103 protein-coding genes, 10 tRNA genes and 1 riboswitch (2 of these 114 cut by a window edge) are annotated in these 115,343 nt (G+C 45.9%); of the genes, 43 read left to right on the top strand and 70 right to left on the bottom strand.

The window, feature by feature from the left end; genetic code table 11:
* Positions 1-277 carry the start of an IS1634 family transposase gene (locus tag FJQ87_RS14525; protein WP_140931885.1) on the bottom strand. The gene continues 1,337 nt to the left of window position 1, outside the view, so the window shows 277 of its 1,614 coding nt (coding positions 1-277); the start codon lies at positions 275-277; its stop codon lies off the left edge, out of view.
* A 266-nt stretch (positions 278-543) separates the two neighbouring features.
* A complete protein-coding gene (locus FJQ87_RS14530) occupies positions 544-1,596 on the bottom strand; it encodes an alkene reductase (protein ID WP_140933222.1) in 1,053 nt (350 codons plus the stop codon).
* A gap of 125 nt (positions 1,597-1,721) precedes the next feature.
* Between FJQ87_RS14530 and FJQ87_RS14535 the strand changes: the two genes are divergently transcribed.
* Complete coding sequence (locus FJQ87_RS14535; protein WP_140933223.1) at positions 1,722-2,303, top strand: TetR/AcrR family transcriptional regulator; 582 nt, start codon at positions 1,722-1,724, stop codon at positions 2,301-2,303.
* Positions 2,304-2,530: 227 nt separating this feature from the next.
* Positions 2,531-3,292, top strand: a complete 762-nt coding sequence (locus FJQ87_RS14540) for a gamma-glutamyl-gamma-aminobutyrate hydrolase family protein (protein WP_140933224.1) — start codon at positions 2,531-2,533, stop codon at positions 3,290-3,292.
* Positions 3,293-3,415: 123 nt separating this feature from the next.
* Here the strand turns inward: FJQ87_RS14540 and nqrF are convergent, their stop codons facing one another.
* From nqrF to FJQ87_RS14570, 6 genes are read right to left on the bottom strand one after another with little or no spacing between them, the layout of a single operon-like run.
* Positions 3,416-4,633: an NADH:ubiquinone reductase (Na(+)-transporting) subunit F gene (gene nqrF / locus FJQ87_RS14545; protein WP_140933225.1), complete on the bottom strand. Its 1,218-nt coding sequence runs from the start codon at positions 4,631-4,633 to the stop codon at positions 3,416-3,418.
* A 37-nt stretch (positions 4,634-4,670) separates the two neighbouring features.
* A complete protein-coding gene (gene nqrE / locus FJQ87_RS14550; RefSeq protein ID WP_140933226.1) occupies positions 4,671-5,279 on the bottom strand; it encodes an NADH:ubiquinone reductase (Na(+)-transporting) subunit E in 609 nt (202 codons plus the stop codon).
* Between the two features lie 9 nt (positions 5,280-5,288).
* On the bottom strand, positions 5,289-5,909 hold the full coding sequence (locus FJQ87_RS14555) for an NADH:ubiquinone reductase (Na(+)-transporting) subunit D (RefSeq protein WP_140933227.1): 621 nt from the start codon (positions 5,907-5,909) through the stop codon (positions 5,289-5,291).
* 1 nt (position 5,910) lies between these two features.
* On the bottom strand, positions 5,911-6,678 hold the full coding sequence (locus FJQ87_RS14560; RefSeq protein WP_140933228.1) for a Na(+)-translocating NADH-quinone reductase subunit C: 768 nt from the start codon (positions 6,676-6,678) through the stop codon (positions 5,911-5,913).
* Positions 6,668-7,882, bottom strand: a complete 1,215-nt coding sequence (locus FJQ87_RS14565; protein ID WP_140933229.1) for an NADH:ubiquinone reductase (Na(+)-transporting) subunit B — start codon at positions 7,880-7,882, stop codon at positions 6,668-6,670. Before FJQ87_RS14565 ends, FJQ87_RS14560 begins: the two co-directional genes overlap by 11 nt.
* The gene (locus FJQ87_RS14570; protein WP_140934139.1) at positions 7,882-9,243 is read right to left on the bottom strand and encodes a Na(+)-translocating NADH-quinone reductase subunit A; all 1,362 of its coding nucleotides are present in this window, start codon (positions 9,241-9,243) and stop codon (positions 7,882-7,884) included. The genes FJQ87_RS14565 and FJQ87_RS14570 overlap by 1 nt, the downstream gene beginning before the upstream one ends.
* Positions 9,244-9,530: 287 nt before the next feature.
* Between FJQ87_RS14570 and FJQ87_RS14575 the strand changes: the two genes are divergently transcribed.
* Entirely contained in the window at positions 9,531-10,838 is a 1,308-nt protein-coding gene (locus FJQ87_RS14575; protein WP_140933230.1) for a leucine-rich repeat-containing protein kinase family protein, read from the top strand.
* 99 nt (positions 10,839-10,937) lie between these two features.
* Here FJQ87_RS14575 and FJQ87_RS14580 read toward each other — a convergent pair whose 3' ends face one another.
* Positions 10,938-11,708 (bottom strand): DUF2927 domain-containing protein, encoded by a 771-nt coding sequence (locus tag FJQ87_RS14580; protein WP_140933231.1) that lies wholly within the window; start codon positions 11,706-11,708, stop codon positions 10,938-10,940.
* Between the two features lie 151 nt (positions 11,709-11,859).
* On the opposite strand from FJQ87_RS14580, the gene FJQ87_RS14585 reads away from it, so the two are divergent.
* On the top strand, positions 11,860-12,282 hold the full coding sequence (locus tag FJQ87_RS14585) for a hypothetical protein (RefSeq protein ID WP_140933232.1): 423 nt from the start codon (positions 11,860-11,862) through the stop codon (positions 12,280-12,282).
* Between the two features lie 100 nt (positions 12,283-12,382).
* Entirely contained in the window at positions 12,383-14,413 is a 2,031-nt protein-coding gene (locus FJQ87_RS14590) for an alkyl sulfatase dimerization domain-containing protein (protein ID WP_140933233.1), read from the top strand.
* Between the two features lie 77 nt (positions 14,414-14,490).
* On the opposite strand, the gene FJQ87_RS14595 is transcribed toward FJQ87_RS14590, so the two are convergent.
* Positions 14,491-15,069, bottom strand: a complete 579-nt coding sequence (locus FJQ87_RS14595; protein ID WP_140933234.1) for a hypothetical protein — start codon at positions 15,067-15,069, stop codon at positions 14,491-14,493.
* 78 nt (positions 15,070-15,147) lie between these two features.
* Positions 15,148-15,738 carry a thymidine kinase gene (locus FJQ87_RS14600; protein ID WP_140933235.1) on the bottom strand — a complete coding sequence of 197 codons (591 nt, stop codon included), beginning with the start codon at positions 15,736-15,738 and terminating at the stop codon, positions 15,148-15,150.
* A 288-nt stretch (positions 15,739-16,026) separates the two neighbouring features.
* On the opposite strand from FJQ87_RS14600, the gene FJQ87_RS14605 reads away from it, so the two are divergent.
* Positions 16,027-18,162 (top strand): M3 family metallopeptidase, encoded by a 2,136-nt coding sequence (locus FJQ87_RS14605; protein WP_140933236.1) that lies wholly within the window; start codon positions 16,027-16,029, stop codon positions 18,160-18,162.
* A gap of 125 nt (positions 18,163-18,287) precedes the next feature.
* On the opposite strand, the gene FJQ87_RS14610 is transcribed toward FJQ87_RS14605, so the two are convergent.
* The 3 genes from FJQ87_RS14610 to FJQ87_RS14620 form a co-directional block, all read right to left on the bottom strand.
* Positions 18,288-19,850, bottom strand: a complete 1,563-nt coding sequence (locus FJQ87_RS14610; protein ID WP_140933237.1) for a Na+/H+ antiporter NhaC family protein — start codon at positions 19,848-19,850, stop codon at positions 18,288-18,290.
* 96 nt (positions 19,851-19,946) lie between these two features.
* A riboswitch (Lysine riboswitch) is annotated at positions 19,947-20,143 on the bottom strand.
* Positions 20,144-20,233: 90 nt separating this feature from the next.
* The gene (locus tag FJQ87_RS14615) at positions 20,234-21,160 is read right to left on the bottom strand and encodes an FAD-binding protein (RefSeq protein ID WP_140933238.1); all 927 of its coding nucleotides are present in this window, start codon (positions 21,158-21,160) and stop codon (positions 20,234-20,236) included.
* Positions 21,161-21,910, bottom strand: a complete 750-nt coding sequence (locus FJQ87_RS14620; RefSeq protein WP_140933239.1) for an electron transfer flavoprotein subunit beta/FixA family protein — start codon at positions 21,908-21,910, stop codon at positions 21,161-21,163.
* A gap of 456 nt (positions 21,911-22,366) precedes the next feature.
* Between FJQ87_RS14620 and FJQ87_RS14625 the strand changes: the two genes are divergently transcribed.
* The 9 genes from FJQ87_RS14625 (at position 22,367) to FJQ87_RS14665 (ending at position 33,166) form a co-directional block, all read left to right on the top strand.
* Complete coding sequence (locus FJQ87_RS14625; RefSeq protein ID WP_140933240.1) at positions 22,367-22,759, top strand: H-NS family nucleoid-associated regulatory protein; 393 nt, start codon at positions 22,367-22,369, stop codon at positions 22,757-22,759.
* A gap of 159 nt (positions 22,760-22,918) precedes the next feature.
* Entirely contained in the window at positions 22,919-25,978 is a 3,060-nt protein-coding gene (locus FJQ87_RS14630) for an amidohydrolase family protein (protein WP_140933241.1), read from the top strand.
* A gap of 92 nt (positions 25,979-26,070) precedes the next feature.
* Positions 26,071-27,273: an amidohydrolase family protein gene (locus tag FJQ87_RS14635; RefSeq protein ID WP_240778745.1), complete on the top strand. Its 1,203-nt coding sequence runs from the start codon at positions 26,071-26,073 to the stop codon at positions 27,271-27,273.
* Between the two features lie 53 nt (positions 27,274-27,326).
* Entirely contained in the window at positions 27,327-27,713 is a 387-nt protein-coding gene (gene rcsF, locus FJQ87_RS14640; RefSeq protein ID WP_140933243.1) for an Rcs stress response system protein RcsF, read from the top strand.
* Positions 27,714-27,715: 2 nt separating this feature from the next.
* On the top strand, positions 27,716-28,444 hold the full coding sequence (gene tsaA / locus FJQ87_RS14645) for a tRNA (N6-threonylcarbamoyladenosine(37)-N6)-methyltransferase TrmO (protein ID WP_140933244.1): 729 nt from the start codon (positions 27,716-27,718) through the stop codon (positions 28,442-28,444).
* Positions 28,441-29,091, top strand: a complete 651-nt coding sequence (locus tag FJQ87_RS14650) for an acyltransferase (RefSeq protein WP_140933245.1) — start codon at positions 28,441-28,443, stop codon at positions 29,089-29,091. Before tsaA ends, FJQ87_RS14650 begins: the two co-directional genes overlap by 4 nt.
* A gap of 82 nt (positions 29,092-29,173) precedes the next feature.
* Positions 29,174-30,889: a proline--tRNA ligase gene (locus FJQ87_RS14655; protein WP_140933246.1), complete on the top strand. Its 1,716-nt coding sequence runs from the start codon at positions 29,174-29,176 to the stop codon at positions 30,887-30,889.
* A gap of 151 nt (positions 30,890-31,040) precedes the next feature.
* A complete protein-coding gene (locus FJQ87_RS14660) occupies positions 31,041-31,499 on the top strand; it encodes a peptidylprolyl isomerase (RefSeq protein WP_140933247.1) in 459 nt (152 codons plus the stop codon).
* A 548-nt stretch (positions 31,500-32,047) separates the two neighbouring features.
* Entirely contained in the window at positions 32,048-33,166 is a 1,119-nt protein-coding gene (locus tag FJQ87_RS14665; protein ID WP_140934140.1) for a patatin-like phospholipase family protein, read from the top strand.
* Between the two features lie 77 nt (positions 33,167-33,243).
* Here the strand turns inward: FJQ87_RS14665 and FJQ87_RS14670 are convergent, their stop codons facing one another.
* The 3 genes from FJQ87_RS14670 to FJQ87_RS14680 are packed head-to-tail and all read right to left on the bottom strand — an operon-like array spanning position 33,244 to position 36,372.
* Complete coding sequence (locus FJQ87_RS14670) at positions 33,244-34,362, bottom strand: DUF4056 domain-containing protein (RefSeq protein WP_140934141.1); 1,119 nt, start codon at positions 34,360-34,362, stop codon at positions 33,244-33,246.
* A 1-nt stretch (position 34,363) separates the two neighbouring features.
* Positions 34,364-35,473: a BamA/TamA family outer membrane protein gene (locus FJQ87_RS14675; RefSeq protein WP_206194348.1), complete on the bottom strand. Its 1,110-nt coding sequence runs from the start codon at positions 35,471-35,473 to the stop codon at positions 34,364-34,366.
* On the bottom strand, positions 35,470-36,372 hold the full coding sequence (locus FJQ87_RS14680) for a TonB-dependent receptor (RefSeq protein ID WP_140933248.1): 903 nt from the start codon (positions 36,370-36,372) through the stop codon (positions 35,470-35,472). The genes FJQ87_RS14675 and FJQ87_RS14680 overlap by 4 nt, the downstream gene beginning before the upstream one ends.
* A 130-nt stretch (positions 36,373-36,502) precedes the next feature.
* Here FJQ87_RS14680 and FJQ87_RS14685 point away from each other — a divergent pair, with 130 nt between their 5' ends.
* Positions 36,503-37,111 carry a TetR/AcrR family transcriptional regulator gene (locus FJQ87_RS14685; protein ID WP_140933249.1) on the top strand — a complete coding sequence of 203 codons (609 nt, stop codon included), beginning with the start codon at positions 36,503-36,505 and terminating at the stop codon, positions 37,109-37,111.
* 16 nt (positions 37,112-37,127) lie between these two features.
* On the opposite strand, the gene FJQ87_RS14690 is transcribed toward FJQ87_RS14685, so the two are convergent.
* Positions 37,128-39,068, bottom strand: coding sequence for a monovalent cation:proton antiporter family protein (locus tag FJQ87_RS14690; protein ID WP_140933250.1), 1,941 nt, complete (start codon positions 39,066-39,068; stop codon positions 37,128-37,130).
* Between the two features lie 204 nt (positions 39,069-39,272).
* Between FJQ87_RS14690 and FJQ87_RS14695 the strand changes: the two genes are divergently transcribed.
* Positions 39,273-40,157, top strand: a complete 885-nt coding sequence (locus tag FJQ87_RS14695; protein WP_140933251.1) for a GGDEF domain-containing protein — start codon at positions 39,273-39,275, stop codon at positions 40,155-40,157.
* A 114-nt stretch (positions 40,158-40,271) separates the two neighbouring features.
* Here FJQ87_RS14695 and tilS read toward each other — a convergent pair whose 3' ends face one another.
* From tilS to rpsB, 17 genes are all read right to left on the bottom strand, one after another.
* Positions 40,272-41,789, bottom strand: a complete 1,518-nt coding sequence (gene tilS / locus FJQ87_RS14700; protein ID WP_140933252.1) for a tRNA lysidine(34) synthetase TilS — start codon at positions 41,787-41,789, stop codon at positions 40,272-40,274.
* A 48-nt stretch (positions 41,790-41,837) separates the two neighbouring features.
* Entirely contained in the window at positions 41,838-45,311 is a 3,474-nt protein-coding gene (gene dnaE / locus FJQ87_RS14705) for a DNA polymerase III subunit alpha (RefSeq protein ID WP_140933253.1), read from the bottom strand.
* A 301-nt stretch (positions 45,312-45,612) separates the two neighbouring features.
* Positions 45,613-46,236, bottom strand: a complete 624-nt coding sequence (gene rnhB / locus FJQ87_RS14710) for a ribonuclease HII (RefSeq protein WP_140933254.1) — start codon at positions 46,234-46,236, stop codon at positions 45,613-45,615.
* Positions 46,236-47,381, bottom strand: coding sequence for a lipid-A-disaccharide synthase (gene lpxB / locus FJQ87_RS14715; RefSeq protein ID WP_140933255.1), 1,146 nt, complete (start codon positions 47,379-47,381; stop codon positions 46,236-46,238). Before lpxB ends, rnhB begins: the two co-directional genes overlap by 1 nt.
* Position 47,382: 1 nt before the next feature.
* Complete coding sequence (gene lpxA / locus FJQ87_RS14720) at positions 47,383-48,153, bottom strand: acyl-ACP--UDP-N-acetylglucosamine O-acyltransferase (RefSeq protein WP_140933256.1); 771 nt, start codon at positions 48,151-48,153, stop codon at positions 47,383-47,385.
* A complete protein-coding gene (gene fabZ, locus FJQ87_RS14725; protein ID WP_140933257.1) occupies positions 48,150-48,611 on the bottom strand; it encodes a 3-hydroxyacyl-ACP dehydratase FabZ in 462 nt (153 codons plus the stop codon). The genes lpxA and fabZ overlap by 4 nt, the downstream gene beginning before the upstream one ends.
* 30 nt (positions 48,612-48,641) lie before the next feature.
* Positions 48,642-49,661, bottom strand: a complete 1,020-nt coding sequence (gene lpxD / locus FJQ87_RS14730; RefSeq protein ID WP_140933258.1) for a UDP-3-O-(3-hydroxymyristoyl)glucosamine N-acyltransferase — start codon at positions 49,659-49,661, stop codon at positions 48,642-48,644.
* Positions 49,662-49,664: 3 nt separating this feature from the next.
* Positions 49,665-50,162, bottom strand: coding sequence for an OmpH family outer membrane protein (locus tag FJQ87_RS14735; protein ID WP_140934143.1), 498 nt, complete (start codon positions 50,160-50,162; stop codon positions 49,665-49,667).
* Positions 50,163-50,218: 56 nt separating this feature from the next.
* A complete protein-coding gene (gene bamA, locus FJQ87_RS14740; RefSeq protein WP_140933259.1) occupies positions 50,219-52,699 on the bottom strand; it encodes an outer membrane protein assembly factor BamA in 2,481 nt (826 codons plus the stop codon).
* A gap of 31 nt (positions 52,700-52,730) precedes the next feature.
* Positions 52,731-54,095 (bottom strand): sigma E protease regulator RseP, encoded by a 1,365-nt coding sequence (rseP, locus tag FJQ87_RS14745; RefSeq protein WP_140933260.1) that lies wholly within the window; start codon positions 54,093-54,095, stop codon positions 52,731-52,733.
* Positions 54,096-54,110: 15 nt separating this feature from the next.
* Positions 54,111-55,295 (bottom strand): 1-deoxy-D-xylulose-5-phosphate reductoisomerase, encoded by a 1,185-nt coding sequence (ispC, locus tag FJQ87_RS14750; protein ID WP_140933261.1) that lies wholly within the window; start codon positions 55,293-55,295, stop codon positions 54,111-54,113.
* Between the two features lie 4 nt (positions 55,296-55,299).
* A complete protein-coding gene (locus tag FJQ87_RS14755; protein WP_140933262.1) occupies positions 55,300-56,157 on the bottom strand; it encodes a phosphatidate cytidylyltransferase in 858 nt (285 codons plus the stop codon).
* Positions 56,158-56,206: 49 nt separating this feature from the next.
* On the bottom strand, positions 56,207-57,019 hold the full coding sequence (uppS, locus tag FJQ87_RS14760; protein ID WP_140933263.1) for a polyprenyl diphosphate synthase: 813 nt from the start codon (positions 57,017-57,019) through the stop codon (positions 56,207-56,209).
* A gap of 81 nt (positions 57,020-57,100) precedes the next feature.
* Positions 57,101-57,658, bottom strand: coding sequence for a ribosome recycling factor (gene frr, locus FJQ87_RS14765; protein WP_140933264.1), 558 nt, complete (start codon positions 57,656-57,658; stop codon positions 57,101-57,103).
* 20 nt (positions 57,659-57,678) lie between these two features.
* Entirely contained in the window at positions 57,679-58,407 is a 729-nt protein-coding gene (pyrH, locus tag FJQ87_RS14770) for a UMP kinase (RefSeq protein WP_140933265.1), read from the bottom strand.
* Positions 58,408-58,474: 67 nt separating this feature from the next.
* Positions 58,475-59,326: a translation elongation factor Ts gene (gene tsf / locus FJQ87_RS14775; protein WP_140933266.1), complete on the bottom strand. Its 852-nt coding sequence runs from the start codon at positions 59,324-59,326 to the stop codon at positions 58,475-58,477.
* Between the two features lie 119 nt (positions 59,327-59,445).
* A complete protein-coding gene (gene rpsB / locus FJQ87_RS14780; protein WP_140933267.1) occupies positions 59,446-60,174 on the bottom strand; it encodes a 30S ribosomal protein S2 in 729 nt (242 codons plus the stop codon).
* Between the two features lie 370 nt (positions 60,175-60,544).
* Here rpsB and map point away from each other — a divergent pair, with 370 nt between their 5' ends.
* The 3 genes from map to dapD are packed head-to-tail and all read left to right on the top strand — an operon-like array spanning position 60,545 to position 64,778.
* Positions 60,545-61,342: a type I methionyl aminopeptidase gene (map, locus tag FJQ87_RS14785; protein WP_140933268.1), complete on the top strand. Its 798-nt coding sequence runs from the start codon at positions 60,545-60,547 to the stop codon at positions 61,340-61,342.
* Positions 61,343-61,362: 20 nt separating this feature from the next.
* Positions 61,363-63,936, top strand: a complete 2,574-nt coding sequence (gene glnD, locus FJQ87_RS14790; protein WP_140933269.1) for a bifunctional uridylyltransferase/uridylyl-removing protein GlnD — start codon at positions 61,363-61,365, stop codon at positions 63,934-63,936.
* Positions 63,937-63,953: 17 nt separating this feature from the next.
* Positions 63,954-64,778, top strand: coding sequence for a 2,3,4,5-tetrahydropyridine-2,6-dicarboxylate N-succinyltransferase (dapD, locus tag FJQ87_RS14795; RefSeq protein ID WP_140933270.1), 825 nt, complete (start codon positions 63,954-63,956; stop codon positions 64,776-64,778).
* Positions 64,779-64,888: 110 nt separating this feature from the next.
* On the opposite strand, the gene FJQ87_RS14800 is transcribed toward dapD, so the two are convergent.
* Genes FJQ87_RS14800 through FJQ87_RS14810 form a run of 3 tightly spaced genes read right to left on the bottom strand, consistent with a single transcriptional unit; the run spans position 64,889 to position 66,496 of the window.
* The gene (locus tag FJQ87_RS14800) at positions 64,889-65,338 is read right to left on the bottom strand and encodes a flavodoxin (protein ID WP_140933271.1); all 450 of its coding nucleotides are present in this window, start codon (positions 65,336-65,338) and stop codon (positions 64,889-64,891) included.
* Between the two features lie 22 nt (positions 65,339-65,360).
* Positions 65,361-66,188: a tRNA pseudouridine(65) synthase TruC gene (gene truC, locus FJQ87_RS14805; RefSeq protein WP_140933272.1), complete on the bottom strand. Its 828-nt coding sequence runs from the start codon at positions 66,186-66,188 to the stop codon at positions 65,361-65,363.
* Positions 66,185-66,496 (bottom strand): YqcC family protein, encoded by a 312-nt coding sequence (locus FJQ87_RS14810; protein ID WP_140933273.1) that lies wholly within the window; start codon positions 66,494-66,496, stop codon positions 66,185-66,187. The genes truC and FJQ87_RS14810 overlap by 4 nt, the downstream gene beginning before the upstream one ends.
* Before the next feature lie 110 nt (positions 66,497-66,606).
* On the opposite strand from FJQ87_RS14810, the gene FJQ87_RS14815 reads away from it, so the two are divergent.
* Positions 66,607-67,617, top strand: coding sequence for a DUF3549 family protein (locus tag FJQ87_RS14815; RefSeq protein WP_140933274.1), 1,011 nt, complete (start codon positions 66,607-66,609; stop codon positions 67,615-67,617).
* Positions 67,614-68,015 carry a DUF3301 domain-containing protein gene (locus FJQ87_RS14820; protein WP_140933275.1) on the top strand — a complete coding sequence of 134 codons (402 nt, stop codon included), beginning with the start codon at positions 67,614-67,616 and terminating at the stop codon, positions 68,013-68,015. Before FJQ87_RS14815 ends, FJQ87_RS14820 begins: the two co-directional genes overlap by 4 nt.
* Before the next feature lie 1,387 nt (positions 68,016-69,402).
* Here the strand turns inward: FJQ87_RS14820 and FJQ87_RS14825 are convergent.
* Together FJQ87_RS14825 and FJQ87_RS14830 are read right to left on the bottom strand one after the other, a co-directional pair.
* Entirely contained in the window at positions 69,403-69,729 is a 327-nt protein-coding gene (locus tag FJQ87_RS14825) for a DUF962 domain-containing protein (protein WP_140933276.1), read from the bottom strand.
* A complete protein-coding gene (locus FJQ87_RS14830) occupies positions 69,710-70,345 on the bottom strand; it encodes a GNAT family N-acetyltransferase (RefSeq protein ID WP_140933277.1) in 636 nt (211 codons plus the stop codon). The genes FJQ87_RS14825 and FJQ87_RS14830 overlap by 20 nt, the downstream gene beginning before the upstream one ends.
* A 147-nt stretch (positions 70,346-70,492) precedes the next feature.
* On the opposite strand from FJQ87_RS14830, the gene FJQ87_RS14835 reads away from it, so the two are divergent.
* From FJQ87_RS14835 to FJQ87_RS14845, 3 genes are all read left to right on the top strand, one after another.
* Entirely contained in the window at positions 70,493-70,723 is a 231-nt protein-coding gene (locus FJQ87_RS14835) for a DUF2789 family protein (protein ID WP_140933278.1), read from the top strand.
* A 129-nt stretch (positions 70,724-70,852) separates the two neighbouring features.
* Positions 70,853-71,176, top strand: a complete 324-nt coding sequence (locus tag FJQ87_RS14840) for a hypothetical protein (protein ID WP_140933279.1) — start codon at positions 70,853-70,855, stop codon at positions 71,174-71,176.
* Entirely contained in the window at positions 71,176-71,949 is a 774-nt protein-coding gene (locus FJQ87_RS14845; protein WP_140933280.1) for a Zn-ribbon-containing protein, read from the top strand. Before FJQ87_RS14840 ends, FJQ87_RS14845 begins: the two co-directional genes overlap by 1 nt.
* 26 nt (positions 71,950-71,975) lie before the next feature.
* Here FJQ87_RS14845 and syd read toward each other — a convergent pair whose 3' ends face one another.
* Positions 71,976-72,632 (bottom strand): SecY-interacting protein, encoded by a 657-nt coding sequence (syd, locus tag FJQ87_RS14850; protein WP_140933281.1) that lies wholly within the window; start codon positions 72,630-72,632, stop codon positions 71,976-71,978.
* A 49-nt stretch (positions 72,633-72,681) separates the two neighbouring features.
* Between syd and queF the strand changes: the two genes are divergently transcribed.
* Positions 72,682-73,539, top strand: a complete 858-nt coding sequence (queF, locus tag FJQ87_RS14855; protein WP_140933282.1) for an NADPH-dependent 7-cyano-7-deazaguanine reductase QueF — start codon at positions 72,682-72,684, stop codon at positions 73,537-73,539.
* A 210-nt stretch (positions 73,540-73,749) separates the two neighbouring features.
* Positions 73,750-74,493 (top strand): sporulation protein, encoded by a 744-nt coding sequence (locus FJQ87_RS14860; RefSeq protein WP_140933283.1) that lies wholly within the window; start codon positions 73,750-73,752, stop codon positions 74,491-74,493.
* A gap of 88 nt (positions 74,494-74,581) precedes the next feature.
* On the opposite strand, the gene FJQ87_RS14865 is transcribed toward FJQ87_RS14860, so the two are convergent.
* The gene (locus tag FJQ87_RS14865; RefSeq protein ID WP_140933284.1) at positions 74,582-74,923 is read right to left on the bottom strand and encodes a zinc ribbon domain-containing protein YjdM; all 342 of its coding nucleotides are present in this window, start codon (positions 74,921-74,923) and stop codon (positions 74,582-74,584) included.
* Positions 74,924-75,144: 221 nt separating this feature from the next.
* On the opposite strand from FJQ87_RS14865, the gene FJQ87_RS14870 reads away from it, so the two are divergent.
* The 3 genes from FJQ87_RS14870 (at position 75,145) to FJQ87_RS14880 (ending at position 77,295) form a co-directional block, all read left to right on the top strand.
* Complete coding sequence (locus tag FJQ87_RS14870) at positions 75,145-75,399, top strand: DUF333 domain-containing protein (protein ID WP_140933285.1); 255 nt, start codon at positions 75,145-75,147, stop codon at positions 75,397-75,399.
* Positions 75,400-75,578: 179 nt separating this feature from the next.
* Positions 75,579-76,925 (top strand): RsmB/NOP family class I SAM-dependent RNA methyltransferase, encoded by a 1,347-nt coding sequence (locus FJQ87_RS14875; protein ID WP_140933286.1) that lies wholly within the window; start codon positions 75,579-75,581, stop codon positions 76,923-76,925.
* Positions 76,926-77,142: 217 nt separating this feature from the next.
* The gene (locus FJQ87_RS14880; protein WP_140933287.1) at positions 77,143-77,295 is read left to right on the top strand and encodes a small highly charged protein; all 153 of its coding nucleotides are present in this window, start codon (positions 77,143-77,145) and stop codon (positions 77,293-77,295) included.
* Between the two features lie 115 nt (positions 77,296-77,410).
* On the opposite strand, the gene FJQ87_RS14885 is transcribed toward FJQ87_RS14880, so the two are convergent.
* The 8 genes from FJQ87_RS14885 to FJQ87_RS14920 form a co-directional block, all read right to left on the bottom strand.
* Positions 77,411-77,947, bottom strand: coding sequence for a YfaZ family outer membrane protein (locus tag FJQ87_RS14885; RefSeq protein ID WP_140933288.1), 537 nt, complete (start codon positions 77,945-77,947; stop codon positions 77,411-77,413).
* A gap of 117 nt (positions 77,948-78,064) precedes the next feature.
* Positions 78,065-78,577: a GNAT family N-acetyltransferase gene (locus tag FJQ87_RS14890; protein ID WP_140933289.1), complete on the bottom strand. Its 513-nt coding sequence runs from the start codon at positions 78,575-78,577 to the stop codon at positions 78,065-78,067.
* A gap of 90 nt (positions 78,578-78,667) precedes the next feature.
* Positions 78,668-80,041 (bottom strand): magnesium transporter, encoded by a 1,374-nt coding sequence (locus tag FJQ87_RS14895; protein ID WP_240778932.1) that lies wholly within the window; start codon positions 80,039-80,041, stop codon positions 78,668-78,670.
* Positions 80,042-80,953: 912 nt separating this feature from the next.
* Entirely contained in the window at positions 80,954-81,919 is a 966-nt protein-coding gene (locus FJQ87_RS14900; RefSeq protein WP_140933290.1) for a phosphate ABC transporter substrate-binding protein PstS family protein, read from the bottom strand.
* 86 nt (positions 81,920-82,005) lie between these two features.
* Positions 82,006-83,337, bottom strand: a complete 1,332-nt coding sequence (gene phoR, locus FJQ87_RS14905; RefSeq protein WP_140933291.1) for a phosphate regulon sensor histidine kinase PhoR — start codon at positions 83,335-83,337, stop codon at positions 82,006-82,008.
* Between the two features lie 44 nt (positions 83,338-83,381).
* On the bottom strand, positions 83,382-84,071 hold the full coding sequence (phoB, locus tag FJQ87_RS14910) for a phosphate regulon transcriptional regulator PhoB (RefSeq protein WP_140933292.1): 690 nt from the start codon (positions 84,069-84,071) through the stop codon (positions 83,382-83,384).
* A 397-nt stretch (positions 84,072-84,468) separates the two neighbouring features.
* Positions 84,469-85,485, bottom strand: a complete 1,017-nt coding sequence (locus FJQ87_RS14915; protein WP_140930156.1) for an IS110 family transposase — start codon at positions 85,483-85,485, stop codon at positions 84,469-84,471.
* Positions 85,486-85,642: 157 nt separating this feature from the next.
* Positions 85,643-86,569 (bottom strand): porin, encoded by a 927-nt coding sequence (locus tag FJQ87_RS14920; RefSeq protein WP_140933293.1) that lies wholly within the window; start codon positions 86,567-86,569, stop codon positions 85,643-85,645.
* Positions 86,570-86,885: 316 nt separating this feature from the next.
* Between FJQ87_RS14920 and rdgC the strand changes: the two genes are divergently transcribed.
* From rdgC to FJQ87_RS14980, 12 genes are all read left to right on the top strand, one after another.
* Entirely contained in the window at positions 86,886-87,797 is a 912-nt protein-coding gene (gene rdgC, locus FJQ87_RS14925) for a recombination-associated protein RdgC (protein ID WP_140934145.1), read from the top strand.
* Positions 87,798-88,250: 453 nt separating this feature from the next.
* The gene (gene dauA, locus FJQ87_RS14930) at positions 88,251-89,978 is read left to right on the top strand and encodes a C4-dicarboxylic acid transporter DauA (protein WP_140933294.1); all 1,728 of its coding nucleotides are present in this window, start codon (positions 88,251-88,253) and stop codon (positions 89,976-89,978) included.
* Between the two features lie 434 nt (positions 89,979-90,412).
* The gene (gene hydA, locus FJQ87_RS14935; RefSeq protein WP_140933295.1) at positions 90,413-91,645 is read left to right on the top strand and encodes an iron hydrogenase large subunit HydA; all 1,233 of its coding nucleotides are present in this window, start codon (positions 90,413-90,415) and stop codon (positions 91,643-91,645) included.
* 11 nt (positions 91,646-91,656) lie between these two features.
* On the top strand, positions 91,657-91,977 hold the full coding sequence (locus FJQ87_RS14940) for an iron hydrogenase small subunit (RefSeq protein ID WP_140933296.1): 321 nt from the start codon (positions 91,657-91,659) through the stop codon (positions 91,975-91,977).
* Between the two features lie 10 nt (positions 91,978-91,987).
* The gene (locus tag FJQ87_RS14945; protein WP_140933297.1) at positions 91,988-92,659 is read left to right on the top strand and encodes a cytochrome b/b6 domain-containing protein; all 672 of its coding nucleotides are present in this window, start codon (positions 91,988-91,990) and stop codon (positions 92,657-92,659) included.
* 80 nt (positions 92,660-92,739) lie between these two features.
* Positions 92,740-94,173 (top strand): [FeFe] hydrogenase H-cluster radical SAM maturase HydG, encoded by a 1,434-nt coding sequence (gene hydG, locus FJQ87_RS14950; RefSeq protein ID WP_140933298.1) that lies wholly within the window; start codon positions 92,740-92,742, stop codon positions 94,171-94,173.
* Positions 94,170-94,775 carry a hypothetical protein gene (locus FJQ87_RS14955; protein ID WP_140933299.1) on the top strand — a complete coding sequence of 202 codons (606 nt, stop codon included), beginning with the start codon at positions 94,170-94,172 and terminating at the stop codon, positions 94,773-94,775. The genes hydG and FJQ87_RS14955 overlap by 4 nt, the downstream gene beginning before the upstream one ends.
* Positions 94,772-95,863: a [FeFe] hydrogenase H-cluster radical SAM maturase HydE gene (gene hydE, locus FJQ87_RS14960; protein WP_140933300.1), complete on the top strand. Its 1,092-nt coding sequence runs from the start codon at positions 94,772-94,774 to the stop codon at positions 95,861-95,863. Before FJQ87_RS14955 ends, hydE begins: the two co-directional genes overlap by 4 nt.
* Positions 95,856-97,076 (top strand): [FeFe] hydrogenase H-cluster maturation GTPase HydF, encoded by a 1,221-nt coding sequence (gene hydF, locus FJQ87_RS14965; RefSeq protein WP_140933301.1) that lies wholly within the window; start codon positions 95,856-95,858, stop codon positions 97,074-97,076. The genes hydE and hydF overlap by 8 nt, the downstream gene beginning before the upstream one ends.
* A gap of 113 nt (positions 97,077-97,189) precedes the next feature.
* Entirely contained in the window at positions 97,190-97,678 is a 489-nt protein-coding gene (gene purE / locus FJQ87_RS14970) for a 5-(carboxyamino)imidazole ribonucleotide mutase (RefSeq protein ID WP_140933302.1), read from the top strand.
* A gap of 1 nt (position 97,679) precedes the next feature.
* Complete coding sequence (gene purK / locus FJQ87_RS14975; protein ID WP_140933303.1) at positions 97,680-98,765, top strand: 5-(carboxyamino)imidazole ribonucleotide synthase; 1,086 nt, start codon at positions 97,680-97,682, stop codon at positions 98,763-98,765.
* Between the two features lie 89 nt (positions 98,766-98,854).
* Positions 98,855-100,177 (top strand): sensor domain-containing diguanylate cyclase, encoded by a 1,323-nt coding sequence (locus tag FJQ87_RS14980; RefSeq protein WP_140933304.1) that lies wholly within the window; start codon positions 98,855-98,857, stop codon positions 100,175-100,177.
* A 37-nt stretch (positions 100,178-100,214) separates the two neighbouring features.
* Here the strand turns inward: FJQ87_RS14980 and FJQ87_RS14985 are convergent, their stop codons facing one another.
* From FJQ87_RS14985 to recA, 20 genes are all read right to left on the bottom strand, one after another.
* Positions 100,215-100,841 carry a hypothetical protein gene (locus FJQ87_RS14985; RefSeq protein WP_140933305.1) on the bottom strand — a complete coding sequence of 209 codons (627 nt, stop codon included), beginning with the start codon at positions 100,839-100,841 and terminating at the stop codon, positions 100,215-100,217.
* A gap of 76 nt (positions 100,842-100,917) precedes the next feature.
* Positions 100,918-101,310 carry a hypothetical protein gene (locus FJQ87_RS14990; protein WP_140933306.1) on the bottom strand — a complete coding sequence of 131 codons (393 nt, stop codon included), beginning with the start codon at positions 101,308-101,310 and terminating at the stop codon, positions 100,918-100,920.
* A 6-nt stretch (positions 101,311-101,316) separates the two neighbouring features.
* Positions 101,317-102,888, bottom strand: coding sequence for a glutamate--cysteine ligase (gene gshA / locus FJQ87_RS14995; RefSeq protein ID WP_140934146.1), 1,572 nt, complete (start codon positions 102,886-102,888; stop codon positions 101,317-101,319).
* Between the two features lie 187 nt (positions 102,889-103,075).
* Positions 103,076-105,931, bottom strand: a complete 2,856-nt coding sequence (locus tag FJQ87_RS15000) for a pitrilysin family protein (protein WP_140933307.1) — start codon at positions 105,929-105,931, stop codon at positions 103,076-103,078.
* Between the two features lie 150 nt (positions 105,932-106,081).
* Positions 106,082-106,507 (bottom strand): YqaA family protein, encoded by a 426-nt coding sequence (locus FJQ87_RS15005; RefSeq protein WP_140933308.1) that lies wholly within the window; start codon positions 106,505-106,507, stop codon positions 106,082-106,084.
* 239 nt (positions 106,508-106,746) lie between these two features.
* Positions 106,747-106,823: transfer RNA gene (locus FJQ87_RS15010), tRNA-Arg, on the bottom strand.
* Positions 106,824-106,866: 43 nt separating this feature from the next.
* Positions 106,867-106,958, bottom strand: a tRNA-Ser gene (locus tag FJQ87_RS15015).
* Positions 106,959-106,967: 9 nt separating this feature from the next.
* A tRNA-Arg gene (locus tag FJQ87_RS15020) sits at positions 106,968-107,044 on the bottom strand.
* A gap of 22 nt (positions 107,045-107,066) precedes the next feature.
* A tRNA-Arg gene (locus tag FJQ87_RS15025) sits at positions 107,067-107,143 on the bottom strand.
* Positions 107,144-107,174: 31 nt separating this feature from the next.
* Positions 107,175-107,251 (bottom strand) — tRNA-Arg (locus FJQ87_RS15030).
* A gap of 31 nt (positions 107,252-107,282) precedes the next feature.
* A tRNA-Arg gene (locus FJQ87_RS15035) sits at positions 107,283-107,359 on the bottom strand.
* A gap of 24 nt (positions 107,360-107,383) precedes the next feature.
* A tRNA-Arg gene (locus FJQ87_RS15040) sits at positions 107,384-107,460 on the bottom strand.
* Positions 107,461-107,501: 41 nt separating this feature from the next.
* Positions 107,502-107,578, bottom strand: a tRNA-Arg gene (locus FJQ87_RS15045).
* 25 nt (positions 107,579-107,603) lie between these two features.
* Positions 107,604-107,680 (bottom strand) — tRNA-Arg (locus FJQ87_RS15050).
* A 23-nt stretch (positions 107,681-107,703) separates the two neighbouring features.
* Positions 107,704-107,795 (bottom strand) — tRNA-Ser (locus tag FJQ87_RS15055).
* Positions 107,796-108,149: 354 nt separating this feature from the next.
* On the bottom strand, positions 108,150-108,344 hold the full coding sequence (gene csrA, locus FJQ87_RS15060) for a carbon storage regulator CsrA (protein WP_140933309.1): 195 nt from the start codon (positions 108,342-108,344) through the stop codon (positions 108,150-108,152).
* A gap of 118 nt (positions 108,345-108,462) precedes the next feature.
* The gene (locus tag FJQ87_RS15065; RefSeq protein ID WP_140933310.1) at positions 108,463-109,698 is read right to left on the bottom strand and encodes an aspartate kinase; all 1,236 of its coding nucleotides are present in this window, start codon (positions 109,696-109,698) and stop codon (positions 108,463-108,465) included.
* Between the two features lie 9 nt (positions 109,699-109,707).
* On the bottom strand, positions 109,708-112,332 hold the full coding sequence (alaS, locus tag FJQ87_RS15070) for an alanine--tRNA ligase (protein ID WP_140934147.1): 2,625 nt from the start codon (positions 112,330-112,332) through the stop codon (positions 109,708-109,710).
* 472 nt (positions 112,333-112,804) lie between these two features.
* On the bottom strand, positions 112,805-113,257 hold the full coding sequence (locus FJQ87_RS15075; protein WP_240778746.1) for a regulatory protein RecX: 453 nt from the start codon (positions 113,255-113,257) through the stop codon (positions 112,805-112,807).
* Between the two features lie 4 nt (positions 113,258-113,261).
* The gene (gene recA / locus FJQ87_RS15080) at positions 113,262-114,320 is read right to left on the bottom strand and encodes a recombinase RecA (RefSeq protein WP_140933311.1); all 1,059 of its coding nucleotides are present in this window, start codon (positions 114,318-114,320) and stop codon (positions 113,262-113,264) included.
* 270 nt (positions 114,321-114,590) lie between these two features.
* Between recA and mutS the strand changes: the two genes are divergently transcribed.
* Positions 114,591-115,343, top strand: the 5' portion of a protein-coding gene (mutS, locus tag FJQ87_RS15085) for a DNA mismatch repair protein MutS (RefSeq protein WP_140933312.1). It continues 1,830 nt past the right edge of the window; 753 of the gene's 2,583 nt are visible here — the first part of the coding sequence; its start codon is at positions 114,591-114,593; the stop codon falls past the right edge of the window.

A 115,343-nucleotide genomic window follows, 5' to 3' on the forward strand; every position in this document is an offset into this window, starting at 1 on the left:
GCACGTCATCATTGAGGTCATCGGCACAGATCCCCGGGCCAATCAGACGCTCTACAGGCTTGTTGGCAAAGAATTGCGGGAACATGTGCAAGGTCGAACTATGAAAGCCAAGACCATTCAGTATCATCGCCACCAACGCTTCACCATGTGAAACTTTGTAGGGCGGCGTTTTGGGGAGCACCGCATCAATCATGCGAGCAATGCCGAGTTCTTGGCAAAGTGCAGCCACCAAACCAAGGTGGTCGAGGTTACGAATAGCGATAGCGGGAGTGGGCATAATGATCTACCTGCAAAAAGTAGTAATAGATCAGAATGGCCGATCGCCGTCAAGTTTTTTTAAATCGAAAATTAGGTGCGGAATGACGGATTATCTGAATGCTGGGTTAATTAATCTCAATAAGTATTACTCGCGTAATTTATCAAGTCGCTAAATAGTTTACCTGCTACTAGCAATAGGACAAGCTACTTTGGTATTAGCTCTCGCTATAACCCTGCTGACGTAAAAGCCCAATGACACAATGTCACTGGGCAAAGATTAGCTAGCTAGACTAAGTTTGCCAGCATGTCATCACTATAAGTCAGCAGCGCCTGTCCATGACGCACTTTCTCGACATAATCAGGGTTAGCAATAAATGGCCGACCGATGGCGAGTAAATCAAACTTATTGGCAGCAATCGCGGCGCTTCCAGACTCAGGGCTATAACCACCAACACCCACTAAGGTTTTGGAGTAATGGCTTCTAACGTACGCCGTGGCACTACCACCTAAATAATCAAACGTCATAGCGTCATCAAAAATGCCAATATGCAAATAGGCAAGCGAGCGAGACTCAAGTTGCGCGAGCAAATAATCAAATACGGCGCGATCGCGACTATCACCCACCATATTAAAATAGGCGCCAGGGGATACTCGCAGCGCCGTTCTGTCACTACCAATTTGTAACGCTACAGCATCTACAACTGCGAGTGGGAAACGCGCCATATGCTCTGGCGTTTGACCATATTCATCAACGCGATGATTACTGTCAAAATGCAAAAATTGATCGATTAGATAGCCATTAGCGCCATGGATTTCAACGCCATCAAAGCCAGCCTCAATGGCATTAGCCGCGGCTTTAGCATAATCCGCAATCAAGCTTGCTATATCTTCATGTGTTACCGCTTTTGGTACTTGATAAGTTAATTCGCGCATTCTTGGCACGCTGCCAATAACCGCTACCGCCGAGGGAGCCAACACATCACTTGAGCCAGAAGCTGCAAAAAAATGCGGATGCGCTACTCGGCCAGTATGCCAAAGCTGGGCAAAGATTTTACCGCCATGTTGATGCACAGCATCTGTTACTCGCCGCCAACCTACAATTTGCGCAGCCGTATAAAGCCCAGGGGTATTAGGATAACCTTGGCCATCGGGGCGAATGATGGTGGCCTCAGAGATAATCAGCCCAGCATCAGCGCGGCGCGCATAGTAATCAACCATAGCCTGTGTCGGTACTAAATCATGGTCAGCCATACAGCGTGTTAACGGCGCCATTAAAATTCGGTTGTGCAGGGAGAGAGTATTATTAAGCGCAAAAGGTGTAAATAAATTAGCGAACATGACCAACCCCAGTTATTGAATGCACGTTCAAGATAGATCTATTTTTAGCCGCGCACAAGCTAGATTTTGAACGAGCATTCAAATACAGTACTATGAGTTAATTAAAAGATAAGAGCTTAAGCCTGATGCGTAATCCCGAGTTTGATAGAGAGCAAGTGCTGCGAGCAGCCATGCATGCCTTTATAGCAAAGGGCTACAGCAATACCAGCATGCAAGACTTAACCAAGGCAACGGGTTTGCATCCTGGTTCTCTCTACTGCGCTTTTAACAATAAACGCGGACTGCTACTTGCGGCATTAGGTCAATATCAACAAGACCGAAGCCAAGAATTTCAGCAATTCTTTGTGCTCGATAGAAAGCTGTTAGTCTCGCTTAAGGCATATTTGGACCACATAGTACTTAAATGCCTAAGCTGCGAAGTCGACAGTGGCTGCCTGCTCACTAAGGCACTGAATGAATTAGCCCAGCAAGATGATGAAGTGCAGCACATTATTAGTGCCAGCTTAGCTAAGTGGCATCAAGCCTTAAGTCAGATATTTGCCCAAGCACAGCAAAATGGCGAACTAAACAGCAAACGCGATAGTGAGCATCTAGCCCGCTATTTTGCCATGGGAATTTATGGCTTACGCACCTTTGCTCATACTCACACCAGCAGTAATACCCTGCAGCAACTAGCTAATCAGTTATTTGCAGATGTTTGCGCCTAAGTTTGCGCAGCTTAGCGTAAAAGCATCTAATTTAAATTAACAGATTTAGGCAAGTGAACACGCTCGGCAAAGTAAACAGGTACAGATTAGCGCAGTGTAAAAAATAATCATCTAATGTTTGACATATTGAACAGTACCAAGGCAGACTGGTGGTTAAATACACACCTTGCTACTCTTAGATGAGACAAGGTGTCGTGCCTCCCAAGGCTGTCAAACCAAGGTGATCTATGCACGCGAGCAATAATAAACCCATCATTCTTATGACTATGGGTCAGCAAAATCGTAACCATCATCCCTATCAAGTCATGACCCATAAATATATGGCTCCGATTGTCGAGATTGCCGACTGTGTTCCACTGCTTGTTCCCACTTGTTTTGGCGTTAAAGATATTGAGCAGTACTTAGATATGGTCGATGGCATCTGCTTAACGGGCGCAGCCTCAAATATTGATCCAAGCCTGTATGGCCAAGAGAATTTAACCCCAGATAAAGGTCAAGATAAGCATCGTGACACCGTTGATTTTGCCATTATCCATGCCGCTATCGCGCGTAAACTACCCATATTTGGTATTTGCCGCGGCTTTCAGGAAATCAATGTCGCTTTAGGGGGGGATTTGTACCAAAAGGTACATAAGCAGCCTAATTTTAACGACCATCGTGAAGATCCGGATGATAGCCTCGCGGTGCAATATGGTCCAAGCCATGCCATTAAATTAGTGCCTAATACTTGGCTCCATGCGTTACTCGGTGACTCTACCGAAGTTAACTCTCTTCACGGCCAAGGTATTTGCACTTTGGCCAAACAACTTGAACCGCTAGCCTTGGCAGAAGATAACTTAGTTGAAGCCTTTCATGCGCCGCAGTTAGAACAATTTGTGTTAGGAGTGCAGTGGCACCCTGAGTGGCAAGCCAAAAACAATCCCGATTCAGTCGTCCTATTTCAAGCCTTTGGTGATGCTTGCCGGGAATTTAAAACCAAGAATAAATAACGTCCTTAAATATCGCGACAACCTATAGATATAAAAAATCCGCCCTAAGGCGGATTTTTTATATGAAGCGCTACAGAAATGCTAGTCGCTCCCAGCAATCAATCTAGCGACTGAGATTACAGCTTAATCACCGAAATCATCGAGTAAGATGTTTTCAGGTTCAACCCCTAAACTTTCCAGCATGTTAATCACTGACGAGTTCATGATTGGAGGGCCACACATGTAGAACTCACAATCTTCAGGCGCTTTATGATCTTTTAAATACTGCTCATACAAGACGTTATGAATAAAGCCGGTATAACCGCTCCAGTTATCTTCTGGCTGAGGATCGGATAAGGCCACATGCCACACAAAGTTTTCATTTTCGCTGGCCAGCTTATCAAAATCGTCTTGATAAAAGACTTCGCGAGTCGAGCGCGCGCCGTACCAAAAGCTCATTTTACGCTTGGTATGCTTACTCATTAACTGATCAAAGATGTGTGAGCGCATAGGTGCCATACCGGCGCCGCCACCCACAAACACCATTTCAGCGTCAGTCTCTTTAACAAAGAACTCACCAAACGGCCCTGAAATAGTGACCTTGTCACCGGCTTTCAAGTTGAAGATATAGGATGACATCTTGCCTGGCGGTAAGTCATTGCTTGGCGGCGTAGCGATACGCACGTTGAGCATAATGCGACCCTTTTCATCTGGGTAGTTCGCCATAGAATAGGCGCGCAGCACGTCTTCATCGACAGTTGATACTAGATCAAACAGGCCATACTTTTCCCAGTCACCGCGATATTCACTCGGAATATCAAAGTCTGAGTAACGTACCACATGGGCTGGCGCTTCAATCTGAATATAACCACCGGCCTTAAAGCGAACTTCTTCACCTTCTGGCAATTTCAGCAGTAATTCTTTAATGAAGGTTGCTTGGTTATTGTTAGAAATAACTTCACATTGCCATTTCTTGACGCCGAAGACTTCCTCTTCAATTTCAAGTTCCATATCGCCTTTAACTGCTACCTGACAGGCTAAACGACAGCCCTCTTTCGCATCTTTCTTGGTGATGTGATCAAGTTCTGTCGGCAGAATTTCACCGCCACCAGATTTCACAGTCACACGGCACTGACCGCAAGTACCGCCGCCGCCACATGCCGATGGAATAAAGATATCTTTACTCGCTAACGCGCCCAGCAACTTATCGCCGGCTTGAGTCACTATGCCTTTGTCGGCATCATCATTAATGCCGATATGCACATCGCCACTGGCGACTAATTTACTCTTGGCGATTAAAATCACCATCACCAACAAACTCACCACAAAGGTGAACATGCCGATGCCAATTGCCATTTCCATAAAAAAACCCTTATGTTAACTCTTGCACGCCGATCCCTTAAAAGGTGATCCCAGCAAAGGACATAAACCCTAAAGCCATCAGGCCAGTGGTGATAAAGGTGATACCTATGCCTTGTAAGCCTTCAGGAATTGCGTTGAACTTCATGCGCTCACGCAGACCTGCCAGCAATACAATCGCCATCGCCCAACCTATGCCAGAACCCATAGCAAACACGGCGGATTCAGCTAGGTTATAGTTACGGTTCGCCATAAAAATCACGCCCGCAAAAATCGCGCAGTTTACTGTCAGTAACGGTAAGAAAATGCCTAATGACTGATGTAAGCTAGGTAAATACTTATCCAGCACCATTTCTAAAATTTGCACTAATGCGGCAATCACACCGATAAAGGTAATGAGCTGCAAGTAGCTTAAATCAAGTTCTGGGAAACCCGCCCACGCCAACGCGCCTGGGGCTAAGACATTGACAAAAATCACTTGGTTAAGCGGCACGGCTATGGTCATCACCACAATTACCGCCACACCTAAACCAAATGAGGTCGATACTTTTTTGGACACAGCTAAAAAAGTACACATGCCCATAAAGAACGACAGCGCCATGTTGTCGATAAAAATAGCCTGCATAAACAGGTTCACATAATGTTCCATCTCAGTTCCTTATTTGCGCTTGCGCTGCACCACGTTAATGCCCCAGATCATAAAACCGATCAGGAAGAAGGCGCTCGGTGGCAAGGTAAACATCTGGTTTGCTAAGTACCAGCCGCCATTTTCAACTGTGGTTAAGATTTCATGACCAAATAAGGTGCCAGAACCTAACAGTTCACGCACAAAGGCTACGCCAACTAAGATCACGCCATAACCCATGGCATTACCTAACGCATCAATCACAGCTAAATGCGGTGGATGCTTCATGGCAAACGCTTCAGCACGGCCCATGATGATACAGTTAGTGATAATCAAGCTCACAAACACAGATAATTGCTTTGATAGTTCATAGGCAACATCTTGCAACACCATGTCCACTATGATCACTAACGAAGCGATAATGGTCATCTGCGCAATAATGCGCACGCTATTAGGAATTAAGCGGCGAATCGATGAGATAAATAAGTTGGAGAACACTAATACAAAGGTTACGGCCAAGGTCATGACCACAGCGGTTTGCATTGAATTACTGACCGCTAACGCCGAACATACCCCAAGTACCTGCATGGCGACTGGGTTGTTGGCAAAAATCGGACTGGTGAGGATCTCCCGCGTCGACACTGAGCTGCTCATATTACACCCCCGCCTTAGTTAACTTATCAAAGTAGGTGGCAAAGCCTTCCTTACCAAACCAAAACTCTAAGATACGCTGAATACCGCGACCCGTTGCTGTCGCGCCGCTCACGGCATCAATCCCATGCACATCACCTTCAGGCGCGCCGCCTTTGATGATCTTAAGGGCAACCTGACCTTTAGCATCGAACATCTGCTTGCCCTTAAATTGGGCTAACCAAGTAGGGTCGGTCACGAAATCAGCAATACCAGGAGTCTCACCATGCTCATAAAACAGCACGTTACGTATGGTATTAAGATCTGATTCCAGCGCCACATAGCCATAAATCATCGACCATAAGCCTTTACCGTAAATAGGTACGACTAAGGTCACTAGCTTGCCTTGATCATCGAGCACTTCAAACACCCGCACCGCATCTGCGCGGCTGCGAATTTTAGCCGTGTCTTTCTTTGGCTTGCTTGAGGTTTCAGGATTAATGGCGGCCATGCGCTCATCAAAATCTAACAAGTTGTCCTGCGGCACTATGTCGCCAGTATTTAACGCCACCAGCATAGGGGTAACTTGGCTGTTAAATACGTCACTGAAATCTTTACCATCAAGATTAATGTCAGCGGCCATCAACACATTGCGTTGCAGTTCATCACGCTTTTTAACTAGCTTGCGCTCTTTAAGCACTTCGGCAGTGCCGGTGATCATAAATGAGCACACCAGACATAAGCTGATGGTAAAAACCATGGTGCCAAGCACCGAGTCTTTATTAAAGGCCATGGCGTTTCAGTCTCCGTTTGATATTGGCGCGCGCGACTAAGTAATCGAAAATTGGCGCCCACAGGTTGGCAAATAAAATCGCCAACATAATCCCTTCAGACATCTTTGGATTAAGTACGCGAATGAATACCGCCATAGCACCAATTAACAAGCCATAAGCCCACTTACCTTGACGGGTATACGAGGTGGTAACAGGGTCGGTCGCCATAAACATCATGGCCAGCGCAAAGCCGCCCGTGACTAAATGCCAAGTCCAAGGCATAGCGAACATGTCATTTTTAGCAGAGCCAATCAGGTTAAATAAGCTGGCGGTTAACACCATGCCCACAAACACACCGGCCACAATGCGCCAGTTAGCCAGACGGCTTAACAGTAATAAGCTACCGCCAATTAAAATGGCTAAAGTACTAGTTTCACCAATGGCGCCCGGAGTAAAACCTAAGAAGGCATTCCACCAGTTAGCATCCGTAAAGGCGCTATACCAAGCGTAATCAGCAAAGCTTAATTTGCCCGCTGCGGTTTGCATTAGATGAGTGGCACCACTAAAACCATCAACCGCCACTAACTGCGCCGCAGGCCCTACTTGAGTTGGGTATGCAAAGTAGATAAAAGCAAGACCGGCTAAGGCTGGGTTTAAGAAGTTGTAACCCATGCCGCCAAAGACTTCTTTAGCCACGATAACGCCAAAGGTAATGCCCATGGCCACCAGCCATAACGGCGTACCCACTGGAATAATTAAGGTAAACAGCAAGGCAGTAACGAAGAAGCCTTCGTGTAACTGCTGATTGCGCACCTTAGCAAATACTCCTTCCCAAAACAGACTGACGATTAAGGCCGTCAGATAGATAGGCAAGTAGCAGCTCAGGCCATAAGCAAACAGTGCAACTAGGCCACTATCAGCGTTTAATTGGCCAAATAAGGCATAAAAAATCGCTAACGTTGCGTTAGTCGATGGCTGCGCGCCTGCGGCCAAAGCTAGCTGCGCTTGCAGTCCTAAGTTATACATACCAAACAAAATCACTGGCAGTAAACACAGGCCAACTAAGGTCATGGTACGTTTAACATCAATGGCATCACGCACATGAACTTGGCCTTGAGTGCTACGGCCGTTGGCTAAATATAGCGAACGCAGATAGCCCTTAATCGCGTGTCCTGGCGCGTAGTAGTCATCCTGCAAATCAGGCTTTTTAGATGGTGTAGTCATTACCCTTCTCTCTCGATGATATCTAAACAGGCACGAAGTTCTTTACCAAAATCATATTTGCCTGGGCAGACAAAGGTACATAAGGCTAAGTCTTCTTCATCCAACTCCAGTGCCCCTAATGCTTGGGCTTCATCGGTGTCGCGTACCACTAAATCGCGCACCAACAAGGTTGGTAGAATATCAAGCGGCATCACTCTATCGAGCTGACCAAAGGCCATCATGGCGCGAGCATCACCGCCGGCATGAGTGGTAAATTCAAATAATTTACGACCTAAACCAAAGCCTGAGGTCACAGCGCGAGTGATAGAGAACTTATCGCTACCGCCTTTAACCCATGACAAAACTTCATGCTGACTGTTTTCTTCCAGCACAGAAATTTGCTGATGGAATCGACCTAAGTAGTTTTGCACGCCAGTAGCCGTATGGCCTGAAAGCACAGAACCTGAAACCACACGTTGAACGCCAGACTTGATAGCGCCTGCGGTTACGGTCCCTAAGTTAGCGCCTAACTGAGTGCGCACTAAGGTGGGCTTAATCACGCCAGGGCCGGCCAAGGCGACTATGCGCTCTTGATACAGCTCGCCAGTTAAAAATAACTGACCAAAAGCAATCACATCTTGATAGCCGATATGCCATACCGGACGCTCAATGCTAGCCGTTTGAATGAAGTGAATATGGGTGCCGACTAAACCTGCTGGATGCACGCCCGCAAAACGGCGCAGCTGTACAGCGCTTGGGGCATTAGCGATAATGTCGCTACCGCTGTCTTGGCAAACATACACAGGGCATGCTTGCAGACGGCACAAAACTTCAAGACCTAAGGCAAACGCCTTAGTTTGAGTGGCTATAACTACGCGTGGATCTGCCGCTAACGGATTAGTATCAATCGCAGTGACAAAGATGGCGCTCGCGCTAGCATCAAGTGCGGGTACGCGCGAAAATGGGCGGGTGCGCAGCGCAGTCCACATACCACTTTCGATGAGGTTAGTTTTAATCTCATCATCAGTTAAACTTTTTATATCATCGGTTTGGGTAAAGCGAATCGCTTCATCACCGTCGCAATCTATGACTACCGATTGCAATACACGGCGTTCACCGCGATTAATCGCACTCACAATACCGGCTGCTGGTGCTGTAAACATCACCCCAGGGGTTTTCTTATCTTCGAACAAGACTTGGCCTTTTTTGACCTTGTCACCGACTTCCACCAACATGGTGGGTTTCAAGCCAATATATTCTTCACCAAGTAATGCTACTTGCTTGGGAACATGGGCATTGATGATCACTTGCTCAGGTGCACCTGTAATGGGCAAATCTAAGCCTTTTTTGATCGTAATAATCTGGTTTACCGACCCTGCCATCATATCTTTCAACCACTTAACTTTGAGATGGCTAATGGTAAATCTTTGTTCATGCATATACCGTTGCGGTCGTCACATTTCACCCCAAAATGTAACTTAACAACACCTTTAGCACGGAGAATGGTCATCTATACCGCACAAAGTGGTGTAAAATTACATATCACTAGTGCGTTGCCGATGACGTCGCAAATAACCCCCTAAAGTAGACCCACTAAATATTCGCCAAGATTTGACCCATAGGCAGCGGTCATTTAGGCTGTCGGCCTTGCTAATTTAAGGAGCGCGACTTGCATACCTTAGAACAACTTAGAACTGGCCTATTAAATGGCGCCACTGACATCAGAATCCATGAACAACTGACTGAATTTCCAGTTGAAATATTTAAACTCGCCGATAGCTTGCAGCTGCTTGATTTATCGCAAAATCAACTGAGCACTTTGCCTGCCGAGTTTGCTTGCCTGACTGAATTAAAAATCCTATTTATGTCAGACAACTTATTTGATCACTTGCCAGATGTGTTAGGCCAATGCCCTAAACTTGAGATGATCGGCTTCAAATCTAACCAGATTAAAACCGTGAGCGAGTCGTCAATTCCGCCCCAATGCCGTTGGTTAATTTTAACTAATAATCGAATTAATGAGTTGCCACAAAGCTTAGGCTCTTGTAGGAGACTGCAAAAATTAGCCTTAGCTGGCAATCAAATCACGCATTTGCCAGCAAGCATGAGTCAATGCACTGAGTTGCAACTGGCGCGTTTATCCGCCAATCAACTGACCGAAATCCCAGAGTTTTTACTGAATTTACCTAAATTGTCGTGGTTGGCACTGGCAGGTAATCCTTGCACCCAAACTGGTGCCGTTAATAGCGTTTTACCAGAAGTTGAGCGCTCAGCGCTGCGTTTAGGCCATGTATTAGGTCAAGGCGCCTCAGGGGTGATATATCAGGGCGTGTGGCAGCAACAAGATAACAGCATGGATGTCGCCATCAAGCTGTTTAAAGGCGAAGTCACCAGTGACGGTTACCCAAGCGATGAATTAGCCGCTTGCATTCAAGCAGGCGAGCATCCAAACCTCATTAGTACCCTGGCAAGTATTAAAGCCAATAATCAAGCTGAACAAGACAGTGAGCAAGCTGGGGTAATTTTGCGCTTAGTGCCCGCCAATTATTACAATTTGGGCTTACCGCCGAGCCTAGTCACTTGCACCCGCGATACCTTTGCGCCCGATATCAAGCTCAGCCAAAAGCAAGTGCGGCATTTAATTCGTCAAGCCGTGGATGTGATTAATCACTTACATCAGCAAGGTCTGACACATGGCGATATTTATGCCCATAACATGCTGATTAACCAAGACCATGAGCTAATGCTCGGGGATATGGGAGCGGCAACGCCTTTAGCTCGTTTCAGTAACGAGCATGCTGCTGCCATGCAAGCCATTGAAGTGCGTGCCTTAGGCTGCGTGATGGATGATTTACTGAGTGTATGTAATGACAGCGATGCCGAACTGCTCGCCATTCGCGATGCCTGCTGGCAAGTGCCATTAAGTGCGCGGCCAAGCGTTAGTGAATTAGTAAAGCAGTTAGCCTTGCTCGATTAAGTATTCATTTAAGCCTTCTTTGCTTAAGTTATCTGGGCAGGAGTTATCCGTCTAATGCTTAGATGTTGAAGCTTGGCTATTGGGGCTTAGGTCTAAGGGCTAATAACCTAATAACGGATATAACTTACCGCGGCGCACTGCCTGAACGGCGTTAGCCAGCGTGCCATCTTGCTGCCAGCGCAGCAAGATGGCACGAGTTTGCACTTGCACTGCGCCATAGCGACTCCCTGCTACTAACTCAGGCTGATATAAGAGTCTTAACAGCAGCCAATCAAGCCCAGTCAGTAAATTATTGACACTGTTATCGTTAAAAATTGACGGGAATACTGTGTCACTATCATTGGGAAGCCCCAAGATTTGGGTGAGTTCTTCCACTACGCATGCCACTAATTTGCCATGAAAGCGCGCTAAATCCACCGGAATATAGACGCGGGCAAATTCAATGCGGCCATTTTTTTCCGCGATATTAGCAAGGCACACACTGCCATGCAGTAGCTTACTGGTATCAAGCCCAAGCTCAGAGGCTATCAAGGGCTGCCACTTAGCTTGTTCGGTAAAAGTAATCACTACATTGGCAGCACTCTCTTCGGTCACTAAATCAATGTTAAGGCCAGTGATTTCAGCCAATTGTTCAAGGTGAGAGGTAACAAGAGTGACATGCAGCGGCTCAACTTTTACTTGATGACGAATAAATACCCGCAAGCCTTGCTGCCATTTAACTAAGTAATCAACATCTTGTTGATACTCGCGCCCTAAAGCGACTGTCATAAAAGCTTGCTCAATATAGCTAGGTTGCCGCCAAGGTTCGGCCATTGCCAGCATAGGCAAGATCAACACTAAGAGCCCCACCCTTTGCCACCAGCTTGCCATACCCTCTCCTTTAAGCGGCTATAATCAATCACTAACTCATGTTTACTGTTGCCTTACCGCGGCTTAATGACTAACCAAGTTAGGACTTAATACCGAGTAAGTGTGGCACAAGACAACTTAATCCCCACCCGAGTCCATAAAGAGCACTGCTATGACATTGCAAAAACGACATTGGTTTCAGTTAACCGCAATCTTTAGCTTAATGTTTGCCTTATTGGGGTTTTCTTACAATGTGTGGCGCATGGAAGTCACAGAACACAACGCCAATATTCGCGATGCTAGCTTTGAAATGCTTAAGCAATTATCTGAATTAGAACTGATTGTGTACGCCGCTTATTACGATCAAGACCGCATCCTTGGTAATCCGCGCCAAGGCTGGGTCAAAGTCGGCTTAATTAATGATTTAGCTATGATAGCAAGCCCGCCGGTGCGCAGCGCTAGCCAAGCATTGCGCGAGCAATGGCAACAAGCGTGGCAAGGCATCAATAAGGAAGAAGCGAGTGTTACCGCCATAGTGGCGGCCATAGAAGAAAATCGTCAGCAAGTTCGCGTACAAATTAGAGAGTTACAATAAAAGCTATCTGTGTGAAGTAACAAACATCTTCACTCTTAGAAAGTTGACTTGCATTGGTAAAATGTTAATTTCTAAGTTGATTTTAACAAGGCCGCTCATCATGAAACCATGGATATCCCTCATCTTAACGGGTAGTTGTTTACTGTCATCTTCTGTTTTGGCCGCAGCTAGCGGCGCTGTAACCGTCGACCCCAATGCCGCCTTAAATAAACACTTTCATCCGCAAGGTAAGCTGCCAACTGAAACCACACTCAAGCAAAGAGCGGACAATAAAGCCAGTCTGCCGCTTAACGACACCCGAGATTTTGACGAAGCCAAACGTGGCTTTATCGCCGCCCCAGAATATAAGCAAATCCCAGCCGAAAAAGGTGGGGTGGCTTGGGATATGGGCAGCTACGATTGGTTATTAGAGGGCAAAGAATTTGACAGCATTCATCCCTCTTTGCAGCGCCAAGCGGTATTAAATATGGCTTATGGTCTTTATGAAGTCATGGCGGATAAAATTTATCAAATTCGCGGCTTCGATCTTGCCAATATCACCTTTATTAAGAGCGATAACGGCTGGATAGTTTTCGACCCATTAACCGCGAAAGAAACCGCGGCAGCAGCGCTAGCATTTATCAATCAAACCTTAGGCGAGCGCCCTGTGGTGGCCGTGGTGTATTCACATTCTCATGCCGACCATTTTGGTGGTGTCCGCGGCGTGGTGGATGAGGCCGATGTTAAATCTGGCAAGGTCAAAGTCATAGCCCCCGAGGGCTTTTTGCAACATGCGGTATCAGAAAACGTCTATGCGGGTAATGCTATGACCCGCCGCATGTTTTTCCAATACGGCGTATTACTGCCGCGCAGTCCATTTGGTCATGTCGACCAAGCCATAGGTAAAAATACTGCCGCCGGTAATATTGGCCTCATAGCCCCTAACACTACCATCAGTGAGCCATTTGAAACCTTGACTATCGATGGCATTACTATGGAGTTTCAAAATACACCGGGCACAGAAGCGCCCGTGGAAATGAACACTTATTTTCCGCAGATGAATGCATTTTGGGCGGCGGAGAATATCACAGGCACAGTGCATAACATCTATACCCTGCGCGGCGCATTAGTGCGTGATGCACTGCAATGGTCAAAAGGTATCAACGAAGCCTTGTATCGCTACGGCACCAACGCCGATGTGATGTTTGCATCACACAGCTGGCCACGTTGGGGCAATGATCGCATCCAAGAAATCATGCGCGCCCAGCGCGACATTTATGCCAATCTTAATAATGAAGTGCTGCACTTGGCCAACCAAGGCGTCACCATTAATGAAATCCACAACCAATATAAACCGCCTAAGAGTTTGCAAGATCAATGGGCTGCCCATAGTTATCATGGCTCTGAAGCCCACAATAGCCGCGCGGTCATTAATCGCTACTTAGGCTATTGGGATGGTAATCCTGCCACCTTAATTCCATTGTCACCGTCAGACTCAGCGCCCTTATATGTCGAAATGATGGGTGGGAGCGCTAAAATTTTAGCTAAAGGTCAAGAGCTGTATGACAAGGGTGACTATAAGCTAGCGCAAGAGATAGTAAATAAGTTGGTATACGCTGAGCCTGATAACCGCCCGGCTAAAAATTTACTCGCCGATGTGTTTGAGCAAATTGGTTATCAGCAAGAAAGTAGCAGTGTACGGAACAGCTTTTTAGCGGCGGCCTATGAATTACGCTCTGGTATTCCACAAGGTAATGCGCCCAAAACCGCCAGCCCAGATTTAACTAAGGCCATGTCAACGGACTTATGGTTAGATTTTCTAGGGGTGCGGCTTGATAGCAAAAAAGCCGAAGGCAAACAGTTTGTTATTAATCTGATATTGCCTGATGTGCACGAGCAATACGTCATAGAACTTAGCAATGGCACACTCACCAATATCAAAGGGGTGCAAGCTAAGGAGCCAGATTTGACCTTAACCATCAAGCGCAGCGATTTAGAAGCGGTCATCATGGCGAGCCAAAGCTTTGACGATCAAATCAAGGCGGGCAAGGTAAAACATAGCGGGGAATTGCAACACTTTAAGGATTTACAAAGTTTGATGGTGGCCTTTAGCCCTAACTTTGAACTTATTCCTGGTACTAAGCAGCCTTAATTTCGGCAGTTCTAATCTCAGCAACAATAAACTCAACAACAATAACCACAGCAGAGGTCACTCGATTAGAGTGACCTCTATTCCAGCCCAATAACCTGCTCTACGGGTATTTCTAACTCATTATCAATACGCACAAAATGCTGACTTTGACGGCGATACACTGCCGTTAATTGGCCATAATGGTGTTGCACTTGACCAAAGTGATCACGCCACCGCCACTGCCGCCATTCTTGCTGCGCGACTAAATGCTTAAACTGCTTGAGCCTAAGTGTATCAAGCCGATTCACATCGCCAAAATGACTCATCAACCAAGTTTCAAGCGCGAGCACAGTGCGACTATCCCGCGATGGCCACTCTAACGCTTCGATAGATAATGGATCTACGCCATACATCTCAGGTTGATTGCCACTGGTGACTATCAAGAAACTATGATTGGCCTGCAAATGGCTATTATTGCCAAGGAAGGGAGTTAACAGGCTCATGGTTTGCACTATGGCATCTATGGGGATAGTAGGGGATTTTATCCCTAAGATAAGTAAACCGGTTTGAGGCCAGTATTCACAGACTTGTACGTGCCAAGCATGGCTACGTAAATAGAGAAGTAAGGGCGCATCATCCGCTAACGCTAGCCCTTGAATATATGCTTGTCTAATCACCTTGCTATCCTTATTGGTGATGCTCGCAGGCGACCGGCGAAGAGCGCGCCATCCGTTGGCGCGCTAACTTAATAAAGGTTAGCCTTGAATATCGTCCCAAATCAATTCACGAAAATGGTTACGACACACAGACTCATAGCTCTCATTGCCGCCAATGGCCACTTGCTCGCCTTCGCGTAACGCTTTGCCGTTACCATCAAGACGCACCACCATGTTGGCCTTACGGCCGCAATGACAAATGGTTTTCAATTCGACTAATTTATCGGCCCAAGATAACAAGTATTGGCTACCGACAAACAATTCGCCCCTAAAATCGGTGCGCAGGCCATAACACAATACTGGGATATCAAGCTTATCAACCACATAGGCTAATTGGCGCACTTGCTCTTTACTTAAGAACTGGCTCTCATCCACTAACACACAGTGAATGTGCTGCTGCTGATGCGACTCGCCAATTAATTTCACTAAATCATCATCGCCACTAAAGACTTGCGCTTCAGACTCGATACCAATTCTGGATGCCACTTTACCCACGCCATAACGGTTATCTATGGATGCCGTCATCACTAAGGTGTGCATGCCACGTTCGCGGTAATTATAAGATGATTGCAGTAATGATGTAGATTTACCGGCATTCATCGCCGAGTAGTAAAAATATAGCTGTGCCAATGGCCGACTCCTCTCGCTCTAATGCCCTATTGTAACCACAAGCCTGCAATAAATCATCCGCGTTAATGACTAGCTATTTCACGATATTGACCATCTTTTTATTGCCAGAACATGCATAAATCAAACCTTCTTGAATTCGCACAAGCAAAACAACAAGATGCGACAGCTGATTACATAATTAACATTAACGAGTTACCGTGTTAACCTCACTAAGCACCGACAAATAAGAGTGCGACACATAAATCTTATGCTGTCTTAAAAAAAATCATAGAACGGAAGTATACTCTCATGCATAAAACCTTGATTGCGCTAGCCATAGGCGCAGCGTTAAGCCTTACTGCTTGCCAAGTAAACCAAGCCAATTCACCCGCACAGGTGCAACAAATGCAGCAAAACCCACTCCTTCAAGTCAGTCACTTGCAATACCAAGCGCCGGACTTTAGCCAAATTAACGATGAGCATTTCGCTCCGGCCTTAACTCAAGGCATGGCAGAGCAATATGCAGAAATTCTGACTATTGCCAACAATCCAGCAGCGCCAACCTTTGACAATACCTTAGTGGCGATGGAGCGCAGCGGCGCCCTATTAACTCGCGCTTCCGCGGTGTTTTATAACTTAGCCGGTTCCAACACTAATGATGTCTTGCGCCAAGTGCAATCTGACATGGCGCCCAAAATGGCCGCGCATTCTGACAATATCAATCTCAACCCTGAACTCTTTGCGCGGATTGAAACTCTGTACCATCAGCGTTTAAGTTCTGGATTAACCCCTGAGAAAATTCGCTTAGTTGAGGTCTATCATCAGAATTTTGTATTGGCGGGCGCCAAACTGAATGAAGAGCAAAAGCTTAAAATACGTGAGCTCAATAAAGAGCATTCCAGTCTCACCAATGAATTTGGCCAACGCATTATGCGCGGCAGTAAAAGTGCGGCTGTATTAGTGACTGATAAGAATTTGCTCGCAGGTTTAACTGATGCACAAATTCGCGCGGCAGCAGCCGATGCTAAAGCCGCTGGCTTTGATGGCCAATATCAGCTGCAAATCACCAACACCACGCGCCAACCTATATTGGCAAACCTTGATAACCGCGAGTTACGCCAGCAAATTTGGCAAGCATCGGCCGAGCGCGGTTTAAGTGGTGATGATGAAACCGCATCTATAGTGTCACGCTTGGCGCAGTTACGCAGCGAGCGCGCGCAGTTACTGGGCTTTGATAATTGGGCCAGTTACCGCTTAGCGCCGCAAATGGCTAAAACGCCAGAAGCTGTGTATTCCATGTTTGGCTCTATGGTGCCGGCGGTAGTAGCTAATACCAAGCAAGAAGCCGCTGCCATTCAAGCCATGATAAAAAGCACAGGTGGCGATTTCACCCTCAAGCCATGGGACTGGGAATACTATGGCGAAAAAGTGCGTCAACAGCAGTTTGATCTCGACGAAGCCAGTATCAAGCCTTACTTTGAGTTCGAGCGGGTATTAACCGATGGCGTGTTCTTCACCTTAGAGCAACTCTACGGTGTCACTATGCAGCCAAGACCGGATTTACCTGTGTATCATCCTGACGTGAAAGCCTATGAGATGTTTGATAGCGATGGCACTAGCATGGCGATTTTCTATGCCGATTACTTTGCCCGTGAAGGCAAGCGTGGCGGCGCATGGATGAGTTCATTCGTGAATCAATCAAGCTTATTAGGTAATAAGCCTGTGGTAGTTAACGTGATGAACATTAAGAAAGCGCCGGACGGTGAGCCGACCTTTGTTAGCTATGATGAAGTCAGTACCATGTTCCACGAAATGGGTCATGGCACCCATGGTATGTTCTCTAAAGTGACTTACCCAAGTTTATCGGGCACAGCGGTATCACGCGACTTCGTAGAGTTTCCATCGACCTTTGAAGAAGATTGGTCAGCGCATCCTAAGGTACTTGCTAATTACGCTAAGCACTATCAGACCGGTGAACCTCTGCCAGCTGAGTTGTTAGAAAAACTCTTAGCTTCACGCAGCTTTAACCAAGGCTTTGATACCTTAGAGTATATGGCCGCCGCCTTAGTGGATATGGAGTGGCACTCACTGCCAGCGGATGCGCCGCTGCAAGATGTCGCGAGCTTTGAAGCCAATGCCCTTAAAAAGCACGGTTTAGCCATTGAAGCCGTGCCGCCACGTTATCGCTCAGCCTTTTTCGCCCACACCTTCGCCGGAGGCTATAGCGCCAGCTATTACGCTTATATGTGGAGTGAGATTTTAGCGGCCGATGCGTTTGCCTATGTGCAAACCCAAGGCGGTTTGAATCGCGATATCGGCATGAAGTTTCGTAAAACTATTCGAGAAGTCGGTAACTCAGTAGCGCCCATGGAAGCTTATCAAAACTTCCGCGGCCAAGCGCCAACCACACAAGGGATACTTGAGCGCCGCGGCCTGACCCAATAAAGGGAAAGACACAGATAGCGCTCATCAGTAACCAGCACCCATAAAAAAACGCAACCTCAGAGTTGCGTTTTTATTGAAAGCGTTGAGCAGTGATTACGGCTTGAATCGTGTTCTAAACCAAGCGCTTAACTGCGACCTACCTTAATTTTAAGGGCAATCACACTCAAGACAAACAAGACGCTACAAGTGGCAAAACCCGCCGCCACAGATTCAGTGAAACCAAGTACGGTATAACCTATCATGCTGATCACAGCCACTATCAGCGCATAAGGCAACTGAGTCACTACGTGATCAATATGATGACAACCCGCGCCTGTGGACGACAAAATCGTGGTATCAGAAATCGGTGAACAATGATCGCCAAACACGGCGCCCGCTAACACTGAGGCTAACATAGGTAGCATCATGCTCACATGGCTACCCATGGCCATATCGGCGGCAATTGGCAACATAATGCCAAAGGTGCCCCAGCTAGTGCCAGTAGCAAAAGCGGTTAAGCCTGCCAATACAAACATTACTGCTGGCAACATGGCAAATGGAATATTGCCATTAGCTAAGCTTGCCATGTACTTACCTGTTTCTAACTGACCAATTACGCCAGCAATAGTCCAAGCGAACAGTAAGATATAAATTGCAGGCAGCATAGACAGCGCGCCTTGAGTCATACCCTTAAGCACTAACTTGGTATCTACCTTCTGCATCATCACGCCAATCAGAGTGACCACAAAACCAAAACAGGCACCAAAGAATAACGATGAACTTACTGAAGTATTTTCAAAGGCTTTGATGATATCAAAAGCTATACCTTTTTCAGTCAATACGTCGGCGCCAGAGCTCACCATAAAATACAAGGTGGCGGCAACTAATGAGCCAATAGGTAAGAATAACCCCAGTACTTTACCGGTATCTGCCTCAGGTAAATCCATATTGGCGCCTGGCGGCGTACCTTTGCTTTCATCCCACAGCTCACCTTTTTGTGCCAGCTGCTCATGGCGACGCATAGGGCCGATATCTAGGCCAAACATGGCCACACAAATCAGCAGTAACAAGGCGAAAATGGCGTAGAAGTTCATTGGTATCATTTGGATAAAGATACTTAAATGACCAGAATCGGCAATGCCATGAGTCGTTAAAATACCGCCAATCAAGGCAATAATATAAGCGCCCCAGCTAGACACAGGCGAAATCACGCACACAGGCGCCGCAGTAGAATCAAGCAGATAGGCTAATTTAGCCCGCGACACATAATAACGGTCAGTTAACGGACGACACACACTACCCACGACCAGTGAGTTGAAGTAGTCATCAATAAACACCACACAGCCTAGCAATATGGTTAATAATTTGGCGTCACGTTTGCTGCGAATACGCGCGCGCGCCCAATCAGCAAAGGCGCGAGCGGCGCCACTGACAGTAATCAATGCGGTGATCATGCCAAGCAGAACTAAGAAGCCCAGAATATATAAATTCCAGCTGTTGAATGCGCCATCAACCCATACCAGCGCAGTAACTTTACTCGCAAGATAACTGGCACTGGTCAGAGGGGTGAAATCGGTGAGCAGTAAGCTGCCCAAGATAATACCCACACCAAGGGAAACTAATACTCTGCGGGTAATTACCGCCAGTAAGATTGCAACCACAGGAGGCAAAAGTGAAAGTGCCGAATCGGCATAAGTTAATACTGTCATTATTATTGTCTTCGCTGAATACGAATGGAGGCAACTGAACTGGTGACACAGTATCACTCAAATAATCGGGATGATTATGAGTGATCAAACACCTGTCCTATCAATAGCGCTCCATAGTAAATAAACCCCGTCACCCTGACAGGAATACTATGGCAGTGTTGCTCCTTTCGGACACAACCCCAGCAGCCGACCTTGATGAGTACAACTACTTCGGCGCTAACTCCTTTTATGAACACTCTTAGGCATCACCCTAATGTTCACTACTTTTAGCTAGCGCAACCTCTACTTCAAAGGACGTCTGAAAAACGACGTGACGCACATAAAAACATAAGCGGTATTGCAATTGCTAACCCAATACCGCTTAACGTGACTAATGTCACAGATTAAATGGAATTAATCAACTCAGGGATAGCTTCAAACAAGTCAGCGGTTAATCCGTAATCAGCCACTTGAAAAATCGGCGCGTCGGCATCTTTGTTGATGGCAACTATCACTTTTGAGTCTTTCATACCGGCTAAATGCTGAATTGCACCCGAAATACCGACAGCAATATAGAGGCTTGGCGCCACAATTTTACCGGTTTGACCGACTTGTAAATCGTTAGGCACAAAACCCGCATCCACGGCCGCGCGCGAGGCACCGAGCGCCGCCCCTAACTTATCGGCCAATTGCTCAAGCAAAGCAAAGTTCTCACGACTACCCACACCGCGTCCACCAGAGACCACTATGTTGGCACTAGCAAGTTCTGGGCGGCTTGACACTGTTAATTCCTGGGATAACCACTGACTCATAGGCGCAAACACTTTATCAAGCGCTTGAATAGGCGCTTGGCTATCTTGGCTCGCACTGGCAGCAAACGCACTAGCGCGCACAGTAATGACGTTGACGGCGTCCAAGCTTTTAACTGTCGCTAAGGCATTACCCGCATAAATTGGACGCACGAAGGTATCTTTATCAAGCACTTCGATAATTTCAGACACTTGCGCGACATCCAGTAACGCCGCCACTCGAGGTAAACAGTCTTTGGCTATGCTAGACGCTGATGCCACTATGTGAGTGTAATTCGCGGCGATATCGACAATTAACTTACTAAGGTTTTCAGGTAATTGCTTTGCGTAAACGGCGTTATCGGCCACTAACACTTGCGCAGTGCCCACCAATTTCGCAGCATATTTAGCCACTTCGCTACATTCAAAGCCTGCGACTAATACATGGATATCTGCGCCCATGGCTTTAGCGGCGGTTAAGGCTTTGGCGGTATCGGCTTTGAGCGAGACGTTATCATGTTCTGCTATCAGGAGTATGGCCATTTAGATCACCTTTGCTTCATGCTTTAATTTTTCCACCAGCTCAGCCACCGAGCTTAGCATTACGCCTGCTTGTCTTTGGGCTGGCGCCTTTACATTAATCACTTGCTGATGAGCTTTTAAGGTCACCCCAAGAGCCTCAAGGCTAAACACGTCAAGCACCTTACGCTTAGCTTTCATAATATCGGGTAATTTGGCATATCTTGGCTCATTTAAGCGTAAATCCGCTGACACTACGGCCGGCAATGGCAGACTCAGATGCTGCAAGCCACCATCGATTTCACGAGTTACCAATAATTGCCCACCTTCATGTTTAACCACAGAGGCAAAACAAGCTTGAGGAATATCTAATAAGGCCGCGACCATTTGCGCCGTTTGATTATTGTCGCCATCAATGGATTGCTTACCTAATAACAGTAAGTCGGCACGCTCTTGTTGCTGCACTGCCACTAAACATTTGGCGATATCGATTGGTAATAAAGTATCTAGTGCTTCTACATGAATACCGCGATCAGCGCCTAAAGCCATGGCGGAGCGAATTTGTTCTTGGCACGCTTTATCACCGACAGTGACTACGACGACTTCCGTCGCAACGCCAGCTTCTTTTAAACGTACAGCCTCTTCAACCGCTATTTCACAAAATGGGTTCATGGCCATTTTTAAGTGATTGGTATCAACGCCTGAGCCGTCACTTAAGACTCTTACTTTGACGTTTGAATCCACCACACGCTTAATCGGCACCAAAATTTTCATGGTTCATCCTTTATTGTGCTTTAAAAAAGTTCCAGCAAAGCTTTGCTATGCCTGTTCTATCTATGAGTATCACTTTACGCATTGTTGACGTTAACGTCAACTAGAGTTAACAAGATGTTAATTTGCAATATTCGCCACTGAGATAAACCAAGAGATAAAAAAGAAATGATGACTTAATAATAAATTAAGTCATTTTTAGAGTGACCTTAGCCACTTTTTGATGAAAGCTTATTCAGGATTTAAATAGCCAAATTCAGCAGATGTGACTCATTGATGCCTTAAAATAATCTTATTTAGCGTATTTAATGATAGCATTCCTGCAATAACGCCGACTTTTTATAATTTATTATCTTTTTTTTATGTTTTTAATTAAGTTTTATTTGATTACTATCTTATAAGTTTCTATTATTTACCCAGTTGTTATAATCATAAATAAATGAATTGAGTGGAAAACCTATGAGTGAATTCTTAGAAGTACTAACCCATGCTCGTCGCTTCAAAGCCAACGTAAAAGATTTATCTTTAGATGAATTACGTGAAGTGGCTGAAAAACTGCACGCTATTATTGCTGATCGTGAAGCAAGTGCTGAAGAAGAAAATGCATTAATGGCAGAGCGTATCGCTAAAATTGAAGAAATCCGCAAGCAAATGCTGGAAGTGGGTTTATCAATTGACGATTTAGGCGTTGTTGCTGTTAAGACTCAAACCAAGAAGCGCGCCCCTCGCCCAGCTAAATATACTATTACTGTTGGCGGCGAAGTGATTACTTGGACCGGCCAAGGCCGTATGCCTAAAGTGTTCGCTAATGAAGTAAGCAAAGGCCGTAATATGGATGACTTCTTAATCTAACCATTAAGTTGTGATACCACTAAAAACCCACCCATAGGTGGGTTTTTTTGTATCTATTAATTTGTATAAAATAGTTACAATTAAACTCGACATAAGATACCAATTCCACTTCAAGTCCGTTAACATCTGCCACACATTTACAGCTAACTAGCACTCCTTATGAGCTCTCGTCGTTATTGGTTAATCAGTTTATGTCTGTTGAGTTTAGCAACATTTGCTAAACAGCCTCTAACCACAGACGCCCCCTTAGTGACAGCCCTTAGCCATGCTGATATTTATCTGTCAGCAACAGAAAAGCGCACTAATGCCACCTTATTAATAGCGGGTAATAAAATTATTGATATTGTTGCCAATGAAGCTATTCCTCCTAGCGCTCAAATTATTAATATGCAAGGCTATTCTTTACTACCAGGTTTTATTGATCCTTTCAGTGAATATGGCATCGAATTTAATTATCAATACCCAGAGACCAGTCCTCCGGTTTATTCCATTAACACTTTAGGCGGGCAGGCGCCTAATTCAGCCGTTCATGCACAAGAGCAATGGCTGCATCATTTCGCCCCTAATGTTGATAATGCTAAAAAATGGCAACAAAACGGTTTCACTAGTGTGCAAATTGCTAAACAAGACGGTATATTTCAAGGTCAGGCCGTCGCCGTATCATTAGCGCCACTGGCAACTATTAAAACCATTCTTAAACCTTATAGCAATTCATTAATATCCTTCAATAAAGGTTCATCGCCTATGGCTTACCCTGAATCATTAATGGGTACCATGGCATTAATTCGCCAGAATTTAACCTATGGCCAATGGCTAAAAGACAATGTTAATAAACTTAAGTTTAATCAATCCCCAGAAAACACCACAGTTAATAGCGCTTGGCAGGCCATAGCGAACCAATGGTCAAATACTTGGATTGTTAATGCTGGCGATCTTAATAACGTATTAAGAGCCGGCCGCTTACTCGCGGAACCCAAATTAACCACAGTATTAGTGGCCTCGGGGCGAGAATATGCGCGCATCGATGAAATAAAAGCATTAAAGGCGAGCTTTATCGTTCCGCTTAATTTCCCGCAGGCGCCGAATGTGCAAGACAGCAATATTGCGTTAGATACTTCATTAGAGCAATTACGTCATTGGCACAGCGCCCCGAGTAATCCAAGTTTTTTAGCCAAAGCTAACATCCCCTTTGCTTTTACCCAACATGCTATTGATGCCAAAGACTTTTGGCCAAGAGTGCAGTTGGCAGTAAAATCTGGCCTAGCTGCCCAAGATGCTCTCGCCGCCTTAACTTCGACGCCCGCCGCCATGATAGGCATAGATGATAACGTCGGAAAACTGGCCCCAGGTTTTATGGCCGATATAGTAGTCGCTAAAGGCGATATATTCATAGATGGCGAAATTGTTGGTGTGTATTTACAAGGGCAGCCCAATTTTAATCAAGTCACATTAGCGCAGCGCAAATTAGCTGGCGATTATCAATTACAATTTGCCGATATCAGCCTAGAACTCACGCTTAATCCCACACAATTATCCAGCAGTTATTTGCAAGCAGGTGAAGAGACGATTGATTTACTCGCGCCAACTCTCAACCAAAATCATTTAAGTTTTGCCGCCGCCATAGAGCAAAATCATAAAATGTATCGTTTCAGTTTATGGTTTGATGACTCAGGCGTGCATGGGCGCGTGTTGCTGCCGGACGGTAGCCCTGAGCCTGTTGCTGGTGTTGCTGAACTTGACTCACAAACCAATAGCGCCGCGCTTGACGCCTCAAGCCATGATCACGCGGCGCAAGTCTTTGGCGCACCTAAGCTCACCTCCCCCAACGGCGCCTATGGCAGAGAAGCCGTACCTCAGTTTGAGAAACTGCATATCCTAGGTGCCAGCGTATGGACATCAGCCAAAGAGGGGGTGTTAACCAATACCGATGTGCTGATTAGCGATGGCAAAATCACAGCTATCGGCCAGCAATTAGCAACTCCGTCAGGCTTTAAGCGCCTTGATGCTAGTGGCATGCACCTAAGCGCTGGCATCATTGATGAGCATTCTCATATTGCGCTTAATGGCGGCACCAATGAAGGCACAGATGCTGTGACTGCAGAAGTGCGCATTGCCGATGTGCTAAATCCTGATTCCATCAATATTTACCAGTCACTGGCAGGCGGCGTGACCAGCAGTCAAATACTCCATGGCAGCGCTAATCCGATTGGTGGTCAAGCGCAGTTGATTAAATTGCGATGGGGTCAAAGCGCTGAAGGGCTTAAATTCACTGAAGCCCCGGCCGCCATTAAATTGGCCCTAGGTGAGAACGTTAAGCAAAGTCATTGGGGGGATGAGTTTGTCACCCGCTTTCCGCAAACCCGCATGGGGGTAAAAAGTGTCATGGTGGATGCCTTTGAGGCCGCCAAGCAATATCAGGCTAAGCATCAGGCTTGGAATGCACTGCGCGCCAGCGAGCAAAAACAAGTACCAGCGCCCGCCATTGATTATCGCTTACAAGCTATCGCTGAAATTATTAACGGTAAACGCCAAGTCCATGTGCACGCCTATGTGCAATCAGAGATTTTGATGTTTTTACGCTTATCCCAAAGCTATGGTTTTAGCATTAGCGCCTTCACCCATGTGTTAGAGGGCTATAAGGTGGCCGATGAATTAGCCGCCGCGGGCGCAGGGGCTTCAACCTTTTCTGATTGGTGGGCTTATAAGTTTGAAGTCTTTGATGCTATACCGCAAAACGCCTGCATGCTTAACAACAAAGGCGTAGTAACCTCATTAAATTCAGATGACTACAGCATGCAGCGCCGCCTTAATCAGGAAGCCGCTAAATCCATTATGTATTGCGGCATGACAGAAATGGAAGCTTGGAACATGGTGACCATTAACCCAGCTAAGCAGCTTGGGGTAGATAAACTTGTGGGTTCAATCGAGGTGGGTAAACATGCAGACTTAGTGTTATGGAACAACAACCCTTTATCGGTTTACGCCAAAACACAGGCCGTGTGGATTGATGGCCGCCGCTACTTTGACCGTCAAGAACATCAGCAGCTTGAGCAAGCCATGATCATAGAAAAAGAGCAATTAATCCAACAAGTGCTTAATGCCGATGATAAGCGCAAAGACGGTGAACCTGAAGTTGACATCGCTGAACCTGATTGGCAGTGCGATAGCCATTATCAATTTAACCATGCGCAAAATCTGTTTAACGGAGGTCATCACTAATGGCTAAATTTAAGCGAATCTCATGCTTACCCTCATATTTGCTAGCATGCCTGCTGCTAACTTGTGTATCACCACTCGCATTCGGCTATGACATGGTGCCCGCGCCGCCGCAAACTCAAGCGTTATTGCTTAAAGGTGGTACGCTTTACACCGCCGCCGATGGCGTGCTGATAAATACAGATTTACTGATTGAACACGGCAAAATAGTCGCTATGGGTAAGCAGTTAGCCGCCAATAACGCCGAAGTCATAGATGTCAGTGGCAAACATATTTACCCCGGATTAATCGCCCTTAATACCCAAATTGGCCTGAATGAAATATCTATGGTGCGCTCCACCGTTGATAGCGGCGAAATTGGCAGTTTTAATCCCGAAATCTCATCCGCCACCGCCTTTAATGCGGATTCTGAAATTATCCCCACAGTGCGCGCCAATGGCATTACTCACGCCCACATTGTGCCAGCAGGTAACGGCTTAGTTGGCCAAAGCGTGCTGGTAAATCTCGATGCTTGGACCATAGATGATGCCAAAGTCGCCGCAACAGGGCAGCACTTAGTGTGGCCAGCGATAGATGCGCCAGCGGCAACACAGGAAGAGCGCGAAAAACAAGCCACTGAGCTTAACGAGCAAATCAGCGATATTCATAAAAACTTTGCAGCGAGCTTTCATTATTATCAAGCTGCCAAAGCCGGCGCCTTAGCGCAAAAACAGCAAAGCTATGACGCTATGCAGCCCTTATTTGAGCGGCGCGCCAGTTTATTTGTCCATGCCGATAAACTTAATAGCATAGAGTCAGCGGCGGCATTGGCGCGCCAATATGGCTTAAAACTCATCATAGTTGGCGGCTATGATGCCTGGCGCGCCGCCGATATTCTTAACGAAATCAATGCATCTGTCATATATACCCACATGTTATCTATGCCGCTGCGCCATGATGACCCCATAGACTTACCTTACCGCATACCGAGTTTATTAGCGGCCGCTAACCTGCCCTTTGCTATCGGCTTTAGTGGCGACTGGGATACCCGTAATTTACCCTTTGCCGCGGCGCAGGCCATTAGCCATGGCCTCAGCTCTGAGCTTAGCTTGCAAGCCATTACAGTGAATGCTGCCATCATGTTGGGGCAACAAGATATGGGCGTATTGGCGCCTGGCTATCGCGCCAATCTGGTCATCAGTAAAGGCGATATTTTTGACCCCAAACAGCACGGCGTTGAAGCGCTATTTATCGATGGTCGCTTAGTGGATTTAAATAACCGCCACAAGCAGCTTTATCAAAAGTACTTGAATCGCTAAACTAATCACTTCTTGGGGAGCTTAACTCCCCGACCCATTGACGGGAATTTCTAATGCGAAACATCACTCTTTTGGCCGCAAGCTTAGTGCTGCTTAGTGGCTGCGCTGGCGACTATAGTTTTCAATCTAATCTTAGTGGTAAAGCCATTGATGATTATTTCAAAGCGGGTGATGTCACGCTTTATACTCGCGACCAAGCACCTAACGGCTTATTTGAGCGTGTAAAAATGGTCGCTGGCGAATCTTGTCAGTTAGAAGCTAACTCGCCACCTGCGACTATGGCAGAAGCGCGCACCGAATTAAGACGCCAAGCGGCTGATGTCGGCGCCAATGGCGTAATGCTCAATAATTGCGTTACTTTTACCAATGAAGCTGAAGGTTGCGTGTCACGCATTCAATGTTTAGGTCAAGCCATCAAGGTTCAACCACAAGAAGATTAATCATGTCGTTTGCAAGTCAGTTACAAGCCGTGGCGGTATGCCATACCCCGTATAAACAAAAATTTGGTATACCAAGACAGCCGGGATTAGTCTCTGCCCGCGGTTATGTTGAATTAGTGGATCCCTTTAATCATGCCGATTGCGTGCGCGGTATCGAGCAATATAGCCATATTTGGCTGCTATTTTGTTTTCATGAAAACTTAGCTCAAGGCTGGAAACCCACAGTGCGACCACCGCGCTTAGGCGGCAATGAAAAAATGGGCGTGTTTGCCACCCGCTCAACCTTTAGACCCAACGGCATAGGTCAGTCCGTGGTAAAACTGCACGGCATAGTCAAACGTAAAGGCAAAGTGTGCTTAGAAATTTCCGGCATGGACTTACTCGATGGCACGCCAGTGGTAGATATTAAGCCCTATATTCCGTTTTCTGATGCCATTGTTGATGCCAAAGGCGGCATAGCTCATGACGCGCCGCTGCAAATTAACGTGTCTTTTACTCGCGATGCTAAAGAACAAGCTCTGGGTTATGCCAAGAGCGAAGATAGACCAGATTTAGTGAGCCTAATTGAAGCGGTTCTCGCTCAAGACCCGCGCCCGGCCTATAAAAAAGCAAAAGATGATGCCAAAGGCTATCAAGTCGCGCTTTATGATTTAGACATTTTATGGCAAATGGATGGGGGTAACGCCTTAGTGACTGCCGTGATCCCAGCGCAGGCGTTAGCTAAGTCATGAGTGAAGTTGCTAAACCTGACTACCAAACTCAGCATAAAAAACGCTTATCTTGGATGCCATGGCTGTATTTTTCCCTAAAACCTAAGCACTTGGCTTGGGCTAAGCCTTGGCAAGAGCAAGTGCAAGCGCAGTTGATGGCCCTTGAAACCGTAAGCATTGGCGCTAATTGCTTTATCGCCCCTGAGGCTGAGCTATTTGCTGAACCTGGGCGCGATATCAAAATTAACGATCAATGCATGATTGCTGCCCAGTGCTTTATTCATGGACCTGTCACTTTAGGGCGGGAAGTCGCCATCAATCATGGCTGCTCGTTAGATGGTGGCAGCAAGGGCATTATCATTGGCGATCAAACCCGCATCGCTAATCAAGTCACCATTTATGCCTTTAATCATGGCATGGCACCTAATGCCCCGATTTATCAACAAAAATCTAATTCGTGCGGCGTCATCATAGGTAAAGATGTGTGGATAGGCGCGCAGGCCGGCATAGTCGATGGCGTCACTATTGGCGATCACGCCGTAATTGCTATGGGCTGCATGGTCAGTAAAGATGTGCCCGCTTACGCCATTATGGCCGGCAATCCTGCCCGCATGATAGGCGATCGCCGCGAGAAACCAGAACTTGCCCATCAAGTGAGCGCAAATTAACGATAAATATTGGCTTTAGAGGTGACAAGCCTATTCCTAGTGATAAAATGACCGCCATTAAATTCATACTGGGAAATCGGTAATGCGAGTCAGCAAGTACCTTCTATCTACTCAAAAAGAAACCCCTGCCAATGCAGAAGTTATTAGCCATCAGTTGATGCTGCGTGCGGGCATGATCCGCCGCAATGCCTCTGGCCTTTATAGCTACCTGCCGACAGGCTTGCGTGTACTGCGTAAAGTGGAAGCCATTGTTCGTGAAGAAATGAACAATGCTGGCGCCATTGAAGTACTAATGCCTATGGTTCAACCAGCAGATTTGTGGGTAGAAACAGGTCGTTGGGATAAGTTTGGCCCAGAATTGCTGCGCTTTAAGGACCGTCATAACCGTGATTTCGTTCTGGGACCTACCCATGAAGAAGTGATCACTGACGTAGTTCGTAAAGAAGTAACTTCATACAAGCAGTTACCGCTGAACCTGTATCAGATCCAAACTAAGTTCCGCGATGAAGTGCGCCCACGTTTTGGCGTAATGCGCTCACGCGAATTCTTAATGAAAGATGCTTACTCTTTCCATTTAGATCAGCAGACCATGGATGATACTTATCACTCCATGTTTAACGCTTACAGCAACATCATGAACCGTATGGGCTTAGGTTTCCGCCCAGTACTGGCTGATACTGGCTCTATTGGTGGCAGCATGTCACACGAGTTCCACGTTCTGGCTAACAGCGGTGAAGACTTAATTGCTTACTCAACTGGCAGCGATTACGCCGCTAACATTGAAAAAGCAGAATCGCCAATGCCAACGACTACTCGCCAAGCTGCGACTGTAGCCATGGAATTGGTAGATACTCCAAATGCGAAAACCATTGCTGAATTAGTTGAGCAATTTGGTTTAGACATCACCAAAACTGTTAAGACCTTAATCGTGCGCGGCGCCACTGAAGCGGCCCCATTAGTGGCCTTAGTCGTGCGCGGCGATCATGAACTTAACGAAGTTAAAGCTGACAAACTGCCATTAGTGGCAGCGCCACTGGAATTTGCTTCTGATGCTGAAATCCGTGACGCAGTAGGCGCAGGCCCTGGTTCTATCGGTCCAGTCGGTTTAACTATGCCAGTATTTATCGACCACAGCGTAGCTGTGATGAGCGATTTTGCCGGCGGCGCTAACCAAGAAGATAAGCATTTCTTTGGTATCAACTGGGAGCGTGATTTACCACTGGCTGAAGCCTTTGATTTACGTAACGTAGTTGAAGGTGAAACCACGCCTGATGGCTTAGGTACTTATGCCTTTGCTCGCGGTATTGAAGTTGGTCATATCTTCCAGTTAGGTACTAACTATTCAGCGGCCATGAACGCCACTGTACTGGATGAAAACGGTAAGTCACAAGTATTGCTGATGGGTTGTTACGGTGTGGGCGTAAGCCGCATTGTGGCAGCAGCCATTGAGCAAAACCATGACGATCGCGGTATTATTTGGCCAGATGCAATTGCCCCATTCCAAGTGGGTATTCTGCCAATGAACATGCACAAGTCGCATCGCGTTACTGATATCGCTGAGCAACTGTATGCGGATTTAACCGCTGCTGGTGTTGAAGTGTTATTTGATGATCGTAAAGAGCGACCAGGCGTGATGTTTGCCGATATGGAACTGATTGGTCTGCCACACGTGATCGTGATTGGCGATCGCAATATCGATAACCAAGTGTACGAATACAAGAATCGTCGCACTGGTGAAAAGCAAGAAATCCCGTTTGATCAAATCGTTGATTTCATTAAGTCACAATTACCTCGTTAAGCGGTAATGCTGTGATTAAGCCTCAGACCTTAGGGTGTGAGGCTTTTTTATTTTAATGATTTAGCCAAGGTTACTTTTAAGGTAGCTATGTAATGGCCTGATTTTAAATATTATTGTGGCCGCGTATTACGCGCTAAGATAGGACAATACTATGATCCAAGCACACAAGGTAGTCACCATAGATTATTTGGTGGTCGATGAAAATGAACATCTGGTTGATTCATCTGAAGGCCGTGAACCGTTAACGTATTTACACGGTGTCGGCAATATCATCCGTGGTTTAGAGCAAGCCATTGAAGGTAAAAAAGCCGGTGATAGCTTTCTGGTGACAGTGTCCCCCGAAGATGGTTATGGCGAATATAACCCAAGCAATGTCCAGCAGGTGCCAGTAGAAGCCTTTGGCAGCGTGGAAAAGGTAGAAGTAGGTATGTCATTCTCAGCTCAAGGCCCAGATGGCGATATTCCAGTGACTATTACTGCCATTAATGACAACGAAGCGACTGTGGATGCTAATCATCCATTAGCTGGTAAAACCTTAACGTTCAGCGGCACTATTCGCGATGTGCGCGATGCCAGCATGGAAGAGATTAGCCGCGGTCATGTGCACTAATCTAAGCGAGTTCATCGGCTAAAAGCGGTTAACTCATCATCAAGCTTGTCGCCACGATGGGCTTGATGAATTCTATTTTCCGCGTGATGCTTCACCTCCCGTTCGCGCAACAATGCTGCTTTCCTTAATATAATGCAGCTTTCCTTGATGCTTGTAAGCTTGCAGTATGACCGCAAAAGCACGCGAACTTATCCTCTCTATTGCCAGCAAACTCAAACAAAGCATGAAAAGACAAAAAACAGCGAGGCGGCCAATTTAATCACCACCGCAATAGGCGCTCTGCCTGATGCCTTATATACACTCACCTAAGCGCTAGCCCATTTGATGCTAGTGATGATTTCGATGACAATGGATTTTAAACATAAAATCAGAGCCTTCTGTCAACAGAACTAAAAATTGTTTTGCTAATACGCTGGAGGATATGCACAAGCTGAGTTAAGTTTTAATTAAGTAGCGCAATCGACTCAGGGGTGAGTATGACGACCACATTGGATGTCTCCACGCGAGAAACCATTAATTCATTGTCATCACCAGCACCTCTCGGGCCTATGATTGGCCTAGTACTCGGTGGTGGTGGCGCCCGCGCTGCTTATCAAGTCGGTGTACTCAAAGCGATAGCACAACTGTATCCGCGCAATCATGGCATACCATTTCAGGTTATTTGCGGCACGTCAGCGGGCGCCATTAATGGCACGGCCATGGCAAGTTATGCCAGCTGCTTTCACTTAGGGGTGCGTAAATTAGAATGGGTGTGGCGCAATATGCAAACTCATCATATTTACTGCGCCTCAGCAGGCGCTGTCAGTAGTCATTTGATTAAGATGCTGCTGCGCGGTTTGCAAGATGACAAGGTCAGCCCGGATGCCAGCAGCTTATTTAATAATGAGCCCCTTAGGCACCTACTCAGTCAAGTGATCAACTTTCAGCGGATTGATAGGAATATTCAGCACGGTTTTTTGCGCGCGGTGAGCGTGGAAACCTCATGTTATAACGATGCTAGCAGTTACTGTTTCTTTCAGGCCCAGCATCAAGTGGCTAATTGGCAGCGCCATAAACGCTATGGTATGCGCCAGCGCCTTAATACCGAGCACTTATTAGCGAGCGCTGCCATTCCGACCTTGTTCCCTTCGGTAAAAATTCACAAAGATTATCATGGGGATGGCTCAATTCATCAGCAAGCACCATTATCGAGCCCAATTCATTTAGGCGCCGATAAACTGCTAGTGATAAACCTTGAAAGCATGCATAAAGATCAGTCTAAGTCCCTGCCCCATCACCCAAGGCTCGCGGGCGTAACTGGGCATTTACTGGATAGTATATTTTCAGACACGCTCAATACCGATTTGGAGCGTTTGCAGCGAGTTAACAACACCTTAGGTTTAATACCGCAGCCATATCGCCAGCAATTAGCACTCAAACCTATCGAAACCTTAGTGATTAAACCCAGTGAAGACATGACCCTGATTGCAGCGCAGTATTATATGGAGATGCCAAAAGCTGTGCGGCTATTACTTAAAGTCATAGGGGTTAATCAACATGCAGAATCGAGTATTTTGTCGTATTTGTTATTTGAAAAAGAATATACCCGCCACTTAATCCAATTGGGTTATCAAGATGCCATGTGTCAGCTCGATGATATTAAGCAGTTTTTTCAAATAAATGGTTAAGGCAATAGCAGTTAATGGCCGTCATTAAAGCCGTTAACTGCTGTTAACAACAGCTAATGGCGTTAATCGAAGTACGCTTATTGCTGCAAAATATCGGCGTCCGCTCGTTCAGCCGTATCTTGCCGCTTGGCATAAGACGCTAATAGCAACATATCGCTATAGGTCCAGACGGGCTTAGTGACTAAATTGGCCGCAGCTTTTGCTGTTACATCCGCAGATGTTGCAGTTGCGCTTAAGCGGCCAAAGTTGGCTTCTTGATTAGCGGCCACCAGCTGCAGCTCTCCATAAGCATCAAGATGGTCGGGCAGAGATAAGATGACCGGTGACTGCGCGCCGTGGGGCATTAATTGAAAATGCAGCTGATAATCACGCTTTTGCAGCACCCATTTATCCGGCAGGCGCATATTGCTATTCCACCAGTTGCCATCAAGGGCATTAAGCTTGGCTTGAGTGGTTGCAACATCCTCTGCCCCAAGCTCAGTTAAACGCTTGGCTAAGCTCACACTAAATTGCTCGCTAAATTGCTTAATACTGAGATTGGGCGCTTGCTGCAAAATATCGCGGGCTAAAATGGCGCCTAACATATTGGAGTACAAGTCTTCTGGTGAAAAAGCTGAGGCAAGCTCAGACCAGCCGCCCACCGATGTCATCCCAAACCACTGCGCCACTTCATGCCACTGAGCCAACTGATAGGCCATAACGCTGGCAAACTCTACCCCCAACTGACGCTTACTGTCATTATCTAGGGCATAGTCTTGTTGATGCAGCACTATTTGACGGGAACGCAGCTCAGCACTTAAGGCTAACTCATAGTCAGTGCCTATATAAGGCCACAATTGCTGATACAAATAATAAGTGTTATCGGCAGTATCACGCACATGGGCGATATCGATAAAACCGCCATGGCGAGTATAGATTAAGCCATTAGCCTCGCGGCCAACTCCTAATAAGCTAGTCACTACTCCTTGGCGGCCATCATTGTATTGATGCCCTCCTAAGTCAGTAATGGCGACCACATTGGCGAGAGAAAAAAATGGCACTGGCACGCTGCCCATTTTCGCCTTTAAGTTAGTACCAAAGGCGCAGCAAGGACGCACGCCCACAGGCGCATCGATGGCGCGAGCCGGCATGCTTATCAGCCACACTAAGCCAATAAGCACAGTGTGTATTAGGGCGCGGACATGGGATGGCTTCATCTTAAAATGCTTCATTAATTTGGAAATACACGCCGCTAGAATCTTTACCAATACCAACATCTAAGCGGATATTCACCCTAGGTTTAAAGGCTAAGCGATAACCTATGCCTAAGGTCGGTAGCCAGTCTTGACTAAATAATCCAGACCAATCAGGAGCCACATTGCCAGCTCCAGCCCAGTAAACCAATCCATGACGCTCGCTCAACGCTTGGCGCAATTCAATTTGGCTACTAAGAAAATAGTTATCCCGATATTGCCCTTGATAGTAACCGCGCATGCGGCCATCCGTGCCAAGCTTTGGCAAGGCGTACCAAGGCACATCGCCACGAGAGCCTTCACCATAAACCTCAAAGGCGACAATATACTGCGGGCTAAACCTATGATATTGACGGACATTGACTGACATCTTGTCAAAACCAAAGTCAGAACCCCATTGCTTGCTATAGTGTTGATACTTAATTTCTGCCAATAAGCCGCGCTCGGGATTAGGCGCAAAATCACGGCTATCATAAGCCAAAGACAGGTTGAGTCCACTGATGCGACTGTCTTGCAATTGCTCAGCATTAAGCGCAGGCCCCTCGGCACTCAGCTCAGTTACTGACTGAAAGTCCCAGCCAAGCTGCACATAGGTATTACGCAGTAAGCGATAACTGACATTAGGCGATAACTCTAACACTTGGCTATCGTAAGCCGTTTGATTGGCGCTGTTGCTGGCAGCTTCTTTGCCTATGCCCCAATAATCTTGCGGCGAATGGCTAAGCCAAGCATCCAGTCCCAAACGCCAGGTGTCATCGCCAAAGTAACTGCGATTTTCAACGCCAAGTCCGTAGGAGCCGGAACTTGATACAAACGACTTAACGCTTAAGGTTGAGAGTTGGACATTATCTTCTCGCCCGGACGGCGAATATAAACCAATGGCAGCAACCCCTAAGCCAAATCCTTGCACAGGATTGACAAAAGGTCCTGGCAATACGCCCCAGTCAATGCCTTGGCTGACATCAATATCCTTACTGCCGCCAAGCTCTTTGAGCATATCTTCAAGCCAGTCGGCATTCGCTAGCGGACTGAATAAGGCCGCTATGCTCGCAAGTAAGCCAATGCTTAACCTCAAAAACGGTACTCTAGAGATAACATGCCGCTTTGGCGTCCACCCAGCCCAACTTCGCCTACCAGCGACCAGTCGTTACTAATCAAATACTGGAAACCCACTAAGGTATTCCACGGGGTAGTTAAATGCTGCTCCACATCAAAACGCGCTTCGCCATTACTATCGACGAGTTTAATCAGCTCATTTCCCGCAGGGCCTAAATCTAAATCACTAATCTTACCGCTAAGCTCTTGCTCTACTTCTTGATACATACCGCCTACCCACAGACGCAGCGGTAAACCTTTATCTGAGAAGTCATAACCAATACGCGGTGATAACACGAAAGCGTTAATGTTGCCGTCAATCACAGTTAAGCGGGTGTTAGTAAGGCTGGCATCAATCAAGGTAAACCAATTACCCACGCCGCCTGCAATCACAATACCGCCGCCATACAAGTAGCCGTCTAAATCTAATCGAAAATCAAACGAAGGTAAGCCTTGGGTAATAGGCGGACGACCTGGTATCAGTTGCACTTTATTGACATGCACCTTGGTCTCAGTGTAGCCAGTCATTTTTCCAGCGATGGCATAGACATTTAAAAAGGGTAACAACCAAGCATCGGCGCGCAGGGTATAGACTTGGCTTTGCTGCTCACCGTGCTCAGCGCTGATATCTATGGCATCAGGTGCTAACGGCCGGTTTGGAAAAAAGGGATGATTCAAGCCACCAAAACCTATGCTATCAACCTCAATCCCTTGCTCAACATGCATAGCGCCAATGCTCAAACCAAAAGGCTCTGGCAGCACGTAACCTTTTGCGATGGCTTCATCAGCAAATAGCGGCAACCACGCCTCAGCGTTAACTGTTGGTGAAAAAAGAGCAAAGATAAATAACGGCGAAAGAAAGGCGCGAGTCGAGCTCATTGGGGTTCCATTAGCATTGAGGCAATTAGACCATAGGTGAGGCGCTAGTCTAAATAATCGACTTGAAAAAGTAAACTTGTGAGTGTACTTTTAGTCGAGAGTTAACTTAGGCCGTTTAATAAAAATTTACATGAAATTATCAGAACTTAAGCATCAAGCCATACTTGAGCAAGCCAAGCATGAATTTCTCGCAAAAGGTTATCAAGCCGCTAATCTTGACCATATTTGCTTAGCCGCAGGCGTATCTAAACGCACCTTGTATCGCCATTTTGATAATAAGCTCGAGTTATTCAAGGCAGTATTATTAGCTTTACACCTTAAGCTACAAACGCCTACATCTGAATGTTTCAATCCTGAATTAGCATTAGAGCCACAATTAATGTGTCTATTGAGCGAGCAAAGCGCCTTGTTGTGCCTTGATGCTAGTATGCAGAGTATTCGCATGCTGTTATCTCAGTGTTTACAACAACCTGAAATGGCTAAGCAATTACTCTCGTTGGTGCGTGAGCAAGACAATAGTATCGACCTCTGGTTAAAAGATGCCCTGAAGGCAGGCAAACTCAGCGGGGATATTAAGGCCATGAGTCGCACCTTAAAGAGCCTATTTAATGGTGTGTTTTTATGGCCAAGTCTATTCGAATTAGATACGCACTGCGATAACAACGCCGCCGATATTAGTAATGCTGAAATTTGCCGAGTGTTTTTAGCCGCTTACGCAGTGAATAAGCTCAATGGTTAACTGCTATTAAGCAAATTTAACCTCCCAGCAAAAATATCTCAGCCCGCTCGACCCGCCTAGGCTTACCTTGCAACAGCAAAATATCATCGGCTTGCAGCAACCAGTCAGAGGGTGGATTTTCAACTTCTGCGCCACTGCGCCGAATTGCCCGAATTTCAATTCTAAGGCGGGCAACGGGTACTTGACTCAAGCGCTTACCCACGGCCCAGGCTGATGCCGGCAGCGCCACCGCATGCAATTGCTCTAAAGTAAAATCCGATTCTTGACCGCTAAAAAAGCCATGCAAATAATGGTAATGATTACGCCGCTCCGACTCTAAGCGCTTTAAAATTCGAGTTAAGGGCACGCCGCAGCGATACAAGACTTGCGACACTAACATTAAGCTGCCTTCTAAGGATTCAGGGATCACTTGGCTCGCGCCTGCTTGTTCAAATTCCGTCATGTTAGAGTCATCACGGGTGCGCACTAAAATAGTGAGTTGCGGCGCTAATTCGCGCGCCAGCGGCAAGACTTCTTCTAAGGCGCGGCCATCACAAAAGCTAATCACTAACATGTTTACATCAAGTAACCCCGCTTCCAACAACAAACTACGTTTACAGGCATCGCCAAATAATACTGGCTCCCCTGCTATTCGCGCCTCAGATACGCGGGTTGGGTCGAGATCTAACACCACATAAGGCACAGCTTCTGAGCGCAAAAAGCGGGCTACGGTTTGACCAACACGTCCATATCCCAAGATCAACACCTGAGCTTGGCGCACTTTAGGGCTAACACTATGATTTTCAACATCTGCGCCCATGCCGCCAAAGGCGCCTATTATCTCACCGCAATGACGAATTAACGCTGGCGCTAATCCCATGGATATCACAGCCACCATCACTAAAATGGTGCTAATTTCACTACTAAGTAGCTGATAATTAACTGCCAATGCCAACACTACAAAACTAAATTCTCCGACTTGCGCGAGGGTAATAGCGCTGGTCGCCGCAATTTTTGTAGACTCACCGCTGAGGCGCAAAATGCCGAATAAAATCGCAATTTTACCTACAACTACCGCAAGTAAAATCACTAAGACTTGCCACCAAAATGACACCACTAAGGTTAAATCCAGCAGCATGCCTATGGAGATAAAAAATAGCCCCATCAGCAAATCCCGAAATGGACTAATGTCCGCTTCTAATTGGCGCCGATACTGACTTTCCCCCAATAACATGCCTGCCATAAAGGCGCCGAGCGCCATGGATAATCCGAGCCAATGGGTAAAGACTCCAGTCAGAGTGGCAACCACTAAGGTAGTGAGTACAAACAACTCATTGGAGCGTGAGCGCGCCACTTCATCAAATAATTTAGGGAGCGCCCAGCGGCCAAAGGCCATCAAGGCTACAAAGGCCACGATCCCTTTCACTAAGGCGATAAATATTTCGGAGTGATTAGCAGCCTGACTCTCACTGCCCATAAGAGGTAACAGAATCAATAACGGAATAACCGCTAAGTCTTGGAACAATAATACGCTGACCGACAATTCGCCGTGGCGCCGCCTTAACCAGCCTTGCTCGTTAAGCAGTTTAAGCACAATAGCCGTGGAGGATAAGGCGATAACCGCACCAATTATCATGGCTTCTACCAAAGATAAGCCTAGCGCCAGCGACACTAACACGACGACGCTTGATGTCACAATCACCTGCGCGCTGCCTAAACCAAACACAGTGCGGCGCATGGCCAGCAATCGCGGCAAAGAAAATTCTAGCCCTAAGGTAAACATCAAGAGCACAACGCCAAGCTCAGCGACCGATTGCATTTGCTGCTGACTAAACCAATCAAAGCCGCCAGGGCCGCTTAACATGCCGGTTAATAAGTAAGCCAAAATGGCTGGCAGCCCTAAACGTCGAAACCAAGCAATCGAAGCAATAGCAATCACTAACATCAACAGGATCTTTACCAAGAATGCTTGTTCCATAGACCTCCCGTTGTCAAAAAAATGCCAGTGCGACTTATCTGACAGCTTCCACTCACAATGTTAACGCCTTGTAAATAGTAACCGAATGACAAGTAAAGACAAATTTATTTATTTCTTAAGTAGGCACAGAGATTGCTAAGTAATATCAACCAAATCGGTCAATCATAGACGTAACTGAGATTGCCAACGTCTAAGGGAGTTACCATGAGCTCATTCGCCCAAATAGCACATATCAATCCAGCTAACAGCAACTTAGGCTTTTGGCCTGGCTTTAACCCTAAGTCATCCTTATCTAGCCAAGATCAAATTGCTATCTTGCAGCGCTTACATGCAAGCTTAGAGCCGGAGCAAGTGCTCGCGACATTTTCCCAAGTGATCGGCAATTTCTTGCCTGTCCACGGCTTAAAATTGCACACAGCCACTAACAAGTGGGTGTGGGGCCATCAGTCAGGCCAACACATTCATAGACCCATAGTAGCCAATGTTACCTTGCAATATTATCTAGCTAAGGCGCTGAGCAGCGATGATTTACTCTGCTTACAACTATTTGAGTCTTGGTTAGCCCCAGCCATCAATAATGCCCTGACTCACAGCCAAGTGGCTAATCAAGCCATGCATGATAGTCTCACAGGCTTAGGTAATCGCCGCGGCTTTGAATTAAGCATGGATAAAGCCATAGCGCGCAGTCGCCGCAATGGCTTGCCTCTATCCTTAATGATTTTGGATTTAGATAACTTTAAACAGGTCAATGACAACCAAGGCCATCAACAAGGGGATGCACTGCTGCAAAGTTTCGCCAGTATTCTCAATCAGCAACTACGGGATACCGACCGAGGTTTTAGAGTGGGCGGAGATGAATTTACCATTTTGCTTGATACTAATGCTGCTGGCGCCCATTTACTCGCAAACCGCATACTTGCGCAAGTGAGTGCCAATGAGGCTTGCCAACAAGCTAAGATAGGTGTGAGCATAGGCTTAGCTCAGTGGCAAGCCAGTGCCACTGCCGCCAAACTGTATGAAACTGCAGATAAGGCCTTGTACGCTGCTAAAGCCAGTGGCAAACATACCGCCTGTAGCGCTTGCGATTAATATCAGCCGCGGTTTAATCCAGTTAACAATCTTGAACAATCTAGACATGAGTCGTTGGGGACTAACGCGTTAACATTAAAGCTAAAGTTAAAGTTAAACATGGACTATTAGCCATTAGCCTGGAGTAACACAGGCAAGCCAACCCGCACCTTGGTCTTGGGCCAGCGCATGACGCTCAACCCATAATCCTGAGGCCACTAAGGTTTGGTTATAAAACACTAACGGGACCTGCTCTCTAATCCATGGCGCGACCGCTAATTCTTGCCACATTTTCTTAAGCTCGCGCCCTTGATGGCGAAAACTCGGATGACAGCGTAAACGGCCACTGATGTCTTTATCCCCCCAATAACCAACGCTTACGACTTCATCCTGATGCGGCAATCGTAAACGCGCGCCCTCACGGGCTAAGCGCCACTCAAGTTGCACACTCGGATACGCCAGACGCAAACAGGGTTCGCTTTGTGATTGCGAGTTCAGCGCCTGTGAACTCAATAACTGTAAATCCAGCGCCTCTTTTCCCTGCCCCAACGTTTGCCCTAAGGTTGTCACTATTGCCTGACGGATAACCTCAAAGCGCGCTTTATCAGAAACAGATGCCGTCGCCACATAGAGGCCATCGCCAAAACGTCTTAATAAACAGCCAGAAACATGCAAGCTTACTTTGGCATCCTCTTTGGCCGAATGAATCTGCATTAACACTTGCTGCAGTTGCACTTGGCTAGGCATGGGGCATTGTCTGCGCTGAATAAAGCGCCTTAACACTTGCGTTTGCCAATCAGGTGATAACTGAGCTAAGCCAGATACACAGAGACTCATGCCATTTATGGCTGAATATTGCTCTAAACGCTGCAAACGCACATCGACTTCTTCAGTTAATAGCTCATATTCATTGGCGCATAGACTGGCGCTACGCGACGCCGTGCGGGCAATGGCAGGCCAGCGCTGTTTAAGCTTAGGGATGATTTCGTGGCGTAAAAAGTTGCGATCAAAGCGGGTATCTTGATTACTTTCATCATCAATGTGAGTAATAGCAAATAAAGCGGCAAACTCTTCTAACTCGTCACGACTTAACGCTAAAAACGGTCGGCACTGCCATTTATGCGCGCCAAAGGCTTGCACTGCGCCCATAGCGCTTAAGCCTAATGGCCCAAAGCCGCGGGCTAAGGCAAGCAGCACAGTTTCGAGTTGATCGTCTTGATGATGAGCGGTAAGTAAAACATCGCCTGCTGCCATCAAATCATCAAGCGCTTGATAACGAGCGTCTCGAGCAACAGCTTCTAAGCTTTTACCCGCACGATTATCAAGATTGACGCGGCACACAGTTAACGGCAATTGATAGAGCGCGGCGCGCTGACTGCAATGCTTAACCCAAGTATCAGCATGCTGACTTAAGCCGTGGTGCACATGCACCAAGCACACACGGTAGCGCACGCGTTCTTCAGTTACGTCACATCCTTGATGCTGCATAAAAGCCGCCGCAGTGGCCGCCAATAACTCAGAATCCATGCCACCACTGTAACCAATAAACAAGGTGCGGGTGTGACTTGCGGGGCTAAGAGGGGCTGCGACTTCTAACGCCTTAATAGCTTGTTCAAATTGTGCCAACAATGGCGCCATTAACGCGAAATCCATAGCTAACCTCTTGATTGTTAAATCTAAAAATACATCTACCGCTGAGTGCTAGAACAAGATCCGTACCTTGTCTGGCCCTAATAAGCCTTGCAGCGCCAGCACGAGTTCATCTGTGGGGTTGACTCGCCACTCATCACCTAAGACAAGCTGACCGAAGGCTTGCGCTTGCTGATAATTAATCCGCACTTGCACAGCGCCTTGTTTCCATGGGCTTAAGATTTGGGTTAATTGATTTAAGCCATCAAGATTAACGCGACTAGCATCAATATCCACTTCCAGCGCTTTAACAAAATGACTGCGCGCCTCGCTAATTTCAATGATATTGCGCGCCGTCATACGGTTACCGCCAGAATAATCATCAAAACTCACTTCGCCTTCGCAAATCAGAATTTTATCTTTTTCAAGCAAGTGACCAAATTTTTCAAAGGCTTCGGTAAAGAGCATGACTTCTAAGCGCGCGCTCTTATCATCTAAGGTCACTAAGCCCATTTTCGAGCCACGTTTAGTGACCATCACGCGCGTAGCCACCACTAAGCCCGCAGCTTTCGCGGTTTTACCGCGCTCAGTGGGATGCACATCTTTAATGCGGCCGCTGGTGTAATGCTTAAGCTCAGTTAAGTACTGATTAATAGGGTGACCCGTTAAATACAGACCTAAGGTTTCACGCTCACCTTCGAGCCAAATTTTATCGGGCCAAGCGGGGCAATCCACAAACTGTTGCTTACTGTCTTCAGGCTCACTATTGAGTAAACCAAACATATCGCCTTGACCTATGGCCTCAGCTTTAGCGTGTTGATCGGCGGCGCGAATCGCCTCTGGCAACGTCGCCATCATGGAGGCGCGGTGCGGGCCTAAATTATCTAAGGCGCCCGCTTGAATTAGGCGCTCAATCACACGTTTATTCAGTTTCTTTAAATCGACGCGGGCACAAAAATCAAATAAATCAATAAAGGGGCCAGCTTCACGGGCTTGCAGAATGGATTCTACCGGACCTTCACCAACGCCTTTAATCGAGCCAATGCCATAAACTATGCGCAGTTCATCATCAACAGTAAACTTAAATTCGCCCTTGTTAACGTCAGGCGGAATGATGGTGAGCCCCATGCGGTCACACTCATCCACTAAGGTCACTATCTTGTCGGTGTTATCCATATCGGCAGACATAACCGCTGCCATAAATTCAGAGGGATAATGGGTTTTTAACCATAAGGTTTGGTATGACACCAGTGCATAGGCGGCTGAGTGAGATTTGTTAAAACCGTAACCTGCGAATTTTTCCACCAAGTCGAAGATTTTCATCGCCAACTCGCCGTCCACGCCGTTATCAACGGCGCCTTGCTCAAAACCAGCGCGCTGTTTAGCCATTTCTTCGGGTTTTTTCTTACCCATAGCACGGCGCAGCATGTCGGCGCCGCCCAAGGTATAACCCGCCAAGGTTTGGGCAATCTGCATTACCTGCTCTTGATACAAGATAATGCCGTAGGTCGGTTCGAGAATGGGTTTTAAGCTCTCGTGCTGCCATTTTTCATCGGGGTAAGATACGGCCTCAGTACCATGCTTACGGTCGATAAAGTTATCTACCATGCCTGACTGCAAAGGACCCGGGCGGAACAAGGCCACCAAGGCAATCATGTCTTCAAAGCAGTCGGGTTGCAGGCGCTTAATCAAATCCTTCATACCGCGCGATTCAAGCTGGAACACGGCCGTGGTTTCGTAACGCTTCAGTAAGGCAAAACACTTAGGATCTACCGTTGGGATACGCTCAATATCCACAGGCGGCTTACCCATTTTGGCAAGCCTTGGATTAATCATCCTCAGCGCCCAGTCAATAATGGTTAAGGTTCTTAGCCCCAAGAAGTCGAACTTTACTAAGCCTGCAGTTTCAACGTCGTTTTTATCAAACTGAGTGACCGGGAAATTACCTTCGCTATCGCAATAAAGCGGCGCAAAGTCAGTGATTTTGGTAGGCGCAATCACCACGCCCCCCGCATGTTTACCGGCGTTTCGGGTAACGCCTTCAAGCTGACGACACATGTCTATCAGCTCTTTAACGTCTTCATCCGCGTCATAGGCTTCTGGTAAGCTCGGCTCGGCCTCAAAGGCTTTAGCTAAGGTCATGCCAGGTTCTGCTGGGATCATTTTTGAAATACGGTCGACAAAACCATAAGGATGACCGAGCACACGCCCAACGTCTCGCACTACGGCTTTGGCCGCCATAGTACCAAAGGTGATGATTTGCGATACTGCTTCTCGGCCATAAAGCTCAGCCACGTGATCTATCACTTCATCGCGTCTATCCATGCAAAAGTCGACGTCAAAGTCGGGCATAGAGACACGCTCAGGGTTCAAGAAGCGCTCGAACAGTAAGTCGTATTCTAATGGGTCAAGGTCGGTAATTTTTAAGGCGTAAGCCACTAATGAACCCGCGCCCGAACCACGCCCTGGACCCACTGGGATTGCGTTATCTTTACCCCACTGAATAAACTCCATCACAATCAAGAAGTATCCAGGGAATCCCATCTGGTTAATCACTTTAAGTTCAACCGCTAAGCGCTCATCGTATTCGCCGCGGCGCTCGCGTCTAACCTCAGGATCTGGGAATAAAAACTCAAGACGCGCTTCAAGACCTTCTTCAGATTTTGCCACCAAGAAGTCTTCAATGGATAAATCACCGGTCGGGAAGTTTGGCAAAAAGTATTCGTATAAACGCACAGTAACGTTACAGCGTTTTGCAATCTCGACTGAGTTTTGAAGGGCTTCTGGAATGTCCTGAAACAATTCACACATTTCATCTTCAGTGCGTAAATATTGATTAGCACTGTATTTTTTAGGGCGTCTTGGGTCAGCTAAGGTGAAACCATCATGAATCGCCACGCGAATCTCATGAGCTTCAAAATCCTCAGGGGTTAAAAATACCACTTGGTTAGTGGCAACCACAGGCAAGCCGCGCTCATCGGCTAAGGCCACAGCCGCATGCAAATAACGCTCTTCATCGGCGCGGCCAGTGCGCAGTAATTCAAGGTAATATCTGTCTGGAAAATGCTGTTGATAAAAGTCACACAAGGCCTTGGCTTGGGTGGTGTTGCCCTTTAGCAACGCCTTACCAACATCGCCATCTTTAGCGCCAGACAGTAAAATTAGGCCTTTGCCATAGGTCAATAGCCAGTCTTGATCAATAACCGCTTTATCTAGAATATGGCCACGCAAATACGCTTGGCTGATGAGCTGGGTTAAGTTTTGATAACCCTCGTTATCCATGGCAAGGATAGTAATGCTACACAACTCGCCTTCAAAGCCTGGCACTTGCATGCCAAAGTCACTGCCAATAATCGGCTTAATGCCTCTATCATGACAGCCACTGTAAAATTTAACTAAGCCGCAGAGGTTAGTCTGATCCGTTAATGCCAGTGCGGGCATATGTAATGCCTCTGTGCGCGCCAAAATTGGCTTCACCTTGGCAACGCCATCACTCATGGAATAGTCACTGTGGACACGAAGATGCACAAAACGGGGTTCAGACATGGGAACTTGAATACTCTAACCAATCGAAGGGCAAAAGATACCATGAGCCGCCTAGTTAACCAAAACTAAAAGCGTGTTCAGGCGGGGGCTAACCCTTGGTGTTATTAACTTGATATCACGCCACTATCAGATAGTAATCAGCATGATACGAATACGGATAAAACTTGAGGATAAGCTCATCCAGCGCGTCACATCGACATAAGCCATCTAGCAGCAACATAGCTATGAGGTTATTGGATAACAATAACCAAAAAGTCGCCAGTGGCGACTTTTTAATTTTTAATGAGTTCAATGACTCAAGCTAAGGCGCTTGCTTTGCTAACGCTTCTTTCACAGGGCGAAAGCTTCTTCTATGCTCGCTCAATACGCCGTATTGTGCCAGCGCTTCAAAATGCGCCTTAGTCGGATAGCCCTTATGTTTAGCAAAGCCATACTCTGGATGCTGACTATCAAGCTCATCCATTTCTCGGTCACGAATCACTTTGGCGATAATTGACGCCGCACTAATACAGGCAATTAAACCATCGCCCTTAATAACTGCGTCACTCGCTATGCCAAAATCAGGGGTGCGATTACCATCGACTAACACTCGCTCTGGCGTCACAGCTAAGCCTGCAACGGCGCGCTGCATGGCCAGCATAGTCGCCTGCAAAATATTAAGCTCATCAATTTCCGCAGGACTGGCACGGCCAACACTAATGGCCAAAGCATTAGCCATAATGTCATCAAATAAGGCTTCACGCTTTTTCTCGCTAAGCTTTTTAGAATCGTTAAGGCCAGCAATTGGCCGCGCGGGATCTAAAATCACAGCCGCAGTGACAACATCGCCCACTAATGGGCCGCGGCCTACTTCATCCACTCCAGCAACTAAACCTTGGCCTATCTCCTGCGCTTGCTCAGGGGTTAACTCTCGATAAATAGCCATTAATCCTCCGCAATAACCTTAAGCACAGCATCGGCTGCGCGCTCACTGGCGTTAAGCCGCATATTTTGATGCAACTGATTAAAGGTGTGCATCAAATCGCGCGGATCGCGGTTAAGCATGTCAGTCACGGCGCTGGCTATTTTTTCAGGGGTACAATCGGCCTGAATAAGCTCAGGCACTAAATCGCGCCCAGCGAGTAAATTTGGCAGTGAAAATCTATCAATTTTCATCAAACGTTTGGCAATGCTATAGGTCATAGGCGCCACGCGATAAGCCACCACCATAGGGCGATTAACTAGCATAGCTTCTAAGGTGGCTGTGCCTGATGCCAGCAAAATGGCATCGCTTGCTATCATGACTTCACGGCTTTGGCCTTCAACCACATGAATAGATAATTCTGGCGCATGCTCAAGCAAGGCCGCCATATACTGCTCGCGGCGTTGTGAATTGACCACAGGCGTAATGAATTTAAGGTCGGGAAACGCTTGCTTGATAAGTAGCGCCGCTTTTACAAAAGGCTCAGCTAACTGCTTAAGCTCGCCGCCGCGAGAACCGGGTAAAATCGCTAAGTATTCAGCATCTGCGTCTATACCTAAGGCCGCTCTTGCAGCAAGCTTATCGTTAGTTAGCGGAATTTCATCGGCCAAGGTATGACCCACAAAAGTGCAAGGCACTTGATGCTCATCATAAAACGCCTTTTCAAAGGGCAGTAAAGACAACACCATATTGGTGGCCTTAGCAATTTTGAAAATACGTTTAGGTCGCCACGCCCATACTGACGGGCTGACATAATGTATGGTCTTAATTCCGGCCAGCTTTAACTTACGTTCAACCGGTAAGTTAAAATCAGGGGCATCAATACCAATAAAGCAATCTGGTTTTAGCGCAATCACTTGCTTGATTAACGATGAGCGAATAGCCAATAAGCTAGGTAAGCGCGACAGCACTTCCACTATGCCCATAACGGCCAGCTCTTCCATGGGAAAAAGTGTCTCAAAGCCTTCGGCCATCATACGTGGACCGCCGATACCAATGAAACGCGCATCAGGGTGGCGCACCTTGAGCGAGCGAATTAAACCAGCCCCTAAAATATCGCCGGAGACTTCTCCGGCGACTAGGCTGAAAATGAGTGGCTTATTGGCCATATCAGCGAATGATTCCCCGACTAGATTGACGGACAAATTCAATAAAGTTTTGCACATCAGGATACGCAGCGGCATCTTCAGTCAGTGCGGCAATCGCTTCATCAACCGTTAAGCTGCTGCGATAAAACGCTTTATAAGCGCGGCGCATGGCTTGCTGCGTCTCTTTACTGTAACCGCGGCGCTTCATGCCCTCAAAGTTTAAACCACGAGGAGATGCGGCTTGTCCTGAGGCCATGACAAATGGCGGCACATCTTGCAGTACTAACGAGCAACCGGCGGTAAATGCGTGTGCGCCGATATGCACGAACTGATGCACACCTGTCATGCCACCTAAAATGGCAAAGTCACCCACATGAACGTGGCCAGCGATTGAGGCATTGTTAGCCATAATCACGTTATTGCCGACAACACAATCATGGGCAATATGCACATAAGCCATCAGCAAGTTGTTTGAACCAATACGGGTCTCACTATTATCCTGAATCGTGCCGCGATGTATGGTCACAGACTCACGAATAATATTGTTATCCCCTATAATGAGGCGAGTAGGTTCACCAGCGTACTTCTTGTCTTGGCATTCTTCGCCGACAGAGGCAAACTGGAAAATGCGATTACCGCGGCCAATTTGAGTCGGCCCTTTAATCACGACATGAGAGCTTATCCAGCAATCATCACCTATCTCAACGCCTTCGCCGATATAGCTCCAAGGTCCAATAGTGACATTGTTGCCAATCTTAGCGTCAGGGTGTACTACAGCTAACTTATCTATCACTGCTCTATCTCTCTACGGGCACACATGATTTCGGCAGAACAAGCCAGCTCGCCATCCACATGAACTTCACCATAAAACACGCCAATCCCGCGACGCTCTTTGATATATTTAACATGAAAATGCAGCTGATCGCCTGGGGTCACGACTTTCTTGAAGCGGGCTTTATCTATGCCAGCAAAGTAGTACAACACGTTTGGCGATGGCTTATCACTCATGGTTTTAAACGCCAGTAAGCCTGTGGCTTGCGCCATAGCTTCTAACAATAAAACCCCTGGCATGATCGGCTGAACAGGGAAATGTCCCTGAAAAAACGGCTCATTAAAGGTCACGTTTTTTATGGCATGCAGACTTTCACCCGGGGTGAAATCCAGCACGCGATCAACCAATAAAAATGGATATCTATGGGGCAGATATTCAAGAATTTCCTTGATATCCATGGTGTTCATTTGTTTAGACACTCACACTTTCCTCTCACCCTAGGGCGGAAATTATTCTTTTGACGCTTTTTCTAACGTTTTCACTCGTTGGAATAACTCATCCAACTGACGGAAACGTACGGTATTCTTACGCCATGATTTATTGTCCATTGCCACAGTGGCAGATGACAGTAGACCCGGCTCTTTGACCGAGTTAATGATATTGGTGCTGCCAGAGACATGCACACCATCGCAAATGCTCAAATGGCCTGCGATGGCGCTGTTACCGCCAATAATACAATATTTACCTATAGTGACACTGCCAGCGACTGTGCTGCAGCCTGCTATCGCAGTATGGGCACCAATAATGTCGTTATGGGCAATTTGCACTTGGTTATCAATAATCACGCCATCATGGATTTCGGTATGACTTAAGGCGCCGCGATCAATCGTGGTGCCGGCACCAATTTCCACCCCATGGCCAATGCGAACGCCACCGGTTTGCGGAATTTTAAGCCATTGACCTTTTTGATTGGCATAACCAAAACCATCAGAGCCAATAACGGCGCCAGAATGGATAATGCAATCGCGGCCCATGTGGACATCATGATACACACTAACATTGGCCCATAAGCGCGAGCCTGAGCCTATGATGACATCTTGGCCAATAACGCAGCCAGCACCAATCTGCACTTGCTCGCCTAAAATGACGTTTGCGCCAATCACAGCATTGGCACCTATGCTAACCCCTTCCCCAAGCTTAGCCGTGGGATCAATGACGGCACTAGCATGGATACCAATCGCGGCCGCAGGCGTAGTGTCGAGTAACTGCGCAACTTTAGCAAAGCCCACATAAGGGTCATTCACTATCAGGGCATTACCACTAAATTCACTGGCATCATTGGCCGTCAATAACACAGCACTCGCCGAGCAATTTGCTAATTGCGAGCGATATTTGCTGTTTGACAAAAAAGAGAGCTGGCCTAAGCCAGCTTGTTCCAGAGTGGCAACAGCGTGAATTTCAACGCTGCCGTCACCCTGAACCTGGGCGCCTAACAGCTCACCCAGTTGGTTCAAGGTCACACATTTCATTTATTACTTGCCTTTGCTTAAGGCTTCAATCACTTTACTACTGATATCAGCATCCGGCTTGGCGTAAATTACCGCGCCGCGTTGAAGCACTAGATCATAGTCATTTTTGTTAGCGATATCGGTAATCACTTTTTGAACCTTTACCAATAACTTGTTTTGTTCTTCACCTTGGCGACGACGCAGATCTTCATCTAACGCTTTGCCTTTTAACTGTAACTCTGACTGTAATGATTCCATTTTACGAACCATTTCAGTTTTTTGGCTATCACTCATTAACGCCGCATCACGCTGCTGCTTTTCCATCATGCCACGCAATTCTTCTTGCATTTTTTGCACGCTGGCCATGCGATCGCCAAACTCAGACTTAAGTGACTGAGAGATTTGCTCACGCTGTGGAAGCTGCTCAAACACAGTTTGCATGTCAACAACTGCTATTTTTTCTGCATGGGCAGCCAGTGGTGCAGCCAATAAACACAGGGTCAAAGCCGCACGATTGAACATCTTTTTCACTATAAACTCCTTCTTTGGGTCAGCAAAACCTGCCGAGTGTATGCGTTTTAGAAAGTTTTGCCAATATTGAACGAGAAGATCTCTGTATCATCATCCTCGTACTCTTTCAGCGGCCAAGCGAGTGAAAACACCATAGGGCCCATTGGCGATAGCCATTGAACACTTAAACCCCATGACGCTCTAAGTCGGCTTGGATCGCTAAAGTCTTGCAGCTGCGCGAATTGATCAGCTGGCAAATAGCGGTATGAATCATAATCAAACTCAGTATCCCAAACGTTACCCGCATCAACGAAGAAGCTAGTACGTACAGAATTGGTGTAGGCTTCATCCAAGAATGGGGTTGGCACTATCATCTCTAAGCTGGCAACGGCCATGGCGTTACCGCCGATGCTGCGGCCTTCACTCACCTGAACCGAGTTAGGATCGCCTGGTAAACTGCAACCATCGCCACTGGCATCTGGCACACAAGGCTCACTACCGCGATACAGATAGAAAGAGCGTGGTCCCACAGAGTTCGACTTAAAGCCACGCAGGCTAGTACCGCCTAAGTAGAAATTTTCCCAGAATGGTAAGATTTGGTCATTATCGCCAAAGGTGCCATAACCATTACCATAACCAGCGCGGGCGCGGGTCAATACCACAAAGCTCTGATCGCGATCGATTGGGAAATAGAAGCTAGTATCAAATTCAGTACGGAAATATTGCAGATCTGAACCTGGAACCGTCATCTTACCCGACAGACGCTGGGATGAACCATCGGTTGGGAAAGTGCCGCGGTTAAGGGTACTGCGATACCAACCTAAACTGATATCAAAGTTATCAAAACTTAAATCGGCATTAGGGTCATCGTTTTCACGGTAAATATTGTAAAAACGCACGGCCTGCTCGTAAGCAGAAATTTCAGAAATAGTGTTGTGTCTATAACCAATACCCGCATTGATGCGGTTAAATTCGTTAATCGGGAAACCTGTGGTTAAGCCCACACCGTAAGAACTATTCTTATATTGTTCAAGGTTAGCTTCGTCAGCATCGAACTCACTCCAATAAACATTACCGCCTAAGCTCACGCCATCCTTAGTGAAATAAGGATCGCTATAGCTTAAGTTGACGTTTTTAGAGTACTTATTGGTGCTAACGTTGATGCCAGCTTGGTTACCTGTGCCTAAGAAGTTATTTTGCTGCACCCCAAACTGCAAGCTAATTCCTGATTCAGTACCATAACCGACACCAGCATTAAACGAGCCAGATGGCTGCTCTTTCACTTTAAAGTTAACATCGACTAAATCGTCAGTACCTGGAATTTGCACAGTTTCAGTATCAACAGTTTCAAAGAAACCTAAGCGGTTTAAACGCGCCTTAGATTGCTCCACTTGATCTGAATTTAACCAAGCGCCTTCCATTTGACGTAATTCACGGCGCATCACTTCATCTTGAGTAACATTGTTACCCGTGAAGTTAATCGAGCGCACATAAACACGCTTACCCGGATTAATATTGATGTTAAGCGTCACTTCTTTAGTGGCATCATCAATTTCAGGGTAAGTTTTTACTTCTGGATACGCGTAACCAAAACGGCCTAAATACTTGCTGTACATTTCTTCGGCAAAGGTCACATCGCCGCCATCGTACACGCCGCCCGCTTTAATCGGCAGAATCGACTTCATTAAGTCTTCACGGCCCATTAAGTCACCGGTCAGATTAACATCTTTAATTTTATAAGGTTCACCCTCATTGACGTTAACTGTGATGTACAAGCCTTTGCGATCAGGCGTCATAGCGACTTGGGTCGAAGTGACATCAAAGCGAATATAACCGTTATTGCGGTAATGGTTCTTAATGGTCTCTAAGTCGGCCTGCAGTTTCTGCTTTTGATAACGACGCTCGCCAAATAAGTCCCACCAAGCCACATAGTCTTTCAGTTCAATCAGACCGCGCAGCTCAGCATCAGTAAATACCGTATTACCCACGAAGTTAATTTGTTTGATTTCTGCCGCTAGGCCTTCGGTAAAGGTAAATTTCAGCTCAACACGGTTACGAGGTAAGTTAATGACCTGAGCTTCTACCTTAGCGCCATATTTACCCACGCCATAATAGAAGTCTTGTAAGCCTTTTTCGATGCCGGTCAGCATAGTTCTATCAAGAGACTCGCCAACCTTAACGCCGCTGCCATTTAATGACTCTTGCAGCTGCTCATCTTTAATATCTTTGTTGCCTTCAAAAGTGATAGTGCTAATGGTCGGTCTTTCTTTGACCGCTACCATTAACACGCCACCGTCACGGCTCACGCTAACATTCTCGAAGTTGGTTGACGCATACAGACTCTTAATCGCTTGCTGCAGTTTAGTTTGATCAACCACATCACCGACCTTGATCGGGAGATTAAGCAAGGCAGCACCTAAGGCAACCCGCTGTAAACCGTCGACTTGGATATCAGTAACTTCAAAAGGTTGGAAGCCATTAGCCCAACCATTCCCTGAAATAGAAGCACCGACGAATAACATCGAGGCAAATAGTTTATTCAATCTCATAGAGCTCTTCTAATTATTTGTCTGTCCTTGCTCAGAGTCGGGCGAAATCATTGAAGAGTGCAACACTCATCAAGATGAACAGCATGGCTGCCCCAAATCTGAATCCAATTTCCTGTACTCTTTCTGAGACAGGCCTTCCTGTTACGAGTTCCACCAAGTAATACATGAGATGTCCACCGTCGAGCACAGGTAAAGGCAATAAATTCATAATGCCCAAACTCACACTAATCAGCGCTAAAAATCCGAGGAAATGCACTAATCCGTACTGTGCACTGTTACCTGCGCCTTGGGCGATGGAAATTGGCCCACTGAGATTCTTAACAGAAACGTCACCTGTCAATAACTTGCCGATCATCTTAACGCTGACGTGAGTAAGTTGCCACGTTTTATCTAACGCGACACCAACTGCGTCTACTATGCCATATTTTTGCTCAATACGCATATTATCAGCGATAGCTTCACTGGTAGGAATTATGCCAATCATACCGACGGTTTTACCAGCAAGCTCTTGACTCTTAGGTAAAACATCAAGGGTCAATTGCTCACCGCTACGCTTGACTGTCAGGGATAAGCGCTGGTCTGCCGATTGCTGAATTAGTTCCACAAAACTTGGCCAATCTTGATACGCGGCGCCATTGATGGCGATAATCTCATCACCTAGCTGCATGCCGGCAAGCTTTGCTGCGCTGCCGTCAGAAAAATCAGCAATGATAGGCAAAATTTGCGGGCGATAACCGACAAAACCAATGGCGCTAATGGCCGATTCTTTTTCAGGGTTAAACTGCCACGCGCGGGTATCTAAACGATAAGTATCTGTGGTGGTTGAAGTAGATGCTCTATCGAGCGGCGCTGTGGTAATAGTGATTTCATCGCTGCCAATTAAGCCTACAAGCGCTAGATTGACATCTTCCCAGTTTTTAACCGCTTGCCCTGAAACCGCTAAAATTTGCTGCGGCGTGTTAATTTGCATCACAGCCGCAGGTTTAGTGGCATCAACGGCAGTCACCACCGGCTTTAACGCTGGCACGCCAATCAAGTACATAACGTACAAAGCAAGAATAGCGAACAGAAAATTAGCTAATGGGCCGGCGACAACAATCGCAATGCGTTGCCATACCGATTTACGATTAAAGGCTTGGTCGAGCAAATGTTCAGGCACGGCTTCAACGCGCTCATCCAGCATTTTGACGTAGCCACCGAGCGGGATCATGGCAACCACATATTCAGTGCCATCTTTACCAATTTTGCGCCAAATAGCCTTACCAAAACCGATAGAGAAACGCTCGACTTTGACGCTGCAGCGACGCGCCACATAAAAATGACCGTACTCGTGGGCTGTGATTAATAATCCTAGCGCCACCACAAACGACATCAAATTCCACAAAAAATCGCCCATCTGCTTCCTTTATCCTTACTGATTGATGGCCTCATGGGCATAAATTCGTGCTTGCTTATCTAAAGCTAAGATATCTTCCAAGGTATTGAGTTTGCCGCTATGTAAGCGTTTAAGACTCGCTTCATTAATCTTGGCAATATCGGTAAAACTGATTTGTCCGGCCAAAAATGCCGCTACTGCCATTTCATTCGCCGCATTCACCACAGTCGTTGCTTCTTGACCTAAATGACAGGCCTCAATGGCGAGTGCTAAACACGGGAAGCGATCATAATCAGGCTCGACAAAACTTAACTGTCCGACCTTGAAGAAATCTAAAGGTTCAACGCCCGCATCAATTCTGTGGGGATAAGCCATGCAGTTGGCAATAGGCGTACGCATATCTGGGTTACCCATCTGCGCTATCACCGAACCATCACGATACTGCACCATAGAGTGAATAACGCTTTGAGGATGCACTACCACTTTAAGTTGATTTTGACGGGTATTAAATAACCAGCGGGCCTCAATGTATTCCAGACCTTTATTCATCATAGTGGCAGAATCCACTGAGATTTTAGGACCCATTGACCAATTAGGATGTTTACATGCTTGCGCTGGAGTAACACTTGCAAGTTCTGCTATCGGCTTAGTTAAAAAAGGACCGCCAGAACCCGTTAATAAGATATGAGAAATACCGTGATCATCGAGGTTGCAATAGCCTAAGCTTTGCTGCACTTGGCTAGGCAAACACTGGAAAATAGCATTGTGTTCACTATCTACCGGCAGCACTACCGCGCCACTGGCACGCGCAGCATTAATAAATAGCTGGCCACTCATGACCAAGGCTTCTTTATTCGCCAGCAATACGCGTTTGCCTGCATTAACAGCCGCTAAGGTTGGCACTAGGCCTGCGGCGCCAACAATGGCCGCCATGACCACTTGGGTTTCGGCGCGCGTCACTAACTCAAGTAACGCCTCCTCCCCTGTGGTGACTTTGGTAACGCAATCACTTGGCAACGCATCTTTCAAGGCGTTAGCCGCGGTTTCATCAACCATATGGGCATACACAGGCTGATGAACCACACATAATTCAAGCATCTTAGCAACGCTTGAATTTGCCACTAAACCATACACGCGGTAAGCGGCAGCATTGGTAGCAATCACAGCTAAGGTGCTGGCACCAATGGAGCCTGTCGCCCCTAAAATCACCATATTTTGCATATCACTACATCCAGAATGCGATATAAATTAAGGTAAATACCGGCAACGCCGCAGTCAGGCTGTCGATTCTATCTAAAATCCCGCCGTGACCTGGCAAAATAGTGCCTGAATCTTTTATGTTGGCGGCGCGCTTAAACATACTTTCTGATAAATCACCGATGGCAGACGATAAGGCGGTGAACAAGGTCACTAAGACCACTAACGGCCATTCTTGCTGCGGTGATAAATACATGACAGCGGCTGCGACCAGTAAGCTTGCGGCTAAACCACCCACTAAACCTTCTATGGTTTTGGCTGGGCTAACATTTGGCATTAGCTTATGTTTGCCAAAGTTTTTACCCGCAAAATAAGCACCAGTATCGGTTGCCCATACGGTCAGCATCACCAGCAATACTAAGGTGCCACCGAAATAAGGATCGCGGCCTAAGCTCAGTGATTCAAGCGCCATTAGCGCGGCAAAACAAGGAACTAAAGTTAGCTGACCAAACATAGACTTAAGCATTGGGCTCTTAGCCCAAGTCGCTTTAGCTTTTGGATAGATGACCACTAAAACCGTCGCAACTAGCCACCAAATGGCACCAAGACCCAAAATGCCCTGATAGACAGGGTGCAAATAACCACCATTCCAGATAGCCGTTGTTGGGACAATATAATTGATGGTGGTAAGCAAAATGCCTATGGTGATAGTAAAGCTCCACTGAGTGACGTTGCACTCAGGGTCGATGAGTCCGCCCCACTCTTTGGCGGCGATTAAGAAAATTGGGACTAATACCCAAGCTAGGTAGGCAGGTGACAATAAAAAGATACCCGCAAGCACTAAAAGCACTAACCATAATGCTGTTATAATTCGTTGTTTTAGCAAGAGACTCCCTCACTTAATTGCTGTCTCAGGTGGCAAAATTGCCAAAAAATTAACCTGATGTCTTGATGGCTTCAATCTGACTTCCCGTCAAACCGAAACGACGTTGCCGACCACTAAACACGCTGACCGCGTGATGGAAAGCAGCTTCATTGAAATCTGGCCACAACAAGTCAGTAAACACTAACTCAGCATAGGCAGCTTGCCATAAAATAAAATTACTAATCCGAAAATCACCGCCAGTGCGGATCATTAAGTCGACATCGTCTTGCCCTTGCATCGACAAATGCTGTGCTAAGGCTTCTTCAGAAAACTCATCCGCAGACATGGTGCCTGACTGGACTTTCTCAGCCAACTTTTGCGCGGCTTGTAAAATATCCCAACGTCCGCCGTAGTTAGCTGCAACATTGAGGATTAATTCATTGTTATCTGCAGTTTGCTGCTGCGCCGTTAAAATTTGTTTCTGTAACCTAGCAGAGAAACGGCTAGTATCGCCAATGATATTAAGGCGCACACCATTTTTATGTAATAGTTTGATTTCACGTTGAAGTACCGTGAAGAACAATTCCATTAGTAAGGTGACTTCTTGATCTGGGCGACGCCAGTTTTCTGATGAAAAGGCAAATAAGGTTAACGAACGTACACCCAATTGTTTGGCGGTAGTCACAGCACGGCGTACTGCTTTGACACCGGCTCGGTGCCCCATGACGCGTGGCTGACCTTTTGCCTGTGCCCAGCGACCGTTACCGTCCATTATGATGGCTACATGGCGCGGAATGGCCAAGCCGACTAATTCAGGTAACTCACCAGGCATATCTGATGCCAGTAAGCTATCTAAAGCATTCTGACTCGTAGTGGATGACATCTCTCACAACCCTTAAAATAAACAAACGCCGTGTAGTATAACGCTACACGGCGTATCAACTCTAGTGAGTTAGGTGTTGAATCAGACTTCCATCAACTCAGCTTCTTTGGCCGCTAACACTTCATCAATCTTCTTGATGTAGGTATCGGTCATTTTTTGAATGTCATCGTCGCTGCGACGTACATCATCTTCAGTACATTCTTTGGCTTTTTCTAATGCTTTAACATCAGAGTTAGCGTCACGACGTACGTTACGAATTGACACTCGGCCTTGTTCAGCTTCAGCACGTACCACTTTAACTAAATCGCGGCGACGCTCTTCAGTCAGGGCTGGCAGAGGAATACGAATGTTGCTGCCCGCTGACATTGGGTTCAGACCCAGATCAGATGACATAATGGCTTTTTCTACGGCTTGGATCATGCTGCGATCGAATACGCTCACAGACAGAGTGCGTGAATCTTCAATGCTCACGTTACCCACTTGGTTCAGTGGGGTCATAGTACCGTAGTAAGACACTTGAATTGAGTTCAACAGACTTGGGTGAGCACGGCCAGTACGAACCTTGCTCATTTGGCCTTTCATTGACTCAACACATTTACCCATGCGCTCTTGGGCATCTTTTTGAATATCTGCAATCACGATAATTATCCTTTAAGTCATTACTTCGCTTTGATCAAAGTGCCTTCTTCTTCACCCATGATAACGCGGCGAAGCGCTCCAGGCTTGTTCATATTGAACACTAAGATAGGCATGTCATGGTCTCTGGCCATAGTAAAGGCTGCTAAGTCCATGACTTTTAATTCTCTTTCTAAAACTTCATTGTACCCAAGCACATCATACTTAACAGCATCTGGGTTTTTCATTGGGTCTTCAGAGTATACACCGTCAACCTTGGTGCCTTTCAATACTACTTCTGCTTCAATTTCAATGCCGCGTAAACAGGCTGCAGTATCAGTAGTACAGAATGGGTTACCAGTACCGGCGGCAAAAATTACCACTCGGCCAGATTTCAGGTAGCTGATAGCTTCCGCCCAATTATAACGGTCACATACACCGTTCAGAGGAATTGCCGACATCAGGCGAGCGTTCACATAAGCACGGTGCAGCGCATCACGCATGGCCAGGCCATTCATCACTGTGGCCAACATGCCCATGTGGTCGCCGACCACTCGGTTCATGCCAGCTTTAGCCAAGCCTTCACCGCGGAATAAATTACCGCCACCTATGACCACGCCAACTTGAATACCCAGCTCCACTAACTCTTTCACTTCTTGCGCCATACGGTCAAGAACCTTCGGATCAATACCGAAGCCCTCATCGCCCATTAAGGCTTCACCACTTAACTTAAGAAGAATTCGACGAAATGCAGGTTTTGGATTGGTGCTCATATTTTTAGTCTCGGTCATAACAAGACCGCAGCGGCTGCTGCGGTCTTAAAGGTCTTAGCGTTGGCTATTAAGCCTTTTTATTCGCTGCGAGTTGAGCCGCTACTTCAGCAGCAAAGTTTTCTTCTTTCTTCTCGATGCCTTCGCCAACTTCCATGCGGATGAAAGTAGTTACTGTAGCACCTTTAGCTTTCAGAATTTCACCAACAGTTTTCTTTGGTTCCATAATGTAAGCTTGACCAGTCAGAGAGATCTCACCGGTGAATTTCTTCATGCGACCAAGAACCATCTTTTCAGCGATTTCTTGTGGCTTGCCTTCGTTCATAGCAATTTCGATTTGCAGAGTCTGTTCACGAGCTACTAAATCAGCTGGAACGTCTTCTGGGTTAACGAATTCTGGCTTAGAAGCAGCAATGTGCATAGCGATGTGCTTCAGAGTTTCTTCATCAGCAGTACCAGCTACAACAACACCGATACGGTCGCCGTGACGGTAAGAAGACAGGTTAGCGCCATCGATATACTCAACACGACGTACGTTGATGTTTTCGCCAATCTTAGTAACCAGAGCAACACGAGCTTCTTCAAACTGTGTTTTCAGGTCTTCGATAGTGACTTTAGATGCTGCAGCAACGTCCAGTACTTCGTTAGCGAATGCTAAGAAGTTACCGTCTTTAGCTACGAAGTCAGTTTGACAGTTAACTTCAACCAGAGCTGCGAAACCTTCACCATTCTTGATCAGAATAGTACCTTCAGCAGCGATGTTACCCGCTTTCTTAGCAGCCTTGGCAGCACCGCTCTTACGCATGTTATCAATCGCTAATTCGATATCACCGTTGGTTTCAGTCAGGGCTTTTTTACAGTCCATCATGCCAGCGCCAGTGCGGTCGCGCAGTTCTTTAACTTGGGCAGCAGTAATTGCCATTGTTAAGTCCTCTATAGAAAATTCGACATATTTTGCAGATATAAAACAGGGGCCTAACGGCCCCTGTTAACCAATTAACACATTGGTTAATAAGGGAGATGCCTAAGCATCACGCCTTATTATACGGCTTCAACGAAACCGTCTTGCTCAGCTTGAACAGCCAGATCTTGACCACGGCCAGCATTTGCAGCAGCAGCAACAGAAGAGGTGTACAGCTTGATAGCACGCATAGCATCGTCGTTACCAGGGATGACGTAGTTAACACCGTCTGGCGCAGAGTTAGTATCAACAACAGCAACAACTGGGATACCCAGGTTGTTAGCTTCTTTGATAGCGATATGTTCGTGGTCAGCACCGATCACAAACAGAACGTCAGGCAGACCGCCCATGTTCTTAATACCACCTAAAGATTTTTCCAGCTTAGCCAGTTCGCGAGTACGCATCAGCGCCTCTTTCTTGGTCAGCTTGTCAAAAGTACCATCTACAGATTGGGTTTCCAGTTCTTTCAGACGCTTGATTGACTGACGAACAGTTTTCCAGTTAGTCAGCATGCCGCCTAACCAACGGTTATCAACGTAGTACTGGTCACAAGAGATAGCAGATTCTTTGATGGCTTCGCTAGCGGCACGCTTAGTACCAACGAACAATACTTTACCTTTCTTAGAAGCAACGTTGCTGATGAAAGCCAGCGCTTCGTTGAACATAGGTACAGTGTGTTCTAAGTTGATGATGTGTACACCGTTGCGTGGTCCAAAGATGAATGGCTTCATCTTAGGGTTCCAGTAACGGGTTTGGTGACCGAAGTGTACACCAGCTTGCAGCATGTCGCGCATTGAAACAGTAGTCATTTTATTTACCTTAAAATGGTTGGGGTTAAACCTCCACGTATCCCATCCTATCGACCACAACATTACTGTTGCAGCACCCCGATGCATGTGTCGATACGTGTGTGATTTCGTATTGAGTTAATTGCCATGTATAATGGCCGTCATCGTTTACTCTTCAGCTAAGCTGGGTAACTTGGATTGGTTAAGCCGTTGCTACTACTTACATGAGAAACTCATTAAGTAGAGACTAACGTTTCAATAATTCAAGTTGCGGCAACGTCCGAAGAGATATCACTAGACGGCGCGCTTTATACCATATTTATGGATTAGACACAAATTTTTAGCCATAAATTTCGCCGCCAATCGTAGTCAAACCGTAAGAGAAATGTCCATGAGTATTGTTATCAAAACTGCCGAAGAAATTGAAAAAATGCGTGCTGCAGGCAAATTGGCGGCCGATGTATTGGAGATGATAGCTCCCTTTATCAAGGCAGGGGTTACCACCAATGAACTCAATGCCATTTGTGCTAAGTTCACTGAAGAACAAGACGCAATTTCTGCTCCGCTCAACTATCACGGTTTTCCAAAGTCTATCTGTACTTCAATCAATGACGTGATTTGTCATGGCATTCCAAGCGATCGCGCTCTGAAAGATGGCGACATCATCAACATCGACATCACTGTCATTAAAGACGGTTACCATGGCGATACCTCGCAAATGTTCTTAATCGGTGACGTGAGCCCGAAAGACAAGCGCTTATGCCGCGTGGCGCAAGAAAGCCTGTATGAAGCTATCAAAATCGTGCGCCCAGGTATCAAGCTTGGCGAGATTGGTACTGTGATTGAAAAGTGCATCAAGGGTAAAAAAACTGGCCTTGAGAAATACAGCATAGTCGCCGACTACTGTGGCCATGGCATTGGCGCAGGTTTTCATGAAGAGCCGCAGGTCATGCATTACAAAAATAATGACAAGACAGTGCTGCGCGCTGGCATGTGTTTTACCATCGAGCCAATGATCAATGCTGGTAACTACAAAACCAAATTAGATCAAAAAGATGGCTGGACTGTGACTACCTCTGATGGCAAAAATTCGGCCCAGTGGGAACACACACTACTCGTGACTGACAACGGCGTCGAAGTCTTGACTCTGCGCAGCGATGAAAACTTTCCACGCATTATCAGCCACTAAACTTAATTCAGGGATGGCGAATGAATCAAGCACTCAGCACTAAACTGCAATTACAAGCGCACAATCAAGTATTACGCCAAACGTTTAATGGTGAAGGTGATATCAGTGCGCTACTTCATACTCGCAGTGATTTTGTTGATGATTTATTGCGCCGCCAATGGCAGGCCTTAGGTCTGGATTCACAACCGCTATCCCTGATTGCTGTCGGCGGCTATGGGCGCAGAGAACTGCACCCATGCTCTGACATAGATTTACTGTTTTTGCTTGAAGCGCCGCTCTCCCCTGCCAATGAAGTTAGCTTATCTGAGTTTATTACTTACCTGTGGGACGCAGGCCTTGAAATCGGCCACAGTGTGCGCACATTAGCGCAAACGTTGGAGCTTGGCGCGCAAGATGTCACAATCGCCACCAATCTAATTGAAGCGCGTCTTCTTATTGGCTCAGATCCGGTATTTAGTGAGCTGAGGCAAAGTATCCGCGCTGCAGCCTTTTGGCCGACCCAAAAGTTTCTGTTAGCCAAAAAAGAGGAGCAACTGCAGCGTCATCATAAGGCCAATGCCTTTGATCTTGAGCCCAACATCAAAACCTGCCCTGGCGGGCTTAGGGATATTCAAACCATAGCTTGGGTCGCCATGCGCTATTTTGATGCGGCGAACCTTGAAGATTTAGTCGACCACGGCTTTTTGCATCAGTATGAATTAGATGAACTGTTAGAGTGCCGCGCATTTCTCTGGCAACTGCGCTTTGCCATGCACTTAATCAGTAATCGTGATGAAAACCGATTATTGTTTGATTTACAGCCGCAAGTGGCGCAGCTCATGGGCTACCAAGATGGTACTCAGTTAGCCGTTGAGCAAATGATGAAGCGCTATTACCGCTGCGTGCGCCGCGTCATTGAACTCAATGACATGTTGTTGCAATTATTTAAGCGCGCTGTGCAGCCGCAGCAACCAGATCTTGAAATTCAGCCAATAGACAGCCATTTTCAGCGCCGCGGCCGCTTTATTGAAGCCTTAGCGCAAGACGCATTTAGCGAGCCGCACGTCATTCTCAAATTGTTTTTGCACTGCGCCCGCAATTCTAATATCACCGCCATTTATGCGCCAACATTACGCAGTTTACGCCTAGCGCGTCGCAGCCAGCCCATGCCTTTAATGGAACATGCCGCTTGTCGTCAGGTGTTTATGGAAATTTTGCGCCATCCGCGCGGCATTCCCGCGTTATCTATGATGCATAAATACGGGGTTTTATCTGCGTATCTGCCGCAGTGGCGCGCCATTGAAGGGCAAATGCAGTTTGACTTGTTTCATGCCTATACCGTCGATGAGCACACCCACAGGTTATTGCGTAATATCGAGCGCTTTTCGCAGCCCGATCAAAAAGATGAATTTCCTCTGGGCTCAGTACTCATCAATCAATTGCCTAAAAAAGGCTTATTGGTGCTGGCCGCCATTTTCCATGACATAGCTAAAGGTCGCGGCGGCGATCATTCAAGCTTAGGCGCCAGTGATGCGCTCATCTTTTGTAAACGCCATGAACTTAACGATCACGATGGCCGCTTAGTCAGTTGGCTAGTGCAGCATCACTTATTAATGTCAGTGACAGCGCAGCGCCGTGATATTTCAGATCCAGACATAGTGGCGGAATTTGCCGCTAAAGTACGCGACTCAGTGCACTTAAGTTATCTTTATTGTTTAACCGTTGCCGACATGTGCGCCACCAATGACACCATTTGGAATAATTGGAAAGGTGCATTACTGCGCGAACTCTATTTTGCCACCCAAAGAACCTTGGCCCGTGGCCATGAAAAGCCGGTGGATATTCGCTCGCATTTACGAGAGAACCAAGCGAAAGCCCGCAAAGAGCTTATTCGCCGCGGCTTTAAAGATAAAGAAATCGACCTACTATGGGCGCGGTTTAAGGCCGACTACTTTTTGCGCCACACCCTCAACCAAATCATTTGGCATGCCGAAGGTATTCTTAAGCACAGGGGCGATGAGGCGTTAGTGCTAATTAATAAGCAAAGTAGTCGCGGCGGCACTGAACTGTTTATCTATTGCCCAGACAAACCAAAATTATTTGCCACAGTGATGGCAGTGCTGGACAATAAAAATATCAACGTCCATGATGCGTTGGTGATGAGCAGTAAAGACCATTACGCCTTAGATACCTTTGTGATCTTAGAGCAAGATGGCGCCCCGCTTCAGCAACTCGCACGCATACAAGGCATTAGAAAAACCTTAGTTAAAGCACTGGCCAAAGATGCCAGCGCTAAGTTGCCATCCTTTAGAAAACTGCCGCGCAAGATGAAACCTTTTAAGGTTGCCACCAGCGTGAGTTTTCTAAAGAGCAATCGCCATGATACAAGTATGCTGGAGTTATTCGCGCTCGATTCACCCGGACTGCTCGCCAAAGTAGGTGAAACCTTCTATCGCTGCCAAGTGAATTTATTGGCCGCCAAGATCACTACCATAGGCGAGCGTGCTGAAGACGTATTTATTTTACAGACCTTAGACGGCAAAGCGCTGAATGAGGCACAACAGACCCAGCTAAGCGACGCGTTAACCGCAGTGCTAGCCCAACCCACTCCCTAAAGTTTGAGGACGATACCATGGAGGCATTACGCCAACGTATCGAGGTAGCCTTTGAAGAGCGCCAAGATATTACCCCGACCAATGCAACACCAAGCCTGCGTGCTGACATTGATAAAGTTATTAATATGCTTGATAGCGGCGAAGTTCGTGTTGCTGAGAAGATTGATGGCAAGTGGCATGTCCACCAGTGGCTGAAGAAAGCAGTATTACTGTCTTTCCGTATTTATGAAAACCAAGTTATTGAAGGCGGCGAAACTAAATATTTTGATAAAGTTGCCCTGAAATTTGCAGATTACGATGAAGCGCGCTTTAAGCAAGAAGGCATTCGTGTAGTACCGCCAGCAACCGTAAGAAAAGGCTCGTTTATTGCTCGCAATACCGTACTGATGCCATCTTATGTCAACTTAGGGGCTCGCGTTGATGAAGGCTCTATGGTTGATACTTGGGCGACGGTAGGTTCTTGCGCGCAAATCGGTAAAAACGTGCATTTATCTGGCGGCGTTGGCATTGGTGGCGTACTTGAGCCACTGCAAGCTGGCCCAACCATTATTGAAGACAACTGCTTTATCGGTGCTCGCTCTGAGATTGTTGAAGGCGTGATTGTTGAAGAAGGCGCCGTGATTTCTATGGGCGTATATATTGGCCAAAGCACCCGTATTTTCGATAGAGAAACCGGTGAAGTGCATTACGGCCGAGTTCCAGCAGGCTCAGTCGTCGTTTCTGGCAGCTTGCCGTCTAAATGTGGCACTTACAGTTTATATGCCGCCATCATAGTTAAGAAAGTAGACGCTAAAACTCGCGCCAAAGTGAGTATTAACGAGCTGCTGCGCCTAATTGATTAAGCTAGTTGATTGAATTAGCCGATTGAATTAGTTAATTAGCAAAAAAAGAAGGTAAGTCATTGGCTTACCTTCTTTTTTATTAACGCTAGCATGAGTGTTATTGAGAACGTCTAGCCCTTAATAGCGCTGATAAATTTTGGCAGCCATTTAATGGCATCTTGCTCGGGCGTCATGGTTTGAGTGGCATCTAACTCTAATCGCGTTAATAACCGTCTTGCCCCAAGCTCACTTAATAACTCATCAAACTGCTTACCCGCACCACAAAAAGTATCGTAACTTGAGTCACCTAAGGCAATCACAGCATACTTTACGCCCGGTAAATAGGGGGCATTGCGCTTTAATGTCTGAAACCAAGGTGCAATATCATCGGGCACATCGCCTTGACCTGTAGTTGACGTCACAATTAACAAAGGGTTATCAGCGACAGGTAACCATGAAGATAACTGCTGATGTTCAACAATTTCAGCAACTATGCCTGCTTGCTTAATAGTAGCGGCCAACTCTTCTGCAACCGCTTGAGCGCTGCCATACACAGTGCCAAACACTAGATTAACTTTCATGGTTCGCCTCCTTGGTAAACCCTTATGCTAGCAGTAAATTATCGCCTTGTACTTTATCATCATCCCAACCTAAGCCGTCAAACACTTCCAGCCATTCTGGCTCAAGTTCTGTGGTAATTGACATAGCTTGTTGCGTCACTGGATGAATAAATTCAAGCCGCTTTGCTATCAACCATAACCTATTATGTTGAAAATGTTCTCTAAAAAAGCGGTTTTGTTTGCCATCACCATGAGTGGTATCACCCACTATAGGGTGGCGTAAGTGCGCCAAATGGCGTCTTAATTGATGCTTACGCCCAGTCTGCGGCGTTAAGGCCACCAGCGCGTAACGACTGCTCGGATAACGGTCTGACTGAAATGGAATTTCAGCATTAAGTAGCGGCTGATAATGGGTGATAGCTTCTTTAAATTGGCCTTCTGGATTGGCAAATTTATCGGCGACCTTATCAAGCTCTTCTTTCAGCGGATAATCAAGAGTATCGGCCTCATGCATATTGCCGCGCACTAACGCTAAATAGGTCTTAGTGACTTGATGGGCGGCAAATTGGTCACACAAGAGGCGCGCCACTTCACTGGATTTAGCAAACAATAGCACTCCAGAAGTAGGTCTATCGAGTCTATGCACAGGAAACACATGGCAACCCACTAAATCACGAGTCATTTGCATAGCAAAATAAATCTCGCGCCGCGCTAAATAACTGCGATGCACCAACAAACCCGCGGGTTTATGAATGGCTACCAGATGCTCATCTTCATACAACACAGAAATGACGGGGGCATTAGCGTCTTGCCATTCATCTAGGTTAGAGTCGGTGCTATTTTCGCTGCTATCAGCAGGTATACTTATCATGACAAATACTCATCAAGTTGCTGTAAAAATTTAATTAATGGTAAATACTGCGCCTGCCCTTGCCACGCCTGTTCAGCCATAGGCGCTAAAGCAATGGCGCCGGGCAAGCTCAGGCCTAAGGCCAATAATTGCTGCATTTTGGGGATGAAAATAAACTGCAGCCACTGCGCAAACGACATAGTGTCGCAGGCAAAAGGCGCGGTACTTAATAACGCGGACTCATCGATAGGCGTTGCTTGCCACAGAGATAACTCCTGCATTAACGCTTGTAATTGCTGTAAATGAGCTGAGATTTGCACGGGTAACATAATTCACCTTTTGCGCTTGAGTGACATCGCAATTGAACAGCCCGGCAGTATAGCATTGACGCTGGCTTGACATATAATACCGCCCATAATCACGTTAAGATGAATCACATATGCAAGAGATCACGAGCTTAGGGCAATTTTTTAATGCGGCTAGCACTCAATATCAAGTTTACGATTTAGGTCGGCGCGTCCAACATATTGATGCCTTGGCATTTGACCAAATTGAACAGCAACACTGTCCTTACCCTTACCCTATCCAAGGCCATGCCCAATTTGCCATAGTGTTTTGGAATAGCTCGGCGCAGCATTATATCTGGTTTTTAAAAATTCCACTCGATGAACGCGGTTTATTAAGTGGCGCGGCAACCCAGCAGTTTTTGCACATGGTAGCAGAGGCGTTTGGCAGTAATCCCAATGCAGAGCTTAGCGAGCAGCAACAAGAGCGTTTAGCCAATCACCCTTTTAGCTTTAAACCCAGCCAGACTAAACAGGCCATTTTCAACGCATTAGTGCGCCAGCAACTCGCCATTGAAACATCAAGCCAATACCCATTGGCCGTGAGTTATTTAGCGCTTGAAATCCCTCTTGATGAATGGCCTAAGCTTGGCATGCAAGGCTTAGCGGATATCTGCGTGCGTCATCAAGACCCATACCATCAGCAGCTGATCCTTAACGGCTTGCAGCGGGCGCCGTTAGAAGTGAATATCGCGCTCTGTCAGTGCCTAGAACATTTATCACTTGATAACGCTTTATTGCAGGTGATCTGGAATAAGTTACAGGCCAATACCAATCAAGCGCAGTATTTCTTACAAGCCTTAGCCTCATCAGTGCCCTTAAGTAGTGAAGCTGTGGTGGCGTTAAATAGCCACCCCGGATTAAATCAAAGCTTACTCATTAGCATTGCCGCCCGTAACTGGCGTATTTTGAAACAGGATCATCTTCTCAATATTTATCTAGAAGCCTTAGCCACTCAAGAACAACACTTTTTTAATCAGATTTTTGCTGATATTGTGGCCATTCCTGAGTTGCGTAGCGTATGCCTTGCTGCACTTAGAGATCCTAAACGCAGCGTAACTCTTTCTGCCGCTATTGGCGGACTATTTCAGGCGACAACCTCATGATGACAGACGTATTATTAATGCTAGCGGTCGGCGTCATTGCCGCTTTCTTCTGGCAGTTACGCCAAATGGCGGAACAAGCAAAAGTATTTGCCGAGCAAGAATGTCACAAACAAAACGTGCAACTGTTAGCTTTTGCGCAAGAAACGGCTAAACCAAGCCTAGGTGGCCACAGTGGCATTTGTTGGAAGACTAAATACTTATTGGAATTTAGTACCGATGGCATAAATCAATATCAAGCCAGTGTTTGGATGCATGGTAAGCGGATCACTAAAATTCAGTGGCCAATTTTCCCAGAGCCTGAGTGGCATCAAGCGCCAACCGCCAAAGGTAGCATAGGTGGTGGCTGCGGTGGTGGCGGTAGCAGTAAAGGTAATTGCAGTTCAGGCAGTTGTCGTTAACGACGTATTGGGCGGGCTTAACAAAGCGAGTACATAATCCAAAAACAAGAAGGGCGCGGCAAAAGCCGCGCCCGGTACACCTTGTGATAGCCTATCCTGCTATATTGTGCTCCCTGCTCCATCCATGCGAACGTTGTGCTCCTGCATCATCCTTGGACTACTGTCTTTTTCCTTGTCTTTTCAGACGTATTCCCTTACTCCCGGCATTTCCTTTGGCGGGCCTGCTCTTTCCTGAGCGTGTCCAATCCCATCCTGGGTTTCTTTACTATTACATCCAGTAATAGCTAGATCCTTATTGAGCTTCCTAGCGTACAGTCATCCTGACTGTTATCATCCTTGTCGGCGGCCTTGCCATAACATTTGTTAATCAGTGACATCACTGTCGCTACACCACCGATAAATCTGTCATTGCGAACCATTGATTAGCTATCCTGCTGATGAATGTTCCTCAATCTCTCGACAATTAAAATTTTAACTTAAACCCACGATTTAAAAAGCGTGTTTTTAATATTTGTTTTATCAACAACAAAGCAAAAAAACAAAGAAAAGCTTAACAGGCTGATTTTAAACAATTAAATCTAGCCCATGCGCCTTTACTAACTAAAAGAAAGACATAAGTCTCACACGTTTGTAAGCAATATCCCACAAGATTGCGAGCAAGTTAAACTTTTGTTCATTTTTGGAAAATAAAAAAGGTGCATTTCTGCACCTTTCTTATATTACTCTTTGTTAGCTTTCCCGCTAAATTGTGCTCCCTGCACCATCCTTGCGTATCTTTGGCATCTAGCCATGTGTCCCTACTGTCCTTACTGTCCTTAAATTCCTTGTGTTGCCACTTTCATCCTTGAGCCTTCTTACATCCTGATAAGAAGCGCTAACCTAAGTTAGTATCCTTGGGCGTTCATTCCATAAACTGTCGCTTGCTGCTTAACGCATCCTGCAGGCTTCCTGGTCATCCTGAAAGTTTATTTTAGTTGCCCTACAAGCATGAGACTATCCATTAGGTCTCAGTATGGGTATCCAGTCCCATTCCATGTCATTCAGAATTGCTAATTACTTCCAGTATCTATTTCATCCTGAAATAGCATCCCTTTAAAACGTGACATCCATCACACCACAATTCATCTTTGGCAGGCCATCGCCACAAATAACTTTGAAGCCACCTTGCTTCAATACCTACAAAGTGTAATGAAAACACCACGATCGAGGCGGTCACAATTTAAGCAAACGGATATAAAGTTTAAACCTTATAAAAAAAACAATCTTAAACCTTTGTTTATAATAAGCTTATTCTTATGCGCGAATATTGCAGTCGCTATTTGCTTACAGCAATGTAAGATATCTCTTACAAAGTTACGGGCGTGATTGCCATCACGTTAACTTTTGATTATTTAAACGCTATTTTGCCAGTGGCAAGCTGCCAAAACATTAGCATGTCCCCAAGCAAACTATAAAAGGGATACTTAAATGTCGCAGGTCGATTTTTCTCGAACAAAAAATGCCCCATCCAAGCGGGACCATAACCTAACAACAGCAGTAACCAAGCCAAGTGCCACTCTCCAGAAAAGATCATCACAAACAATAGGATAATGACAGATAAACTGCCACAAAAGTGCAATTGACGGCAGCGTCCGTTTTGATGCTGCGACAAATAAAATGGATAGAACTCAGCAAAACTGGTAAATGAGCCTGATTCAGCTGTTGGTGTTGCCATAAAATAATAACTCCCCGCTGACATTACCAATATCAAGCGCTGTTAAATGGGTAAACTGGTATTGATGAAACAGTTCGACATGGTGCTGATTGGTAACAAACACTCCTATGCCTTGAATATCTGGCTGTTCGTCGCACCAATGGGTGATGGCATCTAAGAGCTTGCCAGCTAGCTGTTTGCCTTGCTCACTGGGCGCGAGCGCAATAAATTGCAAAATACCAGAATTTACACTCGGGAGATGATCGTGAATAACTTGGTCGCGGTGCAACCATTTCTGGGTGGATTGCCAGCCCGTGCTTAACAACATTTTGAAGCGCCAATGCCAAAGCTTATGTTGGCCAACAGCGGTGGCGGCATTAACTACACACACCACGCCAATAAGGCGCTCTTGGTCAAACAAACCGACTAAGGTTTGCTCTTGTTGCCATAACTCAGATAACTCTTCGCGGATGGCACCGCGCAGCTTTTGTTCGTAGAGGTGATCGTTGCCGCAATAAAGTGCATCCCGAAACACAGGATCATCATGGTAAGCGTTATAAATTATCGATGCGGCTATGCGCAAATCATCGGCGGTAAGAAACATAACACGGTATTGATGTTGATATTCTTGTTCCATTTGGACCTCCTCGCTTTTCAAATACTCTAGCAAGGATCTCTTTGGTTGTTAATAAAATGTTTCACTCGTTATTGAGCGCTATGACTTCCACTTGAATGCCTTAATTCTGCTACCCTCTATGAGTTAATTTTAATTGTTGAGGCTCCTATGGATACAACCATTCCAAGCTTAGGGCATTTATTTGAGCAGCTAGGTCTTGAGTCCAGTGAACTGGCGATTGAAACCTTTATTGGCAAGCACGCTTTGGCTCAGGGGGAGTACATCTATGAAGCCCATTTTTGGACGCCATCACAACAAAGTTTTTTAGCCGAAGCTATTAGCTCAGATGGCCACTGGAGTGAACTGGTCGATCAACTGGCGAATTTACTCCAAGGCTAACTCGCGCTAACTCATAAAGTAAGCCTAATACCTAGTCAGCCAATACTTTGTGATAGTTTCTAACGGCTATACCAAAGCCGCGCAATGCAATAAACTGCTAGGCATTATATTTTTATCTCTCAATTCCTTATGAGCCCACTCGAACAAGTGATCAATCAAGCCTGCTTACTGCATCAAGCAGGCAAGACCCCAAGTTTAGCCTTATTAAAAGCTAAGATAAAAATGCCCATGCCAGTATTAGTTAAAGGCTTACAGGCATTTAAACAATTAGCGAGTGATGAGATAACGAGCCGTGCGCAAATACCGAGTGCGCCGCAAATCAACCCTATTGAAGCGGCGCCGACTCAGTCACTTGAGCTACAAATAGCAGAGTTACAGCAGCAGCAACTAGCAATGACGACCATGATAGAACAACTAACACAACGTATTACTGAGCTGGAGCAGCGCGCCTAATGTTTGTCGTAGAGTTAAGATTTGAATGTTTTGCTGACACTAGCTTTACCGCGGTTGAGCAAGCCATTAATGGTTTATTAGAAGCCTACCGTGCCAACGGCCAAGTGTTAGGGCGCGAGTTTGCCATCGCCTTTAATGACGGTGAGTTTAAAGTGAGATTGCTGCTGCCAGAGGAAGACAGCTTGCATTACAGCTTCAATAGCCCATGGGTAAAGCAAGCGTTAAGCCACTTAACTGAGGCAAAAATACTCGCGCCGAGAACCAAGCTAATAGGCCAAGACATAAATTCAGAAGAAACCAGCACAGACACGCCAAGCTGGCAGTTACTCTATACCAGTTATGTACACATGTGCTCACCACTTCGCAGTGGCGATGACCTGCGCCCTATTCCTTTGTACCGAATCCCAGCCACCTTTAATGGCGATCATAAACGCATGATCCGCTGGCAAACCGAATGGCAAGCTTGTGATGAGTTACAAATGGCGGCAGCAACCGCCGCTGAATTTGCAGCCTTAAAAGAAATAACTACTGTGGATAGTGACTTATTTCGCCGAGGATGGGATTTACGTGGTCGCGTTGAATTTTTAACTAAAATCCCCACTTACTATTATGTGTACCGAGTAGGCGGCAGTGATAAACAATCTGAGCGTGAGCGTCCCTGCCCTCGCTGTGGTAATCCTGATTGGGCGTTATCTGAACCCTTATTAGATATGTTTCACTTTCGCTGCGATGATTGCCGCATAGTGTCTAACTTATCTTGGGATCATCAGTAACTTCAAACCCTAGCCATTCATGGAAATTAATGCTTACCCGTCAAATTGTGCCACATCACTTTTAAGCGGTTAATCATGCCAGGATGGCTAAGTTCTGGCATTTCTTCATGAACTGGCGCCACCGGCAGCATTACGCGCGGGGTTAACAGAGTTAAATACTCAGCCAAGCTTGAGGCTAACTTTTGCTCTTGCTCATGGCCAGGCACTTCAGTCCATACGCTACCATCTTGATTATTAACGGTAATCATATGATCGCCATCGGCTAACAAGCCAATAAACCATGTCAGCGGCTGCTTGAGCTTTTGCTTCATCATGATATGGCCAATCAGATTTTTTTGCAGAGCCTCTAAGTCGTCGCCACTCCAAGTCTGCAATAACTCGCCGGCGCCTTGCTCGCTATGAAAATACAAGGTGCCCGCATAAAAACTGCCGTAAAAATTGGCGATATCTGGCCAAAAACTAATGTCTAAAGCTAATTCAATATTTTTAAAGCTGGCTTGTGGCTCTTGCGCTTGCCACTGCCAATGCACCCGAGAATCATTACTCGGTAAGGGTTCAATCATGCAAGGTGATGGCATATCCATGGGATAGCACTGAGGTAATTCCCCCATTTGCTCTTGGTAACTGTGGGTGTATCTCTTTAAAAAATCGTGTAATTGACTATGACAGGACACTGAAGTCATTCCTAATTTGCAGTATACTTTAGCGATATTTTGACACGGATACCTGTTAATGACACGACATAACGACCCATATCATGGCGCAAAGGAACTCGCCGGATTAACTTTAGGTCAAGCGACCACCTATAAAGACCAATATGCGCCAGAGTTATTGCAAGGCGTGCCAAGAGCCCTTAATCGTCAAGCCATTGGCTTAACAGCAGAATTACCTTTTACTGGGGTAGATATCTGGACGGGTTATGAACTTTCTTGGCTTAATGCTAAAGGTAAGCCTATGGTTGCTATCGCCGAGTTTGTCCTGCCTGTTGATAGCCCTAATTTAGTCGAATCTAAGTCGTTTAAACTCTACCTTAATAGCCTAAATCAAACTAAGTTTGCCTCGGTTGATGACCTGCAACAAACATTAATCAAAGATTTAAGTGGATGCGCTGGTAAACCTGTAAAAGTTTCTATCATTGAGCCTAAGCACTTTAATCATCAGCGGGTGGTTGAATTACCTGGCCACTGCATAGATGAACTTGATATTGAAGTCTCAGATTACAGTTTTAATCCTGACTACCTCAGTGATAGCACAGATAAAAAGCAAGTAGTGGCAGAGACTCTGACCTCTAATCTGTTGAAATCTAACTGCTTAATTACTTCTCAACCCGATTGGGGCAGCGTGATGGTGCGCTATCAAGGACCTAAGATTGATAGAGAGAAATTATTACGCTATTTAATTTCTTTCCGCCAACACAATGAGTTCCATGAGCAATGTGTCGAGCGCATTTTTATGGACTTAAAACAGTTTTGCCATTGCACTAAGTTAACTGTCTATGCGCGCTATACCCGCCGCGGTGGTTTAGACATTAATCCATACCGCAGTGATTTTGAGCATGTCTTAGACAATCATCGCTTGGCGCGGCAATAGAGCCATTTTTGATCGTATCAAACGATTAATGCATTAACGCCAACAGACACCAGAGCCAATGCAACTAATGCTTGGCTCTTTTTATATCTATACTGTCCTCCCACTATCTCAACTCGATGTAGATCATCTTATTGAAAACTATCGCGCTTAGTACTAGTCAGCGCCGATGCATTTCATTAGGCTGTGACTAATAACACTGAGGAGTATGAGATGTTTAAAAAATTACTGGCATCCATTGGTATAGGCTCGGCCAAGGTCGATACCTTATTGCATACCGAGCATTTGTATCCAGGACAAGAATTCAGCGGTGAAATTTTAGTAATAGGCGGAGATGTTGCCCAAGAAATTTCAGGCCTAGATCTCGCCTTAATGACTAAGGTGAAAGTAGAAGGTGAAAATGGCGACCATTTTACCAATCATATGCTGCAAAATTGGCATATTAGCGACAAATTCACTATTGCGCCGAAGGAGCAGCGCCGCATCCCCTTTAAAGCGACTCTGCATCCAGAAACCCCACTGACGCAACTTGATACGCGCGTTAATCAGTCGCAAGTGTGGTTAGCTACCGGCCTTAATATTGATATGGCGATTGATGCCAGTGACAAAGACCCTCTGTATATCTACCCCAATGAAGTCGCCACCGCCTTTATGCAAGCCATGAATAATGCCGGCTATCAGTTATTTAAAGCAGACGTTGAGAAAGGTTACTTAAATACGCGCGAATTTCGCTCAGCTTCTGGCTGCTATCAAGAACTTGAATATCGGCCGCTGCGCACTAGCTTATTTGGCGTGAAAGAAGTCGAGCTATCCTTTGTGCCAGCGCACAACGTCACTCATGTGTTAATTGAGCTCGATCGAGCCTTTAAAGGGGATGGCTTTCGCAGCCTGAGCATTAATCACGATGCTGCCAGTATTGCCAACATAGCCCAGCGTTTACAGCCATTACTGAGCTAACAAATCTTTACGCTAAATGGCGCGAGTATAGGGCTAATAACGTAAATCTGCCCATAAAAAACGGGTCCATGGGGACCCGTTATTATTGTTAAACTTTCTTAACAAATTCTGACTTTAACTTCATGGCACCAAAGCCATCAATCTTACAGTCGATATCGTGATCGCTATCCACTAAACGGATATTCTTCACTTTAGTACCCACTTTAACGACTAAAGATGAACCTTTAAGTTTCAGGTCTTTGATCACAGTCACTGTGTCGCCATCTTGCAAGATAGCACCGTTAGCATCCTTGTATACTTTTTCAGTCTCAGTCGCCTCAGTTTCAGCGCCTTCAACCCATTCATGGGCACATTCTGGGCAAGCGAACAGGCTACCATCAAAATAGGTGTATTCAGAGTTGCACTTAGGGCAATTTGGCATAGCAGACATGGATAAAACCTCAAACAAACACATTAAACGGAAATTATATCCGATTTGAACGTGATGCGGCACAAACATAGCCATTAATTGCGATTCATCTAACGTTTTGACTCTATTTTTTCTGATAAAAAGCATAAGCCTCTATCAAATTTTTGATTAAAGTTTCAGCCAACCTCCTGTTATTATGACGGCTTACCCCCTGAATTCACTGCTATTTTGAGGATAACTTAATGACCAATTATCGCTCCATTGCATTAGTAGGCCTGTGTGGTTTACTCACTGCGGCTTGCAGCCAAACACCCACTCAACCCGCCAACACTATAGGTATGGCAAATCCGTCAGCGGTATTTTGTCTTGAACAAGGCGGGCGCTATGAAATTGAAAATCAAGACAGTGGCAGCATAGGCTATTGCTATTATCAAGGCGTTAAGTATGAGGCTTGGCAATGGTACCGTGACCAACATGCCACTGACTCTAGTGACTAAAGAGCGCTAACTCTAATCACTCGGGTTAACTCCAGATATAAGTAACGCTCAAATCGCAACAGCAGAAATCTTGCTATCTGGCTTGCTAAGGGTGAGCTTTACTATTGGCAATGCTACAATTGCCCATTAAATTTTCTTTGGGCAGCTAAGACTGTCCATCTAATGTTACTGGGTCATTTATGGGCAATCCAACTCCCCTTGCAAGCGCACCAACTCTTACTCTGAGTTCGCACAAACGCGCCTACAGCTACGCTGTTACTATTTCACATTTATTTGCAGATATTCATGCATCTCATCTGCCCGCTGATCGGGTAATTGGCCAGTATTTTCGTGACAACAAAAAACATGGTTCCAAAGACAGAAGAGTTATCCGTGAAAGCTTATTTAGCATGTTTAGATGGTGGGGTTGGTTAGCACAATTTTCAAATGGCGAAATAGTCAGTAAGCAAGCACCATTACCTAAGTTTTGGTTTCAGCAATTGTGTGGCTGCGCCCAGTTAGAGCAACATTCCTGGCAAGACATAATCACAGCCTGGCATGAGTTAGGTGACTTATTTGTATGTCCCGACATGCCAAGCGAGACTCTTGAGCAAAAAGCGCAAATGTTACAACAAGTCATGCCAAGCGGCGTGACGCTAACTCTTGAGCAACTAGTTCCTGCATGGTTTTGGCAAGTCACAGAAATTAGTGAGCACAATAAACCCCGCTTAATCGCCGCTATGACCAGTCGTCCACCTATTTGGGCTCGAGCTCAAGGCGTTAGCGTGGCAAGCTTAGTCACTGAATTACAACAGCAAGGCATTGATGCTAAGGCGAGCGAATATTTTAGTGATGCCCTAAGCCTTGGCCATAAAAGCATTAACCTCAATGATATAAGCCAATATCAACAAGGAAAAATTGAGATCCAAGATTTAGCCTCACAAGTGATTGGCCAAGTGTGTGCCCCTAAACCTAACCAACAATGGTGGGATGCTTGTAGTGGCGCCGGCGGCAAGAGCTTACAGCTAGCATCGTTAATGAAAGCGCAAGGTCAAGGTGGCAGCATAGTAGCCTCTGATATTCGCCAGCACGCACTTGATGAATTAATCAAACGCGCTAAACGTGCCAAGGTTAACAACATCAGTATTGCTCGCTGGCGCAGTGATGAATTACCTGTTGCAGCCGGCAGCTTTGATGGCGTATTGGTCGATGCTCCATGCAGTTGCACTGGTACTTGGCGACGCAACCCAGATATGCGTTGGCTAGATACTCAAGCCGTGGTTGATGAAAAGCCTCAGCTACAACTTGATATTTTGACTCGCTGTAGCCGCGCAGTTAAGGCCGGCGGCGTCTTAGTCTATGCCACTTGCTCAGTGGCCGCCGCTGAAAACGAGCTGGTCGTTAAGGCATTTTTAGCCCAGCACCCTGAATTTAGCATTGAAACCATAGCTCACCCGTTTACAGGTGAAGCCAGTCAGATGTTAACTATTTGGCCTTATGAGGCCGATAGCGATGCTATGTTTGTGTGCCGTATGCGCCGCATCTAATCCACATAGTTATGGTTAGCTAGCATCACGCTAACTTGCGCGTTAAGACTAGTGAAATGGATGATTGGCGCCATTAACGTCTCTCTGACTCAGTTAAATTGCTTCTTAGCTGAGTCAGTGAAAAAAATTATCACTGAGAGCAAAAATTTATCACTTTCCTGTTCCTCTAAAAAAAATAAACTTATTAACGCAATAGTGCATTTTTTTGGATAGAAATATGTCTCAGTACAAAGACTTCGATGAGCAGGAACCTTGGGAACAAACAAGCAAGGGGCGGCAGAAGAAGATCAAACCCAGACAGCGCTCAGGAAAGAAACGTTACTTTGATGATATGGAGATTGGCATTTACCAAAAAAACGCTAAAAGCTAATTCTTCTAATGGCAGTGATTGAAATCATTGCTGTTATCAATCTCAGAATTCAAAAAACAGCTTTAAAACGATAAAGGCCAGTGTTCGCACTGGCCTTTATCATTTCGGCTTGGACTTAAAATCGTACTTTCATGCCGAGATAAAAACTTGAGTCAAAAGTGTTATCAGCCACGCGCTCATACTTAAAGCGCATATAGCGATAGCCCACATAAAAACCAAGTTGCGGCGTCAAGTCATATTGAACCTTGGTATCGGCTTCGTAATGACCATCGAGCTTACCAAAGGCCAATACTGATGGCGTATAGTAACCCGCCGCGTGCCAAGATAATTTAGAACCTAAATCAACGGCATATCGACCACCAATGGCTAACATATTGCCATCAGGGCTAGTGAGCGACCATAACTGCGAGTACTGCAGACCAAACTCCATGTGATGAACACCCGCATCGTGGGTCACATGTGTTGTAGCTTGTAAGAGATAACCTTCATCATCGCCATAAATGTAATTAATGCCAGCATTGGCATTTTTGGCTATAGGTGCAATTAACTCTGCAGCCACTACATCGTCATTTAACCCTAAATTGAATTCAGCAGCTGTGGCAGGCAAGGCCATGAAAGCAAGTAACAACAACGGCTTAGTAAAATGAGTCATAAATATCAAAACATCCAATGTGAAAAATAGCGCGATTTTACCTTATGCCTAGGCTGGCGTATCGTTAAAACAGGCAAATCAGCCAAAATTTAACTAATAGGCAATCAGATCAATCAATTAAGAAACAATAAGCCTGTCGCCCACTAAGGACTGCATTAAGGCGTCAACATTAACATCATCATGCAAGGGCAAATAAAACCAATCAATAATATTACCTGTACCACGCGCACTATAAAAACTGTGCCAGAATTGCCAGCCCGCTTTATTAAGATTGGCTTTGCTGGCAAGATTCTCATCTCTTACTGTTGCCCACAACAGCTTTATCCCTAAAGCTTTAGCCCTGCTAACACGCTCTTGCGTTAAACGCTGCGCTATCCCTTGGCGACGAAAATCAGGGTGAACCACTAAGTAGCCCATTTCAGCTACATCGCCCTCCCCTTGCTTAATTGCCGCGCATCCGACTAATTGCCCCGATGGCGCCAACGCCACTATGACGGCTCGAGATAAACAATAGCCTTGATGATCTAAGGGATGCGCATTGTCATCGCGGTTATCTATCAAGGCGGCAGCTTGTCTTATTAAGTCAAGATCTTGGGTTTCAATGTATGTATATTGGTCAGCAAGTGACATTGTGAACTCGTCGCAACAATGGGCCTAAAAAAATGATGGCAGAGTCTAGCAAATGCCTACCATCTTTGCCTCAAAAAACTCACTGTTGCCTTAGAGATATATCCAAGTCGCCAAACCTAGAAAGCTAAAAAAGCCAATCACATCCGTTACAGTTGTCAGAATGACTGAACCTGAAAGCGCAGCATCTTGGTTAAATTTGTCCAAAATCATCGGAATAAGCACCCCAGAAGCAGCAGCCGCAAGCAAGTTAATCATAATGGCGCAGCCGATAATAAAACCTAACGAGGGGTCAGCAAACCACCACGCCGCCACACAAGCAATCACAATCGACCACACCACCCCATTAACTATGCTGATGCCGATTTCATTGCGCATTAATGGCCACAAGTTACCACGTGATACTTGCCCCATGGCCATACCGCGGATCATTAAGGTTAATGATTGACTGCCAGCAATACCGCCCATAGAGGCAACCACAGGCATTAATACCGCTAAGGCCACTACTTGAGCTAATACTGGCTCAAACAAGCTAATTGTGGCTGAGGCTAAAAAGGCGGTGAGTAAGTTAATCCCCAGCCAAACTGCGCGCCGCTGCGCACTCTTTAATACTGGCGCAAATAAGTCGTTGTCTTCTTTTAAACCGGCGCCGGCCATTAACTGTGATTCTAAATGCTCACGAATAATTTCGGTCGCAACGCGTAAGCTCAAGCGCCCGAGCAATTGCCCGTCTTCGGCTAAAATAGGCATTTCGGTTTCATTGCTGTGCTGCAAATATTCGGCGGCATCAAACAGGCCTGTGTCGGCGGCTAACACCGGCTTATCTTCATCAATTAAGCTCACTAAGGCCACGTCGCCATCGGCTTTAAAGATCATTTGCCGCGATACAGTTCCTATGTATTTATCATCTATATCAGTAATAAACACGTTATCACCGCAATCTAAGGCAATTCGGCGAAAAAAGCGTTGTGCCTGGGCCACATTGGCAGAATCACTGAGCACTAACATGCGGTGATCAGCATAACGACCCACTTGTGACTCGTTAAATTGATCATAAATTTCATAGCGTTCGCGCTGACGATTGCCCATTTGTTGCAGCGCGCGATCAACTAACGCTTCGGGGAGGGTATCGCTCCAATCAATCAACTCTTCTGGCGATAACATCGCAAAGAGTAAATCGACCTCATCGTCATCGAGTAAATTCAAAATACTCTGTCGAGGATCGGAGCGCATCATAGTCAGGACAGCGACTCGCGCCAAACCATCAATTTGCTGCCAACGGTCAAGACGCTGCTCGCGCGGTAAGGATTCCAGCGCCAAGGCGATAAAGCCCGGCTCAGCTTCATCAAGCATTTCGGCAAAGCACTGAGCTTGGGCGTCACCATCCAATAAGGTTAATGTCTGGATCCAATCAGAAAAATCCCCAGAAAAAGGCTCAGTGTTATCTTGGTATTGCTGGTTTTCTATCAAAATAGTTCTCCCTCGGAACCAGACCGCCACTCTCACGTTAACGAGAAAATGCAGATATCGATTGGCGCTGACTGTTGGTAATAACGAGCGCAAGTATCACAGCGACTATGTTCGTGACTAAAAAATTGACTTAAGAATATTGCCATCACAAAAAAGCCATCACTCGATGGTCTGCCATCACTTTAAAAAGTCTCTGTGCTAAAAATTCTAAAAATAAACATAACCAAATCAATGGTGAAAAAATAATATCAAAAAAACGCATCCAGTAGTGAACTAAACCTTTAGCTATGACTCAAATACTATGAACAACAGATTTAGTTTCTTGTGTTCATCATTCTCCCTGGGACTTCTAGCGCGGTCCCCCTCGACTTACTATGAGTCAATAAGCAACCTTAACGGTTGCTTTTTTTTATGGCATTTTTTGGCCAAGAAATTATTGGCTGGCAATAATAAATCGCAAACACCACTAAATATATTTAACTTAAAAATCATGAGCTTAAAAAGAAAGATATCATGAATTGAAAATAAATTAAAAAATTATTCTTTTTCGCTGAACTAATCCTAATAAGCCCGGTCTGAATATATGAACCGAATCATTTAATGTGTTTCATCGTTCATCATCCTCCCTTCAGATGATTTCTAGCGCAATCATCATTAGTTCCGAACTTTTGAACTGTTGGCGACCTAATTGGTCGCCATTTTTTTGCCTGTGACTTTCGATAAAAATATCAACGCAGGTGATCAAACTATCAATACAAGCTACCGATTCAAACCAATGATTCAAACCACAGATGTAACCTCAGCAATCACGGCTTAGTAACTAGCGCTAGGTTTCAACCCATAAAAAAACCTCCCGCAGGAGGTTTAAGTACATAAGCTAACTAGCTAAGTCATTAGTTAGACACTAGATTATAATCCCAGTGCCGCTAAATCTTTATTGACTACACTGGCAGGCACTGGCACATAACCGTCTTTCTTAACCACGGTTTGGCCTTCTTTAGATAACATGTAACGCACGAACTCTCTGTCCATTGGTGATAATGGCTTATTCGGTGCCTTGTTAATGTACACGTATAAGTAACGCGATAATGGGTAAGTACCGTTTACTGCGTTCTCAGCGGTAGCTTCCACATACTTGTCACCCTTTTTAGAGATGGCAACGGCTTTAACGCCGGCAGTCTTATAACCTATGCCTGAATAACCAATAGCGTTCAGAGACTGAGAAACTGACTGCACCACAGAGGCTGAACCTGGCTGCTCGTTCACATTGGGCTTAAAGTCACCTTTACATAAGGCTTCATCTTTAAAGTAACCGTAAGTGCCAGAGACTGAGTTGCGACCATATAATTGAATATCTTTATCAGCCCAGTTACCGCTTAAGCCTAGTTGTCCCCAACGAGTCACGTTAGTATCACCGCACTTATGGGTCGATGAGAAAATACCGTCGAGATCTTCAATGCTTAGCCCTTTGATAGGGTTATCTTTGTGCACGAATACCGCCAAGGCGTCGATGGCGACTCGAATGGCAGTCGGTGGGTAACCGAAATGCTTTTCAAAGGCTTCAACTTCATTTGGCTTCATTTTGCGGCTCATTGGGCCAAACTGGGCAGTACCTTCGGTTAAGGCTGGCGGCGCAGTCGATGAACCTGCGGCTTGAATTTGAATATTTACGTTAGGATAAATGTGCTTAAATTCTTCAGCCCATAAGGTCATCATGTTGGCTAAGGTATCTGAACCTACTGAAGATAAGTTACCTGAAACACCACTGGTTTTTTCGTAGCTAGCTAAGTTAGGATCGAGAGCCGCCATTGACGCTGTTGAAAACAATCCTGTTGCAGTAAAGGCTATGGCACTAATCAGCTTATTCAATTTCATCGTTATCTCCGAGATTACAGTTTAGTGATGTTGTTACAGCCACTATCCAAGTTCAACATGACAAGTCTATGACTGAGTCATGACACTTATATGACACTCGGCGAATTTTCCGCAGTTAATGTTCCAGGCGCTGTCAGTAATTGATGCGAAATAGTGAAACTAAACTGACTACCTTTGCCAAGAGCACTGACCACGTCTAACTGACTATGATGATGATTAAGCGCGTGTTTAACGATTGCAAGCCCTAAACCACTGCCGCCAGTATGGCGCGAGCGCGCGCTGTCGACGCGATAAAAACGCTCAGTTAAACGCGATATATGCTTTCTTGCTATGCCCTCACCAGAATCTTGTACGTAAAAACGCGCACCTTGATAAACTCGCTGCCAACTGACTTTAATGCTGCCACCTACGGGGGTGTAGCGAATAGCATTAGTCAGTAAGTTAGAGCACGCGCTTTGCATCTGTACGCTATCACCAAGCACCCACAGGCCAGGCTGCCAATCAAACTCAATCTTATGCTGTTCAAGGGATAAGGCCTGCGCTTCTTGTTCAAGTAACGCGCGCAGTTTATCCATATCAACCTGCTGCCTTAAATCACTGTCTTCAGCCGCTTCAATGCGCGATAACGTCAGTAACTGTTCAATCATGTGCCCCATACGCTCAGTTTGCTGCTGCATCAATTTAAGCGGGCGTTGATTAATATCATCGTCTTCCGCCATGCTTTGCATTACTTCGACATAGCCTTGCAATACAGTTAACGGCGTTTTTAATTCATGGGAAACATTAGCAACAAAATCGCGGCGCATGCTTTCAAGTTGGCGAATACGGCTGATATCGCGAGCTATCAGCAATAACTGACTATCACCATAAGCAATTAATCGCAGTTCCAGTAATTTGCCATCGGCAATCGGAGAAGGTAACTCCAGCGGCAGGTTATAGTTTTCATGATTAATGTATTGAATGAAATCTGGATGGCGCAGCAGATTATCTAAGCGTTGACCTTTATCTTTGGGCCACTCAAGCCCAAGTAATAATTGCGCTAAGCGGTTACACCATAAAATATTTCTATCCGCATCTAAGACGACCGCAGCATCGGGTAAGGCTTCCCCCCCTTGACGAAATCGGCCTAATATCGCCATTAATTGACTGATTTTTTTGCGATTCTTTTGCTGCAGTCGATAAATACCATTAAAGACGCCTTCCCAGCTGCCGCGCCCTTGCGGCGGCGTGAGTCTTTTATCGCGCCACAACCAATAATTAAGCCGCATTAATTGACGGTAATGCCATATCAACCACACGCTGGCACTGACTAATAATACTGAGGCAAGAGAGTCGAATAATAAGCCCACTACTACTATCAAAATTAACAGTAAAATAATGCGGCCAACTAATCGATAACCAGAATAGGAATCAAACATTAGCGGTCCTAACTTGTCGCGGCCGCGCCGCGCAAGTAATTGCTCTACACTCGGGTTGAAAAACGATAGCCAGCCCCGCGCACGGTTTGAATAAAGCTATCATGACCATGACTCTCAAGCGCCTTACGTAAACGCCGAATATGCACATCAACGGTGCGATCTTCAACGTACACATTGGTGCCCCAGACATTATCCAGCAACTGTTCGCGGCTATAAACGCGCTCAGGATGAGTCATGAAAAAGTGCAGCAATCTAAATTCAGTGGGCCCCATGTCGAGCACATGTTCACCGACGTTAACTCGATGCGACACTGGATCTAACGACAACCCGTTGACTTCAATGGCTTCTTCTAAACGAGTGGGCGCGCTGCGGCGCAGTACCGCTTTAATCCGCGCCACCAGCTCTTTAGGTGAAAATGGCTTAGTCACATAATCATCGGCGCCGACTTCTAAACCTTTGAGCTTATCTTCTTCTTCACCACGAGCGGTTAGCATTATGATGGGGATTTGACGCGAATATTCATCTTGCTTAATTTTCTTAGCCACTTGAATACCACTACCGCCTGGTAGCATCCAATCGAGCAAAATTAAATCTGGGTAAGGTTCTGTCATCATTGACAGCGCTGACTCAACATCATCCGCTTCAGATGTGATAAAACCATGCTGTTCAAGAACAAAAGTCAACATTTCACGTATGGCGAGTTCATCTTCAACAATCAAAATTCTTGCTGGCATAAGTATTTTTTCGACTTTGGGTTTATGAGCATTATTAGACAATTTTATGACATTAATATGAATGTCTGGCCAAGTTTACGATATTCATGGCGCGAATGTCTTTAGCATTTATGACCAAGTCAATTAAACCTTAGCATTTAGCTAACCAAGACTTTGAGGCTTGCCATAAAAATGTATGGTCCGCCTCGTTATTGCAAATGATATTTTCGATAACGAGGTTGGTTTGCGCTAATGTATTCGGAGTCTTCATTAGGTGCTACCACCCGCTCCACGATGAGTTCCGCGCTAGATTGTCCTCAAAAAGCCCAAAGCATACTGCGTTGCTGTTTTTTATGTCAGGTCTTCAATCTAGTGGTCTGACCGTTCTGCCATCTTTTTTATCATCTGCAAACTCGGCTTAAACTCTTACTTCAAATGCTTGCTTGGTCGATAACACTGACCACGCTATCCGCACTAACTTATTCGCCAAAGCGACAACCGCTACGTTAAATGGCTTTCTGGCTCTTAACTCCAAAATCCATTCACCAAAAACAGCGACTGCAACCTCTGGCCTTGATAAAATCGACCGTGCACCATGGATGAATAACGTCCTCAACGCTTTGTTGCCGCGCTTACTTATCCCCAAAAGCGTGGTTTTGCCGCCAGTTGAGTATTGATGTGGGACAAGCCCTATCCAGGCGGCTAACTGTCGTCCATTTTTAAAGTGACCCACATCGGAGATATCCGCTAAACACTGACTCGCTGTTAAATTTCCCACACCTGGGATAGATTTAAGCAGTTGAGCATCTTCATTTTGCTCGACAAGCTGTTTCAGCTTGTTATCTTGACCTGCAATACGCTCATTAAGCTGTAAATAGTATTCGTGATGCTCAATCAACTCCTGCATTAACATCTGAGGAATAGATTCTTTACTATAAGCAAGCCATTGAAATAGGCTCTTCATCTTGCTATGCCCTTTAGGGAAGCTCATACCAAATTCAAGCAAGATAGCTCCAATACGGGACATGCACGCGGTACGCTCTTTTACGTAACTAGAACGAATACGTTGGATCACTGAGATAACCTGAGCAGTTTCAGTTTTAACACCAACAAAGCGCATCGATGGGCGTGTTGATGCTTCCGCTATTGCATCAGCATCGATGTAATCATTTTTATTAGTTTTAACGTAAGGTTTAACGTACTGCGGAGGAATGAGTTTAACTTCGTGCCCAAAAGACTGGCACTTTCGAGCGAGCCAATGTGAGCCACCACATGACTCCATAGCTATGATTGTTGCGGGTATTTGAGCTAAAAACTCAATAAGTTTTGCGCGAGATAAATGCTTTCGAAATTGCTCTCGACCGCTATAGTCATGAGCAACAAGATGAAAAGAAGATTTGCCTAAATCGATCCCAATTACTTTAATAGTAGACATGATGGTTCGCCTCTTTGTTTGCCTAACCCTAAGCTTAGCTTAGGGGTGAGGCGGACCATCTAATTAAGGCCCGTAGGGCCTTTTTTTATGACTTAACTTAAGTTTCGCGGTATTAATCGCTAAGGTTCAAACCATGCCGATTAATAGCAAGCGCACATTAAAACTTATGCTCAAGACCTACACCAAAGTACTTATCGTTATCACGTGAGGCCATATCATAAGAGCGGTCAGTGTAAAACATTAATAACTTAGTCGGTTTAGACAAGCTGTAATCGGCGCCTGCCGACCAGCTCTCACCTAAATCTTCCATGTCTTGATACTGAGCCTTTAAGGTCACAGCATTAATATCGTAAGCCGCACTGAACAAGTAACCATTTTTCATATCACCATTCACGGTTTTTTCTTGCTGCTGATACATACCGCCCAGCACTACCCCAACAATTTTACCTTGAACGCTGGCACGCAAAATATCATAGCCTTTGACTTTAGAGTCATAAGCCAGCGCGGCATAAATTGGCGTTGATTTTAATTTGCTATCACCATACATAGCCGCCACCGAGAAACCATTTTCATCTTCTTGTGCAGCATCACCTTCAGCGGCATACGTCACACCTAAAGTAATACCCGACATAGTTGGAGTTAAATAAGTGGCAGTTTGCGCTAAGCGGTTTTCACCTTTAAACAGATTTTTTAAGTCGCCAGATAAATCATTGAATTGATCTACGCCGCCTTGTGACACTTTTAATAATGTATCATTGCGACCGACTGAGAATGCACCGAAGTTACCGCGTAAGCCGACAAACTGATTGCGAGCAGTAAAGTTATCACTGGTCTCGGCCCCGGTATCCACTTCATATTCCAAGGTATAAAACGCTTCTAAATCTGAGCTGATTTCATACGCCCCCATAACACCTAAGCGTGAGGCATTACTTTGGATAGTGGTCGTTTCCTCACCCTTCTCATCATTAGATTGGGCGGTAACATTTAACTTACCATAAACAGTCAGAGGATCAGCGGCTTGGGCAGAGGCCATAGTTAACGTTACTAATGAGGTCGCGATTAGCGTTTTAGTGAACTGTTTCATTATCATCATCCTTTAAAGCAAGTTTGTTTTGTTTTTTTAACTGTCTGCATCATGCAACAGCTTCATTACAATTTTATGTCAGGTTTAAATTTTCGCTAAAACTTTATTAAGCAACGCCTTATTTATTAAAGTCTTAATCTGTGAAAACCAATAAATATGGCTTAATTCGACATAATTGCCATGCCAAACGGCATAGTAAATGGGCACAAAACTAGGTGCTTTTACGGGCGGATCGTCTTATCAGCCTAAGGTTGGCTTTACCCTCTTTATGGTCTGGCGTAAACTGCGCCATTATTTCGCTATGGATACCTGTGCTATGTGGTTTAAAAACCTGACCCTTTATCGTTTCAATAAACCTTTTACCACCGACGAAGCCGTACTTGAAACAGCCTTGGCGGAATTCAGCTTTAGCCCTTGTACTAGCCAAGATGTCAGCAAATTTGGTTTTTCAAAGGCCTTTGGTAAACATGGCCAAACCTTAGTGCATTGCGCTAATAACCGATTTTTAATTAGCACTACCAAAGAAGAAAAAATTCTGCCAGGCCAAGTGGTGAAAGAAGCCATTGATGAGAAAGTGGCGTTAATTGAGCAAGCCGAACAGCGAAAAGTCACCAAGAAAGAAAAAGATGCGCTTAAAGATGAAGTGACCACCACTTTATTGCCGCGCGCGTTTTCTCGTCGCAGCCAAACCCAAGCGCTGATTTTATTAGATGAGCAACTGATCTTAGTCGACAGCTCTAGCGCCACTAAAGCCGAAGAATTATTAGCCTTGTTGCGTAAAGCGTTAGGCAGCTTGCCGGTTATTCCTGTGACATTCACTGTGCCAGTTGAGCAGCAGTTAACCACTTGGTTAGCTCAAGGCCATGCCCCAGCGCCATTTGTGATGCAAGATGAAGCTGAGCTTAAATCCATTGCCGATGAAGGCGGCATAGTGCGCTTTAAGCAGCAAAATCTGCAAGAAGCCGAAGTGCTGGCGCACTTAGAAACCGGCAAGCAAGTGCATAAGTTAGCGCTGCATTTTGAGCAGTCCATTGCCTTTTTACTGCAATCAGATACCAGCGTTAAGCGCCTTAAATTCTCAGAAGAATTTAGAGCGAGCACAGATGATGTCAATGATGAAGATCCTATGGTGCGTTTAGATGCTGATTTCAGCTTAATGAGCGGCGAGTTAGTGGCCTTTATGAAGGCTCTGATTGACGTGCTAGGTGGCCTAGAGTCAAAAGACTAAGCGCTGATTTGGGGGCTTGCCAATTGTTTAAGCCCCCTAATTAGAGTTGCGCGACTGTGCTTAGTTTACGTGCTCAGTCGCGCAGCTATTTCCCGGTTCGGCTTCATCGATTGGCGCCACTGACATTTGACTACTTTCATCTAAGTGCTTTCATTTAAGTGCTTTCATTAAAGCACTCTCATTTGGGTTCTTTCATTTACATACTGTCACCCCAATAAAGCGGCATGTCTTATCTGTAATATCGAGTCTCAAGCAACAAACATTCGCAAACCACTTTATAGACAGCTAATCAGCCCCGAGTACAAACTTCACCCGTAAGCACCCACGCAGTTAAAAATAATTAGATTGCCATTAACCAAAGTGCGATAGGCCTCACATTGCCGTAAGATTTTGCTAACTACACTTGTTACCCGCTTCACTGTTTATAATTTCATCGGCCATAAGGTAAACACAGTGCCACATAGAGCTCACCTTTTTTCACTGCAACTCGGTTTTGCTTTTCGAGATGCATGCCTCAATTCCAGCTATAACAAGGCTAAATTTGCTAAAGACATTTTGGCCGGGATTACCGTCGGGATTATTGCCATCCCCTTAGCCATGGCGCTCGCGATTGCCAGCGGCGTGCCGCCGCAATACGGCTTATATACCGCCATTATTGCCGGCGTTGTCATTGCCTTTACTGGCGGCTCGCGTTTAAGTATTTCTGGGCCAACCGCGGCCTTCGTGGTTTTGCTGTATCCGATTGCGCAACAATTTGGACTGGCGGGGCTATTAATGGCAACCGTGATGTCTGGCATCATTTTAGTTTTGATGGCCATGATGCGCCTTGGCCGCTTGATTCAATACATTCCAGAATCCATTACCTTAGGCTTTACCGCGGGTATTGGTGTGGTTATCGCCACCTTGCAGCTAAAAGATTTTTTTGGTTTAACTATCAGCGAAATGCCTGAGCATTACTGGCAGAAAATTTCGGCCTTAGCGGAAGCTATGCCTAGCAGTCACTGGCCAAGCTTAGTTGTCGCCTTAGTGACCTTAGCCGTCATGCTGTTGTGGCCTAAATTAAAATTGCCAGTGCCAGCCCATTTACCCGCTGTCATTATCGGCAGTTTACTGGCCTTATTGCTGAATCAATATGGGCAGGATATTGAAACCATAGGCAGCCGCTTTCACTACACCTTAGCCGATGGCACCACAGGTTTTGGTATTCCGCCAGTATTGCCTTCGTTTGAATGGCCATGGTTACAGGCAGGCCCAGATAATACGCCGCTCACTATTAACTTAAGCTTGATTCAAGCCCTGCTGCCATCCGCCTTTGCCATTGCCATGCTTGGCGCCATTGAATCCTTATTGTGCGCTGTCGTGCTTGATGGCATGACAGGTAAACGCCACAGCGCTAACAGTGAATTACTCGGCCAAGGCTTAGGTAATATCATTGCGCCATTTTTTGGCGGCATACCTGCAACGGCGGCCATTGCTCGCAGCGCAGCGAACGTAAAATCTGGCGGCCAATCCCCCATTTCAGCCGTAGTGCATTCATTAGTCGTCTTGCTCGCCTTAGTGGCGCTCGCTAATATCTTGGCCTTTGTACCTATGTCAGCCATGGCCGCCTTATTGTTAGTAGTAGCCTGGAACATGAGTGAAGCCCATAAAGCCGTGCATTTATTAAAAACGGCGCCTATGAGTGACGTTACAGTATTTTTAGTGTGCTTTGGCTTAACTGTGATGTTTGATATGGTCATCGCCATTAGTGTGGGCATCGCCTTAGCCGCCTTACTCTTTATGAAAGATTTGGCAGAAATGACCCGCACCCGCGATATTCGTCATGACAAGCGCTATGTGTCTGAAGATATGAGTCAAAAACTCGATGATGATGTCAGTGTACTAAGGATTGATGGCCCACTATTTTTTGCCGCGGCCGAAAACGTCTTTGGTGAAATCGCTCGTCTTAGCGATAACAAGCATACCCTGATTTTACAATTAGAAGGCGTGACCTTACTCGATGCCGGCGGCTTAGCCGCCTTAACTAAGCTGATTGATTTATGCCGACACAATCAAACCCATCTGCTGATTTGTGAGCTGCAATTTCAACCGCTGCGCACCTTAGCCAGAGCCAAGATTGAACCGATAGAGGGTGTATTAACCTTCTATCCAAGCTTGCAAGATGCGCTCGCTCAGTATTAATTGAATGTAATGCAAGGCTTAAGATACCTCTCTTAAGCCTTGCTTATTATCTATTAGCCCCCTTTTGCTTTTGCTTGTCACTCAATCCTGACCACTTTTTCGCCAATCGTTTCGCAATAATCGCCAAAACCACCTTAGTTCAACCTAACCCCATAGCTGCGGGTTCACAAGGTGGGACAAAATGCCCCTATTTTTATACAAATTGCCACCAGCATTAAGCCATAAACTCTAAATTGGTTAATTTTCATCGCATTAGCACCCCGATAAATATCTAAATTCTTCTAAAAAATGTTGAATCGAGTCAATTCATTGACGTTAAGCAAGTTTACCCTTAACGCATTTTTCTACACTGTCGTAGCTTAAAGACCTCACTAAGTGGCCGTTCCATGCTGCTTAGGCAATGAATAAAATAAAAATAAGGAACGCATATTGCTATGACAGCGACTAGCTATCAACCAGGAGAAATCCAAGGACTGATCGAGATCCAGGCGTCCAAGTGTAAAGGCTGTGATGCTTGTAAAAAGTTCTGCCCAACCAATGCCATCGACGGCAATGAAGGCGCCGTTCACTCCATAGATAAAGAAAAGTGCCTAAGCTGCGGCCAATGCCTAATCAACTGCCCATTTGGCGCCATTGTTGAAACCCACAGTGCCCTAGAAACTGTGATTAAAAAACTCAATGACCCAGCCACCAAAGTGGTCGGTATTATTGCCCCAGCGGTGCGCGTTGCCATTGGTGAAGAATTTGGTTTTCCACAAGGTGAATTAGTCACTAAGAAGCTCTATGGCGCTATGCACCAAGCTGGCTTTAACATTTTTGATTGTAACTTTGCCGCCGACTTAACCATCATGGAAGAAGGCTCAGAGTTTATTCATCGCCTGCACGCCAATGTTAATGGCGACCCAGATGCCGGTAAATTACCGCAATTTACGTCATGCTGCCCAGGCTGGGTGCGCTATTTAGAAACTCAGTATCCAGCGCTGCTGCCACATTTATCGACGGCTAAATCACCACAGCAAATGGCAGGCACAGTCGCTAAGACTTATGGCGCCAAGATTTACGATATGCAGCCAGAGAAAATCTTCACGGTTGCGGTTATGCCTTGTACGTCTAAGAAACTGGAAGCCTCACGTCCAGAATTTAACTCTGCGTGGCAATATCATCAAGCTCAAGGCAGCAATGCCGCGCCTTATCAAGATATTGATGCCGTGCTTACCACCCGCGAAATGGCTGAACTGCTTAAGCTGCTTGAAATCGATTTAGCCACGACCCCAGATTATGACGGCGATAGCTTGTTCTCTGAATACACAGGCGCTGGCACTATTTTTGGTAACACAGGCGGCGTGATGGAAGCGGCCGTTCGTACCGCTCATAAGGTATTAACTGGCACTGAAATGGCGAAACTTGAACTTGAGCCAGTGCGCGGCCTTGATGGCGTTAAACAAGCCTCAGTGACTTTATTTGATAATGAGTTAGGTCAGGAAGTCACCATCAACTTAGCCGTAGTGCACGACATGGGTAACAACATAACGCCAATGTTACGCGACATCATGGCGGGTACCTCGCCTTATCATTTCATTGAAGTCATGAACTGCGCTGGCGGCTGCGTCAATGGCGGCGGTCAACCTATCGATGGTTCAGGCTCATCTTGGGTCGGTAATATTTAAGGGATTATGTTATGACTAGAAAAACTCACGAATTTGCTGAAGACAGCTTTTTCTTATCCCGTCGCCGCTTTATGGCCATTGGCGGCGCATTTATCGCGGTATTAGCTCTGCCCATCGGCTGGATATCTAACCGCATTGCCAAGCGAAATGACTATATCAAGGCGCGCGCTCAAGGCCTGTATAAAGATGATGCCATCGCCAAATTACGGGTGAGTCATGCAAACCCAGCGGTGACTAAATATTATCAAGAATTTGGTGGAGAGCCATTAGGACACATGTCCCACGATTTACTCCACACCCATTTTGTTGATCGTACTAAGTTGAATTCTTAAGGAGGCCATCATGCATCACGATACTCGCCCAATCTTAAAACATCCGCTCAACGTTCGGATTTTTCACTACATTTTGCTATTAAGCTTTTTACCTCTGGCCGTCACGGGTTTGATGTTATTTTTCAAGCCCCTGTCGCAAACCGCCATGCAGTTAACCTTTGATATTCATATCATAGCTGGGGTAGTGATGGCGCTCGATGCCGTGGCCTTTACTGTGATGGCCTTTGATAGAGTCGTGCTATTTATTGCGCGCGTATTCAGCTTTTCCATGCGCGACGTTAAATGGTTCATGGTGTTAGGTGGCTACCCACAGAAGTTCTTACTGGGTAAAAAAGTTCCGGTTCCACCTATGAACAAGTACAACTCAGGCCAAAAACTGTTTGGCGCCTGCGTGTTAATTGGCGGCACTTTACTCATCATTTCAGGCATTGCCTTATGGTTAGTGCCGCACGTAATGCCACGCGATTTAGGTTACAGCTTAGGCATGATCCATCTTGTTTCAGGCTTAATCTTAACAGCCTTCTTACCCGTGCACTTGTTCTTAGCGGTTTATCGTTTCGATGACTTTAAGGCCATGATGATCCACGGCAATGTGCCTTATCACGATGCGGCTGAATACACCCCATTATGGGTGGAGCAAGAAATCGTGGCGGTGAATGCCAATAGCCAAAAGCCAAGCTAACTAGCCTTGATGTATCGCTATCGGCATGCCGTCCAGAGCATGCCGATAGTACCGCCCATTTTTATCTGTGAGATTTTTCTATGTCAGCCCATCATGACTTAAAACAACCCATTTATGATCCCAGCGTTAGTTTCATCCAAGAGGATAAAATATGGGAACTGCTCAACACCAATACCGCCCCGAGCCAAGCTCAGGTTCAAGCCGTATTAACCAAAGCGCGTCTATGTGAAGGTCTGACCCTAGAAGACACAGCCGTACTGTTACAAAATCAAGACTGTGAGCTTGAACAGCAAATGTTCGCCATTGCCCGCGACATTAAAAACACCATTTATGGCAATCGCATTGTGTTGTTTGCGCCCTTATATGTGTCGAATCATTGCGCCAATGCTTGCAGTTATTGCGGCTTTAATGCCGATAACCATGAGTTAAAACGCAAAACCCTACAACAAGATGAAATAGTTAAAGAAGTTGAAGTGCTTGAAGCCATGGGCCACAAGCGCATTTTAGCTGTGTATGGCGAGCATCCCCGTAATAACGTCAACGCCATAGTCGACAGCATTGCTACTATGTATAGCGTCAAGCATGGTGACAGCGGCGAAATTCGCCGAATAAATGTTAACTGCGCGCCTATGGATACCAGTGACTTTGCCATTTTAAAAACGGCGGCCATTGGTACTTATCAGTGTTTCCAAGAAACTTATCATCGCCCGACTTATGAAACTGTGCATACCAAGGGCAAGAAGAAAGATTACTTATATCGCCTCTATGCCATGCACCGCGCGATGGAAGCAGGCATTGATGATGTTGGCATTGGCGCCTTGTTTGGCTTGTATGATCACAAGTTTGAATTACTGGCTTTATTAGCGCATGCCAAGCAACTAGAACTTGATTGTGGCGTTGGCCCACATACGATTTCCTTCCCGCGCATTGAACCGGCCCACGGCTCAAGTTTGTCAGAAAAGCCGCCGTTTGAAGTGGATGATGAATGCTTTAAGCGTATTGTGGCTATTACCCGCTTAGCTGTGCCTTATACCGGACTGATTATGAGTACCCGTGAAAGCGCAGAGCTTAGACGCGAATTATTAAGCTTGGGGGTGTCGCAAATTAGCGCAGGCTCTAAAACCTCGCCAGGCGGTTATCAAGCCAGCCAAGATGACCAGCAAGATTCTGAGCAATTTAGCTTGGGCGATCATCGCGCTATGGATGACATCATTTATGAGCTAGTGACAGAGTCTGATGCTATTCCGTCCTTCTGCACTGGCTGCTATCGCAAAGGGCGCACTGGCGATCACTTTATGGGGCTTGCTAAGCAGCAGTTTATTGGCAAGTTTTGTCAGCCTAACGCCTTAATCACTTTTCGAGAGTATCTTAATGATTATGCCAGCGAAAAGACCCGCGAAGCTGGTAATCAACTGATTGAAAGAGAGTTAGATAAGTTGAGCCCAAGTCGTCGGCGCAACATTAGCCAATGTTTAACCATGACAGATGAAGGCAAGCGAGATATTTACTTGTGAATACTGCCCCACTTAAGGTCAAGGTTAGCCCAGGGTTAGACATGGGCGCGTTAATCGAAGCGCTGGCGTGCAGTCGCCATGTCATCATGCATGCCGCCTTGTATTCGCGCTTTGCAAATGGCGTAGTCGATGAGGTGTTACAGCAGCAATTAAGCCAAGGGAAGTTACAGCGACTGCGCTTAATTTCCACCAGCACTCAAGTCACTTGGCTGCATGATTTTAATCAAGTGCTGCGCCAAGGCGCTAGCGCAGCAGCTATTGCCAACGAATGGCAAGCGTCAGCGCACTGGGTGTCGCAATTAGTTAACCGCTACCCTCAGCAAGTGCAAGCCATAGAGACTGAGCAGCTCCCCACTCAGCCTATGATTTTGACCGATAGTCGCTTGTTTTTAGGCCATTATGCCCACAGCGCCACCCCTGCGGCCCAGGGGTTTTGGTTGGAATTGGATATTGCGCCTCAGCCCCTTGATCTAGGTAGCGATTCATTAGCATTTACTCCAACTAATGATGCTTGGTCACAAGCGCTATCTCGCCACCTTGATGAATGCCGCCAAGTGTTGCAGCACCATCAAAGAGCTGAAAATGAGGGCGATATGCGATGAGTCCAAGCGAGCATAATCAACACACTACTGCTTCTTGGCATCAACCCAAGGAGCAAAATGAGCAGAGCACAAATACAGGTAAAGCGCTGACATTCAGTCAGCAGCAATTAGTTGAATTGCTGCAAGGCGCTGATGACGCTTGGCTTTTTAGTCAAGCAAACGCAGTCACCCAAGACAATTTTAAGCGCCAAGTGTTTTTACGCGCCGTGATTGAGTTTTCTAACTTTTGCCGTAATGACTGCCACTATTGCGGCCTGCGCGCCAATAACCGCGCCGTTGAACGCTACCGTTTAACTGAAGCGCAAATCATAGCAGCCGCTCTTGATGCTGAGCGTTTAGGCATGGGCACAGTTGTATTGCAATCTGGGGATGACAGTCGCTATAGCGCAGCTAGCGTTGCGCGCATCATCACAAGCATTAAGCAGCAAACCGCCCTTGCCATCACTTTATCCCTAGGGGATAGAAACCACGAGGATTTTGCCTTGTGGCGTCACGCGGGCGCCGATCGCTACTTACTTAAAATGGAATCCTTTGATAAAGCGCTATTTGCGGCGGCGCGCCCAAAAGCTGATTTCACAGCGCGACTGTTGAAATTACAGCAATTGCAAGCACTTGGGTATCAAGTAGGCAGTGGCATTATTATCGATTTACCTGGCACTAGCGACGCCATGATGGCAAACGACATATTAATGTTAACTGCCCTCAATCTTGACATGATTGCCTGCGGCCCCTTCGTTGCCCATCCGCAAACACCAATGGCGAATAACGCCAATGGCAGCGTTCTTAAGAGTCAGCGCATCAATGCCCTATTAAGACTCATGAATCCACTCGCAAATATCCCCGCTACTAGCGCTTTGGATGCTTTAGAAGCTGGCAGCCGCTTGGCATCATTAAGGCTTGGCAGCAATGTCATCATGCCCTCTTTTACGCCACCAAGCGTCTCGCAAAACTACGGCATTTATCCTGGGAAAAATGCTAATCGCTTAGCCTTAGCCACGCGAATTTCACAACTACAACAGCAAATTACCGCCACAGGTTTTATTCCTGTATCTCATCGCGGTGACAGCTTAAGGATGACTCATGTGTAATGCCATTGCCGAACAGACCCCGCGCGGGCTGCGCTATCATATTGTGCTGGCAGGACGACGTAATGTCGGTAAATCCTCCCTGATTAATCTATTAACTGAGCAGCAAGTCTCTATAGTATCCAACACCTTAGGCACAACCACAGATACAGTGGCTAAAGCGTACGAACTGCTGCCTCTTGGGCCAGTGAGCTTATTTGATACTGCCGGACTTGATGATGAAGGCGAGCTTGGATTACAAAGAGTAGAAGCCAGTATGCGGGTTATCGCTCGCGCCGACATGCTGATGTATGTGGTTGATAACCTTGGCCTCACCACACTGGATAAACAGCATATTTTGCAGTATCAAGCACTTGCCATTCCATTATTAGTCATATTTAACAAGCAAGATTTAGGGGCCATCAGCGAGCAAGACAGCCATTGGTGTCAGCAGCAACAGCTGCCATTGTTAGCCATGACCACAAGTCACAGTGCGCGGCGCGAGTTACTTTGCCAAGCCCTGTTTGATTTAGCGCCCAAAGAACTAAAGGCTGACTTAGTGCTGGCAGGCGATCATTACCATGCTGGGGACACCATTATTTGTGTTGCCCCCATAGATAGCGCGGCTCCCAAAGGGCGCTTAATCTTGCCGCAAGTCCAAATTTTACGGGAAGCCTTAGATAAGCATGCCATTGCCATGGTGTGCCAAACCGAGCAACTCAGTCAAACCTTAGCGCAATGTGTAACGCCACCTAAATTGGTGATCACAGATGCCCAGGCCATTAAGCAAGTGGCCGCCATAGTGCCTGATGATATTGCGTTAACGACTTTCTCCACCTTATTTGCTCGCGCTAAGGGCGATCTCGCCCCTATGGTCAGTGGCGCCAACGCCTTAGATAGCCTGCAAGATGGCGATAAAATCCTGATTGCCGAAGCCTGTAGTCACAATGTGCAAGAAGATGATATTGGCCGCGATAAGTTGCCTAAGCTCATATCCCAATACTCACGGAAACAGCTCGAATTTGAAGTGGTTGCTGGCCATGATTTTCCAGCCAATCTTAAGCAATATGCGCTAGTGCTGCACTGCGGCGCCTGTATGTTTAATCGCGCAGAGATGCTTAGGCGCATCAGAGAGTGTCAAATGGCTCAAGTGCCAATGTGTAATTACGGCATTGCACTGGCGAAACTGCAAGGGGTGTTAGCGCGGATTTCAACCCCGTTATTAGCGGCTAAATGATTGTCGTTATTCCCCTAAACTGTGTTCACGATACTAAACAGACGTTATGTTATGATGCGCGCCATTAGGGGATAGACCCTCTGCCAAGCTTAATAACAATAACAGGAGTTCAGATGCATCAGGTAGCCATTGTAATGGGATCAAAAAGTGACTGGCCAACAATGCAGGCCGCGGCTGAGATCTTAGATATTTTACAAGTTAGTTATCATGTAGAAGTGGTTTCGGCCCATCGTACTCCCGACAAACTCATCGCCTTTGCTGCAAATGCTGCAGATAACGGCTTTAGTGTGATTATTGGCGGCGCAGGCGGCGCAGCTCATTTACCTGGCATGCTCGCCTCTAAAACCCGTTTACCTGTGCTTGGCGTACCAGTGCAAAGCAAAGCCTTAAATGGCATGGATAGCTTATTGTCTATCGTGCAAATGCCTAAAGGCATAGCCGTTGGCACCTTAGCCATAGGTAATGCCGGCGCGTTTAACGCAGGCTTAATGGCCGCGCAGATTTTGGCTATCACGGATAACGAATTAGCCGCGCGCATCGATGCGTTCCGTCAAGCGCAAACCGATGATGTGTTATCTAACCCTGACCCGCGTGAGGCCTAAGATGACTAGCATAAGCATGCCCAATATTTGGGTGTTAGGCGACGGCCAGCTCGGCGCCATGATGAAGCATGCAGGCCAGCCTTTAGGCCTTAACATCACTCCGGTTGATATTATGACCCCAAGTGATGCCCGTCTGCCGTTAGGCGCCAACGATCTGATTACTGCTGAGCGCGAGCAATGGCCAGAATCGTCGTTAAGTTTGCAATTAAGTCAGCATCCCCATTTTATCAATGGCGGCGTGTTTACCCGCCTTGCCGATAGATATAGCCAAAAATCCTTATTAGATGATATCCAAGTGGCTACTGCACCTTGGCGCTTAGTGGATAGCAATGTGTCTAACGCTGAGCTATTTCAGCAATTAGGTGAGCGAGTATTACTTAAACGGCGCACCGGCGGCTACGATGGCAAAGGTCAGCATTGGTTAAATGCCAGTAATAATAGTGCGATCCCCAATGATTGGCGTGAACTGAGTATTGCTGAGCAAGCCATAGCGTTTGATGAAGAAGTGTCACTGGTCGGGGCGCGCGATGCTAATGGTCAGTGCCATTTTTATCCATTAATGCTGAACTTACATCAAGATGGCATTTTAATGGCGACCTTAGCGCCGTTAGCGCGCCTTAAACCATTGCAAGCAAAAGCGCAGGCCATGCTGAGCCGCATTATGAATAGCCTTGATTATGTTGGCGTGATGGCGATGGAGTGTTTTCGTCTCGGCGATGACTTATTAGTCAATGAACTTGCGCCGCGGGTCCATAACTCTGGTCACTGGACGCAAATGGGATGCCATATCAATCAGTTTGAATTGCATTTGCGGGCGCTGGCTAATTTAGCGATTCCAGAGTTAAGCATTAAATGTCAGGTGGCCATGGTTAATTTAATTGGGGTGGAATATGACCCGCGTTGGTTATCATTAGCCAATACCGAGCTTTATTGGTATGGCAAAGAAGTGCGCCCTGGGCGTAAAGTCGGCCATCTAAATATTAATGCCACAGACCCAGAGCGTTTAAGCGAAACTTTAAAGACGTTGAAACTATGGTTACCGTCACAATATCAAGCACCTTTGACTTGGTTAGATGATAACAAGTAGGTATTAACACTAACAATTTCTTTTCCAAAAAGTTACTATAGCCATAGCCATCGCAGGGTTGTGGCTTTTTTTATTTCTGATGAGTCGGTATGTCAGCCTTCAAAATTAAGCATTCAAAAGTACATAGCAAGCATAAATACGCCATTTTTTTTCTGCTAGCACTGCCTCTTATTTATTTGTGCGTATGGTTGTATTTAAATAAAACTCAGGTGGCTATCGGTCAACATATCCTGCTATTTGTTGGCCTCTACACTTTATGTATTCTTGGGGCGCAATTCCTGTATCGCTTGCATATCAACCAAATGTGGCAACATTTAGAGCGGGTGTTACACATTAACCAAGTGACGGCCGAACTCACCTTAACCGCCCATGATTTTAATAATGAGACCGAATTTTTCTCATCCTTGCTTGATCAAGCTATCAAGCTAATTCCGGCCGCACAAATGGGCAGTATCATTAAAATCAACCAAGAGACGCAAGAGTGTGAGTTTTTGTGCGCGCGTCATATGGATTTACAAGCTCTGCAAAGTATTCGTTTCTCGATATTGCAAACCTTCACCTACCAATTAACCGCAGGCAAATGCGATCAAGTAGTATCTATTGATGACATAACCAAGTTCAATAGTAATAACGCCTTATCAGAGCAGCAGTGCCATATATTGCATAACAGTTGTGAAGTGCCAATTAAGGCAACCTTATCCGCCCCCATTTATGTCAACAATACTTTCTACGCCATGCTTAATTTAGATAGCCCACGCGCCGGCGCTTTTGGTAATTTTGATAGAAATCTGGTGGCCATTTTAAGCCGCGAAGCCAGCTATGCCCTGACCTCATATCAGCAAGCGCAGCAAATTAATGCGCTCGCCAATAGCGATGGTTTAACAGGGCTCATTAATAGGCAGCGCTTTGATAAGCTAATTCATCAACAAACAGCAGGCCAATTACTGGTAATAGATCTTGATAATCTTAAGCAGATTAATGATCAATTAGGTCACACTGTGGGGGATGATGTGATTAAAGCCTTTGCTAATAATTTGCGGCACGCCTTTAGCGAGACAGCATTAATCGCCCGTTTTGGTGGTGATGAATTTGTGGTGTTTGAACCAGGCAATAGCGCTAAGTTAGCGTTAAGCTTGCAAGCCCTTAGCACCATGTGCCAACAGCACCAGCCTGTGATAGGTTACAGCGTCGGTCAGAGTCACTATCAAGGCGATTTTGACTGCAGTTTTGCTGAGGCTGATCAGGCTATGTACCAACAAAAAAAGGCTAAGAGCAAAGCCCTTAGCCCTATGGTTATGCATTCAAAGTCTATTAATTCCATGCCTATTAATTCAGAGTCTATTAATTCAGAGCCTATGCCATCGCCAGCAGTTGATATAGATAAAGCAAACACAGCGCAACATGCAGGCTAATGGCAGCAAGCACAAGCAAAGAATAATCAAACCCTAATCAGAAAAAGAGCCGAGATAACCACGACCTATCGAGCTCTTTTTGGCATTGGCGATACTGAGCCGCATAACGCTTAGAGCGATCATCCACCTTAGCCGCGACTTTAATCAACCACGGCTTAGACTTATAAGTACCGCGTTTATAGCCGCCCCAGCCTTCGTGATAATTTAAGTATTGATTGCGGGCATCCCACTTAGAAACACCATTGATTTTATGACTTTTAGTGACAAACCAGCCCATAAAATCTATGGCATCATCAAAATCACTGCGACTCGACCAAGAATTACCTGTCTCTTTGGCGTAATCGCCCCAAGTACCTGATTTGGCTTGAGCATAGCCATAAGCATCACTGGCGCGCCCCGTTGGAATAAACCCTAAAAAGTATTGCATCGGCGGGGCGGCATTATGCCGAAATGAGCTTTCTTGATACATAATGGCCAGCGGAATATGTACAGGTACGCCCCACTTATCACGCACATCTTTGGCGGCATCGTACCAGTGGCGATGCTCACTGAAGATGGCACAAATGTTTTCAGGATTTTCCGGCGGACTAGAAGCACAACCCGTAAGTAATAACAGCGCAATTAGCGGGAGTTTACGCCCGCTTTGGGCCTTAATTTCAAGCATGGAATCGCCACTCAAGATAAGAAGTGATTGATTATACTAATAATCAATCACGAAACATGTAAAAAACAACACGGGATTAACCCAAAGGAACTGCCATAGAGCAAGGCTCTGCAAGGGTTTGCCAAATATCGCCATGCCAAACGCCTTTACTTGCCAGTACGCCGCCTAATTGATAACGATGATCGGCCAGCAAATGCACGCTGAGCTCATGACTCACAGGCATGTGTTTATAACCACGCACCACAGTTTCATGGGGCATCATAATGGTGAGATTATAAGTCCCTGGCGCTAAATAAAAAATCGGCGCTGAGACCACAGGCTTACCATTGATATGAGTCACAACGACAGAATAATGCCCCTCAGCTTGCGGCGCTGGCGTATTAGCTAACGCGGCGCAAGTAAGGTTGCGATTAGGATTAACACACCCCGTCATCAAGACTAATAGCGCCAAGGCAAGTATTTGCAGCATAAGCTTTTAATCTACGTATTTAAAACAACTGGTTTTAGCAAAATATTGCGCCAAGAAGTGATCAAAATCCATGTCATCAGCGGCCTCTATCTGCGCTTGCTTTAACATAGATTCAGTGGCTTCTTCGGTAAACTCAGCATCAACGTCAGGGCTTAATGGATAGTCAGTGAAAAATTGCTGATATTGCTCAGCTAATTTTCGCACCCACTCATTATGATCTAACTGCTGCTGCTCAAGTGTCGCCATCACTTGTCCTGATAGGGTTTGCTCTGGATCATCAATGGCTTTAGACCAATAAGTTAAGGCTTGTTGATAGTCAGTGCCCTCATCGCCATCCAGCAGGCTAGCTAAGCTTGAGAGGTCAGCAAACACATCCGTTAGCCAATCTTTCATGGCGACCGCTTGGCCTGCCCGACTTAACATCAAGCCAGGTTTGCGGCCTTCAAGGATCACAGCTTGTAAGTTAGCGGTAATTTCAACTTGCTCATTGGCGCAACTTGGTTTTGATGGCGATAACAAGCAGTAAAGTAAGAATAAATCCAACCAACGCACTTGATTGGCATCAATGCCTACAGGACTAAATGGATTAACATCCAAGGCTCTGACTTCAATATATTGCACCCCAGCTCTATCTAGGGCTGCCGATGGAGTTTCGCCTTTTGCCGTTACGCGCTTAGCGCGAATGGGGGCGTAAAATTCATTTTCAATCTGCAAAATATTGGTATTAAGCTGCTGATATTCACCATTGTGCTTAACGCCAATTTTGGCAAAATTATCAGAAGGCATTCTGATGGCGCGTTTAATACCCGCAAGGTATTCAGCCAAAGAGTTGTAGCTGATATTTAATCTTTCTTGCTCTTTATTGGTATAACCTAAGTCACTCATGCGCAAAGATGTGGCAAAAGGCAAATACAAGGTGCCTTTACCCATTTTCTTAAACTCAAAAGGCGCGGTACCTTGCTTAATAAATGACTGACAAATCGCTGGCGATGAACCAAACAGATAAGGCAACATCCACACTTTACGGCGATAGTTTCTGATTAACCCAAAATAACCATCACTGATAAAATCTTGCAGGCTTAAGGTTTTGTCACTGACATCATATAAACGCTGCCATAACTCATCAGACACTGAAAAGTTAAAATGCACCCCAGCAATAATTTGCATTAAGGCGCCATAACGCTTTGTCAGTCCTTTGCGATATAAGGTCTTCATCTTGCCAATATTAGACGGCCCATATTGGCCAATGGGGATATCAGCTACATCACCGACATAGCAAGGCATACTCACAGGCCATAACTGCTGACCATCAAGATGCTTAACCGTAAACGCATGGGTCTCAGTTAAGCCAGTCAGCAGTGCATCAACCTCTTGGGTGACTGGGGTAATAAATTCGAGTAAAGACTCACTATAGTCAGTGGTGATGCGCGCATGAGTGAGCGCCGAGCCTAACACCTTAGGATGAGGATTATTGGCTAAGCTGCCATCAGCATTAATGCGCAGCGCCTCACGCTCAATGCCACGATTCACATTCGCTAACGCTTGTCTCGCCGCGCTATCGTGAAAATGGGTGATCATATCTTCAAAAGAATGCAAAAGGTCAACCTTCTATAGTGACGGCAACTTCAGTAATGGCAACTTGCCTGTTGAAATAAACCTAATCATTGTGCTTGCCAAAATGCGCCTAGGCAAGTGATAACCCATAAAAAGCAACGGCGATAGCCTAAACTATCGCCGTTATTCTGCATTTTAGTAAACCGATTGATTACAACTGTTTAATCGGATATCCCAAGGCTTTAAGCTGACTAGTGACTTTCTCTTTATCACCCACTACCACTATCACCATTTCATCGAGTGCAAGTTGAGATTTCGCGAGCTTATCTAACTCAGGCTTAGTCACTTGGTTAATTAAGGCTGATTGCTGAGTGGTAAAATCTTTATCTAAGCCGTATTGCTGAATTTTACGCACGAAGCCCGCTTTTTGATATGGGGTTTCATAGTCAAGGGCTTCACCTTGAGCGATTGAGCTGCGCATAAAGGCAAGCTCTTCACTAGTAATGCCGCTTGCTTGATAAGTGCCTATCTCTTTGATGAATTCAGCCAGTGCAGCGCCTGTGACATCGGCGCGCACCGCAGCCCCCGCAATAAACAAACCGTTATCTTGGGCGCCACTAAAGTAGCTACGTGCGCCATAGGTATAACCTTTATCTTCCCGTAAGTTCAAATTAATGCGGCTATTAAAGGCACCCCCTAATGGGTAATTCATCAAGAAAGATTTAAAGTAATCCCCGGTGGCATCAAAAGGCATAGCGCGCTTACCTAAGCGGATCACAGATTGCGCCGCGCCGGGCTTATCAACCACATAAATAGTACCAACTTCAAGTTCAGGCATTGAGGTTAAGGCTGGCGTTTCAACCTTAGCGCCACTCCAACCGCTAAGTCCCGCTAAATCTGCCAACAGTTTATCTTGGTCTAAATCAGTCACGGCCACTATAGCCGCATTGCCAGCGCGATATTGCTTGGCATAAAAAGCCTTCACATCCGCCAAAGTTAACGCGGTAACGCTTGCGATAGTCCCGTTAGTGTTAACCCCAAGCGGGTTGTTTGCACCATACATTAACTGATTAAAAGCGTTAACCGCCAAGGTATTAGGATCGGCCTGCTCTTGCTGTAACCCTTGCAAGGTTTGCTGCTTCACCCGCTCAAAATCAGCTGCATTAAAGCCTGGGTGATAAAGCTTTTCTTCCACTATCGCCATTACCGGCACTAACTGCTCGGTCAGCGCCGAAATGCGTATGATGCTTTGCTCGCTACCGGCAGAAAAGCTCACGCTCGCGCCCAATAACTCTAACGCTTGGGTTAACTCTTCGGTGCTGCGTTTAGCGCTGGATTCATTCAGTAAGCTGGCTGTTAAGCTTGCAACCCCGACTTGTTCGACGCTCGCTAACCTGCTGCCACCATTAAGATACACAATTATTTCTGTGGTTGGGGTTTCTTGGCTAATACTGCCCATAACCTCAATACCATTGGCAAGCTTACCTTGCCATAAGCTTGGCGCTTGCAATAATGGCGCTGCGCCTGATATTGGCATCAATGAGCGATCAAAACTTGATGTTACATCCGAAGCGGCAACCGTCATAGCCACAGCTTGCGCGGCAATTGTCACAGGTGGCGGCACAAAGTTATCCGCGGCCGCAATTAAATCTCTGCGCCCTTCTGGGACTATGCTCATGACAACCCTAGGCTTGCCTTGCACATATTGCTCAAAGACTCGCATAACGTCGGCTTTAGTCACTTTTTTATAGCGCGCTAAATCCGCCGCGATTAAATCTGGCTTATCAAAAAATGTCTGATTATAGGCAAGTTTTGCTACCTTGCCGCTAACGCTTTGCAAACCAAAAATAGTATCGGCTTCAAACTGGACTTTAGCTTTTTGTAAGTCTTCATCGGTGACGCCGCGTTTAACAAACTCATCGATGGACTCCAGCATGCGCTGCTCAACATCCGCAAGCTTGCCGCCTTGGGCGGGATTAGCAACGCCATACATGAATAACTGACACGAAAGTTCGGCGCAGGGATGACCCACTCCCGCTTGCACCGCAACGCCATCTTTAACTAAGTTTTTGTAAAATAGCGATGTTTTACCACCACCTAAGATTTGTGACAGTAAATCTAACGCAGCTTCATCGGGGTGCCCGGCATAAACCGTAGGAAAACCTATGCGCAGCAAAGGTAAATGAACTTTATCTTCCATCGAGATATAGCGAGTGGCATCTAAAGTGACTGGCACTTTGGCCATAGTTTCCACTTCAGGGCCGCGCGGGATCTCACCAAAGTACTTATTGACTAAGGCTAAAGTGGTGGTCTCGTCGAAATCACCGCCTATGGTTAAGGTCGCGTTATTGGGTCCATACCAACGCTTAAAGAAACTGCGCACATCATCAACTGTGGCGCGATTTAAATCATCAGGCCAACCAATCACAGGCCAAGAATAAGGGTGTCCTGCAGGATAAAAGGCTTGATCAAAGCGTTCATACATACGCCCATAAGGTTGATTATCAACCCTTTGGCCACGCTCATTCTTGACGGTTTCGCGCTGCACTTCAAACTTTTCAGCGGTTAACGCTGGTAAGAAGAATCCCATGCGATCCGATTCCAGCCACAACATTTTTTCAAGCTGGTTGCTAGGCACAGTTTCAAAGTAATTGGTTCTATCAGTATTTGTGGTGCCGTTTAGCGTACCGCCTGCTTCTGTCACTACTTTAAAATGCTGCTCATCGCCGACATTTTTCGAGCCTTGGAACATCATATGTTCAAATAAATGGGCAAAACCGCTGCGACCAGGCACTTCCCGCCCCGAGCCCACATGGTAAGTAACATCCACATGCACTAAAGGATCGGACTTGTCTTGATGTAACACGACAATTAAGCCATTAGCCAATTGATACTTTTTATAAGGAATCGCCACTTGCCCTAAAGGCGTGCTGGCATCTTCTAGCAACACCACCCCAGCTGGTAACTGGGCACTATTTGCCGCAGGCGCTAAGACGCTACTGACATTATGATTACCACAGCCTACTAACGCTGCAGAAATAGCCGCAGCAAGTATCCATTTCTTCACGGCAAACTCCTTAATTATTTTCTAAGTATTCTTTGTGTATCAATAGACTAAAAACACTCAAGCGAGTTCCCAGTCAGCCAAGTATTTTGACCCTTTACCATACAAGGGCAGCACTTGCTTAGCAATTAGGCAGTCACATCGTGTTACAAGTCAGTTAGGCCAATGCAAGCTAATGGCGGCTATCGCAAGATAACGCAGCAGTTTACCAATAAATATTAAGCTGCCAGTTAATATCGGCGGAAATTTAAGCCAGCCGGCGATAACGCATAAAATATCCCCAATCACTGGCAGCCAAGCCAACAATAACGACCATACCCCATATTTTTCAATCACTGCTAAGCTGCGCTGATACCCTTTACTCGCCATTTGCTCAGGCGTAATAGCTTTGCGCCCCACAAATCCTAACAAGTAACTGGTCATAGAGCCCAAGGTATTGCCCACAGTCGCGGCTAACACCAGTTGCCACCACAGCGCGCCATCATTAGCGAGCAGAGCGGCTAATAAGACTTCTGAGCCACCTGGTAATAAGGTGGCGGCCAAAAATGAGGCCATAAACATCATGCTAATATGGGTCATAGCTCGCCTTAACTACAAAATAGAGCGCAGTATAGCAGCCAAGGAATGCATTTAGACAAATAGGCTGGCATTAGCTAATAAATCAATAGCCTACAAAGCTATAGATAACTATCAGCGAACGTAATCATCAAATGGTGTGGTCAGTAATAGAGCAAAGATTTTTAGACTAGATAAGAGAGTGAAAAGCAGATACCACAGATACGAAAAAACCCTGCTATTTCTAGCAGGGTTTATCGATTTGGTGCGCATGGAAGGAGTCGAACCTCCGACCACCTGGTTCGTAGCCAGGTACTCTATCCAGCTGAGCTACATGCGCGAATTTTCATTAACCACCACACTCAAACGAGTATAGTAAATAATGGCGGAGAAGGAGGGATTCGAACCCTCGATGGGAGTTAAAGCCCATACTCCCTTAGCAGGGGAGCGCCTTCGGCCACTCGGCCACCTCTCCGACTTAACTTGGTGCGCATGGAAGGAGTCGAACCTCCGACCACCTGGTTCGTAGCCAGGTACTCTATCCAGCTGAGCTACATGCGCAATTAAATCGTCTCGTATTCTGTGGTGCGCATGGAAGGAGTCGAACCTCCGACCACCTGGTTCGTAGCCAGGTACTCTATCCAGCTGAGCTACATGCGCATTCTAGAAATATATACTATTGAACATTTGATGGTGCGCATGGAAGGAGTCGAACCTCCGACCACCTGGTTCGTAGCCAGGTACTCTATCCAGCTGAGCTACATGCGCATTCTAGAAATATATACTATTGAACATTTGATGGTGCGCATGGAAGGAGTCGAACCTCCGACCACCTGGTTCGTAGCCAGGTACTCTATCCAGCTGAGCTACATGCGCATCTATATATCAAATTGTTCTCTCTGGTGCGCATGGAAGGAGTCGAACCTCCGACCACCTGGTTCGTAGCCAGGTACTCTATCCAGCTGAGCTACATGCGCATTTGAGAAATTATGAAACCAAACACTTAGATAAACTAAGATGGTGCGCATGGAAGGAGTCGAACCTCCGACCACCTGGTTCGTAGCCAGGTACTCTATCCAGCTGAGCTACATGCGCATTGGGATCATCATTATAAGTTAAGTGGTGCGCATGGAAGGAGTCGAACCTCCGACCACCTGGTTCGTAGCCAGGTACTCTATCCAGCTGAGCTACATGCGCAACTTAAACTTACAATCAAGAAATGGCGGAGAAGGAGGGATTCGAACCCTCGATGGGAGTTAAAGCCCATACTCCCTTAGCAGGGGAGCGCCTTCGGCCACTCGGCCACCTCTCCGTTTCTTGGCGCACATATTACTGTTTGACGAAAATAAGTCAAACCCTTTTTCGAAAACAAAATTCGTTTGTCCTGTTTTTAATCATATCGCTGAGAATATATGCAAGCCCTTATATAATAAGGCATGATCCGCTTAAAATTGCAGCTAAACAATAGAAAGTCATTTGAAAGAAATAGCAGGTAGGGCACAGATAAAACCGAGTTCAATACTGGTTTAATTAACGCTGAATGGAATAAAACAACTAAAAACGACTGATAGGTAAATTTCAGGTATAAAAAAAGCCAGTAAAATACTGACTCTTCTATCGGATTACTAACGCTGGCAAATGGCCAGGGTTAATAAGGTAGGGTAAATTAAAAGTTACCGCCTTCTGTAGGAGTAGCTTTTTCATTTTGAATTCTTTGATAGATCTCTTCACGGTGCACAGAAACTTCTTTAGGTGCATTCACGCCAATACGGACTTGATTGCCCTTTACTCCTAAAACGGTGACAGTCACTTCATCACCAATCATTAGTGTTTCACCTACGCGGCGAGTCAAAATCAGCATTCGATTGCTCCTTTAGTTCCAATTGCTATTCGCTTGGTACTTAGTTCATTAAGTTCAGCTTATTATAAAGTCAGCTTAGTACAAAATAATAGTAGCCAACACTAAAACAACGATTTAATTATTGGTTATTTAACTGAAAAGCATTATGCAATGTACGAATCGCAACATTAAGCTTACTCTCACAGAACACCATGGCAACTTTAGCGCCTGATGCCGACATCAGATTAACATCAACATCAATATTGTTTAACTCACCCTGTGCTTTGCTCATTACATCCACTTGATTAAGTAAACCATTACTTATCAATGACAATCTTACCTGATTGTCCACATATTTAACAGGCGCAATTTTTTGCTGCTGCGTCATAGTTTCTAGCTTAAGTAATACAGCGTCTAACCACGACTTATCAACGGTAAAACTTAAACTTGAAGTGCTAGTATTCGATTTAGTCAGTAAATTAGTTTCTATTCCTAACTCATTTAATTCAGTAGTGATGTTATCCCACACCTGCTCACTATTATGTACTGAGGTGAGATGTATCACGACTTGCGAGCGACTAACCGCCATACCAACCACTTGACCGGACTCGTCTACCAATGAACTTGGGACAATTAAGGTGCCACTGCCTTGCTCAAAACTCGATAATACTCGAAGCGGTACTTGGTAACGTCTAGCGTAATCCACTGAATCTGGGTGCAATACTTTAGCGCCGTGCCTTGCCATTTCAAACATGGTATCAACACTTATTTTGGCTAACTTAATGGCATTAGCTTCAAGATTAGGGTCTGTGGTAAATACACCGGCTACATCCGTATAGATTTGGCACTCTTTGGCGTTGAGCACTGCCGCCAAGGCCACGGCGGTCGTATCTGACCCACCACGCCCTAACGTTGTGATATCACCTTGCTGAACCCCCTGAAAGCCAGCCACGATAGGAATAATATCAGCGGCTAACAATTCATTGAGCAATTCAGTATCAATGCGTTCGATTTTAGCGCGGCCATGATGAGCATCTGTGGTGATTTTGATTTGACCGGCAATCAGAGATCTCGCCGCAATTCCACGCTTATGCAGTGCCATCGCCATCAGGGCAATGCTCACCTGCTCACCCGTTGCTACTAACATATCCATCTCACGCGCATTGGCGTGTGGATTGATAGCAGCACCCAGTGATAGCAAGCGATTGGTTTCGCCTGCCATTGCAGATAACACTATTAGTTGTTGTTCGCCATTGTGATAGGCATGTGCTATCTGCTCGGCGACAGCTTCAATACGCTCAATTGAGCCTACTGAAGTGCCACCAAACTTCTTCACAATAAGCTCTGAACAGCTAAGCTTATGTTGATTAACCACGACCACCTCTTACGCTAGGCGTTCAGTGATCCAAGACATAGCTTGAATCAATGCTTGGTCAAGGTTCTGTGGTTCACTACCACCAGCCTGAGCCATATCTGGACGACCACCGCCTTTACCGCCTACTTGCGCAGCAACTAAGGCAACTAATTCACCGGCTTTAACTTTTGAAGTTAAATCATTAGTAACACCAGCGATTAAATTAACCTTGCTCTCATTAGCGACAGCGAGCAGCACGATACCTGAATGCATTTTTTGCTTAAGCTCATCTTGCATTCCGCGCAGCGCGCCAGCTTCAACGCCATCAAGCTTCTTAACTAGCACTTTGATACCATTAACGTTAACAGCTTCAGTCACTAAGTCAGCACTTGCTGCAGCCGCTAATTTATCTTTTAGCTGGGCGTTTTCTTTCTCGATTTGCTTAAACTTTTCAAGCTGAGCTTTAAGTTTTGCAACCAGAGAATGGCTATCGGCTTTTAATAAGGCAGCGGCAGCGGCTAACTCAGCTTCTTCGCGAGCAACATAATCCATAGCGGCAGCGCCAGTCACAGCTTCGATGCGACGCACACCAGCGGCAATACCACTTTCAGAAGTAATTTTGAATAAGCCTATATCACCAGTGCGGCCCACATGGGTACCACCACACAGCTCAATAGAGAAATCCCCCATAGTTACAACGCGAACATTGCTGTCATACTTTTCACCAAAGAGAGCCATAGCGCCCTTGGCTTTAGCCGCTTCAATATCCATGGTTGCGGTCTGTAACTCATGGTTATTGCGAATTTGGGTATTTACTAATACTTCAACTTCTTGCAACTGCGCATGAGTGACGCCTTCAAAATGGGCGAAGTCAAAACGTAAACGCTCAGGGTCCACTAACGAACCTTTTTGAGTAACATGAGTACCTAACACTTGACGCAAAGCGGCGTGCATTAAGTGAGTGACTGAGTGATTAAGTTCAGTGCGTTGACGTAAGCTGTTATCAACTATGGCTTCAAGGCTATCACCTAAGCTAATAGTGCCAGTCGCAAGCACACCTTGATGACCAAAGGCTTGACCAAATTTCTGGGTATCAGTCACAGTGAATAAGGCTGACGCTGATTTCAGTTCGCCTTTATCACCTACTTGACCGCCAGACTCTGCGTAAAAAGGAGTGTTCTCAAGAACAACTACTGCTTCGGTGCCAGCGTCAACGCTGTTTACTGCAGCGCCAGCCACATAAAGGCCAGTCACTACTGATTTAGCGGTTAATTGCTCATAACCACAAAACTCTGTGTGGGTATCAATTTTAAGGGCTGCGTTGTAGTCAGCGCTAAATTGTCCCGCAGCTTGCGCGCGGCGGCGCTGCTCGGCCATAGCGGCTTCAAAACCGGCTTCATCAACAGTAATATCACGCTCACGGCAGACATCAGCAGTTAAATCCACTGGGAAGCCATAAGTGTCATATAACTTAAAGACAGTTTCGCCATCTAAGGTTTTGCCATCCAGCGCTTCCAAAGCTTGATCTAAAATACCTAAACCACGCTCTAAAGTACGACCAAACTGCTCTTCTTCGGCCTTTAAGGCTTTTTCAACGATCTCTTGGTTGGCAGCCATTAATTGAGCAGCATCGCCCATAGCTTCAATCAAGGTTGGCACTAAACGATAGAAGAACACATCTGACGCACCCAGCTTATTACCATGACGTACAGCGCGGCGAATAATGCGGCGCAGGACATAACCACGGCCTTCGTTTGATGGCATAACGCCATCAGCCACTAAGAAAGCGCATGAACGAATATGGTCAGCAATCACTCGCAGTGATGGGTTGTTAATATCATCAGAACCAATGATCTCAGCCGCTTTATGAATTAACTTCTGGAAGATATCAATTTCATAGTTAGAGTGTACGCCTTGCATAATGGCGGCAATACGCTCAAGACCCATACCAGTATCTACTGACGGCTTTGGCAGTAAATCCATGGTGCCATCAGACTGGCGGTTATACTGCATGAATACAATATTCCAGATCTCAATATAACGATCGCCATCTTCTTCTGGAGTGCCTGGACGACCGCCCCAGTGGTGTTCGCCATGATCATAGAAAATTTCAGTACATGGACCACATGGACCGGTATCACCCATTTGCCAGAAGTTATCTGAAGCGTATGCTGCACCTTTATTATCGCCAATACGAATAATATTTTCGGCAGGTACACCAATTTCATTCAACCAAATGCCATAGGCTTCATCATCGGTTTCATAAATGGTGACGCACAATTTTTCTTTCGGTAATTTCAGTTCTTCAGTTAAAAATGACCAAGCAAATCGGATTGCATCTTGCTTAAAATAGTCACCAAAACTGAAGTTACCCAGCATTTCAAAAAAAGTATGGTGACGGGCGGTATAACCAACATTGTCTAAGTCGTTATGTTTACCACCAGCACGGACACAACGCTGAGAGGATGTCGCGCGATTATAGCTACGCTTTTCCATGCCCAAAAATAGGTCTTTAAACTGGTTCATCCCTGCATTGGTAAAAAGCAAGGTCGGATCGTTGCCTGGCACCAGCGAACTGCTGTCGACTATCTGGTGACCATGTTTGCCGAAAAATGCTAAAAAAGCGCTTCTTAGCTCTGCAGTGGTTTGATACATGAAATCTTCCTGAATTGGATACACTAAAATTTGGCTAACTGGTGTAAGCACTAGCCTATGATATTGCGCAGCATTATATACCCAAGCATAGATAAGTTGCGAGTCCATGATGTTCTAATCGCTAGCATCACTAAATTTTCCTGTCGCTTAGGTAGGTTATGGAATTGATACCTATCTAATGCCGTCTGCAAACGTACATTAATATCATCTCTCAGTGATGATTATCGGTCGATTGGAATGAGCGTTATGCAAGTGATTATGCTGTGCTTATCAAGCTTTAATAAGCATTAGATGAGATGGTGCAGATACAAAAATGCCCAAGCTTTGCAGATTGGGCATAATAAAAGATTGGAGCTAACTTACGACCTACACAAGGATTTTTTAGATAGCTATTAACACAACCATTAGCTAAGTGATTAGTTCGCCGATTTACTCACACACTCTCAAACTTAGTTTTCAGAGCATCATGGCGTTAATCAAAATCTGAGTCATTGACACTAAGCGCGTAAGAGACTTGGTCATAACTGAAACCTTGAGATAATAAATAACGAGTTCGCTTAGCTTTCTCTTTAGGATCAAGCACTTCTGCTTCACCATATTTACGCGCAGCTTTAGCTTTCGCGAGCTCATACCAATCACAATCGGCATCATCAATACTCTGAGCGATTAATGATTTGGCTATGCCTTTTTGAAACATGGCTTGTTGAATGCGTATTGGCCCATGGCCTTTATTGATGTGGCTTCTCACTAGAGCGCTGGCAAAGCGCTCATCATCAAGATAACCACTATCAAGAAATTGACCTATGACACTGGCTATTACTTCAGCACTAAAATCTTTACCAGCTAACTTATCTGCGACTTCTTTACAAGAATGATCGCGCCGCGCCAGCATGGCTAACAGCGCATTTTTTGCTTCAGCAAACATTCTATTAGAACACTTCACCCGTTTCTAAATCGATATTTTCATCGCCGCCAGCACTTGGTACGCCATCAGTCTTGGTTAATAACAAGGTGCGCAGTTGCGATTCAATTTCGGCGGCAATGGCTGGGTTTTCTTTCAAATACTTACCCGCGTTAGCGCGGCCTTGACCAATTTTGTCACCTTTATAGCTATACCAAGCACCTGATTTTTCGACCAGTTTATGGGCAACACCTAAGTCAACTAACTCACCAGTACGGTTGATACCTTGACCATAAAGGATTTGGAATTCAGCTTGTTTAAATGGTGCAGCGATTTTATTTTTAACCACTTTAACGCGAGTTTCGTTACCAACAACTTCATCACCATCTTTGATGGCGCCTGTGCGGCGAATATCAAGACGAACTGAGGCATAAAACTTAAGCGCATTACCACCCGTAGTAGTTTCTGGGTTACCAAACATAACACCAATTTTCATACGAATTTGGTTAATGAATATAAGTAATGTGTTTGACTGCTTTAAGTTACCCGCAAGTTTACGCATAGCTTGGCTCATCATACGAGCGGCTAAACCCATGTGTGAATCACCAATTTCGCCTTCAATTTCAGCTTTTGGGGTTAATGCTGCCACTGAGTCAACAACGATGACATCAACTGCACCACTGCGAGTTAAAGCATCACAAATTTCTAGGGCTTGCTCACCGGTATCAGGCTGTGAACACAGTAAGTTATCAATATCTACGCCCAGTTTTTTGGCATAAATTGGGTCAAGTGCATGCTCAGCATCAATAAATGCACAGACTTTACCTTCGCGCTGCGCTGCAGCAATAACTTCTAACGTCAGCGTGGTTTTACCTGAAGATTCAGGTCCATAAATTTCAACAATACGGCCCATAGGTAAGCCGCCAGCACCTAAGGCAACGTCTAATGATAATGAACCCGTTGAGATAGTTTCCACATCCATAGAGCGATCTTCGCCCAGTCTCATGATTGAGCCTTTGCCAAATTGCTTTTCAATTTGACTCAACACGGCACTGAGTGCTTTCTCTTTGTTTGGATCTATCTTCATTGTGTATCCCTCGTTATTGGCCACGCTGTGCCAAGTAAGTCATCTAGGTACTAAACGCGTATTATGTCACGCGCCGTTTAATTAGGCTTAGTATACTGTACAGTCATACAGTATCAAGCCCTGTTTCATAAAATTTTTTAGCACAAGACTTAACTCTACTTACGAAGAAAGTTAAAGCGCTGTGCATCATTCACCCTCAAAGCTTGCTAAAATCGACAAAAATTCAGGCCTCAGGTCTGACTCCACCTGACTCAAGATGAAGTTTGCAAAATGACTATGGTTAACGCTGAACTGGAAAAGCACACCCCTATGATGCGTCAATACTTGACGCTCAAAGCCGCCCATCCTGACATGCTATTGTTTTATCGCATGGGTGATTTTTATGAACTTTTTTATGATGATGCCAAAAATGCATCGGAATTATTAGGTATTTCATTAACGGCGCGGGGCAAAAGCGGTGGTGATCCTATTCCTATGGCGGGTATCCCCTACCATGCGGTTGAAGGTTATCTGGCAAAATTAGTTCATCAAGGTGAATCTGTTGCTATCTGTGAGCAGATAGGCGATCCCGCGACCAGTAAAGGCCCTGTTGAGCGCAAAGTGGTAAGAATTGTTACCCCAGGCACCTTAACCGATGAGGCATTATTGCAAGAGCGCCAGGACAATTTACTCGCCGCCATTTATGAAGGCAAACAAGGCTTTGGTTACGCCACCTTAGATGTTGCCTCTGGTCGTTTTTGTATTATTGAGCTTGATAGCAATGAGGCGCTCGAAGCCGAATTACAGCGCACCCATCCAGTTGAATTGCTATATAACGAAGATTTCTCGCAAGTTAATATCATAGATAACGTCAAAGGACGTAGACGTCGCCCCGAGTGGGAGTTTGACTATGACACTTGTATTCAAAGCCTGTTAAATCAATTTGGCACAAAGGATTTGCACGGGTTTGGCATTACCGATGCGCGCTTATCGCTTCAAGCGGCGGGCTGCTTGATGCAATACGTTAAAGACACCCAGCGCACC

The organism is Shewanella sp. SNU WT4 (assembly GCF_006494715.1).
GTDB lineage: Bacteria > Pseudomonadota > Gammaproteobacteria > Enterobacterales > Shewanellaceae > Shewanella.

Coding starts and splice junctions, on each gene's coding strand:
- FJQ87_RS14530 (WP_140933222.1), bottom strand. CDS start 1,596: ATGTTCGCTAATTTATTTACACCTTTTGCGCTTAATAATACTCTCTCC.
- FJQ87_RS14535 (WP_140933223.1), top strand. CDS start 1,722: ATGCGTAATCCCGAGTTTGATAGAGAGCAAGTGCTGCGAGCAGCCATG.
- FJQ87_RS14540 (WP_140933224.1), top strand. CDS start 2,531: ATGCACGCGAGCAATAATAAACCCATCATTCTTATGACTATGGGTCAG.
- nqrF (WP_140933225.1), bottom strand. CDS start 4,633: ATGGAAATGGCAATTGGCATCGGCATGTTCACCTTTGTGGTGAGTTTG.
- nqrE (WP_140933226.1), bottom strand. CDS start 5,279: ATGGAACATTATGTGAACCTGTTTATGCAGGCTATTTTTATCGACAAC.
- FJQ87_RS14555 (WP_140933227.1), bottom strand. CDS start 5,909: ATGAGCAGCTCAGTGTCGACGCGGGAGATCCTCACCAGTCCGATTTTT.
- FJQ87_RS14560 (WP_140933228.1), bottom strand. CDS start 6,678: ATGGCCTTTAATAAAGACTCGGTGCTTGGCACCATGGTTTTTACCATC.
- FJQ87_RS14565 (WP_140933229.1), bottom strand. CDS start 7,882: ATGACTACACCATCTAAAAAGCCTGATTTGCAGGATGACTACTACGCG.
- FJQ87_RS14570 (WP_140934139.1), bottom strand. CDS start 9,243: ATGGCAGGGTCGGTAAACCAGATTATTACGATCAAAAAAGGCTTAGAT.
- FJQ87_RS14580 (WP_140933231.1), bottom strand. CDS start 11,708: ATGGCAAGCTGGTGGCAAAGGGTGGGGCTCTTAGTGTTGATCTTGCCT.
- FJQ87_RS14585 (WP_140933232.1), top strand. CDS start 11,860: ATGACATTGCAAAAACGACATTGGTTTCAGTTAACCGCAATCTTTAGC.
- FJQ87_RS14590 (WP_140933233.1), top strand. CDS start 12,383: ATGAAACCATGGATATCCCTCATCTTAACGGGTAGTTGTTTACTGTCA.
- FJQ87_RS14605 (WP_140933236.1), top strand. CDS start 16,027: ATGCATAAAACCTTGATTGCGCTAGCCATAGGCGCAGCGTTAAGCCTT.
- FJQ87_RS14610 (WP_140933237.1), bottom strand. CDS start 19,850: ATGACAGTATTAACTTATGCCGATTCGGCACTTTCACTTTTGCCTCCT.
- FJQ87_RS14615 (WP_140933238.1), bottom strand. CDS start 21,160: ATGGCCATACTCCTGATAGCAGAACATGATAACGTCTCGCTCAAAGCC.
- FJQ87_RS14620 (WP_140933239.1), bottom strand. CDS start 21,910: ATGAAAATTTTGGTGCCGATTAAGCGTGTGGTGGATTCAAACGTCAAA.
- FJQ87_RS14625 (WP_140933240.1), top strand. CDS start 22,367: ATGAGTGAATTCTTAGAAGTACTAACCCATGCTCGTCGCTTCAAAGCC.
- FJQ87_RS14630 (WP_140933241.1), top strand. CDS start 22,919: ATGAGCTCTCGTCGTTATTGGTTAATCAGTTTATGTCTGTTGAGTTTA.
- FJQ87_RS14635 (WP_240778745.1), top strand. CDS start 26,071: ATGGTGCCCGCGCCGCCGCAAACTCAAGCGTTATTGCTTAAAGGTGGT.
- rcsF (WP_140933243.1), top strand. CDS start 27,327: ATGCGAAACATCACTCTTTTGGCCGCAAGCTTAGTGCTGCTTAGTGGC.
- tsaA (WP_140933244.1), top strand. CDS start 27,716: ATGTCGTTTGCAAGTCAGTTACAAGCCGTGGCGGTATGCCATACCCCG.
- FJQ87_RS14650 (WP_140933245.1), top strand. CDS start 28,441: ATGAGTGAAGTTGCTAAACCTGACTACCAAACTCAGCATAAAAAACGC.
- FJQ87_RS14655 (WP_140933246.1), top strand. CDS start 29,174: ATGCGAGTCAGCAAGTACCTTCTATCTACTCAAAAAGAAACCCCTGCC.
- FJQ87_RS14660 (WP_140933247.1), top strand. CDS start 31,041: ATGATCCAAGCACACAAGGTAGTCACCATAGATTATTTGGTGGTCGAT.
- FJQ87_RS14665 (WP_140934140.1), top strand. CDS start 32,048: ATGATTGGCCTAGTACTCGGTGGTGGTGGCGCCCGCGCTGCTTATCAA.
- FJQ87_RS14670 (WP_140934141.1), bottom strand. CDS start 34,362: ATGAAGCCATCCCATGTCCGCGCCCTAATACACACTGTGCTTATTGGC.
- FJQ87_RS14680 (WP_140933248.1), bottom strand. CDS start 36,372: ATGAGCTCGACTCGCGCCTTTCTTTCGCCGTTATTTATCTTTGCTCTT.
- FJQ87_RS14685 (WP_140933249.1), top strand. CDS start 36,503: ATGAAATTATCAGAACTTAAGCATCAAGCCATACTTGAGCAAGCCAAG.
- FJQ87_RS14690 (WP_140933250.1), bottom strand. CDS start 39,068: ATGGAACAAGCATTCTTGGTAAAGATCCTGTTGATGTTAGTGATTGCT.
- FJQ87_RS14695 (WP_140933251.1), top strand. CDS start 39,273: ATGAGCTCATTCGCCCAAATAGCACATATCAATCCAGCTAACAGCAAC.
- tilS (WP_140933252.1), bottom strand. CDS start 41,789: ATGGATTTCGCGTTAATGGCGCCATTGTTGGCACAATTTGAACAAGCT.
- dnaE (WP_140933253.1), bottom strand. CDS start 45,311: ATGTCTGAACCCCGTTTTGTGCATCTTCGTGTCCACAGTGACTATTCC.
- rnhB (WP_140933254.1), bottom strand. CDS start 46,236: ATGGCTATTTATCGAGAGTTAACCCCTGAGCAAGCGCAGGAGATAGGC.
- lpxB (WP_140933255.1), bottom strand. CDS start 47,381: ATGGCCAATAAGCCACTCATTTTCAGCCTAGTCGCCGGAGAAGTCTCC.
- lpxD (WP_140933258.1), bottom strand. CDS start 49,661: ATGAAATGTGTGACCTTGAACCAACTGGGTGAGCTGTTAGGCGCCCAG.
- FJQ87_RS14735 (WP_140934143.1), bottom strand. CDS start 50,162: ATGTTCAATCGTGCGGCTTTGACCCTGTGTTTATTGGCTGCACCACTG.
- bamA (WP_140933259.1), bottom strand. CDS start 52,699: ATGAGATTGAATAAACTATTTGCCTCGATGTTATTCGTCGGTGCTTCT.
- rseP (WP_140933260.1), bottom strand. CDS start 54,095: ATGGGCGATTTTTTGTGGAATTTGATGTCGTTTGTGGTGGCGCTAGGA.
- ispC (WP_140933261.1), bottom strand. CDS start 55,295: ATGCAAAATATGGTGATTTTAGGGGCGACAGGCTCCATTGGTGCCAGC.
- uppS (WP_140933263.1), bottom strand. CDS start 57,019: ATGTCATCCACTACGAGTCAGAATGCTTTAGATAGCTTACTGGCATCA.
- pyrH (WP_140933265.1), bottom strand. CDS start 58,407: ATGAGCACCAATCCAAAACCTGCATTTCGTCGAATTCTTCTTAAGTTA.
- tsf (WP_140933266.1), bottom strand. CDS start 59,326: ATGGCAATTACTGCTGCCCAAGTTAAAGAACTGCGCGACCGCACTGGC.
- rpsB (WP_140933267.1), bottom strand. CDS start 60,174: ATGACTACTGTTTCAATGCGCGACATGCTGCAAGCTGGTGTACACTTC.
- map (WP_140933268.1), top strand. CDS start 60,545: ATGAGTATTGTTATCAAAACTGCCGAAGAAATTGAAAAAATGCGTGCT.
- glnD (WP_140933269.1), top strand. CDS start 61,363: ATGAATCAAGCACTCAGCACTAAACTGCAATTACAAGCGCACAATCAA.
- dapD (WP_140933270.1), top strand. CDS start 63,954: ATGGAGGCATTACGCCAACGTATCGAGGTAGCCTTTGAAGAGCGCCAA.
- FJQ87_RS14800 (WP_140933271.1), bottom strand. CDS start 65,338: ATGAAAGTTAATCTAGTGTTTGGCACTGTGTATGGCAGCGCTCAAGCG.
- truC (WP_140933272.1), bottom strand. CDS start 66,188: ATGATAAGTATACCTGCTGATAGCAGCGAAAATAGCACCGACTCTAAC.
- FJQ87_RS14810 (WP_140933273.1), bottom strand. CDS start 66,496: ATGTTACCCGTGCAAATCTCAGCTCATTTACAGCAATTACAAGCGTTA.
- FJQ87_RS14815 (WP_140933274.1), top strand. CDS start 66,607: ATGCAAGAGATCACGAGCTTAGGGCAATTTTTTAATGCGGCTAGCACT.
- FJQ87_RS14820 (WP_140933275.1), top strand. CDS start 67,614: ATGATGACAGACGTATTATTAATGCTAGCGGTCGGCGTCATTGCCGCT.
- FJQ87_RS14825 (WP_140933276.1), bottom strand. CDS start 69,729: ATGGCAACACCAACAGCTGAATCAGGCTCATTTACCAGTTTTGCTGAG.
- FJQ87_RS14830 (WP_140933277.1), bottom strand. CDS start 70,345: ATGGAACAAGAATATCAACATCAATACCGTGTTATGTTTCTTACCGCC.
- FJQ87_RS14835 (WP_140933278.1), top strand. CDS start 70,493: ATGGATACAACCATTCCAAGCTTAGGGCATTTATTTGAGCAGCTAGGT.
- FJQ87_RS14840 (WP_140933279.1), top strand. CDS start 70,853: ATGAGCCCACTCGAACAAGTGATCAATCAAGCCTGCTTACTGCATCAA.
- FJQ87_RS14845 (WP_140933280.1), top strand. CDS start 71,176: ATGTTTGTCGTAGAGTTAAGATTTGAATGTTTTGCTGACACTAGCTTT.
- syd (WP_140933281.1), bottom strand. CDS start 72,632: ATGACTTCAGTGTCCTGTCATAGTCAATTACACGATTTTTTAAAGAGA.
- queF (WP_140933282.1), top strand. CDS start 72,682: ATGACACGACATAACGACCCATATCATGGCGCAAAGGAACTCGCCGGA.
- FJQ87_RS14860 (WP_140933283.1), top strand. CDS start 73,750: ATGTTTAAAAAATTACTGGCATCCATTGGTATAGGCTCGGCCAAGGTC.
- FJQ87_RS14865 (WP_140933284.1), bottom strand. CDS start 74,923: ATGTCTGCTATGCCAAATTGCCCTAAGTGCAACTCTGAATACACCTAT.
- FJQ87_RS14870 (WP_140933285.1), top strand. CDS start 75,145: ATGACCAATTATCGCTCCATTGCATTAGTAGGCCTGTGTGGTTTACTC.
- FJQ87_RS14875 (WP_140933286.1), top strand. CDS start 75,579: ATGGGCAATCCAACTCCCCTTGCAAGCGCACCAACTCTTACTCTGAGT.
- FJQ87_RS14880 (WP_140933287.1), top strand. CDS start 77,143: ATGTCTCAGTACAAAGACTTCGATGAGCAGGAACCTTGGGAACAAACA.
- FJQ87_RS14885 (WP_140933288.1), bottom strand. CDS start 77,947: ATGACTCATTTTACTAAGCCGTTGTTGTTACTTGCTTTCATGGCCTTG.
- FJQ87_RS14890 (WP_140933289.1), bottom strand. CDS start 78,577: ATGTCACTTGCTGACCAATATACATACATTGAAACCCAAGATCTTGAC.
- FJQ87_RS14900 (WP_140933290.1), bottom strand. CDS start 81,919: ATGAAATTGAATAAGCTGATTAGTGCCATAGCCTTTACTGCAACAGGA.
- phoR (WP_140933291.1), bottom strand. CDS start 83,337: ATGTTTGATTCCTATTCTGGTTATCGATTAGTTGGCCGCATTATTTTA.
- phoB (WP_140933292.1), bottom strand. CDS start 84,071: ATGCCAGCAAGAATTTTGATTGTTGAAGATGAACTCGCCATACGTGAA.
- FJQ87_RS14915 (WP_140930156.1), bottom strand. CDS start 85,485: ATGTCTACTATTAAAGTAATTGGGATCGATTTAGGCAAATCTTCTTTT.
- FJQ87_RS14920 (WP_140933293.1), bottom strand. CDS start 86,569: ATGAAACAGTTCACTAAAACGCTAATCGCGACCTCATTAGTAACGTTA.
- rdgC (WP_140934145.1), top strand. CDS start 86,886: ATGTGGTTTAAAAACCTGACCCTTTATCGTTTCAATAAACCTTTTACC.
- hydA (WP_140933295.1), top strand. CDS start 90,413: ATGACAGCGACTAGCTATCAACCAGGAGAAATCCAAGGACTGATCGAG.
- FJQ87_RS14940 (WP_140933296.1), top strand. CDS start 91,657: ATGACTAGAAAAACTCACGAATTTGCTGAAGACAGCTTTTTCTTATCC.
- FJQ87_RS14945 (WP_140933297.1), top strand. CDS start 91,988: ATGCATCACGATACTCGCCCAATCTTAAAACATCCGCTCAACGTTCGG.
- hydG (WP_140933298.1), top strand. CDS start 92,740: ATGTCAGCCCATCATGACTTAAAACAACCCATTTATGATCCCAGCGTT.
- hydE (WP_140933300.1), top strand. CDS start 94,772: ATGAGTCCAAGCGAGCATAATCAACACACTACTGCTTCTTGGCATCAA.
- hydF (WP_140933301.1), top strand. CDS start 95,856: ATGTGTAATGCCATTGCCGAACAGACCCCGCGCGGGCTGCGCTATCAT.
- purE (WP_140933302.1), top strand. CDS start 97,190: ATGCATCAGGTAGCCATTGTAATGGGATCAAAAAGTGACTGGCCAACA.
- purK (WP_140933303.1), top strand. CDS start 97,680: ATGACTAGCATAAGCATGCCCAATATTTGGGTGTTAGGCGACGGCCAG.
- FJQ87_RS14980 (WP_140933304.1), top strand. CDS start 98,855: ATGTCAGCCTTCAAAATTAAGCATTCAAAAGTACATAGCAAGCATAAA.
- FJQ87_RS14985 (WP_140933305.1), bottom strand. CDS start 100,841: ATGCTTGAAATTAAGGCCCAAAGCGGGCGTAAACTCCCGCTAATTGCG.
- FJQ87_RS14990 (WP_140933306.1), bottom strand. CDS start 101,310: ATGCTGCAAATACTTGCCTTGGCGCTATTAGTCTTGATGACGGGGTGT.
- gshA (WP_140934146.1), bottom strand. CDS start 102,888: ATGATCACCCATTTTCACGATAGCGCGGCGAGACAAGCGTTAGCGAAT.
- FJQ87_RS15005 (WP_140933308.1), bottom strand. CDS start 106,507: ATGACCCATATTAGCATGATGTTTATGGCCTCATTTTTGGCCGCCACC.
- csrA (WP_140933309.1), bottom strand. CDS start 108,344: ATGCTGATTTTGACTCGCCGCGTAGGTGAAACACTAATGATTGGTGAT.
- alaS (WP_140934147.1), bottom strand. CDS start 112,332: ATGTATCAAACCACTGCAGAGCTAAGAAGCGCTTTTTTAGCATTTTTC.
- FJQ87_RS15075 (WP_240778746.1), bottom strand. CDS start 113,257: ATGTTTGCTGAAGCAAAAAATGCGCTGTTAGCCATGCTGGCGCGGCGC.
- recA (WP_140933311.1), bottom strand. CDS start 114,320: ATGAAGATAGATCCAAACAAAGAGAAAGCACTCAGTGCCGTGTTGAGT.